Raw genomic sequence first — 110709 nt, 5'->3', positions numbered from 1 at the left:
CACCGCCGATAATTTCCTGCGCGCCGGCACCCACAAGCGGGCGCTGGTGATCGGTGCCGAGACCTTCTCACGCATCCTCGACTGGAACGACCGCGGCACCTGCGTGCTGTTCGGCGACGGCGCCGGCGCGGTCGTGCTGGAGGCGCAGCAGCATTCCGGCACCACCAGCGACCCCGGCGTGTTGACGACGCATCTGCGCTCCGACGGCCGCCACAAGGCGAAGCTGTTCGTCGATGGCGGGCCCGGCTCGACCAGGACGGTCGGGTATCTCCGGATGGAGGGCCGCGAGGTGTTCAAGCACGCCGTCGGCATGATCACCGACGTGATCGTCGACGCCTTCAACGCCACCGGCTTTACCGCCGAGGACATCACCTGGTTCATCCCGCACCAGGCCAACAAGCGAATCATCGATGCGTCGGCGCACAAGCTCCATATTGCGCCGCAGAAGGTGGTCCTGACGGTCGACAAGCACGGCAACACGTCGGCGGCCTCGATCCCGCTCGCGCTGTCGGTCGCCGTGAAGGACGGGCGCGTCAAGAAGGGCGATCTGGTGCTGTTCGAGGCGATGGGCGGCGGCTTCACCTGGGGCTCGGCGCTCGTGCGCTGGTAGCGTATCGCCAAACAGTATCGACAGGTTGCCGGTATCTTTCCTGCGCCTGGGCGCTGGTCGCTGTTGACCATTGCGCGCTAAGCTTTTAATTTCAGTCAAGAAATTGTTCGCCGAGAGTGCGGGGCAGGCGATGACCACGGGAACCGGAAAAACAGTTACGCGCGTCGATTTGTGTGAGGCGGTCTACCAAAAGGTGGGTCTGTCGCGCACGGAATCGTCGGCATTTGTCGAGTTGGTGCTGAAGGAGATCACCGATTGCCTGGAAAAGGGCGAGACGGTGAAGCTGTCCTCGTTCGGCTCCTTCATGGTGCGCAAGAAGGGCCAGCGTATCGGCCGTAATCCGAAGACCGGCACCGAGGTGCCGATTTCGCCGCGGCGGGTGATGGTGTTCAAGCCGTCGGCGATCCTGAAGCAGCGGATCAATGGCCATGTCGTCACCAATGGCGACGGCAGCAAGGCCGACTAGAGCGTTTTCAAGCGAAGTGGATACCCGGTTCGCGTGAAGAAAGCGCGGCAAACCTAGAATCCGGAGCCCCGTTCCGATTCAATCGGAACGGAAAGGCTCCAGGCATTGAGCTCAAAGGAGCGGGCATTTGGACAAGGCGCCGGATGCGTTCCGTACCATCAGCGAGGTCGCTGATGAACTCGATATTCCCCAGCATGTGCTGAGATTCTGGGAAACGCGCTTCGCGCAGATCAAGCCGATGAAGCGCAGCGGCGGACGCCGCTATTATCGCCCCGACGACGTCGACCTGCTCAAGGGCATCCGCCGGCTGCTGTACGGCGAGGGCTACACCATCCGCGGTGTGCAGCGGATCCTGAAGGAGCACGGCATCAAATCGGTGCAGGGCATCGCCGACCAGACCGCGGCGGTCTCGTTCGGCGCGGTCGAGGAAGCCGTCGGCAACAGCATGGCCGAGCCCGACGACCTCGAGAGCAGCGACGGCCTCGATTTCGACGGCGAGGAGGGTGATGGCGACGAGAAGGGGATCGACTACCGATTCGTCGATCCCGACGAGGATCCGATCCTGTCGACCTACAAGGCGCACGCCCAGCCGGGCAAGGCGCCCGCCGCGCCGCCGGTTCGTCCCTCCGTTCCGTCAGTCGATCGGGAGCGGCTCGAACGCGTGCTGCAGGAGCTGGTCGCCTGCCGACAGATGATCGACGCGGCGATGAAGGACGGCTGAGGCAAGGAAGCCTGCCGAGGAAACCTGCCAAGGGAACCGGCCTCGGAATACAGTCTTTGAGAGCCTGCCCCGCCTTGCGCGAACGCAGGATCGCAGCTAATGGAACGGCATCGGAGCGTGGCGCAGCCCGGTTAGCGCACTAGTCTGGGAGACTAGGGGTCGGAGGTTCAAATCCTCTCGCTCCGACCATTTTTCTCAAAATTCGTTCGGTGTGGCTTGAAGCGGGCGCGCATCGCTCGCCGTCGGCTTGCGATTGGTTGCCAATGCTGTTCGCCAGTCGCGGAAAGCTGTGCGCGGAAGCCAACACGCTGTCGTTAATATCGAGCAAACGCTCGTTGAAGAGGCAGCACCAAGCCGATCGCATCGGCGGCTGTCGTTGTCGATGAACAATCGTTCATGGAACGCCACTGATTTCAGGCGGTTAGTCGCGGGGCGCATTTTGGAGGACAAGATGAAGCACGCAATCATCGTCCTTTCCGCGGCATGCCTGATGGCTTCCACCCCGGTTGCTTTTGCACAGGGCGTTTCGAGCAAATCACCTGGACACGAGATGCAAAAGAAGGGCTCCAAGAAAGGAAGTCACGGCGCTTCGGGCTATGCACCCGGGCACGAGATGCAGGCACGAGGATCGAAAGCCGGGAGCCCAGGGGCCTCTGGCTACGCCCCTGGTCAGACGACGGGGTCGGGCAGCGGGATGACCGGAGGCAGCTCGACCAGGTCCAGATAGTTACACTGTAAGTTTTTCGGGGCCCCGGCCGTCAGCGCCGGGGCTCCTTTTCCATAGCCCGTTCACGGATCGACCGCGGCTTGGCCCGTTTCATGCTTTCCATTGAGGGGCAAATGGGGGGCCAACATGATTGCTGAACACTTTCTGGTCTGGGCTGCGCTGCTGAGCGTTCTCGCCTTCCTGGCGTTCCAGTCGCCGGGGCGCGGACACCGATAAGTCTCCGCTTCCAACGCTTCGCGAGGTGAGCGGCGCGATCGTGCCGGTTGCCAGTCGTCCCGTCTGCTGCAGAGCCGGTCGCCTCAGGCCTCGGCCTCCATCGCAACAATCAGGCAGGCCTTTTCCAGGCGGTTGGTAAGCATCGAAAGCTTGGCCGTGAACTCGGCCAGCTCAGCCTCGCTGAACTCCTCGAACACGGTTTTCTTGAACGCCTTGTGCTGTTCGGCGAGGCCTGCGAGGTGCCTTTTGGTCTTGTCGGTCAGCGACAGCCGCACCACGCGCGCATCGGCCGGGGAGGGCGCGCGCCGCAGCAGCTCCTTCTGCTCGAGCAGCTTGGACTGCGTGGTCACGAACGACGGATCGACGTGCAGCAGCTTCGACACCACGTTGATCGGCACGCCGTCATCCTTGTCGAGATCCGAGATCGCGATGAGAATCATCCATTGCGGACCGCTGACGCCAAGCGACTTGCCCCAGAACTGACGGACGCGCTCCAGATGCGAGTTGATGGCCGAAATCTCGAGCGTGAACCGCTTGATGATGTCGAGATGTTCGATGGCGCGCTGGCGCGTCGAATCCTTCCTTGTCACTGACACAGCTTCCTCTTCCCTCGGGCGCCGACTCAGCTTTGTGCTGATTTATTTCTTGTTTTCCGCGCTGCAGTAGGTTTTTTCCCGCAAGCCGCCAACGAACGCAAGTGAACGTAAAGTAATTATGATGGTCGTGTGACGGTTGGACTATTTGGGATGTGACAAGTTTTCTCAGGTAGGCAAAGGGCTTACAGGCAGCGTTGCCGGCGAGACACAGTGTGGCCGCATTCGCATTCCTGACTTTATAAACTATTTTGATTGGCGAACTCGCCAATGCATATTGAACCCGGCGGTAGGGGAATCTCGATCGTCCCGTTGCGGTGATCGTTCAAGTCCGTCGCACACCACAGATTGATCTGAGGGTGCGGGGTTTGGGGAAAACGGTCTTGGACAATGCGGGAGGATCACGGGGCGCTCGCGGCCTCGGACTCTCCGCATATGAGCAACTTGGAGGTTTAATATGAATTTGAAGAGCCTTATCCTGGGCTCGACGGCTGCGCTGGTCGCGGTCGGCGGGGCACAGGCGGCCGATCTTCCCGTCAAGGCCAAAGCGGTCGAGTACGTGAAGGTTTGCTCGCTTTACGGTCCGGGCTTCTACTACATCCCCGGCACCGACACCTGCATCAAGCTGGGCGGCTATGTGCGTGCTGACGTCGTGGTGAACGGCAACAGCGTGTACGGCGCGAACTACAACGGCGCCAGCGGTGCCAACAACCGTTTCACGAACGGCTACACCTGGCGTTCGCGTGAAGACTTCAACATCGATACGCGCACCGCGACCGAATACGGCGTGGTCCGCACCTATTTCGATGCGGTGTTCACCTGGACCTCCGACACCTATGCCGGCCAGGGCAACGGCTCGACCGTGTACTCGGCGATCGGCTCGTCTTCTGCGCCGAACAACGCAGGTTCGGGCAACGTGGCTGCCGGTACGGTCGGCGTCTACTACGCCTTCATCCAGTTCGCCGGCTTCACGATGGGTAAGGCGGTTTCGCAGTTCGCTGCCCCCTGGAACGGTTATCCGGGCAACAACTACGACGCACTCGTCGGTGGCGTGAACACCACCAACGGCATCAACCAGTTCACCTACACCGCGCAGTTCGGCAACGGCGTGTCGCTGGCTCTGTCGGCGCAGGACCAGGTTGCCTACATGCAGGCTGGCGTGAACAACCTCGGCGTCGGTGGTGCCTACGGCTCCAGCGACTACGCCGGCACGATCGCTCCGGACTTCGTCGCTTCGCTCAAGGTCGACCAGGCTTGGGGTATCTTCCAGGCGTCGGTCGCCGCGCATGACAACCACGCTGCCTACTATGGCGGCACCGAGTTGACCGGTCATCCCGACGACAAGTGGGGTTGGGCTGGTGCGTTGGCCCTGTCGATCAAGAACATCCCGACCGGACCCGGTGACACCATCAACATCCAGGGCGTCTACACCGACGGTGCGACCCGTTACAACATCCAGGAACTGGCCAGCCAGGCCGGCGCGATCGCCATCTTCGGCGGTTCGAGCCTGCCGGGCGTCTATGGCAGCGTTGGCTTCGGTACGGCACCCGACACGGTGTTCGGCCCCGGCGGTCAGCAGCAGTCCATCAAGACCTGGGGTATGCGCGGTGCGTACACCCACAACTGGGATCCCTACTGGAACACCAGCTTGTATGGTGCGTTCGCCGCTGTTTCGTACAACGACGCGGCTAAGTCGCTCATCTGCGGCGTTGGTGGCGTCGGTGGTTCGTTCCGTGCCGCATTCGCTGGCGGCGCTGGCGTGACCGCCTGCAACCCCGACTACAACATCGCGCAGATCGGCGTGATCACCCGTTGGACCCCGGTCAAGAACCTGACCTTCTCGGCCGACGTGACCTACTCGCACCTCGATCAGAAGTATGCCGGTATCATCACGACGTCGTCGACTGCTATCGGCAAGCCGACCGCGACCTACGAGCTGAAGGATCAGGACACTGTCCAGATGCTCTTCCGCGCTCAGCGCAACTGGTAATTCCGGTTGATCTGATCACGATCCAACAGAACCCCGGCAGGGAACTGCCGGGGTTTTTCTTTGCGAAAGATTCTAAGGAGAGCTGCGCTGCGTCAATTCGGTCCACGCGAACGACGAAGACGAGCCATGCGATTCATTCGCCGCAGACTTATTTACTTACCTGATCTACTAAACTATATACGCCACGGCCAACACATTGAATGATGGCTCTTAGCTAGCTGCTAAGCCTCCCAAACCTCCGGCAATGCCCTGCCGGAGGTTTTTGATTCAAGGCCCAGCCGGCGGCGACGATGGTGGCGCGGGTTGCCGTCGCCTTGCCGATTCGATGCCGTCAAGATTTGACGGAATCGATCCGCAGTGCATTCTCGCCATTGATGGGACGCTTCAAGAACAGCCGCCTGGCGCGCATGAGCAGCGGCCACTATTGCCTGATCCGGGATCTCGGGCTGGTGAAGGGCGGCAAGGGATTGCGGCACCATGAGGTAATCATCGATTTCTCCTGGCGCGGCCTGCTCAAGCTGGCCCTGAGCGCGGGTGCCGGCGTCCTGCGGCGGCGCGCGTCCGTGCGCATCGAGACAGCCGAATAGCACGGGGCCGCGTCATGACGCGGCTTGGCCTGCGGCCAGGATGCGCGCGATCATCGCGTGAGTCTCACGCTTCGTGAACAAGCATTCGAATTCGAGCGACGTGATCGCAGCATTGTCAGAGCTTCGCCCATAACGATCGCACGCTGTGCCACGCCGCGCGCTGCGCTGTGCGCCGATTGCGATCAACGTAGTTCATCTGTGCAAGGTGCTGTCGCGCTGCTTCGCTGGTTTTACCTCGGCAGCTGCGGCCGCGGTGGAAATTTCGGCCGCGATCGCCATCAGCGTTGTCGCGACCAATCTGTTCAGGATGTGCACGATCATGGTCTCCGATTGTCGATGTCGGATTGTTCGCAACGCGGAATGATTTCGTTACGCGGCCACCGTCTCAACCCGCAGCAGGCGGCTCACTTGCGCGTGAGGCGGCGCCGTTGCTGGGCGACAATTCGGTGATGTAAGGTGCCGCAGCCAAGCGGTTGGGGCTGCGATCCGCGCTCCGGCCGAAACAAAGAAGAACAGGGCAAGAAAAATAAGGGAAGGAACGGATCTCACATGAAGGATTTCGCCGGAAAGATTGCCGTCATCACCGGTGGCGGCACGGGCATGGGGCGCGAGCTGGCACGGCAGCTCGTTGCCGAGGGCTGCAATGTCGCGATGTGCGACGTCTCGGCCGAGGCGATGGCCGAGACCAAGCGGCTCTGCGAGGTCGAGAAGCTGCCGCAGGGCCTGCGCATCACGACGCACGTTGCCGACGTCTCGATCGAGGATCACTACAAGCGCTTCCGCGACGAGCTGATCGAGCAGCAGGCGACCGACAAGATCCACCTGCTGTTCAACAACGCCGGAATCGGTGGCGGCGGCAGCCTGTTCTCCAACACGCGCGAGCAGTGGGAGCGCACCTTCAACATCTGCTGGGGCGGCGTCTATCTCGGCGTCCGCACCTTCCTGCCGCTGTTGGTGAAGGCCGACGAGGCGCACATCGTCAACACCTCGAGCGTCAACGGCTTCTGGGCCTCGGTCGGCATGGGCGTGTCGCACACCGCCTACAGCGCGGCGAAATTTGCCGTGAAGGGATTCACCGAGGCGATGATCAATGATCTCCGGCTCAACGCGCCGCATGTGAAGTGCTCGGTCGTGATGCCCGGTCACATCGGCACCTCGATCGTGTCGAACTCGCGCAAGGTGCAGAACGGCTCCGACCAGCTCAACGCCGACGAGCTCAAGCAGGCCCGTCAGCGTCTGCAGGGGCAGGGGATCGATGTCGCCAAGATGTCGGACGCCGACATCCAGCAGCTCGCGCTCGACCGTGCCCGCATCTTCCACGATGAAGCGCCGACCTCGGCGGCGGCCGCCGCCAAGGTCATCCTCGACGGTGTGAAGGCCGAACGCTGGCGCATCCTGGTCGGCGACGACGCGCATCTTCTCGACGAGCGCGTGCGCAAGGCGCCGGAACAGGCCTACTCGCCGGCGTTTTATCAGGACCTCGTGGCAGCGACCGGGTGGAAGGTCGGCTGAACGGCCGTCCCGCATCGCGTGCGGGACGGATTCACTCAAGCGCTATCCGCGCATCGCGCGTTGGCGCGATCCCGCTTGATAGGCGAGGCGGTAATGCCCTGAGCAATAGGGCATGCCGCCGAGCGGTGTGTTGCCGCAGAAGCAGAAATCATCGGCGCCTGGGGTGCTGATCGGCCAGCGGCAGCGCTGCTCGCTCAGCTCGAGCAGCGAGCAGCTGTTGGCGCTGACGATCGGGGCGTCGTCGGGCTCCTGCTCGTAGACCGCCTGGAGCAACCGGAGCTGCTGCTTGGCAGTCGCCCGTTGCGCGGCGTGGGCGGCGGATTTCTTGCGCCGCGCCCGACGTTCGTCCGGCGTCGTGCGTGTGAGGTTCAGCCGCGACAGCTTGCCGATCACCGCATTGCGGCTGACGCCGATATTGACGGCGATGTCGCGGCAGGAGAGGCCGGCTTCAAAGTAGATCTTGAGTTGGTCGACGCGCTCCGGCGTCCAGGTCTCTTGGATGGCAATCATCTGACGGTTCCACGTTCTGTGTTGAACCGCCGCGCCGGCACACGCGCCCTTAGTTCTTGAGCATGATCTGTTCGGAAAACCGGTTTCCACTTTTCCGGATCATGCTCTCAGGGCGTGCGGCCGTTGTCGCGGATTGCAAGCAACCCGTCCTTGATGGCGAGCCGAATGCCTTCCTCGATCAATGTCCGTGCGACGCCCGGGACGCTCGTGCCGTGGGTGCCCTGTCTCACCAGCTTCTCGAGGTATCCGATGGTCGAGAGCGCCAGCGTGACCGGGACGCGGTCGGTTTCGGCCTTTTCCGTAGCCATGGTGAAACGCTTAACCCCGAACGCCTGTACTGAAAAGTATCTATTTAGAGTCTATTTAGGAATGAGGCGGTTCGTCAAGCCGTGGGCGGCAAGAAACAGCCAGCCGCGTCCAAGCGCGCTGGAAGCGAGTTCCAGCGCGCGGGTGTCATCGAATTATTGAGGTAGATGAAGGTGTTAGGGCCGTAACTCGACCTTGACCGGGAACTTCTTGAGAAGCCGCTCAGCCTTCTCGGCCTTGTCCGGAGGCGCGCTCACCCTCAGGTACAGTCCGCGCGACGGGTCGGTGATCGCGTCGACAGTGACCTCGCCGGACAATCCTTCCAGCGCCAGCAACTCGCGCGCGGCCTCGCCGGCGGCGATCTCGCGCAGCTTCGGCTTGAAGATCTTGCCGACCGGAGTCACCGGCATCTCCGGAATCACCGACACCACGCGCGGGCGCGCCGGCGGCTCCAGGATGTTGTCCTGCACGAAGGCGGCGAGCGCGTTCGGATCGATATGGGTGCCGGGCTGCGCCGAGACGAACAGCATCGGCACTTCGCCGGCGTAGGTGTCGGGACGTCCGACGGCCGCGGCAAGCGCCACGCCCGGAAACGCCAGCGCGGCGTCCTCGATCGCGCGCGGATCGATGTTGTGGCCGCCGCGGATGATGACGTCCTTGGCGCGGCCCATGATGTAGACGAAGCCGTCGGCATCGATCCGGCAGATGTCGCCGGTGCGCAGCCAACCGTCGCGGAACGCCTCCTCGGTCTGCTTCTTGTCGACATAGCCGGCGAACACCTGCGGGCCCCTGGTCAGCAGTTCGCCGACCGGCGAAGGCCACGGTCCCGTGTGGAGCTTGCCGCCGTCGAGGATCGCGAGTTCGACCAGCGGATTGCGGGTGCCGACGCTCTCGGCGCGCGGCTTCACACCGTGCACATCGTGAGTGATGGCACCGGCGAGCTCGGTCATGCCGTAGAGCTGCTGGATGCAGGGGCCGCCCCAGGTCGCAAGATAACGCCGCTCGATCTCCGGCGGGCAGATCGAGGCGCCGGTGGCGGTGACGCGCAGGGTCGAGATGTCGCTGTCCGCGACCGGGATATCGGCGAGGGCGCCAAGTATCGTCGGCACGTTGCCGGCGATGTTGATGCGGTACTGCTCGATGATCTGCCAGAAGTGCCGGACCAGCGCCGGATCGCGCGCGCCGGCGGGACCGGGGATGACCATCGTCGTGCCGGCCGCCAGGGAATTGGCCGTGGTGCAGAAAAGGCCGCCGACATGGAACAGCGGCATCGTGATCATCGCGCGCTCGCCGCGATGGAAATCGAGCGCCATCCGCGAGGATACGGTGGAGGCGACCATCGCGCGGTTGGTGAGCCGCGCCACCTTGGGATGGCCGGTGGTGCCGCCGGTCGGGAGCATCACGGCGACGCGGTCGGCCTCGCTCATGTCCTTGGACTTGCCGTAGTCGTCGCGCCAGGCGGGATCAGGCCGCAGCACCTCACCGTCGAAGGCGATGCTGCCGTCGAGCGGCACGATCACAATGTGCTTCAGGGAAGGTACCTCGCGCTGCAGGCCCTCGACCCTCTCATAGAGCCCGCCTGGCATGCCCGGCGGCGGCGCCAGCAACAGCTTCGCGTGGATCGCATTGAGCTGGGCGACGATCGCTTCGCGCGTGAACAGCAAATTGAGCGGCTCGGCGACGCCGCAGGCGGCTGCGCCGAAGATCGCGACGACGGTCGCGGGGCACGCCGGGAGCAGGACAGCCACCGCGTCGTCCTTGCCGATGCCGTGCTTACGGAAATAGGTTTCAGCGGCCTTGATGCAGCCCATCAAGTGATCGTTCGAGATCACGACCGGGTTGGGATCGAGCGGCGAGCGCAGATAGATCGCGGCTTCAGCGTCCGGAGCGCCCTGCGGGCCGCGGGCAATGAGGTCGAGGATGCGCGGGCATGCCGCGAGCGTCTCCTGCATTTCCCTGTCGCGCGCAGCCTCGTCGGCCGGCGAAAGCCTGTCCTTCAGCATATCCGTCCCCGTCCATTCTTGTTCGTTGGGACGGGGATTGTATCGAGCCGTGCTCGCGGAACACAAGTGCGGCCATAGCACTCAGTCATTCCGGGGCGGCTCGCCGAGCCGAACCTCAGGTGCGCGAATTGCGCACCGGGGAGTCTCGAGATTCCGGGTCTGGTCCTTCGGACCATCCCGGAATGACGATCTCAGCCGTGGACCACGGATTTGGCGATCATGCAGTGGATGCCCTTGGAGCCGTTGACCGTCTGCGTCACGCGCAGGTCGGCGGCAAGGCTGCACAGCGTGTAGGCATCCTCACGCGACAGGTTGCGCTTCTCGCCGAGCAGCACGATCATGTCGCGCAGCGCCCGCACCACGCACTGGTCGAGATCGGGATCCATCGCCATGGTCATGTAATGATCCGCGGTCTCTGCGCGCGGATAGGCGAGCTTGATATCCTTGCGCAATGTGAGGCGGAAGCGGCCGGTCAGCGCGGTCTCGATCGCGGTGACGCAGACCTCGCCGTCGCCCTGCACGCCATGGCCGTCGCCGCAGGAGAACAGCGCGCCCGGAACGAACACCGGCAGATAGAGCTTGGCGCCGGCGCCGAGCTCCTTGTTGTCGAGATTGCCGCCCATCGCGCGCGGGATCAGCGAGGAGATCCGGCCCCAGGCCGGCGGCGGCGACACGCCCATCACGCCGAAGAACGGCTTGAGCGGCAGATCGAGCCCCCAGGGCATACGGCCGACCATGCGCCCGCGATCGAGCGGGATGTTGAGGACGCGTGTTTCGTGGAAATCGTCGGGCAGGGTGCCGGACAATGGCTTGATCAGATTGTAACCCCAGTCCTGTCGCAGCTGAACGTCGAGAATATCGACCTCGAGCACGTCGCCGGGTTCGGCGCCGGCAACCGCGATCGGGCCGGTCAGAATATGTCCGGGTACCATCCGCTCGCACTTCGCATGGATCTCGTCGAGCTCCGGCGGAACGTAGAATTTGCCGCGGTCGGGCACCACGTCCGGGCCGCCGCTGACGGTCTCGATCGTGATCTCGTCGCCGCTCGCAACGGTCAGAACCGGTTTCAGCTTGGCTTCAAAGAAGCCCCAATGGCAGGTTTCAGGGCTCGACTTCAGATGATGATGGGTCATGTGACGGCTTTTGATTGGTTTCCCAGCAGCGTATGACGCTGTAGCAGAACTTCGCAGGGGCTTCTCTTGTTTTTTGTGCTCTCCAAGACGCTCGGCATCATGCTGTTGCCGATCAACTTCCTGATCGGTATCGGCGTGATCGGCACCGTGCTGCTGTTGACGCGGTTTGCGCGCCTCGGCCGCAGGTTGATGGTGGCCGCGCTGCTGCTGCTCGCGATCTGCGGCTTCTCGCCGCTCGGCAATGTCCTGATCTCCACATTGGAGCAGCGCTTCCCGCCATGGGATGCCTCGCGCGGCGCGCCGGACGGCATCATCGTGCTCGGCGGCTCGATCGATGCCGATCTGTCGGTTGCGCATGGCACGCCGGTGGTGCGCAGCGCGGCCGATCGCGTCATCGCGGCGGCGGCGCTCGCGCGCAGATATCCGAACGCGCGCCTCGTGTTCACCGGCGGCAGCGCGAACCTGATCTCGAACGATGCGCGCGAAGCCGACTATGCCGCCGAGATGTTCGAGGGGCTCGGCATTGCCAGATCGCGATTGATCATCGAGCGCCGCTCGCGCAACACGGTGGAGAACGCCGAATTCTCCAGGGCGTTGGTCGATCCCAAGCCGGGCGAGCGTTGGCTGCTTGTCACCTCGGCCTACCATATGCCGCGCTCGGTCGGGCTGTTCCGCAAGGCGGGATTCAATGTCGAGGCCTATCCGGTCGATTGGCGCGTCGGCGATGTCTTCAGCTTCGCGACGCTTGCGATCGAGGGCCTGTCACGCACCGATCTCGGCACGCGGGAGTGGGTCGGGCTTCTGGCCTATCATCTGGCCGGCAAGACCGACGATTTGTTGCCGGGACCGGCTGCACGTTGAGGCGTAGGCACTTGTCGCCTCCAACGGCCAATCCTAACATCAAATCAACAGGCGGCGCCAAGCCGCCGATCACGGGAGTTTTCGCCATGCAACAGCAGACACCGCCGGAACAGTTCGACCTCGGCGCAATCGTCGCCGACCTGAACAACCTGCTGCGGCTGAAGACCACGGTCATCGGCATCAAGATGTTCGCGCGGGTCAAGGAGATGGAGGCGATCCCGAAGATCCGCCGTCCATCGGCGGTCCACACCACGGACCAGATCGTCAGCATGGCCTCGCGGATCGGCTGGACCGTCGGCATTACCGGCGACGATCTGGTCGGCGCGCAATGCCGCGCCGTGATCGGGCTCGCGCCGCAGGACGAGAAGTGGCTTGCCGGCGAGAACTATGTCGGCGTCTGGCATGGCACCGCCGAAGACGCGCGCAAGCGCCAGGAGGCGCTCGACGTGGTGCCTTACGGCCAGTACAAGGCGATGGCGGTGAGCCCGCTGACCAGCGGACGGCTCAACCCGCCCGACATCTGCCTCGTCTATGCGACGCCGGGACAGATGATCATCCTGATCAACGGGCTGCAGTACACCGGCTACAAGAAGTTCGAGTGGGGCGTGGTCGGCGAAACCGCCTGCGCGGATTCGTGGGGGCGGGCGCTGAAGACCGGCGAGCCGAGCCTGTCGCTGCCATGCTTCGCCGAGCGCCGCTATGGCGGCGTGCCGGACGAGGAGATGCTGATGGCACTGCCGCCGGCCTATCTGGTGAAGGCGATCGCCGGGATGAAGCAGCTTGCCAAGAACGGTTTGCGCTACCCGATCGCGCCCTATGGCATCCAGGCCGACGTGCGCGCCGGCATGGGCGTCTCGTACAAGAAATAGCGCATTGCGTTGCCGCGCCCGCGATGACAAAAGGGCGCCCATTCGCTGCGCAGGGAGCCTGATCCATGTCCTCGTCGAAACTCGACATCGTCGTCTATGGTGCGACCGGCTTCACCGGCCAGCTTGTCGCCGAATATCTCGCGGCGCATTATCGCAACAGTAGCCTGACATGGGCGATGGCCGGGCGCAGCAAGGACAAGCTCGCCTCGGTACGCGACGCGATCGGCGCGCCCGCCGACACGCCGCTGATCGTCGCCGATGCCGGCGATGCCGCCTCGCTGAAGGCGATGCTAGCGCAAACCAGGTCTGTCATCTCGACGGTCGGACCGTATCAGCTCTATGGCAACGAGCTGATCGCGGCCTGCGTGGAAAGCGGCACCGACTATTTCGATCTCTGCGGCGAGCCGATCTGGATGCGGCAGATGATCGACAAATACGAAGCCGCCGCGAAGGCCAGCGGCGCGCGCATCGTGTTCTCCTGCGGTTTCGACTCGGTGCCGTTCGAACTGGGCGCGTTCTTCGTGCAGGAGGAAGCGAGGCGCGTGTTCGGCGCGCCGGCGCCGCGCATCAAGGGCCGCGTGCGCGACATGCGCGGCACGCTGTCCGGCGGCACCGCGGCGAGCGCCAAGGCGACCTTCGATGCGGTCGCCAAGGACCTCAGCCTGGTTGCGATCCTCAACAACCCTTTCGCGCTGACGCCGGGCTTCGAGGGTCCGAAGCAGCCGCGCGGCAGCAAGCCGGCCTATGAGGAGGATTTGCACTCCTGGACTGCGCCGTTCATGATGGCGCTGATCAACACGCGCAACGTGCACCGCTCCAACATGCTGATGGGCTTTCCCTACGGACGGGACTTCGTCTACGACGAGATGGTCCTGACTGGCCCGGGCGAGAAGGGCGAGGCCAACGCCAAGAAGGTGATGGCGTTGAATTCCGAGAAGACCGGCCCAAGCGCGCCGAAGCCGGGCGAGGGGCCGTCAAAGGAGGAGCGCGAGAACGGCCGCTACGATCTGCTTTATCTCGCGGTCGCGCCCGACGGCCGCATGGTCCGCGCCGGCATCAAGGGCGATCGCGATCCCGGCTACGGCTCGACCTCGAAGATGATCTCGGAATGCGCGATCTGCCTGCTGCGCGATACACCCGACGTCGCCGCCGGCTTCTGGACGCCGGGAGCGGCGATGCAGCACAAGCTGATCAAGCGCCTGATCGATCACGCCGGGCTGACCTTCGAGGTCGAGAAGTAGCTTCGCTTACCTCGCCCCGCTTGCGGGGAGAGGTCGGATCGCATCGTCAGATGCGATCCGGGTGAGGGGGTACAGATCCGTCCGATCGCATTGCTCGTGGAGAGAGCCCCTCACCCCAACCCTCTAAGAGCGAGCTTCGCTCGTCTCGACCCCGTGAAGGACGGGGAGAGGGAGAGGCGCTACGCCGCCGCGCGCGGATTATAAGCGTACATGAAGTCCATGCCCTTGGACGACACCGGCAGCAGCAGCTTCAACATGTGATCGCGGAGCCAGGCGCCGGTCGGGCTGAACTCGCGCTTGCTGTTGCCGTTGCGCCGGGCGATCGCCACGATCTTCTCGGCGCGCGGGCGCCGCTCGTGCTCGAAAGCCTGGAACGTCATGCCGAGCTCCTGGCCGTCGCGCATCAGGATGCCGAGCCGCAGCGCGTCTTCCAGCGCCAGCGATGCGCCCTGGCCGGCATGCGGGCTCGTCGCGTGCGCGGCGTCGCCGATCAACAGCGTGCGCTTGCGCGACCAAGTCGGCAGCGTCGCGACGTCGAGCGTGTCGGTCACCACGATATTCTGGGCGGCTTCGATGATCTCGGGGATCGGCGCGTGCCAGCCGGCGTGGAAATCGCGCAGATGCTGCCTGATTGCGTCCTGGCTCCGCAGGCGGTAGGCCGCCGCGGTCATGCCGTGCGACGGCTGCGTGCTCCACCACATCGCGCCCGTGTCCGGATCGGGGCTGCACATCCCATAGCCGAAGAAGCCGCTCTGCCCGAACGTGGTCGCCACCCTCTGGCCGATCGGCAGCTTCTCGATCACCGCGCGGGGCACGAATCCGCCGAAGCCGATCAGCCCGGTGTCGAACGGCGTTGGGCCGTCAGGGATCACGTGGCGCCGCACCGCAGAGTGCACGCCGTCGGCACCGATCACGAAATCGCCCTCGGCGGTGGTGCCGTCGTTGAAATAGGCGATCACGGGCTGGTCGCCGCGGTCTTCGATCTTCACAAGTTTCTTCTCGAAGAACACCGAGACGTTGGAGGCCCAGGCCTTGTCGATCAGCGTCTCGTTCAACGTCGCGCGGCACATGTTCACCGCGGGCTGGCCGAAGCGCTGCTGCATGTTCTGGTTGAGCGAGCCGAGCTTCTTGCCGCCCTGCGAATAGAAGTCGAAGGACTCCGCGATCGAGCCGTTGCGGATCAGTTCGTCGGCGAGGCCGAGCTCGGCCAGCACATGCATGCCGTTCGGCGCGATCTGAAGCCCGCCGCCGATCCCGGTGGAGTAGGGCCAGGCTTCATAGAGCTCGGTCTCGATGCCGGCGCGGGTCAGGAACATCGCGGTGACAGGACCTGCGATGCCGGCGCCGATGATCAGAGCTTTACGGGGACGTGAGGTCATGCCTTGCTCCATGCATCCGTGTGGGATAGGAAAGGTCAGTTGCTAATTATCTTAGTATATAAGATATTAGGCGAGTAAGATATAGGAGCCGATTTGTCAAGCACGACGTCGCGCGAAACGCTGATGCAGGAACTCGAGGAGGCGATGCGCCGGTCATCCGCGCAGGGCGTGATGTACGGCCAAGCAGTTGCAAACATGGCCGGAATCTCCAATTCCGACATGGAATGCATGGATATCCTGCATCTGGAGGGGCGGGTGACCGCGGGGCGTCTCGCCGAGGTCACCGGGCTGACCACCGGCGCGATCACCGGCGTGGTCGATCGTCTGGAGAAAGCGGGTTACGTGCGCCGCGAGCGGGACGAGAGCGACCGCCGCAAGGTCTTCATCTCGGTGGTGGAGGAAAAAGCGGCGGAGATCGGCAAGTTCTACGTGCCGATGCAGGAGGCGATGCTCAAGCTGTGGAGCAGCTACACCGACGACGAGCTGCGCTTGCTGCTGCGTTTCGCCAATGACGGCTACAAGGGCGTGCTGGAAGCGACCGGAGCATTGAAGGCGGTGATCGACATGCCGCCGGAGCAGCGCGCCAGCCTCAAGATGCCGCCGAAGACTCGTCGATGATCCGTGCCGACGTCGCGCGGTAGTGCTCGGCTGCCGCATACATGCCCCACATCGTGCCCAGCATCATCCAGAAGTGCCGCCAGTGGTCGGTATCGATGATGAAGCTCTCGCCGACGAAGCCGAGGAACGCCGAGAAGACCGCGAGATAGCCGCGCTGCCACGGCACCCGCATGTAGATGTAGCGGAAGCCGATGATCGCGGTGACGAACACCAGCGCCGGATAGCAGATCCCCGAGATCCAGCCGCCCGACATGAAGGCGTTGAGATAGGAATTGTGGGTGTCCTCGGGGAAGTAGGTGTGGAATTGCAGCGGCCCGATGCCGAACGGCAGCTCCAGCGCCATCTGGGCGCCGAGGATGTGGCGGCCGAACCGGCCGAAGCGGCCTTCGTCATAGCTCTGGTCGAAGCTCGCGCGCTGCTTGAACATGTCGGCGACCGAGCCGATCGAGAGCAGCACCGCGATCAGCGCCACGGCCAGGATCGCGGCGATCAAGGTCATCACGATGATGCGCGAGCGCTGCGCCTGCGAGCGGCTGGTGAACACCATCAGCGCCAGCATGAAGGCCGCGGTGATCACGAGGCCGCCCCAGGCGGCGCGCGAGAACGACAGCAGGATCGCGAGCGAGATGATGCCGAAGGCGATGGCGTTGCGGAGCGCCTTGCCGAAGCGGTCGGAGACCACGCTCTGCAGTGTGAACAGCGCCGGCAGGATCAGGAAGGCGCCGAGCACGTTCGGGTCCTTGAAGGTTCCGCGGGCGCGGTCATACAGCGTCAGCAGGTCGTAGCCGCCGGGCACCAGACGGAAGTAGCCGGCGATGCCGGCGAGCGAAGCGATCATCGCGCCGACGATCAGGCCGCGGCGCAGCATGTCGAGGCGGGCTTCGGTATCCTCCGACATCACCATCGCGAAGAAGATGACGGTGATGGCCATGTACCAGGAGGTCAGGATCCAGTTCACCACCTCCGGCTTGTCGAGGAACGGCACCGCACCGATGCTGTAGCCGACATTGAGCACGATCAATGTGAACAGCAGCGGCATGAACACGAGCCGCATGCGCAGGCCCGTGGCGAAGAACAGCACGCAGGCAGTCAGCGTGACGAGCTCATACGGGCTCGGCTCGATGAACACGATGGCGCCGGACGCGCCGGCCAGCCACACCAGCGCCCGCTGCAGCGCCAGCACGCCCGTTGGTGCTGATGTCAGCGAATGGGTCGTCCCGGCTGTCGCCGCATAGGCCATCGGATACTCACGCAACGCAACGGACACAGAACCTGACACCCGTTATTGCGAGGAGCGTCAGCGACGACGCAATCCACCTATCCCCTAGCGGCAGCGTGGATTGCTTCGCTGCGCTCGCAATGACGTGCGGTTTGAACCCGCCTCGATCAGTACGCGTTCTCGCTTTTCGTCAGCAGCGAGAACGGGGTCTTGAGCAGGATGTAGAGGTCGAACAGCACCGACCAGTTCTCGATGTAATAGAGGTCGTATTCGACGCGCTTCTGGATCTTCTCGTCAGTGTCGACCTCGCCGCGCCAGCCGTTGATCTGCGCCCAGCCGGTGATGCCGGGCTTGACGCGGTGGCGGGCGAAGTAGCCGTCGACCGCCTCGTCGAACAGGCGGTTCTCCAGCTTGCTCTGCACGGCGTGCGGGCGCGGGCCGACCAGCGAGAGATTGCCCTTCAGCACAACGTTGAACAGTTGCGGCAATTCGTCGAGCGAGGTTTTGCGGATGAAGCGGCCGACGCGGGTCACGCGCGGATCGTTCTTGGTCACCACCTTGGAGGCGGTGGGGTCGGCCTGATGGTGGTAGAGCGAGCGGAATTTGTAGACGTCGATCCGCTCATTGTTGAAGCCGAAGCGCTTCTGGCGGAACAGCACCGGGCCGGGGCTGTCGAGTTTCACCGCGAGCGCCACCAGTCCCAACACCGGCAGCGCCGCAACCAAGGCCAGACCGCCGACCACGCGGTCGAACAGCCATTTCAGCACCAGATCCCAGTCGGTGATCGGCGCCTCGAACATATCGAGCGTCGGCACCTTGCCGATATAGGAATAGGAACGGGGGTGGAAGCGCAGCTTGTTGGTATGGGCCGACAGGCGGATGTCGACCGGCAGCACCCACAGCTTCTTCAGCATTTCCAGGATGCGGGTCTCCGCCGAGATCGGCAGCGCGAACAGCACGAGGTCGACGCGGGTGCGGCGGGCGAATTCGACGATGTCATCGATCTTGCCGAGTTTCGGTGCGCCGGCGCAGGTGTTGGTGGCGCGATCGTCATTGCGGTCGTCGAACACGCCGAGCAGATGGATGTCGGAATCATCCTCGGCGTTCAGCGCCTCGATCAGCTGCTCGCCATTGTGGTCTGCTCCGACGATGATGGTGCGGCGGTCGAGCCGGCCGTCATGCGCCCAGGCGCGCACCATCGATCGCAGCAGCAGCCGTTCGGCGATCAGCACCGCAAGGCCGACGCAGAAGAACGACGACAGCCAGACCCGCGAGACCTCGCCGCCGAGCTTGACCAGGAAGGAGATGCCGATGAACAGCAGGAACACGACGGCCCACGACGAGATCATGCGCGTCATCTGGCGAAGCTGGCCGCGGAAGATCTGCACCTGGTAGATATCGGCGGCCTGGAAGCAGACCACGGCGGCAGCCGACATGCCGAGGATCGATGCGATGTACCCCCAGTGAATACTGCCGCCGGCGAGCGGCCTGACATAGGCGAGATAGAGCCCGACGCCGACCAGGCTGAGCAGCACGAAGTCGGCGAGGCGAACCACGCCGGCGATCACAACCGGCGAGTAGGCGCCGCGAACCTTCTGGTTGGTAACGGCGAGCGCGGCCGGCGAGAGGCGCCGGCGCCGTTCGATCTGCGGCTGAGCGGCCGTCGCAGACGCAGCGGCATCCAGCATCGAGCGTGCGTTAAACGGTTCCACGAGTCCACGTCCATTCCTGCGCATGCAGATGGGCATCCGCGCGCAGCACGAAAATTCCCCCGGACGTGACTTAAGGGGACAAATCGGAAGAAACGGTTACGTGTGCAAGAAGTGGTTAACGTTTGGCAAAGGCGTCGCGATAGCCGGCCAGTACACCCTCGACCATCGCGCTTTGCGAGAAATGTTCCGAAATCCGCTCGCGCAATCGCTCGGCGCGCGCCGCGGTCGCGGCGGGATCGTCGAGCGCGGCCTTGATCGCGTCGGCCATCGCTCCAGCATTGCTCGGCGCGAACAGGGCGTCGGTGTGGGTATCGAAGATCTCCGGGATGCCGCCGACATCGGCGGCGATCATCGGAACGCCGGCCGCGCCCGCCTCGATCACTACATAGGGCATCGAATCGCCGCGCGAGGGCACCACGAGCAGGCTGCCCTTCGAAAAGCCATAGCGCGCCTTGACGTGACCGATGAAGCGGACGGCCTCGCCGAGCGACAGCCGCGTCACCTGCTCCTTGAGGCGCTCGAATTCCTCGCCGTCGCCGCCGAGCGTCAACGTCACCGGCTTGCCCTCGGCGCGCAGCTTCGCCACCGCGTCGATCAGCAGATCGGCGCCCTTGATGCGCCGGAACTCGCCGACATAGGCCACGTCGGTGGCATCGTCGGCGCGGGGGACCGGTTCGAACTCCTCCGCGGTGACGCCGTTGAACACGCAGCGCACGAGGCCTGCCGGCTTGCCGACGGTGCGCTGATAGGTGTCGCGGGCAAACGCGCTCTCGAACAGGAACAGGTCGGTGCTGTTCATCAGGGTGCGCTCGAGCTGGCTGTAGAAGCGGCCCTTCCAGGTGTCGAGCGGGTAGTGCAGCGAGCCGCCATGCGGCGTGTAGACCCGGATCACCTTGCCCGACCGCCGCCGCAGCCGGACATAGGCGCCCGGCCTTGGCGCCATGCCCGTGGACGACATCGGGTTTCAGCTTCCGGATCAGGCTGGCGATGTGGGCCCAGACCATGAAGTCGGCGAAGCGCGGCTCACGGCGTATCGCGACGCGGTGGACGCCGAGCTTGAGCCGCGGCTCGATCTCGGCAAGCGCCGCGTCGGCCCGCGCGCCGCCGGTCAAACTGTCGGCGACGATGCCGACATGATGGCTGCGTTCGATCTGGCCGTTGGCGACGTCGAGGATGTGACGAATGATGCCGCCGACCGGGGCACGCACCACGTGCAGGATGCGGAGGGGCGGTTGCTGATTTTGATCCTGCGCCATCGATCAGAACCAGCGCTCGCCGACGAACACGGTGTCGCCGGGGCCGATCGGCGTGCCCAGGGGAGCGACGAAGCGGCCGGCGCCGGATGCATTGGTGTGGGTGACGGTAACCTCGTCGCGCCTGGCGCGCGGCGAGAAGCCGCCGGCGATCGCGATCGCGCTTTCGACCGTCATGTTGGGCACATAGGGATATTGGCCGGGGGCCTGGACTTCGCCGAGGATGAAGAACGGCCGGTAGGCCTCGATCTCGACTGCGACCGACGGCTCGCGGATGAAGCCGTTGCGCAGCCGCGCGGTGATCTCGGCGGCAAGCCCGGCGGGCGTCCGGCCGCGCGCCGGCACCGAGCCGAACAGCGGCATGGTGATCGCGCCCGCGGCGTCGATCGCATAGGCGTTGGTCAGCCCTTCCTGGCCATAGACCACAACGCGGAGCTTGTCGCCGGGGCCGAGATTATAGCCCTCGCGCGTCGGTGCGGGATCGGCATAGGCCACGGGCGCAGCATACGCCATCGGTTCGAGACCGGGGTCACCGGCAAGCGGCGACGCTCGGACCATGCAGCCCGACAGCGCGAGCGCAGCGACCAGACAAATAAGGGGAGCGCGCAGATCGCGCATGCAAGGAATCCCGCGACAATATCGGCTCCGATTAACGGCACCCATGGTTAACAAAGAATGACGGGGCGGGTGGTGGCGGCCATGCCCGTCAACCCCACCGATTAACCCAGCGGCAACCTTAATGGACTGTAATCGCCCCATTGAGAGGGAGTCGCGGTGTCCGCGGGGGTTCGTTATGCGTTTTGCATTCTGGCGTAGAGGCAAGGATAAGGCCGTCGTGCAACGGGCGTTGCCGAAGTCTGCGCCCGTTGCCGACGAAGCTGTCGTGAAGCCGGCTGCGCCCAAGCCTGATCCCGACAAGCCTGCTCCCGACAAGCCGGCCCGTCCGGCGGAGGCGGCCGATCTTGACCTGCACGTGCTCGGCCGCGCGCTGGCGCGCAAGCGCGGCTGGATCATCGTGCCAACGGTGCTGGTGTTCGCGTTGTCGCTTGCCGCGGTCAACGTCGTGACGCCGCGCTACAAGTCGGAAGCGCGAATCCTGATCGACAATCGCGAGAACGCCTTCCTGCGTCCGAACGGCGAGCGCGACCTGGAGCGCACCTCGCTCGACGCCGAGGCGGTGACGAGCCAGGTGCAGCTGTTGCTGTCGCGCGATCTCGCGCGCGACATCATCAAGAAGAACAAGCTGGCCGAACGTCCGGAGTTCGATCCGGTGCTGCGGGGCTTTTCGCCGCTGAAGTCGCTGCTGGCGCTGTTCGGCATCGGCCGTGACCCGTTCAGCCTGACGCCTGAAGAGCGGGTGCTTGATTCTTATTACGAGCGCTTCCAGGCTTTTGCGGTCGACAAGTCGCGCGTCATGGTGATCGAGTTCCAGTCCGAGGATCCCGAGCTTGCGGCGCGCGTCGCCAACTCGATTGCAGACGGCTATCTCGTGCTGCAGCAGGCCGCGCGGCAGGACCAGGCCAAATCCGCCAGCACATGGCTGCTCGGCGAGATCGACAAGCTGCGCACCAAGGTCGCGGACGCGGATTCGCGCGTCGAGGAATTCCGCTCGAAGTCGAGCCTGTTCGTCGGCACCAACAACATCCCGCTGTCGAACCAGCAGATGGGTGAGCTGAACACGCAGCTCAACAATGCCCGCGCGCTGAAGGCGGATGCCGAGACCAAGGCACGGCTGATCCGGGAGATGCTTCAGGGCGGCAAGCCGATCGAGGCGTCGGAGGTGCTCAATTCCGAGCTGATCCGCCGGCTGGCCGAACAGCGCGGCACGCTGCGCGCGCAGCTTGCCGAGCAGTCGTCGACGCTGCTCGACAACCATCCGCGCATCAAGGAATTGAAGGCGCAGATCGCCGATCTCGACCGGCAATTGCGCGAAGAAGCCGGCAAGGTTTCGCGCTCGCTGGACAATGACGCCCGCGTCGCCGATGGCCGAGTCATGGCGTTGCAGGCGAGCCTGGACCAGTCGAAGCGGCAGGCGTCGTCTAGCAATAGCCAGGACGTGCAACTGCGCGGGCTGGAGCGCGAAGCCAAGGCGCAGCGCGACCTGCTTGAGGCCTATCTCGCCAAGTACCGCGAGGCGACGGCGCGCGAGAACATCGAGGCCGCGCCGACCGACGGTCGCATCATCTCGCGCGCCTCGGTTTCGAATACGCCGGCCTATCCGAAGAAGCTGCCGATCGTGCTGATCGCGACGCTGGCGACGCTGCTGCTGTCATCCGGCATCATCATCACCGGCGAGCTGCTGCGCATCTCCGCGCCCGGTGCGGTTGGCCGCGCCTTCGCGCCGGCGGCTGCCGTGATCAGGCGCCGCGAGCCGGTCATGGATGCCGCAACCGTGGACCAGCCCGCGCCGGCGCTGCCCCCTGAACCCGCGCTCGCATCGCCGGTCGCGCCGAAGCCGGCCGTGGAGCCCGAACTGCCGCTGGAGCCTGCGGCTGCCTATGAACCTCCGCCGCAGCCTGAGTCCGCCCAGACTGCCGACGAGATCGATGAGCTCGCCGAGCGCCTTGTCGCCGCCGGTCCCGCCGCCCACAAGGTCACCGTGCTCGGCCCGGCCGCGGCTGATAGCGTTACGTTGACCGCCCTGACGCTGGCGCGTCTGATGGCGCGCCAGGCCAAGGTTGTCGTCGTCGATCTCGTCGCGTCCTCGCCGGTGCTGACGTCGGCGACCGTCGATCCGGCGGCGCCCGGCCTTGCCGAGCTGATGCAGGGCGAGGCGACCTTCGCGCAGATCATCACCAAGGACCGGCAGTCGCGTGTTCAGATCGTCAGCGCCGGGCGTCCGGGCTTCGATCGCTCGCATCTGCAATCGCCGCGGCTCGCCCTTGCGATCGATGCGCTGCTCAGGGTCTACGACCACGTGCTGCTCGACGCCGGTTCGGCCCTCGACCTGCCGGCCGAACTGCTGACCGCGAAGGCACAGGCGGTCGTCGTGCCCGACGCCACCATGGCGCAGGATGCTCGCCACTCGATGGTCGAGCAACTCAGGGCGGTCGGCTTCGCCGAAGTGACGATGCTGAGCAAGCCCTGCGCGGCGTCGGAAGCGGCTGTGAGGGGCCCGCGGGTGGTGGCTGCCTGAGCGCCACCGTCAGCCCGTCGGGGTAAATCCGGTCGCCCGCACGATCCCTTTCCAGCGATCGGATTCGGTGGCGAGCAGTTGCGCAAAGTCATTCATCGCGATTGCGTCGACGTCGACCGACAGTTTGGCCATGCCGGACTTGACCTCGTCGCTGCGCAATGACGCCTGGATCGCGCCGTTGAGTTGCGCGACGATTGCCGCGGGCGTCTTCGCCGGCAGGAAGATGCCGAACCAGGTCACGTCCTGAAGCCCGGGGTAACCGGCTTCCGCCACCGTCGGCACATCGGGGAGGGATTTGAGACGGCTGGGACCGGTCGTCGCCAGAGCGCGAAGCTGTCCGGACTGGACCTGACCCAGCAGGCTGTCGATCGGCATCACCGCCGACGCGATCTCGCCCTTCAGGAGATCCTGGACCGCCCCTCTGCCTTGATAGGGCACGTGGAGATAGTCGAAGCCCGCGGTTCGGCCGAGCATCGCACCGATGAAATGCAGGGTGGTGCCAACGCCCGGCGTGCCGTAGGTCGCCTGTGTCGGGTTGGCGCGGCACCAGGCGACGAAGTCGGCGAGGCTCCTGACATCGTTCGGGACTTTCGGGCCGATCGCCAGCAGCGTCGCGAATGAGCCGACGGTCGATACCGGCGTGAAGTCCTGCGGTGTGTATGCGAGCGAATTGTAGGTGTGTGGAAACAGCGCGATGAACCCAAGCGGCGCGAGCAGCATGACCGATCCATCGGCCTCGGCGTTCTTTACCGCCTCGATCGCAATCCGGCCGCTCGCGCCGGGCCGGGTCTCAACGACGATGGAGTCGGCATAGTCCTTCATCTGCCCGGCAACGAGCCTTGCGACGGCGTCGGGCAATCCGGGCGTGTAGCCGGTCAGGATATGGGCGGTCTTCAGGCGGGGCTGCGCGCCGACTGGCCGGACCAGGCCTGCGGCGGCGAGCGCGGCACCGGCCGCTGACGCGGTCAGGACGTCGCGACGGGTCAACATGCATGCCTCCATGGTCGTCGAGCCGCGCCGTTCGGGGCGCGACGATCTGCGTCATCGCACGCGGAGGATGCGTGAGGCGGGGATAAACGTCCAATGCTAGTGTCTGAGGCGTCCATAACCGTTTTGGTAAGGATCGCTGATGCAGGACATCGAGCGTGCCCGACGCCGGATCAAGCTGCGCGACCCGCACATCCTGCTCGTTATCGCGCAGCGCGGCAGCATGGCGAAGGCTGCCGCGGAGCTCGCGGTGTCGCAGCCGGCGATATCGCGGGCGGTCAGCGACATGGAGCACGCGCTCGGACTTCGGCTGTTCGATCGTTGCCGTAACGGCATCGAACTGACGGCCTATGGCCATGCTCTGGTTCGACGCGGGGTCTCGATCTTCGACGAGCTTACCCAGGGCTTGCAGGAGCTCGAGTTTCTGGCCGATCCGAGCATTGGAGAGTTGCGCATCGGCAGCACGGAGAGCATCGCAGCGGGCTTGCTTCCGGTGGCGATCGACCGCTTCACGCGGCAGCATCCCGGCATCCGCATCAATGTCGCGCAGACCGTTCTCAGCGATCTGCGCTACCGCGAACTGCGCGAGCGCAACATCGATCTGCTGCTTGGATGGACGCCGACGCCGTTTGACGAGACGGACCTGGCCGTCGAGCCCTTGCTCGATGATCGGCGCGTCGTGGTCGCGGGAAGGCGAAGCAAATGGGCGCGCGCATCCAGGCTCGAATTGGCTGACCTCGCTGACGAGCGCTGGGTGTTGCCTCCGCCGGACACCTTTCCGGGCGCCGCGGTGGCGGAGATATTTCGCGAATTCGGAATGCAGACACCGAGCGCGCCGATCACGACGCTGTCGCTTCATTTGTGCTGCCGGCTCGCCGCGACCGGCCGCTTCATCACCATGCTGCCGGGCTCGGTCGCGCGGTTTGCCGGCGGCGATCTCGGCCTGAAGGTTCTTCCGGTTCAGCTTCCGCGGGCGGCCGCCGTCTCGGCCGCGATCGTCACGTTGAAAGGCCGCACCTTGGGTCCGACCGCCGAGATCTTCATCGCCTGTATCCGCGAGGTTGCCAAGGCGGCCGCAAGCAAGGCGGCCGCCGGCAAATGACGGGCATTGCAGGCGCCGTTCCGCGCAGGCGGGTTTAGTGCGCCATCATCGGCGCGCGCGCGGTTCGCTCGAGCACCGGATCGATCCGCAGCCTGATCGTGACCAGCGCGCCGATCAGTCCCATCACGGCGAGCAGCAGTAGCCCTGCGGTAAAGCTGCCGGTCAGGTCCTTCAGATAGCCGACGGCGAATGGGCCGGCGAAGCCCGACAGGTTGCCGAGCGAGTTGATCGCGGCAATGCCTGCCGCCGCCGAGGCGCCGGTCAGGATGCCGGCCGGCATCGGCCAGAACATCGGCGGCACCGCCGACACGCCGATCTGCGCAAGGCAGAGCAGGGCGACGATCAGCACCGGATTCGACATCAGCCCGGCAAGGCCGATGCCGACGGCGGCGAGCGTCAGCGCGCCGGCGACATGGTATCGCCGCTCGCCGGTCTTGTCGGAATGGCGGCCGAGCAGCACCATGCCGACCGCGCCGAACACGAAGGGCAGGGCCGCGATCAAGCCGGTCTGGGTGTCGGTGACGCCAAACGCCTTGATGATGGTGGGCAGGAAGAATGCGACGCCGTAGCTTGCCGCGTTGAGGCAGAAATACACGAAGGCGCAGGCAAGGACCCGCGAGTCGGTGAGCGACTGCAGGACGGAAATATGCTCCACGGCCTCGGTTTGCTGCCGCTCGCGCTCAAGCGTGGTCTGGATCCACTTGACCTCGTCGGGCTGCAGCCAGCTTGCCTGGCGCGGAAAGTCCGGCAGGAAGGTCAGGACAGCGAAACCGACCAGGACCGACGGCAGTGCCTCGCAGACGAACAGCCACTGCCATCCGGTCAGGCCGGCGCCCGACAGGTTGAGCAGCAATCCCGAGATCGGCGCCCCGATGATGCTCGAGATCGGGATCGCCAGCATGAACAGGCTGATGACGCGCGCACGGTACACCGACGGGAACCAGAGCGTCAGGTAGAAGATGATGCCGGGGAAGAAGCCGGCTTCGCAGGCGCCGAGCAGGAGGCGCAGGAAGTAGAAGATCCATTCGCTCGACAGGCCGCTCGCCGCGGACATCTGCGGGATGAAGGCAAATGCGGCCGAGACGATGCCCCAGCTGATCATGATGCGGGCGATCCACCGCCGCGCACCGAACCGCTCCAGCAGGATGTTGGAGGGCACCTCGAAGAAGAAGTAGCCGATGAAGAACAGACCGGCGCCGAGCCCGTAGGCGGCCTCGCTGAGGCCGAGCGCCGCGTTCATATGCAGCTTGGCGAAGCCGACATTGACGCGATCGAGATAGGCCACGAAGTAACACAGGATGAGGAACGGAATCAGCCGCCGCATCATCTTTCCGATCGCGCGCTTCTCGACATCGTCGCTCATCGTTCCCATCCCTTCCTGTTGTTCGATTCGGCAGACGATCACTGCGCTGTTCGGGGCGGCCTGGCGCACCCGCAGCGGTTCGTCGCGTTGCTCTTGCAAGTCTTCTTCATTGTTGTGTAATCGACTGCCGCGTGACTAATGGCATTTGGGAATGGAGCCACGGCGAAACTGTCATGATGCACCGCGGTATAAACGCGGGAACCCTGGAGCGTTTTCCGGCGAAGTGGCTGCCGGCTCGCGTCAAGAAAACGCCTCAAAGCAGAATCTGGAGCCCCGTTCCGGTTTAGTCGGAGCGGAAGAGGCTCTTTCCGGGCAGGATGGTGGCGGGCCGTGATCAGTAATCTGAAACTGCGCCAGCTGCGCCTGCTGGTCGCTCTCGACAATGAGCGCAAGTTGCAGCTCGCCGCCGAGCGGTTGAACATCACCCAATCAGCGGCATCGAAGATGCTTGCCGAAATCGAGGCGCTGGCGCGGGTTCCCTTGTTCGAGCGCACGGCGCGCGGCGTCGAACCGACGGCCTATGGATCGATCCTGATCCGTGGCGGCAAGAGCGTGCTGGCCGATCTCGACCAGGTCACCGACGAGTTCGCGGGCTACAAATCCGGTGAGCTCGGCACCGTCTCCGTTGGAACAGTCGCCAAGCCGAGCATCGACCTCGTCGTCGACGTGATCCAGTATCTCGGCGAAAAGCTGAATCGGGTGAACATCTCGCTCGATGTCAGCACCAGCCCGCCATTGATCACGCGACTGCTGGCGCTCGAGTTCGATTTCGTCGTCGCCAGGATTCCCGCCGGCATCGATCCCCGGCAATTCGACTATTACGAGATCGGCGCGGAGGAGGCGGTGCTGCTCGTTCGCGCGGAGCATCCGTTGGCCGGCCGCGAGACGGTCGAGCTGGAGGACATGGTCGACCAGCAATGGATCTGCCAGCCGCGCGAATCTTTCATGCGCCAGGCGCTCGAGAGGCTGTTCATGAGCCGCGGCGTGACGCCGCCGCGCCGGGTCATCAACACCGAGTCGTTTTTCGCCTCGGTCGGAATTGCGGCGGGCATCGACGCGATCGTGCCGGTCCCCATGCTGGTGTTCGATCTGGTCGATCCGCAGCGGTTCAAGGTGCTGCGCCTGCGCGACAGGCTGTTGTTGGAGAATTACGGCCTGATCAAGTTGCGCAAGCGTGCGCTGTCACCCGCTGCGGCACTCTTGTTCGACGCGATGAAACGGCTCGGCGTACCGAATGGCGGCGCAGAGCAGGGCGACGCGGCGAGCTGAATACTCAGCGGAACATGCTGCGCAGGTTCTGGGCAATCTCGAACAGCGCCGGATTCTGCTTGACGGCGCGCTTGGCGCGATTGATGGCCGACAGCGCACTGGCCGCCGGCTTGCCGCGCAAGCTGAGCGGAATGAAGCTGTCGACGACGGCTTCATCGTCCTTGCAGAACAGCCGCTTGTACTCGTCCGAGCCGATGCCGAGATCCAGAGCGCGGTAGTTCAGGCCGGCATGGCGATCGATGATGTCGCGCATCAGGATCAGGCCGGGGCTGAACTTGGAATTGGCCGACATCGTGTAGGTGTTGAACATCATCGAGAAGCGATGACCGTCGGACACGCCGGCGAAGATCGCGATCACTTCCTCGTCGCACTCCAGCGCGTGGATGTCGATCGCATAGCCGTTGCCGTCGGCGCGCGGCGCGAGGCAGGCGGCACGAATGAACTGCTCGATGCCCGGCTCGGCGAACACGTTCGGCAGCTTCTGCTCGGCCATGCGCTGCGGCTTGACGCGGAAGAACCAGTCGAGCAGGCGGCAGACATCGGCGCTCTCGCTCGCGACGTAATAGCGGTAGCCGGGCAGCGCCTGCAGCTTGCGCTCCTTGCCCTTGAGGCGGCGGCGGAACGAGTTGCTGATCAGCGCCGCCGGTGCCGCGCCGGGCTCGATCGCCAGCACCGGGCAGTCGTTGACCGAAGCCTGATGCGGCAGCAGCGCCAGCGGATTCGGCAGATCCCGCCAGCGCAGCGGCTGCTGGCAGAGCGCGAGCGCATCGGCGCGGGAGCGTTCGGCGATCGATCGGATCAGGGCCGCGATGTCGGCTTCCGTCGCATCGGCGGCGAAATCCTTCGCGCACAGCGCCATGTTGAAGGTCGCATGCCTGCCGCCCATGAAGCTCGCGCAGTTCGCGCCGAGGCGGGATTCGATTGCGAGCGGCAGCAGCAGCAGCGGCCGGCGTTCGCTGTCATGAGCGACGACGATGAAGGGCCGCAGGCCCTCGCGCTCGCCGACCTGGCGTTGCCAGCTGGCGAGGAAATCGAACCGCTGATAGGGCGTGTAGCTGTGCTGCGACGTCTCGAAGCCGCGCCAGGTCGCTTCGGCCGCGGTGAGATCATGAAAGATGTCGACGCCGGCGACGCGGATCGCGTTCGGCCACGCCCGCGTCTCAGCCGTCTGGCCTTCGATTGCCGCCGCCATGGTCATCTCGGAACCCGAAATTTTAGGGTATTAATTTACAGTTCTCGGCTGGGGCCGACCTTCGCAGGGAAATGTCAACAAAGAGTAAGAACAATGCCGCGGCGGTGTGCGGGAACCGCCTGACAAGGACGGGGATCTTGGCGCCGGACAGCGGGATTTTACGACGGGCCCGAATGGAGCTCGCGTATTTCAGTGGCGCCTTCAAGCTGCGGGAACGCGAGAGCGGCGGCGCCGGGGTGATCCTGCGCTTCGCCCGCGTTCGTCCCGCGCGACGCGGCCGGTTTCAGCCGCTGAAGTCTCAGGAGATCACCCCGGCTTTCCTCGATCGCACGATCCGAGCGCTGAAGCGCTGGCGGTATGACATCGTCGGGATCGACGAGGCTTGCCGCCGCGCGGTGACCTTGCCGGTGCGCCGGCGTTTTGCCTGCCTGACCATTGACGGCGCCAGCAAGGACATCGTCACCCATGCTTGGCCGGTGCTCGCCAGGCACGGCGTTCCCTTCGCGCTGTATCTGCCGACGGCCTTTCCCGATGGCGTCGGCGTGGCGTGGTGGCTGGTGCTGGAGGAAATCATCGCGCGCGAAAACCGCATCAGCATGATGATCGACGGCCGGGAGCGGCACTTCGCGATTTCAAATCTCTCGGACAAATACGAGCTGTTCGATTTCCTGTCCGGCTGGCTGCGCAAGCTGCCGCCGTCGGACCTGTCCTACGCGCTGAACGATCTCGCCAGGCGCTATTCGGCCGACGCAGCCCAATTGTCACGCAATGCGTCACTCGACTGGCAGGATCTGGCGAAGCTTGCCGCCGATCCGAACGTGACGTTCGGCAGCGCGACCGTGAACTATCCGGCGCTGTCGAGCCTCAGGGATGCCGACGCGCAGCGCGAGATGGCGATGGGCAAGGCGGTGGCCGAGAGCGCGCTTGGGCGGCAGGTCAGACATTTCGCATTCCCGTTCGGGGACCGCGATGCGTTCGGCCGTCCGCATGTCGTGATGGCCGAAGAGGCCGGCTTTGCCAGCGCGGTGTCGACCATACCAGGGGTCGTCGAGGCGCAGGGGCGCACCAACCTTCACGCGCTGCCGCGCATCGCATGGGACGGCCGCGTGCGCTCGCTGCGGATGATGCGGGTGCTGCTGTCGGGCGTGATGTTCGCGCCGGTGCGGCCGACGCGTAGCGCGCGCGACCAGGACGTTACTTAGGCGCGATCGGGCCGCGACATCCAGGCGACGATCGGCATCGCCGGCAGCACCCAGCCGAGGCCAGCGACGACGTAGAAGATCGCCTGCAGCAGCCCCGAATTGGCAAGCCAAGGCGTCTGCGCGACCGTCATGCCAAGCAGCGACCACACCACCACCAGGATCAGCAGGAAGATGGTTCCGAGCAATTTGCGGGTGCGTATGGCCATGGCGGATATGTACGACTCGTGATCCAGGGCGTTTTCGTGCGAAGCGGGCACCGGTTCGCGCAAAGAAAACGCGTCAAAACAACATTCTGGAGCTTCCTTCCGACTTGATCGGAACGAGGCTCCGGGCGGCGCTTGCGCCGCTGGCGCGGCGGACTATAAGGGGCCCGAAAATCCAATCAAGTCAGGGCGAAATGGCCGGTATTTCCGCAAAGACATCGCAGCTCCGCGCCGTCAGGGTATGGCTGGTCGCGGTGGCCGCCCTGATCGCCCTGATGGTCTTGGTCGGCGGCGCCACGCGGCTGACCGAGTCCGGCCTGTCGATTGTCGAATGGAAGCCGGTGACCGGTACGCTGCCGCCGCTGACCGAGGCGCAGTGGACCCAGGCCTTCGAGGGCTATAAGAGGATCCCGCAATATCGCGAGCTCAACGCCGGGATGACGCTCGAGCAATTCAAGACGATATTCTGGTGGGAGTGGAGCCACCGGCTGCTTGGCCGCGTGATCGGCGCGGCCTATCTGCTGCCGTTCCTGTATTTCCTGTGGCGCGGCGCGGTGAGCGGCGAACTCGGCCGGCGATTGTGGGTGATTTTCGGCCTCGGCGCGCTGCAGGGCGGCGTCGGCTGGTGGATGGTCGCGTCCGGCCTCTCGGAACGCATCGAGGTATCGCAGTATCGGCTGGCGACGCATCTGGTGCTGGCGCTCCTGATCTTCGCGGCGATCGTCTGGACGCTGCGGCGCCTGACCGACCGCCCAAGCGTGATCGCGCCGCTCAGGCTGAAGATCACGAGCGCGGTGCTGCTCGTGCTGACCTTCGTGCAGCTCTATTTCGGCGCGCTGGTCGCGGGGCTGCGCGCGGGCAGGGTTTATAATACCTGGCCCGACATCGACGGCGGCTTCATTCCGTCGGCTGACCGGCTTTGGTTCGAGACACCGTGGTGGCGCAATCTGTTCGACAACACGCTGACGGTGCAGTTCGAACATCGCATGACCGCCTATCTGCTGTTCGCGCTGGCGATCGCACATGCGATCGATGCCATGCGCGCGCGCGCCGGCGGCGCGGTGATCGCGGGGGCCTGGTGGCTGGTGGCTGCGATCACGCTGCAGGCGACGCTCGGCATTCTGACGCTGCTGCATCGGGTGCCGATCGATCTGGCGCTGACGCACCAGGCCGTCGCCATCGTCGTGCTGACACTAGCGGTGCTGCAGGCCGAGCGCTTCGCCGCGCGCCGGACCGAGCGGGATCAGCCGACCCTCGTTGCGGTCGGCCAGCCCGGTTGATCGATCAACCTCTTTGATCGATCAGGACAAATAGTCGAGCCCGATATCGAGCGCGGCCGAGCTGTGGGTCACCCAGCCGACCGAGATCAGGTCGACGCCGGTTGCGGCAATCGCTGCGGCCGTCGCCGCGGTGATGCGGCCGGAGGCTTCGGTGATCGCCTTGCCGCGCGCCATGTCGACCGCCTGGCTGAGCTGCTCGGTCGTCATGTTGTCGAGCAGCACCGCGTCGACGCCGAGCGTCAGCGCCTCCTCGAGCTGCGACAGCGTGTCGACCTCGACCTCGATCTTGACGAGATGGCCGGCATTGGCCTTGGCGCGCTCGATCGCGGTGCGGATGCCGCCGGCGAGCGCGATGTGGTTGTCCTTGATGAGCACGGCATCGTCGAGGCCGAAGCGATGATTGCCGCCGCCGCCGGCGCGCACCGCATATTTCTCCAGCGCACGCAGTCCCGGCGTGGTCTTGCGGGTGCAGACGATCTGCGCGCGGGTGCCCGCCACGGCCTTGACCAGCGTAGCCGTTGCGGTGGCGACACCGCTCAGATGGCAGAGGAAGTTGAGCGCGGTCCGCTCGGCGGTGAGCAGGCTGCGGGCCGGGCCGTCGATGATCGCGATGACCTGGTCGGGTTCGACCGCGCTGCCGTCGGGCCGTTCGGCGCGCAGCGTGATGGCCGGCGACACCGTCTGGAAGGCTGACCGCGCGACATCGAGCCCGGCGATCACGCCGGGCTGCCGCGCCCGCATCACCAGCCGCGCCTGCTGGCCGGCCAGCACGATGGCGTCTGCGGTGATATCGCCGGCGCGGCCGAGATCCTCGCGCAAGGCGGTCTGCACGATCGGCTCATAGATCAGCGGCAGCAGGGGGGTGAGGGTCATGACAGGGCACTCCTGGCAAATGGCGTGGATTCGACGATGTCGCGCGCGGCGGCGAGTGCATCGGCGCGGGTAAGGGACGACGGAACGGCCGACGCAGCAATGTGCGGGAAATCGCTGCGGAAGTGGCCGCCGCGGCTTTCCTCACGCCGGATGGCGGCAACCGCGACCATCAATCCGACCAATGCTGCGTCGGACGCCGCACTGTGACCGCATGCGAGTGGATAGAGGCTGCGGATCGCGCGGGCGATCCCGTCGCGGTCGCGCAGGACGCCGAGGCCCTGGGTGAGGATCGGTCGCACGGCGGAGGGATCGGAAGCCTGTGGCATCGCGTCGTCGCGCAGCATGGCGCGCGGGCCCGCACTCACGCTTTCGATGCTCTCGGCGACCCAGCGCGCGCAGACGATCGCTTCCATCAGCGAATTGCTGGCGAGCCGGTTGGCGCCGTGCAACCCGGTGCGCGCGGCCTCGCCGCAGGCCCACAGGCCCTGCACCGTGCTGCGGCCAAAACCGTCAACCGTGATGCCGCCCATGTGGTAGTGAACCGCCGGCCGGATCGGGATCGGATCATGGGCGGGATCGATGCCGGCCATCTTGCAGAACGCGCTGATCACGGGATACCGCTGCGCAAACTCCGCGCCCGGATGTTGGCGCGCGTCGAGGAAGGTGCGATGCCCCGCGGCGCGGTGGCGCCACACGGCGCGCGCGACGATGTCGCGTGGCGCAAGCTCGGCGCCGGGCTGATCGGCCATGAAGCGCTCGCCGGTCTCGTCGATCAACACCGCGCCATCGCCACGGATCGCCTCGGTCAGCAGCGGCATCGGGCGCGACGGCCCGTCGAACGCGGTCGGATGAAACTGGACGAACTCGATGTCCGACAGTTTTGCGCCGGCATGTGCGGCAAGCGCGAGCCCCTGGCCGAAACATCCGCCGGGATTGGTGCTGTCGGCGAACAGCCCGCCGATGCCGCCGGTTGCGATCACGACGCGGTTGGTTGCGATCGTCAGCGCGCCGCTTGCGTTGGCTGCAAGCACGCCCCTGACCGCATTGTCCTCGACGATCAGCCGGCGCGCCTCGACGCCTTCCAGCAGCGTGATCGATGGTGTGCGCCGGACCGCCGCGATCAGCGCGCGCATGATCTCGCGTCCGGTACCGTCGCCGGTGGCGTGCACGATGCGGTTGCGGCGGTGTGCGGCCTCGAGCCCGAGGCGCCAGCTGCCGTCGGCGTGGCGGTCGAAGGCGACGCCGAGCCTCGCCAGCTGCTCGACGGCGGCGGGCGCGGCGTGGACGATCCGGCTCGCGGCGGCCGCGTCGCAAAGGCCGGCGCCGGCCGCGAGCGTATCGGCGAGATGCAGGGCAGGGCTGTCATCTGCGCCGACCGGCGCCGCAAGGCCGCCCTGAGCCCACATGCTGGAAGCTTCCGCGCCGAGCGGCGACTTCGACAGCAGCACGACCGGCTCGGGGGCGAGCTGAAGCGCGGTCATCAGCCCGGCGGCACCGCCGCCGATGATCACCGGGCGGCCGTTGAGATCGGAGATATCGATGCTCATATCGCCAGCATCCTTTCGACGCTCTTGCGCGCGCGATCAGCGATCGCGGAGTCGATGGTGACCTCGTGCTGGTTGGTCTCCAGCGCGTGACGGATGTTCTTCAGCGTGATCCGCTTCATGTGCGGACAGAGATTGCAGGGGCGGACGAAGTCGACACCGGGATTTAGCGCGGCGATGTTGTCGCTCATCGAGCATTCCGTCAGCAGCACGACGCGCGGCGGACGTTTGGTCTCGACGAACGACTGCATCGCAGCCGTCGACCCGGCAAAGTCCGCTTCGGCGACCACCTCGGGCGGGCATTCCGGGTGCGCCAGGATGGTGACATCGGGATGATCCTCGCGCAGCTGACGCACGTCATCGGCGGTGAACAACTCGTGCACCTCGCAGTGGCCCTTCCAGGCGATGATCTTCTTGCTGGTCTGCTTGGCGATGTTCTGCGCCAGATATTCATCCGGGAGCATGATGACGCGCTCGGCGCCGAGCGATTCAACCACCTTCAGCGCATTGCCCGACGTGCAGCAGATGTCGGACTCGGCCTTCACCGCGGTCGAGGTGTTGACATAGGCGACGACCGGTGCGTCCGGGTAGCGCGCGCGCATCAGCCGCACGTCCTGCGCGGTGATGGAATCCGCCAGCGAGCAACCGGCCTTGAGGTCGGGGATCAGCACGGTCTTGGCCGGATTGAGTAGCTTCGCGGTCTCGGCCATGAAGTGCACGCCCGCGAGCACGATGACATCGGCATCGACCTTGGTTGCTTCGCGCGCGAGCAACAGGCTGTCGCCGACGATATCGGCGACGCCGTGGAAGATCTCCGGCGTCTGGTAATTATGCGCCAGTACCACCGCGTTGCGGCGGCGTTTCAGCGCGAGGATCGCATCGACGTCCTCGGCGAACGTGGCCCATTCGAACGGCGGGATGACGCGTTTGACGCGCTCATAAAGCGGCGCGGTGCGGGTGAGCAGATCGGTATCGAGCGCAACCATTTATACTCTCCGTGAGCATAAGATGGCTTATACTTATCCTGAGCATAAGGCGTGTCAAGTGCGCGAAAGCGGGAGCTTGGTGCCGGCGACGGCCCGTTCGGCCAGCACGGCATGGCGGAAGCGGAACAGCTTGGCCGGCCGGCCGACGGTATCGGCGGCCATTGCGCCAGTCTCTTCAACGAGTTCCTGCTGCTCGATCAGCCGGCGGAAGTTCTGCTTGTGGACCAGCCGGCCTGCGAGCGCCTCAACACTGCGTTGCAGTTGCAGCAGGGTGAACTCGGCCGGCATCAGCTCGAATACCACGGGACGGTATTTGATCTTGGCGCGCAGCCGCGCGATCCCGGTCGCGAGAATGCGGCGATGATCCGCCGTCATCGGCTTGCCCGGCACGACCGGCGCCTCGCGGGCATGCCCGCGTCCGGCTTCCGGGATCAGCGCGGCCTCGTAGAGCAGCTCATAGCGTTGCAGCACCAGCTCTTCGTTCCAGTCGCGATCGTCGAGTCCAAAAGTGATGGCGCAACGCTGCCAACGCTCGCGCTGCAGCGTTGGCGACGGCGCCGCCTTCGCCCACGTTTTGAGCTTCGGCGCGATCGTCTTGGCCAGGAAGGCCGGCGCGCCGGCGCGATGATCCTCCCAGGGGAAGTAGTCGTACCAGCCGGACCAGTGCGCCTCAAAGCCTTCGCCGACACGATCCTCGCGGGTCAGGCCGAGATAGCTGATCGAGACGCTGTGCGGCCCCTTGGCATCGCCGGAGCGGCCGCGGTCGGCAAAGGTGTAGAGCTGCTCGACATAGCCGAGCGGGTGGCCGGTCTGCGCTTCGACCCAGGCCCGCAGCGCGGTCTGCAGCGAGCGATGGGTGAACTCGAACGGGCCGCTCGGCAGCGCGGAGCCGCCGGCGATGGTCATGATCTTGGGCGTGCCCTCGGTGACGGCGACCAGCACCGCGACGAGATCGGCGGTCACCGCGTTCCCCGAAGCCGGTGCGCTGGATTTCTGCGGCGATCTGGCCACCCGATCGGTCCGCGCTAGCAGTAGCCGTAGACGCCACAGGCGTAGGGCAGGCGGTCCCAATAGGTCACATAGGCACCGCCGTAGTACGGGCCGAAATAGTTGTAGGAGTGCCAGTTGCCGTAATAGCCGGGCAGCGACGACGACCCCGGCAGCAGCGGCTCGCCGGGCACGAACGGGATATACGGCTCGGAATTGAGCGGGATCACCACGGGCTGCTCGACGATCACGAGCTGGCGTCCGCGCCGCACATAGGTCGGCGATGTGATCGTGGTGCGGTAGGCGTAATGCCGGTGCGGCAGGCCCGCCGGCAGCTGGCGCGCGGCCTTGACGGTCGCGCTCTTGGCGACGGCCGGGCCGTCGGCGGCGTCAGCAGGCGGGATCGCAAACAATGCGATCGCGAGCGGCAATGTCCAGCGCAGCATCAATGGTCTCCCGAATCATCCGGAGCCTATCACTGCCACTTTAAGCCGGATTGAACGTTAACGAGAGGCCCGTCGGTATTAAGCGTTAACGGGAGGCCCGCCGCCTTGGGCAAGCTGCCGGAGCGATGCGGCGCACCGCTCCGGAACAATTGCGGGATCAGGCGCGCAGGGCCTGGTCGAGGTCGGCGATCAGGTCTTCCTTGTCCTCGATGCCGATCGAAAGCCGCACCACCTCGGGCGCCGCGCCCGACCTCACCTTGGCGGCGTCGTCGAGCTGGCTGTGGGTGGTGGAGGCCGGATGGATCACCAGCGAGCGGGTGTCGCCGACATTGGCGAGATGCGAGAACAGCTGCAGGTTCGACACCAGATTGACGCCGGCGTCATAGCCGCCCTTAAGGCTAAACGTGAACACCGCCCCGGCTCCCTTCGGCGCATATTTGCGCTGCAAGGCGTTGTACCTGTCGCCGGGCAGGCCGGCATAGTTCACCGCCGACACGGCGGGGTGGGTGGAGAGGAATTCCGCCACCGCCTTGGCGTTGTCGCAGTGCTTCTGCATGCGCAGCGGCAGCGTCTCGATGCCGGTCAGGATCATGAAGGCGTTGAACGGCGACAGCGCGGGGCCGAGGTCGCGCAGGCCGAGCACGCGGCAGGCGATCGCGAAGGCGAAGTTGCCGAAGGTCTCCTGGATCCGGATGCCGTGATATTCCGGGCGCGGCTCGCTCAGCATCGGATATTTGTTGTCCTTCGACCAGTCGAAGGTGCCGGCATCGACGATGATGCCGCCGAGTGAGTTGCCGTGACCGCCGAGGAACTTGGTCAGGGAGTGCACGACGATGTCGGCGCCGTGGTCGATCGGCTTGATCAGATAGGGCGAGGCCAGCGTGTTGTCGACGATCAGCGGCACGCCGGCCTTGCGCGCAACGGCCGCGATCGCCTCGATATCGGTGATGCTGCCGGCCGGGTTGGCGATCGACTCGATGAAGATCGCCTTGGTGTGCGGCGTCACCGCGCGCTCGAAGCTTTCGATCTCATCTGGGTCGGCCCAGGCCACGTTCCAGCCGAACGCCTTGAAGGCGTGCGTGAACTGGTTGATCGAGCCGCCATAGAGCTTGCGTGCCGCGATGATCTCATCGCCGGGCTTCAACAGCTGCTGCAGCACGACGACCTGCGCCGCGTGACCGGAAGCGACGGCGAGCGCCGCGGTGCCGCCTTCGAGGGCTGCGACACGTTCCTCGAGCACGGCATTGGTCGGGTTGCCGATGCGGGTATAGATGTTGCCGAAAGCCTGCAGGCCGAACAGCGAGGCCGCGTGGTCGGCATCGTTGAAGACGAATGACGTGGTCTGGTAGATCGGTGTCGCCCGCGCGCCGGTGGTGGGATCAGGCTGCGCGCCGGCGTGCACGGCGAGGGTGGAAAATCCCGGAAGGCGATCGGTCATTCTTTAGTATCCTGTTGTGGTCTGGTCGAAACGCGCGGCATGCTGATGGCGACGGCGCCCGCCGTCAAGCGAGTTGGGCGCATCGCCAGTTTTTGGAGGGGCATCCCGCGCTATACCGGATGATCGCAGCGATTATTCCGCCGCGATGTCAGGTCGTCTCGGTCTTGTTCTTTGCCGCGCGGTCGGACGCCGCGGTCTGTCCGCCGCCGAAGCTCGTGCGATTGAGCGACAGCCGCATGCCCTGCGTCGGGATCGGCGCACGCTTGGAACTCAGCGTGCGCGAGTTGACGCCCATCCACGAGATCTCCGACGACAGCCGGCCATACTCGATCTTCGGGCAGCGGTTCATCACCACTTTGAGGCCCGCGGCTTCCGCCTTCTCGGCCGCGGCGTCGTCGCGTGCGCCAAGCTGCATCCAGATCACCTTCGGCGGCGTTGACAATTTCAGCGCCTCCTCGACCACGGGCATGATGTGGCTTGAATTGCGGAAGATGTCGATCATGTCGATCGGCCGATCGATGTCCGCAAGCGAGGCGATGAACGGCTTGCCCATCAGCGTCTTGCCGACATGGCCGGGGTTGACCGGGATCATGTCGTAGCCGCGCTGCGCCAGATATTTGAACGCGAAATAGCTCGGCCGCACATTGACCGGCGAGGCGCCGACCATCGCGATGGTCTTGACGTTGTTCAGAATGCTGCGGATGTAATTGTCGTCGTAGGCGTCGTGATTCATTTTTCTTCCGGGTTTGTCATTCCGGGGCTCGCGCAGCGAGAACCCGGAATCTCGAGATTCCGGGTCTGGTGCTAATGCACCATCCCGGAATGACGACCTCAGGTCGTCACTTGTCCTGCCACTTCGGATCGCGCTTCTCGATGAAGGCACCGATGCCTTCCTCGGCGTCGCGCGCCATCATGTTTTCGGTCATCACCTCGGCGGCGAAGCGATAGGCATCGGCGAGGTTCATCTCGGCCTGGCGATAGAACGCTTCCTTGCCGAGCTTGACGGTGTAGGCCGATTTCAGCGCGACCTTCTCGGCCAGCGCGATCGCGGCGTCGCGTTCGGTGCCAGCGGATACCACGCGGTTGACGAGGCCGATGCTCTGCGCCGTTGCCGCCGAGACCGGCTCTCCGGTCAGCAGCATCTCCATGGCCTGTTTGCGCGGCACGTTGCGCGACAGCGCCACCATCGGCGTCGAGCAGAACAGCCCGATGTCGACGCCCGGCGTCGCGAACGCCGCCGCTTCGGAGGCGACCGCGAGGTCGCAACTTGCGACGAGCTGGCAGCCGGCCGCGGTGGCGATGCCCTGGATGGATGCGACCACCGGCTTCGGCAGGCGCACGATGGCCTGCATCATCGCGCTGCAGGCGTTCATGATTTGCGCGAAATAGGCGCGGCCGCGGTCGGCATCGCTACGGCGCGCGGTAAGCTCCTTGAGGTCGTGGCCGGCGCAGAACGCCGGGCCTTTGGCGGCGAGCACGACGGCGCGGATGCGCTTGTCGCCGCCGACATCGTTCAGGGCGGCGTGCAGCTCGGCGATCAGGCCCTCGGAGAGGCTGTTGCGCGCTCCGGGGCGATTGAGCGTCAGTAGCGCGATACTGCCGACGGTCTCGCGCAGCAGGATCGGCTGGTGTTGCGGCGCTTCGGCGCGGGCGGCTTGGGCGGACATGCTGAAATTCCACTTTGGTCTCTGTGACAACTTAATGTAACAGGCAGGCTGAAGCGAGGGCAGGGACGGCATGGCGACTGCGAAAATGAGCGTGGCTGACGTGGAGGAGTTCCTGCGGAGGGAATTCCCGCAGGCGTTCGTCTACGACGATGTCCGGATCGAAAGCGCCGACGGCGAGACGGCCCTGCTGCGCCAGCGCTTCAGCGAGCGCATGCTGCGGCCTGGCGGTACGGTGTCCGGGCCGACCCTGATGGGCCTGGCGGATTTCGCGATGTACGTGGTGCTGCTGTCGGCGATCGGGCCGGTTGGCCTTGCCGTGACCACCAACCTCAACATCAACTTCCTGCGCAAGGGTCAGCCGGGGCAGGACGTACTTGCGGTGGCGAGGCTGCTCAAGCTCGGCAAGCGGCTCGCGGTCGGCGAGGTCAACCTGCTGTCCGGCTCGTCTCCCGATCCCATCGCCCATGTCACGGCGACCTATTCCATTCCAAATCAATAGGCTTTTCTACGGTATTATTGCACCATAATTGCAAGCCATTGTTTTTTCTGATGTAATTTGAGCGCGTGGGCGTTGACGCGCGATCGCGGCTTCTCTAGAAAGCTGCCAGTTCGGCGCATACGGCGCCGATTTCTTTTTCACGGATTTCACACATGAGCACGTTCTCGGCCAAGCCCGCCGAAGTGACGAAGAAGTGGGTCGTGATCGACGCCAAGGGTCTGGTCGTCGGTCGTCTCGCCACGCTCGTCGCGATGCGCCTGCGCGGCAAACACCTGCCCACCTACACCCCGCATGTCGATTGCGGCGACAACGTCATCATCGTCAACGCCGCGCATGTGGTGCTGACCGGTCGCAAGCGCGACCAGAAGACCTACTACAAGCACACCGGCTTCATCGGTGGCATCAAGGAGCGCACCGCGAAGCAGATCCTCGAGGGTCGCTTCCCCGAGCGCGTCGTCGAGAAGGCGATCGAGCGCATGATCCCGCGTGGTCCGCTCGGCCGCATGCAGATGGGCAATCTGCGCGTCTATCCGGGTGCCGATCATCCGCATGAAGCGCAGAGCCCCGAGAAGGTCGATATCGCTTCCCTGAATCGCAAGAACACGAGGGCCGCATAATGTCCGATACGTTGCAGTCCCTCGACCAGCTCTCGCAGGTCAAGCCGGCCGCTCCCGACGCGCCGAAATACGTCAAGAAGGTCGACAAGTACAACCGCGCTTACGCCACCGGCAAGCGCAAGGACGCGGTCGCCCGCGTCTGGGTCAAGCCGGGCTCCGGCAAGATCTCGGTCAACACCCGCGAGTTCGAGGTCTACTTCGCCCGCCCTGTGCTGCGCATGATGATCCAGCAGCCGCTGGTCGCTGCCGCCCGTAACGGCCAGTATGACGTGATCTGCACCGTCGCCGGCGGCGGTCTCTCCGGCCAGGCCGGTGCTGTCCGCCACGGCATCTCGAAGGCGCTCACCAACTTCGAGCCCGAGCTGCGCGGCGTCCTCAAGAAGGGCGGCTTCCTGACCCGCGACAGCCGCTCGGTCGAGCGCAAGAAGTACGGCAAGGCGAAGGCCCGCAAGTCCTTCCAGTTCTCGAAGCGCTAATTCGAGTTCTAAAATTCGCGGCAATTGCCGCGGGCATCGAGTTGCAGAGGGCGCCGCGAGGCGCCCTTTTTGCTGCGTCCGACCGGCGATGCTTCTGCGCGAATTAGCGCAGTTTTTCATGAAAACTTGCGTGTGCGTGCAAACGAAATTGGAACTCGCACCTTCTAGCTTGCGGGCTCGCAATGGCGCTGCATCACCGTATTTATTTGCGCCTGCGAACGTTGCATCACACCGGGCTGGGGTGAGTTTATGTCGTTCGATCCATCGACACTTTATTTGTTCGCCACCATGGTCGCGGGCATGCTCGGCGCCATGCTGTGGTTGTTCGGCAGGCAGGAGAACATTTCCGCGCTGAAATGGTGGGGCACCGCCTATCTGCTCGGCGCGGCCTCGGTCGCGGTCTGGACGGTCGGCAGTTCGACGCTCGATCCGATGGTTCTGCTGGGCCTCAATGCGATCGGCTTCGCCGCCTGCGGCCTGGTCTGGAATGCCGCGCGCATTTTCCACGGCCGCAAGGCCAATTTGCTGGGCCTCGTGCTCGGCCCGATCGCATGGATCGGGGCGGTGACGACGGTTGAGGATCCCGCGATGCGCCTGACGATCGGTGCCGGGATCGTCGCGATCTACGCCGCGCTGACCGCATCAGAACTGTGGAGCGAGCGCCGCCGCGCGATGCAACGGCGCTGGCTTGCGATCGTCATCCCGGTCGCGCACGGTTGCGTCCTGATGCTGCCGATCCTGGTCGGCGACCTGCTGCGACTGAACGGCCAGAATTTCGTCTCCAGCTTTTGGGTCACGCTGTTTTCGATCGAACTCGTGCTGTACGCGATCGGCACGGTGTTCGTGATCTTCATGATGGTGTCGGACCGCGCGGTGGCCGTGCACAAGACGGCCGCGTCGATCGACCCCCTGAGCGGCATGCTCAACCGCCGCGGCTTCACCGAGGCCTGCGCACGGGTGATCGAGCGCGAGTCCGTTGCCGGCCGGCCGGTCACCGTGATGATCTTCGACATCGATCACTTCAAGTCAATCAACGACCGCTTCGGCCATCCCGCGGGTGACGAGATCCTGAAGCTGTTCTCCGCTGTCGTGGTCAACAGCCTCAGGATCAGCGATCTGTCGGGCCGGATCGGCGGCGAGGAATTCGCGGCGCTACTGCCGTGCTCGCTGGAGGAGGGTGTGCTGGTCGCCGAGCGCGTGCGCGAAGCCTTCGAGAACAGCAACATCACCTGCGAGGAAGGCGCGGTCGACACCACGGTCAGCATCGGCGTCGCAGGCGGTCCCGCCGGCACCGAGCTCGAGGTGCTGTTGGCCTCGGCCGACACCGCGCTCTACCAGGCCAAGCGCGGCGGCCGCAACCGCGTCGAGGCAGCGGAGGAATTGCCGCTCTCGCTGGAGAACTGGCGGCGCAAGACCGCGGGCCTGCCGGCTTCGGCGCGGCAAAAGTCGGCGAGCGTCCGGGCATGAGTGCGGTAACGAGTGGTTAACCATTCGATCCCATGCTTTCGGGCATGGAGTCGATCCGCACCCGCAATCCGCAGTCAGCCCTGATGTCGCTCGAAGCCGACGCGGTTTCGGCGCGCAGCGGTTTCGCCTGCCTGTTCTCGGACTCGCATGAATACGAGACCGCGCTGATCGCCGAACGGCGCGCGCAGGGGCGATACCAGCCGCCAAAGAGTCGCTGGCCGATGGTGATGCTGGCCGGCGTGATGCTGATGGTCGCGGGAACGGTGCTGCTGCTCTCCTGACGTGCGGTCACGCGGCCCGCGCCGGATCCTCCGTCTTGAAGTGGTCGATCATCACCTTGGCGATCGCCATCAGCGGCAGCGCCAGCGCCAGCCCCCAGATGCCGAACACGACGCCGAGCAGGATCTGGAACGCGAACAGCGTGGCCGGCGGGATGTCGAGCGCCTGGCGCTGGATGATCGGCGTCAGCACGTAGCTTTCCAGCGCGTGGACGCCGAGGAACAGGATGAAGGCCGACAGCGCCGCGATCCATCCGGTCGCAAGGCTCGCGAGCACCACGATCAGCCCGCCGAGGATCGCACCGACCGTCGGAATGAAGGCGAGCAGGCCGGCCTGGATGCCGAGGATGAACGAGCTCGGAATGCCGATGATGGCAAGCCCGATCCAGGTGACGAGGAATACCGCCGTCATCGTGATGATCTGCGCGATCAGCCAGCGCTCCAGTGTCTCGCCGATGCGGTCGACGATGATGGTCGCCTGCGCGCGGTACTTGACCGGCGCGATGAACAACAGCCCGGCGCGGTAGATGCTGGGCTGGGCCGCGAAGGCGAGCCCGAGAAACAGCACGATGAAGAAGTTGCCGACGACGCTGACGGTGCCGAGTAGCACCTTCAGCGTCTGGCTGATGATGGCGCCGCCGCTTGAGGCCAGCGCGCCGGCGCCGGGGATGCCATGGGACTGCGACGATGGGGGCGTCGTTGTCGTCGTCGTCACGGCGGTGCCTTCGCCCTTTGCCTCGCCCGCGGCATTGGTGAAATCGAGATAGCTGGTGTCGACCCCGTGCTGTTCGAGGAAGTCCTTGACGCTGCCGAGCTGCGATTTGATCGTGTTGCTCAGCACCGTGGCCTGCTGCGCGATCGTGGTGCCGCCGAGGAACACGATGCCGGACAGCAGCCCGGCCATCGCCAGGCAGACGATCGCAAGCCGCAACGCGTGGGGCAGCTTGGTCAGCCGGCCGAGCAGGGTGGTCATGGCATTGAGGGCGACCCCGAGCAGCATGCCGGCGAACAGCAGGAACAAGGTCGCGGCAAAATGCCAGGCGAAGGTCAGCAGGGCAGCGAACAGTACCACGCCGATGCCGCCGACGGCGATCGCCCATGCCAAGTCGTTGCGGGCCTGCAGGCGATTGTCAGCCGAGTCTGTCACGGGTGATTCCCCCTTCGCGACGGTGTTTCGAGCAGTCTTTGGCGAAAACCCCGCCGGGATCAAGCTGGCGGGGCCGTGCCGGTTCGCCGCTGACGGGGTGCGGGGCCGGGCGCGATCGGTGGGCGTCTGGCCGGCTTTGGGTCCCGAGGGGCGCGAATCTGTGCAGGACTGCAAGCCCCCCTGTGCAGATATAGACAGTTGATCCGGCGGGAACTCGAAGGCATGATCGTCTCCGCAACGTCGCAAACTTAGAAGAATCATTGCGCGAGACTTCAATAATGAGACGGCCCGTGGTCGGCGTGATCGGAAACGCCCATCGCATCGAAAATCGTTTCACAGTCCAGATGGTCGGGGAGCGCAACCTTCGCGCGGTTGCCGAGGTGTCGGGCGCGGTGCCGCTGATGTTCGCCGGCAGCCCCGAAATCACCGAGGTCAGTGCCTTGCTCGACGTGGTCGACGGCGTGGTGCTGACCGGGGCCCGCGCCAATGTTCATCCGACCCGCTTCAATACCGAACCTTGCGCCGCCCACGAGCCCTACGACATCCACCGCGACGACGTTGCGCTGGCGCTGTCGGAAGCCTGCGTCGCGCGCGGCGTGCCGATCTTCGGCATCTGCCGCGGCCTGCAGGAGATGAACGTCGCCTTCGGCGGCTCGCTGCATCCGGAGATCCGCGAGATTCCGGGCCGCATGAACCACCGGATGCCGCGGCTGGAGAACGGCGAGATCCATCCTGACCCGACCGTTGTGTTCGCCGACCGTCATGACGTCGCGCTGACACCGGGCGGCGCGTTCGCAAAAATCCTCGGCCGGGAGACCATTCGAGTCAATTCGCTGCACGGCCAGGGCATCCTCGAGCCCGGCAAGCGCGTCGTGATCGAGGGCATCGCCGAGGACGGCACCATCGAGGCGATCCGCATCGCCGATGCGCCGGGTTTTGCGCTGGGTGTGCAGTGGCACGCCGAATACGATCCGCAGCGCAATCCGATCAACCGCGCCCTGTTCGAAGCCTTCGGCGACGCGCTGCGCGAACGGCGGCGGGCGGCGTAGGACGGTTTCACCGCCACCGTCCCTGCGCGTTAATCACGACGTCGTCTCCGAAAAACGCGCTGTCGTCCCTACGAAGGCAGGGACCCATGCTCCGCGGCGGTTGTTGTGGAGGGGGACTCGTCGTTGCGGCACTGCTCAACAAGGACCGTCGGTGGTTATGGGTCCCTGCTTTCGTGTTCGGTCCCGTGTGATTGGCGAGGGCCTGGATTGGCGCCAGGTAGCCGAGGCATTTGAGGCGGGTCCGATTGTAGTCGTGGACGAACTTGGCGATGAAGGCGTCGGGTCGGTTTGTCGAACCTCGGTTCGGGAAGCCATGAAAGACGCGGGGCTTTCCTTGGCCAATCGATGAGCCGAGCGGCAGGCGAGTAGATCGTTCCTAGAACTCAGGACGTCACGAAAGCAAAGTGTGTTGTCGCCGCAACGTCACAAGAGTTCCGTTGAGCATCGCACCTGTTGGGACTTCACTGTGTGGCAAATTCCCCGTTTAATAAAGGCGGACCTGAGGCAAAGATTTTACCACCAAGACGTTCATTTAAGATCAGGTTCAAGAGGCCGCTGACCAGCGCCAGCGGCCTCTTCGTGTTGCTTCATTGATCGCAAAGTGCAGGTACCGGCCGTTGCCGCGTCGACGGCACGCAGGAAGCAGCACGTCACGGCATTAGCGCACTGACCATGGCCATGCCGGCGGTTGCGGTTTGCTGGTGGCGTGCGGCCGCGTCGGGGTTGGCGCCGGTTTGCGCGCCTGGGCAACATCGGTCGACGGCCGCGGACGCGGCAGTGGTATTTCTGGGGCTACCGTTGGCTGTTCGGGGCTCACCTTCGGCTCTGCGGCGTTCGCAATGACACCGGCCAGCTGGTCCTGGCTTGCGTTGAGCCGCTCGGTGACCGTCTCGCTCTCGCGCGCCATCTGATCCTGGGTCGCCTTGATCTGGTCGATGATATCTTTGCTGCGTGCCATTTCTGCTTGGCTCGCCTCGAGTTGGCTTGCGACATTTTTATGGTCGCGGACCAATTGTTCTTGCCTCACCTCAAGCTGTTCGACCGCCTGCCTCAAGGCCGCGAGATCGCGCGCCATCGGTTGAAGCTGCTGCGCCAAGTCGGAAGAAAGTGCGGCGGCAGTCGGCGCAACGTCTTTCGGCGCGGCGTCTTTCGGCGGGGTTTGCGCAGGAGGTGAGGAGTGGCCAGGGGAGGCCACCATCGCCGTATCGCTGGGTGACGACCACCACCAAGCAGCGCCACCTATGCATGCTGCCAGCACGGAACCGACAATGGCCAGGTGGCGCCAATCCGCCAATCGATGAACCGCTTCTAGCGGCGCGTGAAACGCTTTCTTGCCGGTCGGCGGGCCGGAAGGGCTGACTCCTGCTTCGCGCGCGAGGTTCGAAAGCTGCTCTTCCAAGCTCACGAGCCGCCCTTCCGCGACCCTGTCATTCAGCATGGAATCCATTTTGTGCTCCGTAGCAAATGCAAAGTCACCCGCCTTGAGAGCAGATCCGCTCTTCGGCGCGCTAACATTCAACGGGACCCAGATGGGTATTTGCAGCTTAAGCCTACGAGGGATGAGGATGCGGCCTGCACGTCACATCGTCTCTCTTTTTGTAAGCTCATCCTTCCTGAACTGTCCCGACGATTTTGGCCGAGATATTGTTCGTCCGCAATCGGGAACACCGCTTGCCACGGGGCGCTCGAGCTCGTGGATCGAGGTCCTGTTCGGCCGCCTCACGATGCGTCTCGCAGCCGAGGCACGTTACTTCGAGGTGTCGTAAGTCGGCGTTGAGAGCGTCGCCAAGCGCCGGCGAGGGCTGGGCTGGACCCAGAAACGCGGGAGTGGTCCATGTTTGGCGAGCGACCATGTCGGCATCCCGCCTGGCGCGTTCGGCCGACGGCTGACCACGGCGCCAAACATGCACTCCGGGGCCCTCCTGCAAATTCTCGGTATGTTGAGTTGTGCTGCCGGCGAGATGTACCGCTGGTCGACAGGTCGCAGCTATACTTCCGGTATTGCGCGTGCGCCGGAATCGGCTTTCCTCCGTACTAATACGGATACGAAAGTGGCGGATTGCGGCGCCGGACTCGGCTAAGCAACAGGGATATTTGCTCCGGCGCCGACGACCCTTTCCGAATACTGCTTTTCCTTTTCCATTTTCGGGTGCAGCCGACACGAGGGGTTGGTCGGGATGAATTTGTCGGGCCGTCTGGCGATGGGGATGTTGTTTCCCGTCGCCGCGCTCCTGCTCGCGCTGGGCTTCATCCATGGCGTAACCTGGCCGGGCGTTCTGCTCGCGGGTGGCGCGGTTGCGGTGGTATTGATGACGGCTGAGGTGATTGCGAGATCGCTGTCCAGGACGCCCGCCCAGCTGGTGCGGGCGGCGGAGGCGTTGTCGCGCGGCCAGCAGGTCTCGCTCGGCTCAAGCGATGACGGCGAGACCGCTCAGCTCGCGGCGACGCTTGCCGAATTGTCGGCGCAGCTGGGCAGCAGGCAGCACCTGCTGGAGAAGACCGTCGAGAGCATCCGCGATCCGGTGGTGGTCGCCGACGAGCACGGGATGATCGTGATCGTCAACGCCGCGGCGCGACGGCTGTACAGTGTCGAACCCGGTTTTGATACCCTGACCGGCGTTCGCACCTTCCAGAACTATTATGCCGACGGCACCACCGTGATGCCGATCCCGGACACGCCGATGGCGCGTGCGCTGCGCGGCGATGACGTCGACGATTTCGAGCTGATCGTCAAACCGCAACCGCCGCAACCGGCCGTCTTCCTTGTCGTCAACGCGAGGCCGCTGCGCGACGATACCGGCAATCTGCGGGGCGCGGTCGCCGTACTGCACGACGTCACCGCGCAGCGTCGGGCACACCAGGCGCTGGTCGAGAGCGAGCAGATGGCGCAAGCCATCGTCAGGACCGCGCTCGACGCCTTCGTCCAGACCGACCAGGACGGCGTCATTCTCGACTGGAGCCCGCAGGCCGAGGTGCTGACCGGCTGGACGCGCTCCGAGGCGGTCGGTTATCGGGTGGTCGAACTGGTGTTTCCGGAGGAGCTGCGCCTCGCGCACCGGCAGCGGATCACCCGCTTCCTGCAGGAGACCGCGGCCGGCGGCATGGGCATGCGCTATGAAACGGCGTGCCTGCACCGCGACGGTCACCGGTTCTATGTCGAGGTGTCCCTCAACGCGCTGCGCCGCGGTGACGGCTGGATCATCAATTCCTTTGTCAGGGACGTCAGCCAGCGCCGGATCGCCGAGGAGCAGTTGATCCAGGCGCAGAAGTCGGAATCGCTGGGGCGGCTGACCGGCGGCATCGCGCACGACTTCAACAACATGCTGACCGTGATCACCGGCACGATCGAGATCCTCGCCGACGGCGTCAAGGACAACCCGCAACTCGCCGCAATCGCCAAGCTGATCAGCGATGCCGCCGATCGCGGCGCGCAGCTCACCTCGAGCCTCCTGGCATTCGCGCGCAAGCAACCGCTGCAGCCCGGCGAGACCGACGTCAACGACCTGGTCGGCGAGGTGGCCCGGCTGCTGTCGCAGACGCTCGGCTCGCAGACCGAGATCAGGACGGAGCTCAGCCGCAACGCCTGGCTCGCCTTCGTCGACCGCAGCCAGCTTGGTGCTGCGCTGGTCAATCTCGCCATCAATGCGCGCGATGCCATGCCTGACGGCGGCACGCTGAGCTTTGCGACCCGCAACATCCAGCTCGGGATTCCCGACGCCGTGGCGTGCGGCGTCGAGCGCGCCGGCGATCATCTCGTGATCGAGGTGACCGATACCGGCACCGGCATTTCGCCGACGCATCTAGAGAAGATCTTCGATCCGTTCTTTTCCACCAAGGAGGTCGGGCAGGGCGCCGGGCTTGGGCTCAGCATGGTGTTCGGCTTCGTCAAGCAAAGCGGCGGCGGGATCGAGGTCAAGAGCGAGCAGGGGCGCGGCACCATCTTCAGGATCTATCTGCCGAAGGCCGACGGCACCGCACAGCGCGCGGCGGAGGAGGACGATCTGCCCGTCAGGGGCGGTGACGAGACGATCCTGTGCGTCGAGGACGATCCTACGATCCGGGACTATGTCACGGGCCAGCTCGAAAGCCTCGGCTACAACGTGCTGGTCGCTGCGAACGCGGACGCCGCGCTCGAGATCGTCAAACGCGGCACCGCGTTCGACCTTCTGTTCACCGATATCGTGATGCCCGGCAGCATGAACGGCCGGCAATTGGCGGAGACGCTGATGGCCGGGCGCCCGGCACTGCGGGTGCTGTTCACCTCGGGTTACAGCGACGGCGTGCTGCCCGCACAGCAGGGGCGTGGCGGTCACGGCATTCCGCTGCTGACCAAGCCCTATCGGCGCGGCGAGCTGGCGCGGATGCTGCGGCGCTGCCTTGATCTTCAGGTCGACTTTCAGGGCGATCCGGTTCCGCAGCCTTATTCCGTGCAGCCCGATCTCGAACGCTTCCTGCGCGAGAATCCGCCCGCGAAAACGTAGACCGTGGCGTGACCTGGATGCCAACGGGTCCGCAACGCGTGGCCCGATGATAAACTGCGCGAAACCCATCATCCCTGATGTGGCCGCTATTTGATGGGTTTCGCTTCGCTCTACCCCTCCTACGCGTTAAGCTCCCGCGACAAAGGCGCGGCCGGTCAACGGCCCGATTTCAGGGAGTATGGAATGCAGGACCGCAAATGGTCGAGGCGCGACTGGCTCAAGGTGACGGCGGCCACCGCCGCCGGCATGGTATTCGCGGAGCCGCTGCGCGCGGCGGCGCCGCCGGCGGAAGCCGTGACGCCGGAGCTGATCGCAGCCGCCAAGAAGGAAGGCAAGATCTCGTTCTACAGCGCGCTGGAGCTGAACACGGCCGAGCGTCTCGCGCGTGACTTCGAGCAGAAATATCCCGGGATCAGCGTCCGCGTCGAGCGCTCGGGCGCGGAGCGTATCTTCCAGCGCATCGCACAGGAGCAGGGCAGCGGCATCAACGCCGTCGACGTCGCCAATTCCACAGATCCCGCGCATTACCTCGACTGGAAGAAGAACGACTGGCTCGCGGCCTATGTGCCGGAGGACGTCGCCAGGCATTTTCCGGCCGACCAGATCGATCCCGACGGCACCTCGGCGACATCCTGCGCCTGGTTCGAGGTAATCGGCTACAACACCGAGCAGGTGAAGCGCGAGGAGGCGCCGAAGAGCTACGCCGACCTGCTCGATCCCAAGTGGCGCGGCAAAATCGTCAAGGGCCACCCGAGCTATTCCGGCGCGATCATGACCGCGACCTTCGTGCTGGCACGCGACCTCGGCTGGCCGTATCTGGAGAAGCTGTCGCAGCAGCGCGTGATGCAGGTGCAGTCGGCGGCCGATCCGCCGAAGAAGATTCTGCTCGGCGAGCGCGCGGTGATGGCCGACGGTAACGACTACAACCTCGTGCTGGCCAAGGATCAGGGCAAGCCGGTCGAGGTGGTCTATCCGGCCGAGGGCGCGCCGCTGATCATCGTCCCGAGCGGCATCTTCAAGAACGCGCCGAACCCGAATGCGGCGCGGCTGTTCCAGAGCTACTTCTTCAGCGCCGAGACGCAGCAGATGCTGGCCGACGAATTCGCGCACCGCTCGTTCCACGCCAAGGTGAAGGAGAAGGCCGGTCACGTGCCGCTCGACAAACTGAAAATGCTCAAGGCCGATCCGGCCCAGGTGCAGGTGCAGTCGGAGGAGATCAAGGCGAGGTACGCGAAGCTGTTCCGGGTGTAGGTCAAGCTCCGTAGGATGGGTAGAGCGAAGCGAAACCCATCGCTTGTGCAGGGGGCGAGATGATGGGTTTCGCTGCGCTCTACCCATCCTACAGATCCAAGGCTACTAGCGTCATTGCGAGCGAAGCGAAGCAATCCATCTTTCCGGATACGCGGAGAGGTGGATTGCTTCGCCGCTTCAGCGCAAAATTGCTTTGCAATTTTGTCGCGAACTCCTCGCAATGACGCGGATAACGCTCGGACCGCCGGGCGGCGCAGTGAGGGGCTGCGGTCGGCTAACCTCCCACTTCCGCGCTGAGCATCGGCCCGAACAGCTCCCATCGCTCGCCCTTGAGTCGTCTGAGCTGCATCTGCTTGATCGGCGCGAAATCGATCGGGCTGGTGTTCATTGCGATGCCGGGCAGCAGGTTGGTGGTGCGGAAGGCCTTCAGGTTGGCAGCCTGCTTCATGACGTTGGCGCGCGTGAGATCGTCGCCGCACTGCTTAAGCACCTGAACCAGCGTCTGAGCCGCATTGTACCCTGTCATAATCAGGCTGTCGGCCCGATTGCCTTCGGGGAAATATTTGGAGAGATATTCGTCGAACGCCTTCATGCCGGGATCGTCCTTCCATTGCGGATCGAGCGGATCCATCAGGTAGGCCACCGAAATGATGCCTTGTGCGTTCTCGAAGCCGGCAGGCTGGATCACGGCGCCGAGCGAGGAACCTACCGAGTTGAGGATGTGCAGCGGTTTCCAACCGATCTCGGCCGCCTTCTTGATGGCCTGCGCCGCGAATTTCGGTGTGGCGATGTCGACGAATACGTCGGCATTCATCGATTTCATCTTGACGATGTGCGTGTCGATCGTCGGCTCGGCCACCTCATACGCATCCTCGATCACGATCATCGACGCCGCCTTGTCGCCGAGGCCGTCCTTCAGGCCCTTGAGATAGTCCTTTCCATAATCGTCGTTCTGGTAGAGGACCGCGATCCTGCCGCCCGGCTTTTCCTTCAGGATGTGCTTGGCGTAGATCCGTCCCTCGCTCTGATAACTGGGCTGCCAGCCCATGGTCCATGGGAAGCTTTGCGGATCGTTCCACTTGGTGGCACCGGTCTGAATGAACAGCTGCGGCACCTTCTTCACGTTCATGTATTTCTGAATCGCGCCGTTGGATGCCGTGCCGAGAGAGGCAAAGATCAGCAAGACCTCGTCGCCTTCGACCAGCTTGCGCGCCTGCTCGACCGTCTTCGGCGGACTGTAGCTGTCGTCGTAGGAGATGAAGTTGATCTTGCGGCCATTGATGCCGCCCTCGGCGTTGATCTTGCGGAAATAGGCCGCCTGGGCCCGGCCGCTGGTGCCATAGGCGGATGCCGGCCCGCTATAGGGCATGATGTTGCCGATCTTGATTTCGGTATCGGTTACGCCGGTGTCGTATTTCTTCTGGGCGAATGCGCTGCCAGCACAGACAGCGAGAATGGTGATGGCGGTCGAAAGCGCCGCCATTCGTCGAGCGACGAAAGACATCTCGTTTCTCCCCATGCAGAAAAATGAATGTGTGTTTTATCGGAGGCCGCTTTCGGGTCCTTGCCGTCAGTGAACACCCGAGCCCAGGCGTTGTCGATCCCGGAAACACAACCTTGTGTGCGGTTCGCATCACGTCATCAGGTTCGTCAGCGTTGCTGACCGTAGTCTTCCGGGGCTTCCCGCGATCAGGCCGCGCGCATCGATCGTTGCGCGCGATAGGCCTGCGGCGATGTCAGCGTGAGCTTGCGGAAGGCCTTTCGAAAGCTGCTCTCGTCCTCATAGCCGGTGGCGCGGGCGATCGCCTTGATCGGCTGCGCCGTTGTTTCCAATAGCGTGCGGGCGTGCTCGACGCGGCGGCGCATGATGAAGGCCTGCGGCGGCTCGTGGGTCAGTTCGCGGAAGCGGCGGTTCAGTGTGCGTTCGCTGAGGCCGAGCGCATGCGCGAGGCCGCGCACCGTGATCGGGGTCTTGCCGGTGCGGCGCACTAGCATGTCCGCCTTGATCAGCAGCGGGTCCTGGCCGAGCATGTAGCCGAGCGGCATGAAGATCGCCTGGGTGCGCTGCGCGGTATCGATCACCGCATAGTCGGCGCAAACCTTTGCGACCTCCGCGCCTTCGACGAGCTCGATCAGCCGCAGCAACAGATCGACCCACGACATCGGGCCAGCGGCGCAGACCAGGCGATCGGCCTGCGTGATCACGGCATCACCGGCGAGATCAACCTTGGGATGGCGGCGACGCAGCTCGCTCTGCAGCCACCACGTGATGGTGGCGCGGCGACCGTCGAGCAGGCCGGCATTGGCGAGCAGCAGCACGCCGCTGCAGAATGCGCCGATCAGCCGGCCGCTGGCATGCTGCTGGCGCAGCCAGGCGCCGGCACGGTCATATTGCGGTTGCAGGCGCTCGGCGGTGAGATGATCGACCAGGCTGCCCGGCACGATGATCGCGTCGCACGCCGTCCGCCTGCCCACCGTACCATCGACGGCGAGCAACTTGCCGCCGCCGGCGCGCACCGCCTTGCCGTCGAGCGAGAGCGTCTGCCAGCTGAAGCGCGCCTTGCCGCCGTGCAGCTGCATCACGTGGTTGGCGAGGGTGAGGATGTCGGCGATGCCGACGACCGCCGATTGCATGCAGCCTTCCAGCGCGAGGATCGCAAGCTTCATGGGACCTCCGGAATTTGCCGTCATGCTAGCCGATCAGCGCGATCGGGCGGTGGCAGATATTGCCCGATCTCTGTCCGATCGGCCACTGCCTGATTGTGCCGTGCCGGTCCATCTTCGCTGCGTTGTCACACCCTCAGCAATGGAGAGAGACCATGCCTTACGTCACCATTTCCACCGTCCGCGGCATCTTCGATGTCGCGCAGAAGCAGGCGCTGCTGGAGCGCGTCACCGATCTCATAGTCGAGATCGAGGGGCAGGGTAACCCGGACTTCCGCCGCAACGTCTGGGTCAAGATCGAGGAGGGCGAGCCGGCGAGCTGGTCGCTCGGCGGCATGATTCCGACGCCGGACATGATCGCCGGCACCTTCGGCGCGCTCGACGCCGGCGGACGGCGGCTCGCCAAGGCGAAGGTGTAACTGCCCTGCGTAGGATGGGTAGAGCGAAGCGAAACCCATCATCTCAAGGCTTGCACCGGTGCGATGGGTTTCGCTTCGCTCTACCCATCCTACGCACCGTTCTCACCCAAAAACAAAAGGCGCTTCCGGTGGAAGCGCCTTTCGCTTGTCGTCGGTGCCGTAAGATTTACAGCGAGTAGTACATCTCGAATTCCACCGGGTGCGGGGTCATTTCGAAACGCGCGACCTCGGTCATCTTCAGCTCGATATAGGCGTCGATGAAGTCGTCGTCGAACACGCCGCCGTTCTTGAGGAACGCGCGGTCCTTGTCGAGGCTCTCGAGCGCCTCGCGGAGCGAGCCGCAGACGGTCGGGATCTGCTTCAGCTCTTCCTTCGGCAGATCGTAGAGGTCCTTGTCCATCGCCGGACCCGGATCGATCTTGTTCTTGATGCCGTCAAGACCGGCCATCAGCATCGCGGCGAAGCCGAGATAGGGGTTGGCCATCGGGTCGGGGAAACGCACCTCGACGCGCTTGGCCTTCGGGTTCGCGGTGTAGGGGATGCGGCAGGCCGCCGAGCGGTTGCGCGCGGAATAGGCGAGCAGCACGGGGGCTTCATAGCCCGGCACCAGACGCTTGTAGGAGTTGGTCGACGGGTTGGTGAAGGCGTTGATCGCCTTGGCGTGCTTGATGACGCCGCCGATGTAGTGCAGGCAGGTCTCCGACAGGTCGGCGTATTTGTTGCCGGCGAAGGTCGGCTTGCCGTCCTTCCAGATGGACTGATGCACATGCATGCCCGAGCCGTTGTCGCCGTAGACCGGCTTTGGCATGAAGGTGGCGGTCTTGCCGTAGATGTGGGCGACCTGGTGGATGCAGTACTTGTAGATCTGCATATGGTCGGCCATCAGCGTCAGCGTGTCGAACTTCATGCCGAGCTCGTGCTGAGCCGAGGCCACCTCGTGGTGATGCTTTTCGACCTTGACGCCCATCTTGGCCATCGCGCCGAGCATCTCGGAGCGCATGTCCTGCACCGAGTCCTGCGGCGGCACCGGGAAGTAGCCGGCCTTGGTGCGGATGCGGTGGCCGAGGTTGCCGCCCTCATATTCGGTCGCCGAGTTGATCGGCAGCTCGGAGGAGTCGAGGCGGAAGCCGGTGTTGTATGGTTCGGCCGAATAGCGCACGTCGTCGAACACGAAGAACTCGGCCTCGGGGCCGACGAACACGGTGTCGCCCACGCCCATCGACTTCACCATCGCCTCGGCCTTCTTGGCGATGCCGCGGGGGTCGCGGTTGTAGGGCTCGCCGGTGGTCGGCTCGAGCACGTCGCAGGTGATGACCATGGTGGTCTCGGCGAAGAACGGGTCGATCGTCGCGGTGACCGGGTCGGGCATCAGGCACATGTCGGATTCATTGATCGCCTTCCAGCCGGCGATCGACGAGCCGTCGAACATCGTTCCCTCGGCGAAGATGTCATCGTCGATCATGCTGACGTCGAAGGTGACGTGCTGCCACTTGCCGCGCGGATCGGTGAAGCGCAGGTCGACGTATTTGACGTCGTTGTCCTTGATCGATTTCAGGACGTCTTTGGCGGTCTTCATGAATACCCCTTATGGATGTGCGGGTCGGTTTCCAGCGGAGAGCGACGTTATTCCCGCTTTTGGCGAGTTCGTGTGACTACACAAACGAAATCAGGCTGCCGAAGCAGCCTTTTTTCTCTTTTGCCGTCGGAAAATCCGGATAGCACCGCCCTTAAATAGCGTCCAGCCCGGATTCGCCGGTCCGGATGCGGATGGCTTCCTCGATGTTGGAGACGAAGATCTTGCCGTCGCCGATCCTGCCAGTCTGCGCCGCGCGGCGGATCGCGTCGATCGCCTTCTCGACCAGGTCGTCGCCGATCACGATCTCGATCTTCACCTTGGGCAGGAAGTCGACGATGTATTCCGCACCGCGATAGAGTTCGGCATGGCCCTTCTGGCGGCCAAATCCCTTGGCCTCGGTGACGGTGATGCCTTGCAGTCCGACTTCCTGGAGCGCTTCTTTCACCTCGTCGAGCTTGAAGGGCTTGATGATGGCTTCAATCTTCTTCACTGAGCGCCTCCCGGGCATTGCAGATTGCAGGGTCGAGTTCGATGCGCGTGGGGCGCAGTCTGGTTGGTCTTAAGGCTTCCGGCCGGTAGCCGGAAACACGCGCAATGGTCGCATGAAGCGGCCTTGCGCGCGGCTTCCTCAAAAGCAGGGTCTATGCCAAGTTGTTAAGGTCCCCGATTTCAGAATGTTATCAGCCTTTTAACAGGCAATCGGCTGATATCGAACCACATGGGCTATGATATCCGAGCCTAACAAATAGGCAAATAGATCAATCCGTATGCAGTCGGCCAGTAGAAACCCCGCGAACGTCACAGGAATTGCCTCTCGAAAAGGCGAAGCGATTGAGGATTCGGCATGGACGTTCTGACCACGACCGAGATGGAGCGCGCTGACCGGTTGACCATCGCAGCCGGAACGCCGGGCTTCGCGCTGATGATGAGCGCGGGCCAGGCCGTCGCGGAAGCCGCGATGGACCTGGTCGAGGAGGGGCCGATCGTGGTGGTCGCCGGCCGCGGCAACAATGGCGGCGACGGCTTTGTCGCTGCCGCCGAGCTTGCCGCGCGCGGCCGCGAGGTCTCGGTGATCCTGCTCTGCGAGCGCGACAGCCTGCAGGGCGACGCGGCGCTGGCGGCGAAGGGCTGGAAATATCCGGTGCTGCCGTTCAACCCGCAGGCGCTCGGCAAGCCGGCGCTGATCGTCGACGCGCTGTTCGGTGCCGGCCTCAACCGGCCGGTAAAGGGCGATCCGCTGGAGATGATCGCGGCGATCAATGCCAACAGTACGCCGGTGCTGGCGGTCGACCTGCCGAGCGGCATCAACGGCACATCGGGCGCGGTGATGGGCGCGGCCGTGCAGGCCACCGAGACCGTCACCTTCTTCCGCAAGAAGCCCGCGCATCTGTTGCTGCCGGGCCGGATGTATTGCGGCCGGGTGCGCGTCGCCGACATCGGTATCGCCGCGCAGGTGCTCGACGAGATCAAGCCGCTGACCGCGGAGAATGCCCCGGAGGCCTGGCGATGGTCGTTTCCGGTACCGCGGATCGACGGCCACAAATACGCGCGGGGGCACGCCGTCGTGGTGTCGGGCGATCTCGCCTCGACCGGGGCGGCACGGCTCGCCGCGCGCGCCGCGCTGCGCGCCGGCGCCGGCCTCGTGACGCTGGCCTCGCCGCGCGATGCGCTTGCCGTCAACGCTGCGGCGCTGACTGCGGTGATGGTGCGCGCGGTCGACAACCCGATCCAGTTCGCCGAGTTGCTTGGCGACAAGCGCCTCAATGCCTGCGTGATCGGTCCGGGCGCCGGGGTCAGCGCGCGGACCCGTGACTTCGTCCACACCGCGCTGTCGGCGCAGCGGCATCTGGTGCTCGACGCCGACGCGCTGACCAGCTTTGCCGGCGCGCCGGACCGGCTGTTCGAGGCGATCAAGTCGAGCGCCGGTCAGCAGGTGGTGCTGACGCCGCATGAGGGCGAGTTTCCGCGGCTGTTCAGCGATATTTCCAACAAGCATCCCGGCCGCTCCAAGCTCGAGCGCGTGCGCGCGGCGGCCGAGCGCTCCGGCGCGGTGGTGCTGCTGAAAGGCGCCGACACGGTGATCGCGTCTCCCGACGGCCGCGCCACCGTCGCCGCCAATGCGCCGCCGTGGCTCGCCACCGCCGGCGCCGGCGACGTGCTGTCGGGCATCATCGCGGGTTTCCTGGCGCAGGGCGCCGCGGCCTTCGAGGCCGCCAGCATCGGCGCCTGGATGCACGGCGAGAGCGCGAGCGAGGCGGGCCCCGGCCTGATCGCCGAAGATCTCACCGAAGTGCTGCCCGCCGTGTTCCGCCGCCTCTATGACGAGTTCGGGATTGAGTATTAGGCGGCTGGTGCTGGCCGACATGGATGTCGCCGCGCGCGCGCATCGCGCGGCATTCGATCAGGCGCTGCCGTGGCTCGCCGGCCTGCACACGCCCGACGGCATTGATCGGATGATCTGAACAACTGGTTAGATATTTGCGTTTCTGCGATCGGTCGAGCTGGCCTATACGATTCAAAACCGTCGCCTCTCGCCCGGAACAGCCAGATGAACGCACCGACCAGCCTGCTTTCGACCGCTTCACGGACCGCCGCCGCTCCGGCTCACGGGAGCGTCGACCCCGCGTCCTATCGCGCGGCGATGCGCCACCACGCCGGCGCGGTGACGATCCTGTCGGCGGGCGGGCCGGGCGACAGAACGGGGATGACGGCGACGTCGGTCTGTTCGCTGTCGGACGCGCCGCCGCGGCTGATCGCCTGCGTCAACCGCTCGGCGAGCGCGCATGGCCTGATCCGGCGCACCGCTGCGTTCGGCGTCAACATGCTGCACGCCGACCAGGCCGAGCTGGCTAATGTGTTCGCCGGCCGCCGCGGCATCGAGCGGGACGATCGGTTTTCCGACGCCGACGGCTGGCTGTCGCTTGCCACGGGCGCGCCGATCCTTAAGGATGCGCTGATCGGGCTCGACTGCGAGCTGATCGACGAGCATGCGCACGACACGCATTCGATCTTCGTCGGCGCGGTCCGCGCGATGCATCTGCGTGAGGGGGAGACGCCGCTGATCTATTTTGGTGGCGCGTTCTGCGGGTTGGCCCGGCGGACCTAAGGGCGCGGCTTGAGGAATTTGTGAATCACTGATGTCAGCGCGCCGGCGGCCGGCGAGAACGATTGTCCGCGCAACGAGACGATGCAGACGGTGCGCTCCAGCGTCGGATTGACGATCGGTAGCGCCTGCATCGTCTTCCTGACCGGCCGCGGCAAGGCGACCTTCGGCAGGATGCCGACGCCGAGACCGGCGCCGGCCAGCGCGGCCAGCGTGTAGCTGTGCTCGACCTCGAACTTGATCTTCATCTGCAGATTGCGCGTGGCGAGCGCGCGCTCCAGCATCGAGCGCAGCGCCGCCGATTTTGAGTTCAGCAGGATCGGATAGGCGGACAGTTCGGTGAGGTCGACCGCGCTGCGCTTGCGAAACGGAAACGCTCTTGTCGCCAGCGCATAGATCGGGTCGTTGAACAGCGGCGCGAACTGAAACTCGGTCGAGCCGTCCATCTCCGGCCCGATGCCGAAATCCGCCTCGCGCCGGCGCAGGCAGTCCAGCATGTCCTCGGCCGCAAGCTCGCGCAGATTGATGTTGATGCCGGGATAGCTCGCCTGGAAGGCGTGCAGCGCCTGCGGCAGGATGGTCGCGGCAATGGTCGGGACGCAGGCCAGCGACAGCGTGCCGCGCTGGATGTCGATGACCTCACGGATCTCGCGCAGGCCGTTCTCCCATTCGCCGAGCGCGCGCCGCGCATGCGTCAGCAGTTGCAGTCCCTCCGCGGTCAGCTCGACGCGTCGCGTCGTGCGATGAAACAGCGCGGCGCCGACCTGATCCTCCAGCAGCTTGATCTGCATGCTGACCGCGGATTGCGAGCGGTTGAGCTGCTCGGAGGCCTGGCGAAAGCTCTTGTTCTCCGCGACCGCGATGAACATGTGCAGCAGCTTGAAATTGATCTGCGACATCGTTTTGCCCTGCAGACGATTGTCCCGGAGAACTGAACAGTTCTTAAGATAATCTCGTTAGAAAGATCAGTGTCGGACATCTAGCATGATTGTTGTTGGCCGCGGGAGACGATCCTGCGGCGCGATGCAGAAAAGATGCTCCAATGTCCTTCACCGTCACCAAGCCGCGCACGCGCCGCGTCCAGCGTTCCGAACTCGCGGTTCCCGCGACCTCGACCCATTTCTTCGAACGCGCAGCGAGTAGCGCGGCCGATTTCATCTTCCTGGATCTGGAGGACGCGGTTGCGCCGCCGCGAAAGCCCGAGGCGCGCGAGATCGCGATCGAGGCGCTGAACCGGATCGACTGGGGCAACAAGACGCTGGCGGTGCGCATCAATGGCCTCGATACCGAATGGGCGCATCGCGACATCATCGAGATCGTCAGCCGCGCGCCGCGCCTCGACCTCGTCATGGTGCCGAAGGTCGGCACCGCGTTCGACGTCCGTTTCGTCGACGCGCTGCTGGCGGGGCTCGAGCGCGAGTTCCCGCGCGCAAGGCCGCTGGGCATCGAGATCCTGATCGAGACCACGCTTGGACTCGCCAATGTCGAGGACATCGTGCAGGCGTCGGAACGGCTGGAAGCGGTCATCTTCGGCATCGGCGATTACTCGATCGACCTGCGTACCTGCGGCGAGATCATCGGCGCCTCCGATCCGCGCTATGCCGTGCTCACCGATGCGGACGAGGGCGGCGCGCGCCGGATGCACTGGAACGACCAGTGGCACTTCGCGCTCGCCCGCATCGCCAATGCCTGCCGCGCCCACGGCCTGCGTGCCATCGACGGCCCCTATGCCAATTTCGGCGATGCCGCAGGCTTTCGCGCCAGTGCGGCGCGGGCGGCCGCGCTCGGCTTCGAGGGCAAATGGGCGATCCATCCCTCGCAGCTCGAAACCGCCAACGAGGTGTTCTCGCCGACCGCACGCGAGATCGGCTGGGCGCGCGAGATCACGGCCAAGATCCAGTCCGCCAGCGCCGGCGGCGACGGTGCCTTCGGGCAGGACGGCGTGTTGATCGATCTTGCGGTGCTCAAGCGCGCGCAGGCGATCATCGACCGCCATGACGCAATTCAGGCGGCGGGCAGGCAAGGAGCGCGCGATGTCGCATGAGCCACCGCTGTCCGGAATTCGCGTGCTCGACATCGCGACCTTCGTGGCGGCGCCGTTCTGCGGGACAGTGCTGTCCGATTTCGGCGCCGAGGTGATCAAGATCGAGCAGCCGGGCACGGGCGATCCCTTGCGCCGGTTCGGCACCCCGAGCGACTGCGGCGACACCTATGTCTGGCTCAGCGAGGCCCGCAACAAGAAGTCGGTGACGCTCGATCTGCGCAGCGAGCGGGGCGCGGCGCTGTTTCGCGAGCTGGTCCGCCAATCCGACGTGGTGCTGGAGAACTTCCGGCCGGGCACGCTGGAGAAATGGGGGCTCGGCTTCGAGGCATTGCGCGAGATCAACCCAAAACTCGTGATGCTGCGCATCAGCGCCTATGGGCAGGACGGCCCCTTGCGTGACAAGCCGGGCTTTGCCCGGATCGCGCACGGCTTCAGCGGGCTCGCTTATCTTGCCGGCGAGGCGGGACGGGCGCCGGTGATGCCGGGATCGACCTCGCTCGCCGATTACATTTCCGGGCTATGGGGCGCGCTCGGCGTGCTGCTGGCGCTGCGCCATGCCGAAGCCACCGGACACGGGCAGGTGGTCGATATCGGGCTCTATGAATCGGTGTTTCGGCTGCTCGACGAGATGGCGACTGTGTTCGCCAAGACCGGCTTCGTCCGCGAACGCCTCGGTGCCGATACCGTCAATGTCGTGCCGCACAGCCATTACCAGACCGCCGACGGCAAATGGGTGGCGCTGGCCTGTTCGAGTGACAAGATGTTCGAGCGCCTGGCGCAGGCGATGCGGCGGCCGGATCTCGCGACCGACCCGCGCTATGCGGCCATGGCCGGCCGCCTGGCGCGGCGCGAGGAGGTCAACGGGATGGTCGCCGACTGGATCGGCTCCATGCCGCTGGAGACGGCGCTTGCCGAATGCGAGCGCTACGACGTGCCCTGCGGGCCGATCTACAGCATCAGTGACATCTTCGCCGACCCGCAATACCGCGCCCGCGGCAACATCGCTGAGGTGCCCTCGCGCGCCGGGCCGATTGCGGTGCCGAGCGCGATCCCAAAAATGTCGCGCACGCCGCCGCAGTTCAAGCATGCCGGCGTCGCGCTCGGCGCGCACACCGACGAAGTCCTGACCTCACTTGCCGGCGCAACCGCGGCGGCGCTCGCCGCGCTGCGCAGCGACGGGGTGATCTGACATGCCCCAATTCTCCCGCGGCCACGAAGGAACCACGCCATGACCAGGCAGATGAAATTGATCGGCTTCCTGCAGGCCCAGAATTGCTCGAACTATCCCGCCTCCTGGCGCCATCCCGACTCGAAGCCGAACTGGTTCTCGCGCGACTATTACCAGGAGATCGGGCGCACGCTGGAGCACGGCAAGTTCCATCTCGCCTTCTTCGACGACCGGCTCGCGATCCCCGATCGCTTCGGCGACGATTTCCGCGAGACCATCCGCCACGGCGTGCGCGCGGCGAAGCTCGATCCGGTCTCGGTTGCGCTCACGATGGGATTGGCGACCGAGCGGCTTGGCATCGGCGTGACCTATTCGACCACCTATTACGAGCCGTTCCACGTCGCGCGGGTGTTCGCGACGATGGACCTGCTGCTAAACGGCCGCGCCGCCTGGAACGTGGTGACCTCGCTGAACGACTCCGAGGCGGCGAATTTCGGCGCCTCGCAGCATCTCAGCCACGATTTGCGCTACGACCGCGCGGACGAGTTCATGGAGGTCGTGCTCGGCCACTGGAACAGCTGGGAGGACGGCGCGGTCAGCTTCGACCGCGAGAGCGGGCTGTTCGCCGACCCGGCCAAGGTGCACCGGCTCGACCATCACGGGCAGTTCTTCCGCTCGCGCGGCCCGTTCACGGTGCCGCGCTCGCCGCAGGGCCATCCGGTGATCATTCAGGCCGGCCAGAGCGGCCGCGGCAAGACCTTTGCGGCGCGCTGGGGCGAATTGATCTTCGTGATCTATCCCAATCTCGACATTGCGAAGAAGCAGTATGCGGACCTCAAGGGAACGCTGGCCAAGACGGGCAGGGACATCAACATCGCGCCGGCGGTCTATCCGGTCGTCGCCGAGACCCAGGCCGAGGCCGAGGACAAGTTCGCGGCGATCAACCGGCTCGCCAAGCCGATCGATGCGCTGACGCTGTTGTCGGAGGTGTTGAACTACGATTTCGCGGCCAAGCCGATGGACGAGCCGTTCACGTCGGATGAGCTGGCCTCGATCAGCGGGCTGCAAGCAATCCGCGACCGCGTGATGAATCTCAGCGGCAAGCCCAATCCGACACCGCGGGACTTCGTGCAGTTCAGCGGGCGCGGGACGCTCGCTGAACTACCGACCTTCGTCGGCTCGCCCAAGGCGGTCGCCGATCAGATGGAGCGCTGGTTCTGCGAAGGCGGCTGCGACGGCTTTGTCGTCGCCGCCACCCATGTGCCCGGAACCTACCAGGACTTCGTGCGCCTCGTCGTGCCCGAGCTGCAACGGCGCGGCCTGTTCCAGCGCGAGTATCAGGGCGACACGTTGCGCGAGAACCTCGGCCTGCCGCGGCCGCAAGCCATGCATGCGAGCGCAGACGAGGAGGCGCGCGTCTCGACCGGATAGCGCGGGCACAAAAATCGGCGCGGACAACGATCAAAACAAAATCAAAATCAGGGAGGCTGAAGTGACCAAGGGCGTTAACGCGGGGGGCCGGCTCGACAGATTGCCGATCTCAAGGTTTCACTACCGGATCTTCGCGCTGATCGGAGCCGGGCTGTTCGTCGACGGCTTCGAGATCTTCCTCGCCGGCAGCATTCTCGGCGCACTGGTTCAGTCCGGCTATTCGGACCTCGCGCAGAATGCGCGCTTCATCTCGGCGACCTTTGTAGGGATGCTGATCGGTGCCTGGCTGGCGGGCGTCGCCGGCGACCGCTTCGGCCGCAAGTTCGCCTATCAGGCCAACCTCCTGATCTTCGGCCTCAGCGCGCTGGCGGCAACGCTCGCGCCGTCGATGAGCTGGCTGATCGGGGCCCGCTTCGTGATGGGCCTCGGGCTCGGCGCCGAGATCGTCGTCGGCTATGTCGTGCTCAGCGAATTCATCCCGCCGCAGCAGCGCGGCCGCTGGGGCGCGGCGCTCGCGACCTGCACCAATGGTGCGCTGTTCGTCGCGACGCTGGTCGGCTGGGTCGTCATTCCGCACCTCGGCTGGCGCTGGATGTTTGCGCTGTGCGGCATTGGCGCGATGATCGTCTGGTTCCTGCGGCGCTCGCTGCCGGAATCGCCACGTTGGCTCGAGACGCAGGGCAAGAGCGCCGAGGCGGAGGCGGTGCTGGCGGCGATCGAGCAGGAGGTCGGCAAGGGTAGGACCCTGCCGACCCCGGCCTATCAGCCGGCGCCGGTACAGCCGGACGTTCGCTTTACGCGCCTGTTCTCGCGCGCACTGATCGCGCGGACCATCGTCGGCTGCCTGATCCTGATCGGGCTCAACACCGCGGTCTACGGCTTCATCGCCTGGATCCCGACCTTCTTCGTCAAGCAGGGCATCAACCTGTCGTCATCGCTCGGCTACACCATGCTGATGACGCTCGGCAGCCCGCTCGGCACGCTGTCGGGCATGTGGATCGGCGAGAAGATCGACCGCAAGCCGTCGCTGATCGTGCTGTCGCTCGCCGCGGCCGGGCTCGGGCTGATCTATCCGATGTTCATCAACCCGGTCGCCTTCGTCGTGATCGGCTTCCTGCTCGTGTTCACGGTGGCGGTGATGCTGGCGCTGGCCTGGGGGCTTTACATCCCCGAACTGTTCCCGACCGAGCTCAGGATGCGCGGATCCGGCATCTGCAACACCGCCGGTCGCCTGATGTCGATCGTGACGCCGTTCATCGTGGTCGAGCTGTTCATCAGGTTCGGCGTCACCGGCGTCGTCTCTGTGGTGGCCGGGCTCCTGGTGGTGCAGGCGATCGCGGTTGCGGTGCTCGGCATCGAGACCCGCAAGCGTCCGCTGGAGGCATTGCGGCCGGAGGCGATGGACAGCGAAGCGTCATCGGCGCAGGCGCGCGGCAAGCTGCAACCGAGCCCCGGCGGGATTGCCGGAGGCGGGGAGTAGGCGTCGGGCCAAAGGCCCCGGTCGAAAACGGCCGCGTTACAGCGCCCGCACTGTGCTCAGATGCGGGCGCTCGACGCTGACCTCAGGTCGATTTCATTCCGCTGCTGAAATCAGCGCGGTTTGGCTCACCCGCGTCTCGCCCTTGAGATTGTCGACGGTGACGTGTGTGTCGTACCAGGTCAGCCGCGGCCGGACTCCGAACCGTCCGGTGAGCTCGACGATCTTGGCCTCGGTAAACCATGCCTCGGCCGCCTCTCGGCTCTCCCAGAGATAGACGCCGCCGGTACCGGCCTCTCCATTGAGATAGTCTTTGCGGATCAGCCCCTTTGTTGCGAGCTTTCGGTAAATGGGGGCGGTGCCCATGCCACCCCTGATGGCCTGTTCTTCAGTTCGTTTCGGAAGGTCGAATTGAACGACGACGATACACTGTGCCATCCCTGTTCTCCGATCTGAGCCACATGGTGCCAGATTCGCTCGGCGGCACGCCGATCAACTCCGACACTACAGGATTTATCCGACGCTTGTCCCGAATTGACGGGTTCCGTTTCGCGATTTCGATGCGAATTGATGTGATCGCCATGGGCTCGACGACATCAGGCCGTTGGGTAGGCCAGAAGGTGGGCGGGGCGCTGCTGTTGACCTCATGTCGCGTTTTAACGAGACTGTTGCTGGACGCCCCGCGATGGCGGGGCTAGGGCCCTCAACATTCTCTCGGATCCTCCAGAAACCTCTCGTGAGTGGCAGGCAGAACAATTTCCTCGCTCAGGCGCTGCAACAAGGCGCCTTGGCGTTGCGGGCGCAGCAGTTTGCTCAGGCCGAGCAGATTGCGACGAACCTCCTGAAATCAAACCGCACGGACAGACACGCCGCGCTTCTTCTGGCGCATGCCCTGATGGGGCAGAACCGGGGCGGCGAGGCGATCGCAACGCTCGAGCGGGTTGCGCGTCGCACCGACGATGGAGAGGTCGAGACTTTGCTCGGCGCGCTGATGTGCGGCGCGGGCCGCGTCGCCGACGGCATCGCGCAGCTTCGGCGCACGGCGGCACGCCGCCCGCCATATTTTCCGTCCTTTCAGGAACTCGCCGGGCAGCTTGCCAAGGCCGGTCAACACGACGAAGCGATCAGCACGATCGAGGCCGGTCTCGCGCTGGCCCCTGAGAGCGCCGACCTGAAGCTCGCTCTCGGGCGCCTGTTGCAGGAGACCAATGACGTCGCGCGGGCTGCAAGCGTCCTGACGGCGGCACGTGATGCTGCGCCGGGACGCCCCGACATTCTCAACCAGCTCGGGCGGGTCCTGATCCTCCGTGGCGACTACGCCGCAGCCGCGGATGCGTTCCGCCGCGTGCTCGCGCAATACCCGGATGATCGCTCAACCCGCGCCCACCTCGCCACCTGCCTTTTCGAGCAGGGGGAGCGCGATGCTGCCGAGGCAGCGCTGCGCTCGGTGATGCGCGGTCAGCCCCAGCTGTTTGGACGCGCGGCATTCGTCATGGCCTCGGGATCTCATGGCCGCTTCTTCTTCTCCCAGAGCGCCGCTGCGAAGTTCCTCGGCGGGGACTGAGATTGCGCGCGGCGGACGGCATTCCGCCATGCCTTACGCCCTGAAGTTTCTCCGGTAGAGGTTCGGCTGCCGTCTGAGCTCGGTGCGGAGTTCGCCGACCCGCTTGGCGTCTTCCGCGGTGAACGGCGATGCCTGCGCGGTCCAGTCGTCTCGCTTGACGGGAATACATTGCGCGATCGGAGTCCCCTTGGGGAGGACGCCTCTGAAATTCCTGTCGTGCCAGTACGCCGGAAAGTGCACCCAATTGTCGGCATAGAGGTCGGAATTGACCAGGCCGCTGAGTGTGGTGAATGGCAGATCGAAGCGGTTGACGGGATGGGTGAAGTAGATCGCGTAGCCTTCCGGGGCTTCGACGGTCCACAAATTGTGGAATTTGAGAAAGAAGCGGCCCTCTTCAAACAGCGGAGTGCCGGTGACCTGACCCGGGTCGTGGAAGCCGATCGGTGAGCGTGGGAATTCCGGCGTGCCTCCCGGCGGCAGGTCCTGGTCCCAGGTGATTTCGCCGTCCTCGACTTTGAGATCGCAAACCAGCGGCAGCAAGAACCCGCAGGTCATCGCATCCACGAACGGCGGGCAGCGCTTGATGGTGTCCTCGTCGTGCAGGTTGATCGAGGAGAAGGCCGTTGCCGGCATCGCCCTGAGCCAGTCGGGAACGCCCTGCGCCGCCGGTATGGGGGCCGGTATCAGTCCGTCAAGCTCCGTCGGGCAACGGAATTTGAGCGTCAGCTTGCTATTGGTCGACATTGGGCGCTCCGATTTCGGATCGACCTACATGAATGCGTCGCAAAGGTGAAGCGTGCGCTCACCGGCCAGGATCGCCGCTAGCTGACGAGATACTTCGCGACCGCCGGCTCGTTCCATTCGATGCCGAGCCCGGGGCCCTTGGCGGTCACCGCGCCGTCGACGATTTCGGCGGGCCTTGTGAGGATCGCGCCGGCGAAGTCGAGGAACTCGAGCCAGTGCGCGGTCGGCGTCACCGCGAGCAGATGCGCGCTGACTTCCGCGAACAGATGGCTCGACATCGGGATCGAGGCGGCGTCGGCTTGTCCCGCGACTTGCATCCAGCCGGTGACGCCGCCGACCTTCATCACGTCGGGCATGATGAAGTCGGATGCGCCGGCCGCGATCGCTTCGGCAAAGCCGCGCGGAAACCACCAGTTCTCGCCGGCCTGGATCGGCGTCGGCGAGGTCTCGCGGACTTTTGCGTGGCCGGACAGGCTCTCCTGCGGCACCGGCTCCTCGATCCAGTGCAAATCGTAGGGCGCAAGGCGGGCGATGCGGCGGGTCGCCTCCGCCGGATCGAGCGACTGGTTGAAGTCGATCATCAACGCGATGTCGGGGCCGAGCAGGGCGCGCACGTCCTTCACGACGCGCTCGTCATTGGCGGCATCACCGTCGCCGCCTTTGATTTTTATACCGCGAAAACCCTGGTCGAGCGAGCAGCGCAGCGCGCGCTCATCGGCGACGGGATCGACCACGCCGTAGCTGTCATAGGCCTTGATCGGCTTCGCCGAGCCGCCAAGCAGTTCGACCAGCGGCCGGCCGGCGAGCTGGCCGAGCACATCCCAATAGGCCATGTCGAGTCCGGATACCGCCATGCCGACCAGGCCCTGCCAGCCGAGCAGCCGAAACTTGGCGTCCATTGCCTTGATCAGGTCGAACGGCGCGACCGGCTTGCCGATGAGCTCGCGGCCGATCTCCTCGATCAGATAGGCAAGAGGTTTAAGCGTGAGCTTGCTGTAGGCGAAGATGTAGGTGCGGCCGGTAACGCCTTGGTCAGTCTCGACATCGATCAGAACCAGCGGGCCGGAATCTATCACGCCGAAGGCGTTCTTCACAGGGCGCTTGAGCGGCACCACGACGCTTCGCGCCTTGACTGCGCGGATCGCTGCAACTGTCTGGCTCATGGACGTTTCCTCTTCTTGTTATTGGACACTGTACCATCGGACGAGCCGCGGCGCGGCCCAGTCGGTCGCGACCTGCTCGATCAGGTAGCGGCCCGGATATTCGGCGAGGAAGGCGATGCGCTGGGTCTGGCCCGGCTCGATCGCGAGCGTGTCGAGCCAGAACGGCTTCCAGCCGTCGTCGAGCCGGTCGAGCAGACGGAAGTGATGGCCGTGCAGATGAAAGACGCTGGCGATCGGGCCGCGGTTGGTCAGCGCCAGCACCACCGGCCGGCCGGCTTTGGCCTGAAAGGCCGGCGCGGCCGATGGCTTGAAGTCCGCCGGGCGGAACCATTCGGTCGGCGTACCGAGAGTTAGCTCGAACCTTGCGGCGCTCTTGAGATCGAGCTGGGCGGGCATGTCGTTGCCGGGCAGCGGTGGAGCCGGCGGGAACGGCGCCGGGCGGACCGGCGGATCGTTCGAGACGGCCAGCTTGCCGACCGGGCGGGCCTGCTTGCCATCGTGCAGCAGGATCGGAAAGCTGGTTCCGGCCGGTCCGGCCGCGTCGACGAAGACATCGGTACGGCCGCCGGGAGCCAGTACCAGCGCACCGTTGCGGGCCGGAAACGGTTCGGCCGGCTGGCCGTCGATGGCCATCACACGGACATCGAGGTTCTCCAGCTTGATCGCCAGCACGCTGCGTTGGCTGCCGTTGATGAAGCGGAGTCTGAGGCGGGCATTGGCCGGTGCCGAGATGTCGTATGAGGTTTTGCCGTTAATCGTATGAATTTGCGTCGAATCTTTTGGATCATTGCCGGCCGGGATTGCGCTTCCGTCCGGTCGCAGGCGCCACTCCTCGATCAGCAAGACCTCGTCGCGATCGACCGCGACCGGCGAGGTGCCGGTCACGATCAGCGGCCGCGGCCGTGCCGGCGCCGTGCCGCCATCGCCGAGCAACGGCTCGCACAGAAAGGTGCCGGCATGCCGAAGCGGCAGCTGGAAGCTATCCTTTGCCCCGGCGGCAAGCAGCGCCCGGGAGGCCAGTGGCTCCGCCGCCGCGACGCCGTCGAGCCCGCGGCAATCCAGCGCGGCCGCGACCGGCAGATCATTGCCAAAGGTGACGTCGAGGACCTCGCCGCGCTTGAAGCGGAGGTCGCCGCTGCCGAGCGACCAGACCGGTGTCTCCGGTCCGCCAGGACCCGGTCCGTCCGGACGAAGCGAGATGCGGTCAGGTTTGGCCTGGAGCGCGACCGCGGTCCGGCCCTGCGCCGCGCCGGTGGCCGGCAGAGCGGGGCAAAGCGCCGCGGCGCCGAGGGCGGCGATCAGGTTGCGCCGGGTGAGTGAAAATTCGGGACTTGCGGGAGGACTTGCCATCCGGCCGATGCGGACCATTTTCAAGTGTACCTGTCCAGTCGCGATCGGTCGCAGGGCGGGCTCAACAGCGGCCATTTTTTTGCTGCGAACCGGTGGGCGCATGTTATAAGCCCGGCCGCCCGCGGCATCGCGGCCGGACTGGGATGCTTTTCGCGCGGGCGTGGCGGAACTGGTAGACGCGCTGGATTTAGGTTCCAGTGACGAAAGTTGTGGGGGTTCGAGTCCCTCCGCCCGCACCAAGCGCTTACAGCGTTTGCATGACGAATTCTTGGAGAACCTTTGGCCCCGATGGGGTGAGGGTTCGCCGAACCCACAGACGTTAGGCCGCAAGGCCCATCGTCGAACAGATTGAACACTGCCACGGCCGCTCGGGCCGCGGCAAAAGCGGAAGAAGATTGATACCATGCAGGTCACCGAGACCCTCAACGAGGGATTGAAGCACGAATTCAAGATCAGCGTCCCGGCATCCGATCTCGATGCCAAGGCGGACGCCAAGCTGGTCGACCTCAAGGACAAGGTCCGTCTCAACGGCTTCCGTCCCGGCAAGGTGCCGGTGGCGCATCTCAAGAAGATCTACGGCCGCTCGGTGATGGCCGAGACCATCGACCAGACCATCAGCGACACCAACCGGCAGATCTTCGAGGATCGCGGCTTCCGTCTCGCCGGCGAGCCGAAGATCACGATGCCGACCGAGAAGGACCAGGTCGAGGAATTGCTGTCGGGCAAGACCGACCTGACCTACACCGTCGCGATCGAGGTCGTGCCGCCGATCCAGCTCGCCGATTTCAAGTCGTTCTCGGTCGAGAAGCCGGTGGTCGACGTCTCCGACGCCGATGTCGACGATGCCATCAAGCGGATCGCGGAAGGCAGCCGCCCGTACAATGCCAAGACCGAGGGCGTGGCGGAGAAGGGCGACCGCGTCACCATCAGCTTCAAGGGCACCATCAACGGTGAAGCCTTCGACGGCGGCACCGGCGAGGGCATCCAGGTCGTGATCGGCGCCGGCCAGTTCATCCCGGGCTTCGAGGAGCAGCTGATCGGCATCGGCACCAATGAGACCCGCACGCTGAAGGTCTCGTTCCCGAAGAACTATCTGAACGAGAAGCTCGCCGGCCAGCCGGCCGAGTTCGAGACCACCGCGACGCTGATCGAGGCGCCCGGTGAGACCACGATCGACGACGAGTTCGCCAAGACGCTGGGCCTGGAGTCGCTCGACAAGCTGAAGGAGGCCGCCCGCGAGCGCCTGACGGCCGAGTTCGCCGGCGCCACCCGCCAGAAGGTCAAGCGCGCGCTGCTCGACCGGCTCGACGACAGCCACAAATTCGAGGCGCCGCCGTCGCTTGTCGCCGAAGAGTTCAATCTGATGTGGAACTCGATCAAGGCGGAGATGGACTCGTCCGGCAAGACCTTCGCCGACGAGAACACCACTGAGGAAGCGGCAAAGGAGGAGTACCACAAGATCGCCGACCGCCGCGTCCGCCTCGGCCTCGTGCTGTCGGAGATCGGCGAGAAGAACAAGATCACCGTGACCGACGACGAGGTGTCGCGCGCCGTGATCGAGCGTGCGCGCCAGATGCCCGGCCGCGAAAAGGAAGTCTGGGACTACTACCGCAGCAACGCCCAGGCGCTGGCCCAGCTTCGCGCCCCGATCTACGAGGACAAGGTCGTCGACTTCGTCCTAGAGCTCGCCAGTGTGACCGAGAAGAAGGTCACCAAGGAGGAGCTGTTCAAGGATGAAGACGCCGAGAAAACTGCCGCTTAATTTCGGCACCTCGCGTTAATGATGAACCGCGAAAGCGCGCCTCGCGACGGGTCCCGTCGCTAGGCGCGAAGACGCGAATCAGCTTGAACTTCTGCGACCTGCCCAGGTGGCTAGTGCGGCGAGTTGACGGCCTTGTCGGCCGGAAATTGGCCCATATCTGGGTTAAGCCTTGAGGCAGTAGTCTTGAGCCAAGTAGTCTTGAGCAAAGTTCTGCATCACCCCTAACCCTTGGGTTCTTTCATGCGCGATCCCGTTGAAACCTACATGAACCTCGTGCCGATGGTCGTCGAGCAGACCAATCGCGGCGAACGCGCCTACGACATTTTCTCGCGCCTGCTGAAAGAGCGCATCATCTTCGTCACCGGTCCGGTGGAAGACGGCATGTCGACGCTGATCGTCGCGCAGTTGCTGTTCCTCGAGGCCGAGAATCCGAAGAAGGAAATCTCGATGTACATCAACTCGCCGGGTGGCGTCGTGACGTCGGGTCTTGCGATCTACGACACGATGCAGTTCATCCGTCCGCCGGTATCGACGCTGTGCACCGGGCAGGCGGCCTCGATGGGCTCGCTGCTGCTGGCTGCGGGCGAGAAGGACATGCGCTTCACGCTGCCGAATTCCCGCATCATGGTGCACCAACCCTCCGGCGGCTTCCAGGGTCAGGCCACCGACATCATGCTGCACGCGCAGGAGATCCTGAATCTCAAGAAGCGCCTCAACGAAATCTACGTGAAGCATACCGGTCAGACCTACAAGGCGATCGAGGACGCGCTGGAGCGCGACAAGTTCCTCACCGCCGAGGACGCCAAGGCGTTCGGCCTCGTCGACAAGGTCATCGACAAGCGTCCGGACGATCCGGCCGCCGCGAAGGCGGCCTGATCTGGGCAGGCATCTCGAGGCGTCGGTGTGATCTCCACATTGACGCCTCACATAACCGGCAAAAGCAGGGTGCTGGACCCGCCGGCGGGTGCATGCGCACAGCGGAAAGTTCCGCTTTCGTGCTCATATACCGACGTGGTAATCCCGCAACGTTCCGTGGATTTCGACGCGTATTCCACGTGCGATCGTTGAAAATCACGGTATTGTCACGGTCTTGAGCCGGCCATCCGATTAGCGAATTCTTGATAGTCGGGTGCCAGCATGGTTGGCTGTGATGCATCGGCTATGATCGCGGAGATTCGAATAAACCGTGATCCACACGGTCAGTATTGCGTAAGGGTCTTTTTTGGTACGGAATTTGCTCTATCTACCCAACAGCCCGGTTGTGTGCCGGATTGGGTCGATCTGGCAAACAAGATCGAACGGCGGACGGAGATAATGAATGAGTAAGGTCGGCACGAGCGACGCCAAGAACACGCTATATTGCTCGTTCTGCGGCAAGAGCCAGCATGAAGTTCGCAAGCTGATTGCCGGACCGACTGTCTTCATTTGCGACGAGTGTGTCGAACTGTGCATGGACATCATTCGCGAGGAGAACAAGTCCTCGCTGGTGAAGTCGCGCGACGGCATCCCGACGCCGAAGGAAATCTGCAAGGTCCTGGACGACTACGTGATCGGCCAGAGCCATGCCAAGAAGGTGCTGTCGGTCGCCGTCCACAACCACTACAAGCGGCTCAACCATCAGACCAAGCACAACGACGTCGAACTGGCGAAGTCGAACATTTTGCTGATCGGTCCGACCGGTTCGGGCAAGACGCTGCTCGCGCAGACGCTGGCCCGCATCCTCGACGTGCCCTTCACCATGGCTGACGCGACGACGCTGACTGAAGCCGGCTATGTCGGCGAGGACGTCGAGAACATCATCCTGAAGCTGCTGCAGGCCGCCGACTACAACGTCGAGCGTGCGCAGCGCGGCATCGTCTATATCGACGAAATCGACAAGATCAGCCGCAAATCGGACAACCCCTCGATCACCCGCGATGTGTCGGGCGAGGGCGTCCAGCAGGCGCTGCTGAAGATCATGGAAGGCACTGTGGCTTCGGTCCCGCCGCAGGGCGGCCGCAAGCATCCGCAGCAGGAGTTCCTGCAGGTAGATACCACCAATATCCTGTTCATCTGCGGCGGTGCGTTCTCGGGCCTCGAGAAGATCATCTCCGCGCGCGGCCGCTCGACCTCGATCGGCTTCGCGGCGCAGGTGCTCGCGCCGGAGGACCGCCGCACCGGCGAGATCTTCCGTCACGTCGAGCCGGAAGATCTGCTGAAGTACGGCCTGATCCCGGAATTCGTCGGCCGTCTGCCCGTCGTTGCGACGCTGGAGGACCTCGACGAGACCTCGCTGAAGAAGATCCTGACCGATCCGAAGAACGCGCTGGTGAAGCAGTACCAGCGGCTGTTCGAGATGGAGAACATCGAGCTGACCTTCGCCGACGAGGCGCTTGGCGCGGTCGCCCGCAAGGCGATCGAGCGCAAGACCGGCGCGCGCGGCCTGCGGTCGATCCTGGAGAGCATCCTGCTCGAAACCATGTTCGATCTCCCGGGCCTGGAAGGCGTCGAGGAAGTCGTGATCTCGCGCGAGGTCGTCGAGGGAACGGCGCGTCCACTCTACATCTACGCGGATCGTTCCGACCGCGCCGTCGAGAGCAGCGCGAGCGCCTAAACGGCGCTCGTCCCGACCCGCCAAAAATGCACGGCTGCCGGACGCTCCGGCGGCCGCCGTGGCGCAGCAGCGGCGCCCTTACGGCGTGGCAGCAAATGCTTGTTTAGCCTATATTTCCCGACACTTCTGAGACTTGACACCCCCCCGCCTGATAGCCACCTAATGCTATCGGTGAGGGATCTCATCCGTTGAGATTCGTCGCTTCACGATGCGGAATAAGCGGCTGCCGACGGCATTCTCATTCCGCATCACCAAGGCACCTTGTGGCGGTTGCGCAAGCAGGCGGACTGCGTGCAAGGGGGCACAACAAAAGGATTAGGCCATGACGACCTCAAAACCCCGGCCAACGATCGTCCACGGCGAAAGCCACTCCTATCCGGTGCTGCCGCTCCGCGACATCGTCGTCTTCCCGCACATGATCGTGCCGCTCTTCGTCGGCCGCGAGAAATCGATCCGCGCGCTCGAAGAGGTGATGAAGAACGACGCGCTGATCATGCTCGCGACGCAGAAGAACGCGTCCGATGACGATCCGGCACCCGATTCAATTTACGAGACCGGTACGCTCGCCAGCGTCCTGCAGCTCCTGAAACTGCCCGACGGCACCGTCAAGGTGCTGGTCGAGGGCCTCGAGCGCGCGCGCGTCGAGAAGTATTCCGACCGCAGCGAATATTATGAGGCGACCGCGGTCGCGCTCGCCGACACTGACGCCAACTCGGTCGAAGCCGAGGCGCTGGCGCGGTCGGTCGTGTCCGACTTCGAAAGCTATGTGAAGCTGAACAAGAAGATCTCCGCCGAAGTCGTCGGCGTGGTTCAGGCGATCACCGATTTCGCCAAGCTCGGCGATACCGTTGCCTCGCATCTCGCGGTCAAGATTGCCGATCGGCAAGCGATCCTGGAGACGTTGTCCGTCACGCAGCGCCTGGAGAAGGTGCTGGGCCTGATGGAGAGCGAGATCTCGGTGTTGCAGGTCGAGAAGCGCATCCGCTCGCGCGTCAAGCGCCAGATGGAGAAGACCCAGCGCGAGTATTACCTGAACGAGCAGATGAAGGCGATCCAGAAGGAGCTCGGCGACGACGAAGGTCGCGACGAGCTGGCCGATCTGGAGGAGAAGATCTCCAAGACCAAGCTGTCCAAGGAAGCGCGCGAGAAGGCCCAGCACGAGCTGAAGAAGCTGCGCCAGATGTCGCCGATGTCCGCGGAAGCGACCGTCGTGCGCAACTATCTGGATTGGCTGCTGTCGATCCCGTGGGGCAAGAAGTCCAAGGTCAAGAAGGACCTCGAGGCCGCGCAGGCGGTGCTGGACTCCGATCACTACGGACTAGAGAAGGTCAAGGACCGTATCGTCGAGTATCTCGCGGTGCAGTCGCGCGCCAACAAGCTGACCGGACCGATCCTGTGCCTGGTCGGGCCTCCCGGCGTCGGCAAGACCTCGCTCGGCAAGTCGATCGCGAAGGCCACGGGGCGCGAATTCGTGCGCGTGTCGCTCGGCGGCGTGCGTGACGAGGCCGAGATCCGCGGTCACCGCCGCACCTATATCGGCTCGATGCCCGGCAAGATCATCCAGTCGATGCGCAAGGCGAAGACCTCGAACCCGCTGTTCCTGCTGGACGAGATCGACAAGATGGGCGCCGATTTCCGCGGCGATCCGTCGTCGGCGCTGCTTGAGGTCTTGGACCCCGAGCAGAACTCGACCTTCAACGACCACTACCTGGAGGTCGACTACGACCTGTCCAACGTGATGTTCATCACGACCGCGAATACGCTGAATATTCCCGGCCCGCTGATGGACCGCATGGAGATCATCCGGATCGCCGGCTACACGGAGAACGAGAAGGTCGAGATCGCGCGCAAGCATCTGATCCCGAGCGCGCTCTCCAAGCACGGTCTGGACTCCAAGGAATGGTCGATCGACGACGCGGCCTTGCTCTTGATGATCCGCCGCTACACCCGCGAAGCGGGCGTGCGTAACCTGGAGCGTGAGCTCTCCACACTCGCCCGCAAGGCGGTGAAGGAGCTGATGATCTCCAAGAAGAAGTCGGTGAAGGTCACCGAGGCGAACATCGAAGAGTTCCTCGGCGTTCCGAAGTATCGCTTCGGCGAGATCGACGACGAGGATCAGGTCGGTATCGTCACCGGTCTGGCCTGGACCGATGTCGGCGGCGAGTTGCTCACCATTGAAGGCGTCATGATGCCCGGCAAGGGCAAGATGACCGTCACGGGCAATCTGCGCGATGTGATGAAGGAGTCGATCTCGGCGGCGGCGTCCTACGTCCGCTCGCGTGCGATCGTCTACGGCATCGAACCGCCGATGTTCGACCGCCGCGACATCCACGTTCACGTGCCGGAGGGCGCGACGCCGAAGGACGGTCCGTCTGCCGGCGTTGCGATGGCCACCGCGATCATCTCGGTCATGACCGGCATTCCGGTCCGCCACGATGTCGCGATGACCGGCGAGATCACGCTGCGTGGTCGCGTGCTGCCGATCGGCGGTCTGAAGGAGAAGCTCCTGGCCGCCGCCCGCGGCGGCATCAAGACGGTGCTGATCCCGGAGGACAACGCCAAGGATCTCACGGAGATTTCCGATGCGATCAAGGGCGGCATGGACATCATTCCGGTCTCGCGGCTGGATGAGGTCGTCGCCAAGGCGCTGGTCCGCGTGCCCGCGCCGATCGTCTGGGAAGAGGAGACGAGCAAGGTCGACGTCAAGCCCGATGCTTCCGATGAAGCGTCCGGCGGCCTGACGGCGCACTGAGCGAGCTCAGATCGACATAAGAAAACGGCGCCTTTGGGCGCCGTTTTTGTTTTCGCTGTTCGCGATCAGGTCGGGAAGGCTGCGGCTCTGTCCGCGGCGGCAAAGTGCGCCATCTGATCGGCATGCGCTTTTGCGAAAGCCGGCCGGGCCGTGGCGCGCGCGACGTAGTCGCGACACGCGGGATATTCCGCCAGTCCGTCGAAGCGGTCGACCAGGCGCAGCACATCCGCCATGAGAATGTCGGCGACGGAGAATGGCCCGGCCAGCCATTTGCGGCCCGCGAGCACCGGCTCCATGTACCTGAGCCGGGATTGCAGGAAGCCGTCGAAGCGTGTCCATGCCGACGTGCCGCCGCTCTCGCCCGAGAATACCAGGAGCGACCAGGGCAGGCTCGCCATCTCGACCGAGTTGAGCGCTGCGAACAGCCATTTCAAAGCCTCGTTGCGTTGGTGCGGATCGGTCGGCAGCAGCGCGTCGCTGCGCTCGCCGAGATGCAGCAGGATCGCGCCGCTCTCGAAGATCGAGATGTCGCCGTCGGTCAGCCACGGCACCTGGCCGAACGGCTGGTGCGCGAAGTGCTCGGCGCTCCGATCGCGAAATGGCACGCTCGCAACGCGATACGGCAAGCGCGCCTCTTCCAGTGCCCAGCGCACCCGGAGGTCGCGCACAAATCCCCGCGGCATCTCCGGAACCCAATCGAAGGTGGTAAGCGTCAGGTCGGCCATTGGGGATCTCCATTTGCTGGCTTCACAGCAAAGAACGAACCAATGGCGCGCATTCCGACACCCCGACGGGCTTTTTCGTCGTTGCGGTACGGAACGATCGAGTTGCCGGCGTGGGTACGCCGGCGCCGGAACTAGTCTTTCCTCTCGACGACGAAATTGCCGATCGCGCCGAGTGCCATCAGCACGCTGGTGCCGAGGAACACCGCGGGCATGCCGATATGGCCGCCGATGAAGCCGCCGGCGAGCGGGCCGATCACCTGGCCGGCATATTGCGCCGAGATAGAATAGCCGAGCATGCTGCCGGTGACCGCATCAGGCACGTTGTGCCGGATCACGCTCGCGATGCAGGGCAGGAGGCCGCCGAGCGCGAGCCCCATCAGGAAGCGCAGCAGGATCAACTGCCAGCCGCTGACCACGAAGGCCTGCGGGATCAACAGCAGCGCGGAGACAGCAAGGCAGATGGTGATGATCCGCCAGTGGCCGACCCGATCGGCCAGCTTGCCGAGATGCGAGGACGACAAGAGGCTGCCGAAGGCCGCCGCCGACATCACGAGGCCGGCGACGAACGTCACCTGCGGTGCTTCGACCAGTTGCGCGACATAGACCGTGATGATCGGCTCGATCGACATGTTGGCGACCATCAGCAGCAGGCCGGTTCCCCACATCGCGACGACAGGGCGCTTGTCCGGGACCAGCGACCAGCCGCCACGCGCCTTGCCGCCTTTCGCGGTCTTCGGGCGTGCTTCCTCGCGGATCAAAAAGGTCGTGCCGAGGAAGGTGAAGAAGATGACGCCGCCGATCAGGAAGAAGGTCGCGCGGATGCCGATCAGCCCCGGCAGCACGCCGCCGATCAAGGGACCGACCAGGCTGCCGGCCATGATGCCGGCCGACAGCACGCCGATCGCCCAGCCGGATCGCGCTTTCGGCGTCTGCGCCGCGACCAGCACGGTCGAACCCGACGCGTAGCCGCCGAGCAGGCCGGTCAGCAGCCGCAGGCCGACCAGCTCATAGACGTTGTGCGCCATGCCGATCAGCGACATCGCGATCGCCATGCCGAGGCTGGCGCGGATCAGCATCAGCTTGCGGCCGTAGCGATCGGCGAGCCGTCCCCACAGCGGCGCCGTCAGCGCCGCGCTGAAGAAGGTCGCGCCATAGGCGACGCCCGACCATTGCACGATCGCGGCATGATCGGTCACGCCGAGCTGCTCGACATAGAGCGGCAGGAACGGCAGCAGCAGCGTCATCCCCACGATTGTCGTGAAGGAGCCGAACACGCAGACGATCAAATTGCGTTTCCAGGGGCCCGCGTCGAGCAGGGCTTCGCGATCGACTTCGATGTTCATGTCAGCGCAGCCCGATCACGGCGAAGCCGCGCGCCCGCAGGCCGCGGCGATCCTCGTTCAGCGAACGCAGCAGGCGATCACGGGTATCGGTGATGTGGTCGGCGGCCTCGCGCGCGGCGGCCTCCGGATCGTTGGCCTTGATGAAGCCGAGGATGCGCCGGTGCTCGCGCCAGGCCTGCTCGCGCGACGGCTCGGTCCACACTTCCAGCCAGCGCGCCCGCGACAGCCTCGTCATGGCGCCGGCGATCGCCTTGACGATGAAGGGGTTGCCGGAGAGCCGCGCGATCTCGACATGGAAATCGGTGCCGACCCGATGCCATTCCTCGCGCGGCGCGCCGGACTGGCAGGCATCCAGCATCTCCTCGACGCCGGCGATATCGGCTGCGCTCGCCCGCGCGCAGGCGAGGCGCACCGCCGTCGTCTCCAGCGGAATCCGGAACTCGGCCAGCGCCTCCAGCTCACCGAGGTCGATCGGTGCGACGATCCAGTTGCGGCCGTCGCGGCGCACCAGCTCTTCGCCTTCGAGCCGGACCAGCGCGGCACGGATCGGCGTGCGCGATCCCTCGAACCGGCTCTCCAGCCAGCGCTCGGTCAGTCGCTCGCCGGGGCCCAGGTCGAGCGACAGGATCATCTCCCGGAGCTGGTCATGGATCTGAAGCATCTGCGACATGGCGCCGTCCTTTGGCCGCCTTAGCGGGTACAGAATCTCGGTCTGGCGGGTTTGGTATCCCGATTTGGTATCCCAAACAAGGTGGGTACGGGATACCGGCGTTGCTCCGCAAGGGAAGTGGGCCGAGAGCCAGGCCCCCTGGACGATGGAACCGCGCCCACGGCGGTTGCTTTGTTTGACGGAATTGGAGAGCGCCATATGCGTATCGACGGGCAATGCCATTGCGGGGCTATCACCTATCAGGCCGAGATCGACCCGGAACGGGTCTCGATCTGCCATTGCACGGACTGCCAGGCGCTGACCGGCTCGCCCTACCGCGTCACGGTGATCTGCGACGCCGAACAGGTGCGGCTGACCGGAGGTGCGCCGAAGGTCTACGGCAAGCGGGGCGATAACGGCCGAATCCGCTTCCAGCACTTTTGCGGCGATTGCGGTTCGCCGCTGTTTACGAGTGGCGAGGACGGCGGGCCCGACGACTGGGGCATCCGCTGGGGCAGCATTCGCCAGCGCGGCCAATTGACCCCGCGACGCCAGGTCTGGTGCCGCTCCGCTGCGCCATGGATCAATGATCTCAAGGAATTGCCAGCGCACCCCAAGGACTGGAGCTGACGGATTGAGGTGTTGCGGCCTTGCGCCTCGGGGGCAGGCGAGGCTAAAGAGGCGCGCAGGTAAGGGCGGCTAGCTCAGCTGGTTAGAGCATCTCGTTTACACCGAGAGGGTCGGGAGTTCGAATCTCTCGCCGCCTACCAGCCTTCGCACCTCACGGGCTACGGCTGGGCAAGCCAGCCTGTGAGCACGAATTCATCCGCTTGTTCGGTTCGCAGGGCGAAGGCTGTCGCACCGAAGCTCGAAGAGCGCAGGCGGACCGGCTGCCTGAATGTGCGGGCGTGCTTCCCCGTTTTGGATCCAGCCCTATGGCTGAAGCATCCTGATGGTCGCGATCGGCCACTTCCCGATGTGGCCCTTGATCGAGATGCGCAACCCATGAGATTCGTCGAGAAACACGCCCTCGACGGTCCCTGCGGTTCCATCGGTGAGAACCGCGGCTCGTCCGACCAGCTCGGCCTCCGCTTGCACATGCTCGCGCAGGATGACGGTGGCGCGGTGTTTCACGAGCTGCAAAGCGGCCTCTGGTTGATGAGCCCTACGGAGTAAGGCCATTGCATCGCTCTCGGTGAACGCGCGGAGAGGGCGCGATCCCGGCCGTGGAGTAGTCTCATGGGGATGGCCGGGACCGCGCTTGCTCCGCGCTGGCGTGCCGAATGTCATTCGATCCCCGATGGTGCGAAAGGTGCCGAAAGTCACGCGCTCCGATTTGATGCCGACGCTGCAGCGATGCTATTCTGTCCGCCTAACCGGGAACTTGATGCATGCGCAAACTCGCCGCGATTTTTCTTCTCACCATGATTGCCGGACCCGCATTCGCACAGTCGGATCACGTTCAGCGCTATCGCGAAGAGGTCGAGAAGTCGCCGGCCGATGCGGCCAACGAGGCGCGCCAGCAGCGCGCCTATCAGCGGGCGCTCAGTGGTGTGCCGGATCAGAAGCCGACCGATCCCTGGGGCATCGCGCGCAGCGACGGGCAGGGCGCGCCCAAGGCGAATGCCGCGAAGCCGAAACCGGCCAAGCCCACGAGCGCAGCCGCCAAATAGAGCTCCGAGCGCGGATCAGGTCGATGAAATACTACGTCTGCAAATTGACCGGACCGCGCCCGACCTTTCCTCAGGATATGGCGCCGCAGGAAGCCGCCATCATGCAGGCGCACGTCGCCTATTGCGGCGAACTGCTGCAGGCCGGCAAGGCGCTGGTGTTCGGACCGGTCGCCGATCCCGCCGGGGTCTGGGGACTCGGCGTGCTGCAATTGCCTGACGATGCCGATCCGCAGGAGATCGTCGCCAACGATCCCGTCACCAAGGCCGATGCCGGATTCACCTATCAGCTGATGCCGATGCTGCGCGCCGCGACGCGCGAGACTTGCTAGGGCATGATCCGGAAAAGTGCGAAGCGGTATTCCGAAAAGGATCATGCCCAAGCATGAGACGACAGAAGCTTCCTAACGAGGTTTGGATCGCATGAACGCTGGCCATCCGCAGAACGCCGACCAGATTGCTTATTGGAACGGGCCGGGCGGTCAGCGCTGGGCCACACGGCAGGCCGCGCAGGATATCGTGCTGCAGCCGGTGCTCGACCTCCTGATCGATCGTGCCGCGCCGAAAGCCGGCGAACGCGTCGTCGATGTCGGCTGTGGCAGCGGCGCCTCGAGCTTCGCGCTGGCGGCCAAGGTCGCGCCCACAGGTCACGTGCTCGGCGTCGATGTCTCGGAGCCGATGCTGACGCGGGCGCGGCAGAGCGCGCCGCAGGGTTTGCCGGTGGAGTTCGCGCTGGCCGACGCGACCATCTATCCGTTTGTCAGCGAGAGCTTCGATCTGTTGGCCTCGCGCTTTGGCGTGATGTTCTTTGCCGATCCCGTGACGTCGTTCGCCAATCTGCGCAAGGCGATGAAGCCGACCGGCCGTCTCGCCTTCGTCTGCTGGCAGGAGCCGCGCGAAAATCCGTTCTTCATGACGCCGCTTGCTGCCGTCTACAAGCACGTGCCGAAACTGCCGCCGCTAGGGCCCGAGGATCCCGGCCCGTTCGCGTTCGCCTCCGAGGCCCGGGTGAAGCGGATCCTGGGCGAAGCCGGCTTCTCCGGCATTGCCATGGAGCCGTGCCGGGTTGAGCTTGATGTCGCGACCGGGCGCGGCATCGATGCCGCGATACAGGGCGCGCTCGAGATCGGGCCGGCCAGCCGCGCGCTGGAAGGGCACCCTGATGAGGTGCGCGCTGCGGCGATCGCCTCGATGCGCGAGGCGCTGGCGCCTTTCTTGAAGGGCGATGCGGTGCTGCTGCCCGGCGCGATCTGGATCGTGACCGCGCGGGCATAGAACTCTCGGGACCAAGCACTCCGTCATTGTGCGCGCGAGCAAGCAATCCATCGCGCCGCATATGTGCCAGCATGGATTGCTTCGTCGCTTCAGCGCAAAATTGCTTCGCAATTTTGTCGCCGAGCTCCTCGCAATGACGGAAGAAAAAGGAGCTGCGACTCCTACGCTCGCTCTTCCCAGATCATCGCCAGGTGCACGATGGTCTGCACGGCTTTCTCCATGTCCTGCCGGCTGACCCATTCGAGCCGCGAATGGAACGCGTGCTCTCCGGCGAAGATGTTCGGGCAGGGCAGTCCCATGAAGGACAGCCGCGAGCCGTCAGTGCCGCCGCGGATCGAGGTCTTCACCGGCGTGAGACCGGCGCGCTCGATCGCCTCGATCGCATAGGCCACGATCTGCGGGTGGCGATCGATCACATCCTTCATGTTGCGGTACTGCTGCTTGACCTCCATGCGGTAGGTCGAGCGCGGATAGCCCTTCATGATGTCCTTCACGATGTCTTCCAGCAGCGATTCCTTCTGCTTCAGGCCGGCCTCGGTGAAATCGCGCACGATGAAGTCGATCCGCGCGTTCTCCAGCGCGCCGGAGATCGCGACCGGATGCAGGAAGCCTTCCTTGCCCTCGGTGGTCTCGGGCGAGCAGGTGTCCTTCGGCAGGCGATCGACGATCGCGGCGGCGATCTTGATCGCGTGCTCCATCTTGCCCTTGGCGAATCCCGGATGGGTCGCGACGCCTTCGATGATGATGCTGGCGCCGTCGGCCGAGAAGGTCTCGTCCTCGATATGGCCGGCGGTCTCGCCGTCCATGGTGTAACCGAAATCGGCCCCCAGCTTCTTGATGTCGACCTTGTCGACGCCGCGGCCGATCTCCTCGTCCGGCGTGAACAGGATCTTGATGGTGCCGTGCTTGACCTGCGGATTGGTGATCAGGAAATGCGCGGCATCCATGATCTCGGCAAGGCCCGCCTTGTTGTCGGCGCCGAGCAGGGTGGTGCCGTCGGTGGTGATGATGTCGTTGCCGATCTGGTCGGCTAGCGCTTGGTGCTCGGCGGGGCGGATCACCTGCGAGGCATCGGCGGGAAGCACGATGTCGCCGCCGCGGTAGTTCTTCACGACCTGCGGCTTGACGTTCTTGCCGGTGCAGTCGGGAGAGGTGTCCATGTGCGAGCAGAAGCAGATCACCGGCACTGTCTTGTCGGTGTTGGCCGGGATCGTCGCATAGACGTATCCGTGCGGATCAAGATGCGCGTCGGATATCCCCATCGCCTGCAGCTCGGCGACCAGCAGGCGCCCGAGATTCTTCTGCTTCTCGGTGGAAGGCGTGGTGGGTGAATCCGGATCGGACTGGGTGTCGATCACGACATAGCGCAGGAAGCGCTCGGTGACGGTGTGCTTGAAGTCGAGAGCCGGTGCCAGCATGAAAACCGCGCAAAAAACTGGAGAAAGGAACAATGCGCTTTGGCGAAGTTGGTTCGCGCGAGCAAACCGCGTCAAGGCGAGTTTCGAAGGACACTCCTATAACAGAAAAGCGCCACCCCGGGGCCGCGTCACGAGCCGGAATGGCGCTTTGCCTTAACGGAGAGAGTAGGCGCTAGACGGCTTCCTTCAGCTCCTTGGCGGCGCGGAAGGCGACCTTCTTGCTGGCCTTGATGTGGATCTGTTCGCCGGTCGCCGGGTTGCGGCCCATGCGGGCGGCGCGCTTGCGGACCTGGAGGATGCCGAGGCCGACGATCCTGATGCGCTCGCCCTTCTTGAGGTGCTTGGTGATCCTGGTGACCATATCGGTCAGGATCGCCTCGGCCTGTTTCTTGGACAGCTCCTGCTCTTCGGCGATGGCCGCCGCCAAATGCTTCAGCGTGATCGTCGCCGGTGTCGCTGCTTTCTTCGCCATGTCTGGCCCTCCTCGTTGCTGAATGGCTGGATTGCTGCTTTTCACGCGAATGGCGCGCCGTTCGCGTCGGGAAAATGCGTCCGGACAAGTCCTGAAAACCGCCGGTTCCGGGAACGGCAGCGCCGGGCCGGCCACAGGAAACCCAGACGTATCAGGCCTTATTTGATTCGGGGCTTCGCTGACTACGCCGTTTCCCCTGAAAACAGGCGACAACCCGCGTATGTGCCGCGAAAATGCCGATGCTGTGCAGGGATCCGCAACCTCCTTGACTAACCGGATGCGGGCCTTTATGCCCTCGGTCCTGCGCGGATCAATCCGACGATCGGCATCCGCGGGAGTAGCTCAGTTGGTTAGAGCGCCGCCCTGTCACGGCGGAGGCCGCGGGTTCGAGTCCCGTCTCTCGCGCCATTTATTTCAATGACTTAGCAGCGTGTTTGGCCCGAAACCATTGGTCCCTCTGGACCGGTGCCATAACGAGTTGCCTGCCCTCCTGTTCACTGCACCTGGCGAACTGCCGCGACAGCTCAGGACGCCGCGAGGCCGACAACGCTGACGGGTTGAGCGGCCTGCTCGAGCCTGACCGATAATGCCACGCGCTGTTCGGGCGTCAGCCACCACAGCAGGAACAGCAGTGCTATCCCGTTCGACAGCAGGCCTGTCGTGAGCGGCACGTTCATGATCGCCTGAACTGCGATGCCGGACGAAACCGCGATGAAGCGCGGCGACAGGTGCTTTGAGACCATCGATCCCACCGACAGGATCAGGCCGCAGACGAAAGCCGACACCGGGGCGAGCGCAAGACCGACCGATGCGATGCCCTCGGTGGCGAGGAAGGACGCGTTGAAATTGCCGTCCTGATAAATCGCTCCGAGGGTCGGGCCGAGCTCGCCGTACGGGCAGGCGGTTATGTATCGCAGGACGGTGATCTGGCAGAACCGGGTGAGTTCGCGGTGCGCAAAGAAGTCGGCGTATTGATCGAGCGCGAGTGACGGGATCGCGACGAAGCGCAGATTGATGGTGCTGAACACGATGTAGGTCTTGTCGGACACGAGGACGGCGAAAGCCAAAAGGCCGACGATCATCGGGATCAGAAATGCGAGCACCGTGGCCAGCCGCGGGTCGAACCGGCCGTACAGCCAGAACAGAAACGGCAGCCAGATCGGCAACAGAAGGACGGTCTTGTTGTTGACGACGGGATAGAAGCAAAGCGCAAGCAGCAGCACCCCGGCCGCCGGCATCCACCGGCTGCGCGATGCGAAATGCGCGAACAAATAGGGCAGGACCGCGCCGGTCATGATTCCGGTGAGATAGTTCAACAGCGCCGGGCGCACGACGGCGGTGCGGGCTGCGCCATAGGGATTGCCAAGATTGGCCCCGTAGGAGATGTCGGCCACCAGCACGGCGAAGCACGACGCCAGCAGCAGAATCGCGATGCGCTTGACGGCCGCCTCGGACAAATCGGGCCGCCAAACCGGGATATTCTGTAACATCAGAGGGATCATCGCTGCGGCCAGCGCGGCGATCATGGCCCAGCGGGCGATGGCGTGCGGATAGTCGAAGGCGCTGAAGAAGCTGAGCCAGACGAAGCCGAACACGGCTGACAGCAGCGAGAAGCCGACCAGATAACCGAAGCTGAATCGTGCCGCGACGAACGCCGGGACGAACGCGACCATGATGGTGATGCCGAGGACGGCCTGCGCGGTGATGCCGGATCGCCAGACATGCATCGCCGGGAATGCGTGCCCACAGGCGATCATCGAGGCGACGCTGAGGACGAAGAACCCGGGGATCGTGACCCCGACAACCAGGTCACCGCGCGTCAATGTCATCGGTCCGTCCGAATCCGAAAGCTGCCAGGCAGCTAGCCGGTCGGCCCTGGACGAAGCAAGTTAAGCAATATCTCGGTCTGTGTTGTTATGTTTCTGCCTGGCCATTCGTCTCCGCGATGCCCTACGAATTCACACAACGGCAACGCCCTGCCTTGATCAGGCAAAGAATGCGGCGACCGCGTTGAGGTCGGATTGTCCCGGTGCATCGCCGCGCAAATTGGCGTCGATGATGCGGCGGCAGGCGTCAACCGTGTGGGTGTCGCCCAATTCGTTGGCGGCCTCGAGGATCGACCAGACCGTGTCCAAGGGAACGTCGCTCTGCGTGGTCGCCTTCGGGTCTGACAGCATTGGCGGGGCCGCGGTTAGAATTCGAACAGGTCACGGCCGCGCCGCGCCAAATTGTGCAGGTCCGCCACCGTGCCGCGCACCGCGTTGCAGCGGCGGCATTCGATGATGGTGTCGCCGGATGCATGCGCCGGATCGGCGACCTTGATCGCCAGGCTGCCGCAATCCGTGCAGATGATCTTGAAGCCGGTTGAAATTACTTGCTGCTGCAAATTCATTGTGGCCTGCGCCTTTGTTGACGCCGACCTTAGCCGGGCAACTTTTAAGACTGGGGTCGCGGAGCGGATTGCAATCGAACAACCGCGTTAGGGCGCGGTTAAGATTTCGCTGCGGTCGCGCGGCCCTGCAAATGCAGCGTCGGCCTGCCGAGCCCGGCCGCGGCGGCGCGCACGGCATCGCGGGCATTGACGGTGATGATGCCGGCGGCGTGGGCCCAGACCGCGAGGTCGGAGGCGCTGTCGCCGGCGTAGATGAAGCCCCCGGGAAATGTCCTTTGCAACAGGTCGGCCTTGTTGGCGCCCTTGAGATTATGTTCGCCGTCGGAGGCAAGCACCTGGTCGATCCAAGGCAGACGCGACGCCAGCTTCTGAGCGAGCAGCGCGTCGGCCGCGGTTGCCAGCACGATGCGGCGGCCGGCCGCGTTCTCGCGCTCGGCCAATGCGACGACGTCCTGGTGCAGTTCGATCCGGCTCCAGTCGATGCGCTGGCGCTGTGCGAGCCGGCGCTTCAGCGCCGCGCGGCCGCGCGTCAGCCAGGCGGCGCATGACACGACGATCAGCGGATTGCGGCGCAGGATCGAGACGAAGCTCAGATAGAGCAGGTCGCCCGTGATCAGCGTGCCGTCGAGGTCGAGCACCAGCGGCAGCGATGCCGGGAGGCCGAGCAAAGGGGGCGACCCGTCGGTGCGGGAAGCATGCTGCGGCTTCGCAATGTTGTCGCCGGCGAGGCGAGGTTCAGTCATTCGCGGCGCTCAGCCGGGTTGCGACCTTGCACACGTCGATCGCGCGCACTCCGGTCTCGGTGGTCCACAATCGCCGTAGCCGAACCTGCTCGCAAAGGCCACACCGTCCTGGTCCGAGCTTGAGACGATCAGGACCAACAAGAAAGGCCGCCCAGGGGCGGCCGTTGTGTCTGCCGAGGCTTGAAAGCGTCTTAGCGGACCGTGGAGGTGCCCGACGAGGTGATCGCCACCGGCTTGCCAGCCTTGATGACCTGCGTGGACTGGGCAGTCTGGGTGAAATCCGCGTTGTTCCGGGCCGAAATGCCGAGCGCCGCGATCCCGATCCCCGCAATAAGGGCAACCACCACAATCTTGAGATGGGTCGCGCGGTCAGCTGAATGGATCGAGTGGTTCATGGTCGCCTCCGGGCGTCTGTGCGCCGTCTATGGCAGGTACTGGTAAGGCCCATCTGTTTCCGGATCGTTTCGTGAGTTCCGGGAAATGGTTTCGTGCCACGGGCGGATTGGTTTCACCGTGCCTTGCGTCACACTGCCGGCCGGCTAAAACTGCCCAAGGCGCGGAAATGCGCTTGGGAGAAAAACAATAATGAAAACAATGAGACTAACCCGGCGCCGGGTCCTTGGAACCGGCTCCGCGGCACTCGCCGCCACGATGTTTGGTAAGCGCGCCGTTGCGGCGGCCGAGTTCGACTTCAAGCTCGGCGTCAACACTCCGGAAACCCATCCGCTAACAATCCGCCTGACTGAGGCCGCCAAGGCGGTCGGCGCGCAGTCGTCCGGCCGGGTCAACATCACGGTGTTCGCCAACAGCCAGCTCGGAGGCGATCCGGAGATGCTGTCGCAGGTCCGCGCCGGCGGGATCGAGCTGCTGGCCGCGCCCAGCATGACGCTGTCGACGCTGGTGCCGCTATCGGGGCTGCCCAGCATCGGTTTCGCCTTTCAGTCCTACGACCAGGTCTGGGCGGCTATGGACGGCGGCGTCGGCGACCTCGTGCGCGAGGCGATCACGAAGACCGGCGTCGTGCCGCTGAAGAAGGTCTGGGACAACGGCTTCCGTCAGATCACCTCGTCGTCGAGCCGGCAGCTCAACAGCGTCGACGATCTCAAGGGTTTCAAGATCCGCGTGCCGGTGACGGCATTGCTGACGTCGCTGTTCTCAGGGCTTGGCGCGCTGCCGTCGAGCATCTCCTACAGCGAACTCTATTCGGCGCTGCAGACCCACATCGTCGAAGGGCAGGAGAACCCGCTGGCGCAGGTCTCGACCGGCAAGCTCTACGAGGTGCAGAAATTCTGCGCGCTCTCGAACCATTGCTGGAGCGGTTACTGGATCCTCGGCAACCGCCGCGCGATGGCGGCCCTGCCGCCCGATCTGCTCGAGTTCATCAATGCCGCGTTCGACGCCGCGGCGGTGAAGGAGCGCACCGATCTGGTCGAGATGGACCGCTCGCTGCAGGCCGAGCTGACCGAGAAGGGCATGACCTTCAACAAGCCCGATCCCGTGCAGTTCAGGGCCGCGTTGGTGAAGGCCGGCTTCTACACGCAGTGGCAGAAGACCTACGGCGCGGACGCCTGGGCGGCGCTGGAGAAATACACCGGCAAGCTGACGTGAGCGCAGCCTGACATCACGCGCCGGCTCGGCTGAGACGGGTGCTAGCTCGCGCGCGCGATGTCGGCGCGGATCGCGCGTGCCGCCAACACGAACAGCAGGGCACCGAGCGTCGTCGTGAGCGCGGCCGACAGCAGCGAGTAGCGAACCGCATCGACGCCGTAGGTGCCTTTCAGCGCGTCATTGATCATGCCGACGGCGAGGGGGCCGACGCCCTGGCCGAAGCAGGTCGCGGTCAGCAGCACGATCGCCGAGGCCAGCGCGCGCATGCTGGGTTTTGCCACCGTCTGCGCAATCGCGAAGATCGGGCCGAGATGAAAGCCGACCATGAACGAGGTCAGCGCCAGCGTCGCGACCATCAGCGTGAAGCTTTGCGTCAGCATGCACAGCGCGAACACCGGGCCGGCGAGACCGGACATGATCGCGGGCGCCCACAGCTTCCAGCGGTCGTCGCGACGGCCGATCTGCGCCACCACGAGGCCACCGATCAGCGTGCCCGCCATGCCGGCGAGACCCTTGAAGGTGCCGGCATAGGTGCCGATCTCGGCGCTGGTGAGGTGATGGATCCGCGCCAGGAACGGCGGGATCCACACCGCGGTGGCGTAGTTGGTGTAGGTCGTCAGACAAGAGCCGATTAGCACGATGACGAAGCTCGGCTGCGATACCAGGAAACGCAGCGTCGGCCCCAGCGGCTCGGCCTTGAAGGTCTCGGCCATCGCGCCGCGCTTCGGCTCGGCGATCGTCAGCCACAAGACGGCGGCGAGCGCGATGCCGGGCAGGCCGGCGGTGAAGAACGCCATCCGCCAGCCATAGTGCTGGTTGACATAGCCGCCGATGAAATAGCCGAGGAAGACGCCGAGATAGGTGCCGATCGCGTAGATGCCGAGCGCGCGCGGTCGTTCGTTTTTGCATTGCGAGGCCGGCGTGCCCGCCGACTCCCCGATGCCGACGCCGACCCGGGCCAATGCCAGCGTCGTGATGCTGGAGGCGAGGCCGCAGAGATAGGTCATCGCGCTCCAGAACGCGAAGGCGACCGCGACGATGTTGCGGCGGTTGAGGCGATCGGCCATCCGCGCGATCGGAATGCCGAGCAGCGAATAGAACAGCACGAAACCGAACCCGGCGAGCAGGCCCATCGTGGTGTCGCTGAGCGTGAACTCCTTCTTGATCGGTTCGATCAGCACGTTGAAGATGGTGCGGTCGAGGAAGTTGAGGGCGTAGATGATCGTGAGCAAGGCGAGGACGTAGTAGCGGAGCGCCGAGGGCGCGGCCGCAGCTTGCGTTGGCGCGGCCGCCTGCGGTGCGACATCGACCATCACTTCCTCCCCCGATCTTCTTTGTTGTTGTTGCTTGCGCGCGGGCCTTACGCCTCGCGGATGTAATTCCCTGCCTCGAATTCGACCGGCCTCGTGTCGGCGTCGAACGACACCCCGATCGGGTCGCGGCCGGTGGCCATGGCCTCGAGCTGGTCAGCGAGCATCCGGCGGATCATCAGGATGCCGCGGTCGCTCTGGCCAAAATGCTCTTCGGAATGGATCGTCACCGCTCCCTGGCCGACCTGGGCCTCGTAGTCGCCGGGAAATTGCTGGTGCTCGGCCTCGGTCATGTCCCACCAGAACTTGCCGTTGAACTTCGAGCGCATCCGCCCGATATCGCCCGCGTTCTTGACCCGGCCGGCGACGTAGATGCGGAACGAGGTGTCGTCGATCGGCAAGGTCCAGCCGATCGATTCGACGCGCGCGAACTGCGCGACGCGCGGATTGGGCACGACGCGGAGTGTGGGGAGGGCGGCCTCGGTGACGCGATAGAACACCTTGCCGTCGTCCTGCCTGCGGATCGAACGCACCGTGATGCCGCGCGGCGACATCTCGAACTTCACGTCGGGCATCGAGGCCATCATGTTGGTGAACTGCGGCCCTGAGAACGAGCCGTGCAGCACCGGCACATGGTAGGGGTCGGCGACGTTCTCGAAATGCTGCAGCCAGTTGCAGGGGATCACGGCAGGGCCGCCGCCGCCGATCGAGGAATCGTCGGCCTCGACGAACTCGCCGTCGTCCATGTTTTCCAGGCACTCGTAGCGCGGCAGCACCGGCCTTTTCTCGGCCGGCCCCATATAGGCGAAGATCAGGCCGTAGCGTTCCTGCACCGGATACCAGGGCTGGCGCACCTTGTCCTTGAACAGGCCGCCGTCGGGCTCGCAGGGTTGTTCGAGGCAGCGGCCCTCGGTGTCGAATTTCCAGCCGTGATAGCAGCAGCGGATACCGTCTTCCTCGACCTTGCCGTAATAGAGCGTGGTGCCGCGGTGGCAGCAGCGCGCATGTAGCAGGCCGGCCCGGCCATGCCGGTCGCGGAACAGGATCAGGTCTTCGCCAAGTGCGCGGACTTTTCTGGGGATATCGGAGGCGTCACCGGTGAGGCCGACCGGGTGCCAATACCGGCGCAACAGCTCGCCCATCGGCGTGCCGCGGCCGACCGAGGTGAGCTCGGTCCGGGTGCTCGACGGCTTCATCGCATAGGCCGTGCCGAGATCGCGGTCCCGCTGGGTGATCGTCATGTTGTCCTCCCCGCCGCTGGTCGGGCGCCGGCGGCTGATCTATCGTTGACCAAGTCAACGATAGATAGATGACAATGTCAACAATATCGTTGAGCTTGGCAGCGCGCGGCTTTGTTGGCAGAGGTTGGTGATGACCGAGAAGCTCAGGACTGAGAGGGCCTTGCCGCCGGAGGCCGTTGTCGATTCCGAACTGGCGCCGATCACCGCGATGATGTCGTCGCGGCTGATGGTGCTGGCGAACCTGCTCAGGCGCGGCGCGATGCTGCGCTACAAGCGCCTGACCGGCCTGTCCTCGGTCGAGTTCGGTCTGGTCGCCTCGCTCGGCCGGCGGCCGCCGATGAGTGTGGTGCGGCTCGCCGAGGCCGTCGGCATGGACAAGGGGCAGATCAGCCGGGCGCTCGCCGAGCTCGTGGCGCGCAAGCTGGTGGCGAAGGCGGCCAATCCGCGCGACAACCGGGAGACCCTGGTCTCTCTCACCAAGGCCGGCCTGGCAGCCCATGATGCCATCGTGGCCGGCGCGCAGGAGCGAAACCGGCACCTGCTGGAACAGCTTGCGCCGGGGGATCTTGAGCTGCTGCTCGGACACATCGATCGGCTCACCCTGACCGCCGCCGAGATGCTCGCTGCCGAGCGGGGGCTGGGCTGATATGGGGAGAGCGCAGGGCACCGGATGGCCGCCGCGGCGTTGCCCATGGAGGCAAGCGCATCCGCCTGATGAGGCCAAGAGCCCGCGGGAAGGACGGTAAAACCGTCAAAATAGCTTGTCTTGCGCCCCCTGTTGCGCTGCGCTAAAGCCTCAAGAACAATTCCAATCAACGAATCTGCGGCATGTCCGAAACCGCAGCAAGAAGGCCTCGCCGATGACCGGCATCCTGCAGAATTATCTCCCACTTGTGGTCTTTATCGGAGTCGCGAGCCTGATCGGTCTGGCACTCCTGATCGCGCCGTTCCTGGTCGCGTTCCAATCGCCGGACCCGGAAAAGCTGTCTGCCTATGAATGCGGATTCAACGCTTTTGACGACGCTCGCATGAAGTTCGACGTCCGGTTCTATCTGGTGGCGATCCTCTTCATCATCTTCGACCTCGAAGTGGCGTTCCTGTTCCCCTGGGCCGCGGCGTTCGGAAAGCTCGGCGCCACCGGGTTCTGGTCGATGATGGTGTTCCTGGCCGTGCTGACGGTCGGGTTTGCGTATGAATGGAAGAAAGGCGCGCTCGAATGGGATTGAGCCCCACCGCCGCAACCTCCCAGCCGGCGATTGCCAAATCTGAGATCGCCATGGCTCCGAAGGGTATTCTTGATCCGTCGACCGGTAGGCCGGTCGGCGCCAATGATCCGTTTTTCCTCGAGGTCAATCACGAGCTGTCCGACAAGGGCTTCTTCGTCGCCGCAGCCGATGACCTCATCACTTGGGCGCGCACCGGCTCCCTGATGTGGATGACCTTCGGTCTCGCCTGCTGCGCGGTCGAGATGATGCAGGTCTCGATGCCGCGCTACGACGTCGAACGCTTCGGCTTCGCACCGCGTGCCTCGCCGCGGCAGTCCGACGTGATGATCGTTGCGGGCACCCTGACCAACAAGATGGCGCCCGCGCTGCGCAAGGTCTACGACCAGATGCCGGAGCCGCGCTACGTCATCTCGATGGGCTCCTGCGCCAATGGCGGCGGCTACTACCACTACTCCTATTCGGTGGTGCGTGGCTGCGATCGCATCGTGCCGATCGACATCTACGTGCCGGGCTGCCCGCCTACGGCGGAGGCACTGCTCTACGGCGTGCTGCTGCTGCAGAAGAAGATTCGCCGTATCGGCACTATCGAACGTTAAGGTTTCAGGTATGGACGACGGCAAGCTCGACGCCCTTGGGCAGACGATCGTGAGCGCGCTTCCGGGCGCGGCCACGGCGCACTCGGTCGCGTTCAATCAGCTCACTATCGACGTCGAGATTGGCAGAATCGTGGACGTCGCCAGGTTTCTGCGTGACGATCCCGGCTGCCGCTTCGTCAACGTCACCGACGTCACCGCGGTCGACTATCCGAGCCGCGAGAAGCGCTTCGACGTCGTCTACCATCTGCTGTCGCCGACGCTGAACACGCGCGTCCGTTTGCGCGGGCAGGCCGACGAGACCACGCAGGTGCCGTCGATCATCGGCGTCTTCCCGGGCGCCGACTGGTTCGAGCGCGAGACCTACGACCTCTATGGCGTGATCTTCACCGGCCATCCCGACATGCGCCGCCTGCTGACGGACTACGGCTTCGACGGCCATCCGCTGCGCAAGGATTTCCCGCTCACCGGCTTCGTCGAGGTCCGCTACGACGACCAGGAGAAGCGGGTGCTGTACGAGCCGGTCAGGCTCAACCAGGAATTCCGCAAGTTCGATTTCCTTTCGCCCTGGGAAGGCGCGGACTATCCGCTGCCCGGCGATGAGAAGGCCAAGGCGGAGCCGAAGCCATGAATGAACAGCCGCAAAACCTTCGTAACTTCACCATCAACTTTGGGCCGCAGCATCCGGCGGCGCACGGCGTGCTGCGCCTCGTGCTGGAGCTCGACGGCGAAGTCGTCGAACGCGTCGATCCGCATATCGGCCTGCTTCACCGCGGCACCGAGAAGCTGATCGAGCACAAGACCTATCTGCAGGCGATTCCCTATTTCGACCGGCTCGACTATGTCGCGCCGATGAACCAGGAGCATGCGTTCTGCCTCGCGGCGGAAAAGCTGCTCGGCATTACGGTGCCGCGCCGCGGTCAGTTGATCCGCGTGCTCTATTGCGAGATCGGCCGCATCCTGTCGCATCTGCTCAACGTCACCACCCAGGCGATGGACGTCGGCGCGCTGACCCCGCCGCTGTGGGGCTTCGAAGAGCGCGAGAAGCTGATGGTGTTCTATGAGCGCGCCTCGGGCTCGCGCATGCACGCGGCGTTCTTCCGCGTCGGCGGCGTGCATCAGGACCTGCCGCCGAAGCTGATCGACGACATCGAGGCGTGGTGCGATCCGTTCCTCAAGGTCGTCGACGACCTCGATCGGCTGCTCACCGGCAACCGCATCTTCAAGCAGCGCAACGTCGACATCGGCGTGGTGCCGCTCAAGGAAGCCTGGGAGTGGGGCTTCTCCGGCGTGATGGTGCGCGGCTCGGGCGCGGCCTGGGACCTGCGCAAGTCGCAGCCCTACGAGTGCTACGCCGAGATGGATTTCGACATTCCGATCGGAAAGAACGGCGACTGCTACGACCGCTATCTGATCCGCATGGAAGAGATGCGCCAGTCGGTGCGCATCATGAAGCAGTGCATCCAGAAGCTCAAGGCACCCGACGGGCAGGGCCCGGTCGTGGTCGAGGACAACAAGATCGCGCCGCCGCGCCGCGGTGAGATGAAGCGCTCGATGGAAGCGCTGATCCATCACTTCAAGCTCTACACCGAAGGCGTGCACGTGCCGGCCGGCGAAATCTATGCCGCGGTCGAGGCGCCGAAGGGCGAGTTCGGCGTCTACCTCGTCGCCGACGGCTCCAACAAGCCCTACAAGTGCAAGATCCGCGCGCCGGGCTTCGCCCATCTGCAGGCGATGGATCACATCTGCAGGGGCCATCTGCTGGCCGACGTTTCCGCCATCCTGGGCTCGCTGGACATCGTGTTCGGCGAAGTCGACCGGTGACGATGTCCGCATCCGAACCGCGCGCAATGAGAGTTTGATCGATGTCCGTCCGCCGCCTTGCCCCGAAGGAATTGCAGCCCGCGAGCTTCACGTTCACGGACGAGAATCTTGCCTGGGCCAAGAAGCAGATCGAGAAATATCCGCCGGGACGGCAGGCTTCGGCCGCGATCGCGATCCTGTGGCGCGCGCAGGAGCAGCATGACGGCTGGGTCTCGGAAGCCGCGATCCGCGCTGTCGCCGACCTGCTCGAGATGCCGCATATCCGCATGCTCGAGATCGCGACGTTCTACACCATGTTCCAGCTCTCGCCGGTCGGCAAGAAGGCGCATGTGCAGGTGTGCGGCACCACGCCGTGCCGGCTGCGCGGCGCCGCCGACCTGATCGAGGTCTGCCAGCACCGCATCCATCACGATCCCTTCCAGCTGTCGAAGGACGGCAACTTCTCCTGGGAAGAAGTCGAGTGCTTAGGGGCCTGCGTGAACGCGCCGATGGTGCTGATCTGGAAGGACACCTATGAGGACCTGACCAAGGAAAGCTTCGGCAAGGTCCTCGACGGCTTTGCCGCCGGCAATCCGCCGAAGCCGGGCCCGCAGGTCGACCGTCAGTTCTCGGCGCCCGCGGGCGGGCCGACGACGCTGAAGGAAACCACCTGATGCGGAGCTTTCAGGTGCTAGCAGATGAGACGGGAAGGGGCGCTGCGATGAAGGCTTGGCGCACGATCGCCCTGCATACCGTTGTCGCGGCGGGCTTCATGTTCCTGCTGCAACGCTATGGCCTGAGCGCCACGCTGGAATCCAGCCTGTTGTGGGCCATCGTGTTCGGCGGCTGCGCTGCCGGGCTCGCTTATTCGCAAGCCAATCGGTGATGTTCGGAAAGTTTTGAGCATGCTCGACGACAAGGACCGCATCTTCAAGAACCTCTACGGCCTGCATGATTGGGGCCTCGAGGGCGCGCGCCGCAGAGGCGCCTGGGATGGCACCAAAGGGATCATCGACAAGGGGCGCGACTGGATCATCAACGAGATGAAGGCGTCGGGTCTGCGTGGCCGCGGCGGCGCCGGCTTCCCGACCGGCATGAAGTGGTCCTTCATGCCGAAGGAATCCAAGGACGGCCGTCCGAGCTATCTCGTCGTCAACGCCGACGAGTCGGAGCCCGGCACCTGCAAGGACCGCGAGATCATGCGGCACGATCCGCATCTTTTGGTCGAGGGCTGCCTGCTCGCGAGCTTCGCGATGGGCGCGCATGCCTGCTACGTCTATATCCGCGGCGAGTTCATCCGCGAACGCGAGCGGCTGCAGGCGGCGATCGACCAGGCCTATGAGGCCAAGCTGGTCGGCAAGGACAATATCAACGGCTGGCCGTTCGACATCTATGTCGCGCACGGCGCCGGCGCCTATATCTGCGGCGAGGAGACCGCGCTGCTCGAGAGCCTCGAGGGCAAGAAGGGCCAGCCGCGGCTGAAGCCGCCGTTCCCGGCCAATGTCGGCCTCTATGGCTGCCCGACCACCGTCAACAACGTCGAGTCGATCGCGGTCGCACCGGACATCCTGCGCCGCGGCGCCGCCTGGTTCGCCGGCATCGGCCGGCCGAACAATGTCGGCACCAAGCTGTTCTGCATCTCCGGCCACGTCGAGCGGCCCTGCAACGTCGAAGAGGCGATGGGGATTCCGTTCCGCGAGCTGATCGAGAAGCATTGCGGCGGCATCCGCGGCGGCTGGGGCAATCTGAAGGCCGTGATCCCCGGCGGTTCGTCGGTGCGCATGGTGCCGGCCGAGCAGATCATCGACACGCCGATGGATTTCGACAGCCTGAGCAAGCTGCGCTCGGGCCTCGGCACCGCGGCGGTGATCGTGATGGACAAGTCGACCGACCTGATCCGGGCGATCGCGCGAATCTCCTATTTCTACAAGCATGAGAGCTGCGGCCAGTGCACGCCGTGCCGCGAGGGCACGGGGTGGATGTGGCGCGTCCTGACCCGCATGGCCGAGGGCCGCGCCCACAAGCGCGAGATCGACATGCTGCTGGAGGTCACCAAGCAGGTCGAGGGTCACACTATCTGCGCGCTCGGCGACGCCGCCGCCTGGCCGATCCAGGGCCTGATCGCGCATTTCCGTCACGAGATCGAAGAGCGCATCGACCAGTATTCGCACAAGGCCGATCTCGACGATCAGGGCGTGCGCGATCCCATGCACATGGTAGCCGCGGAGTAATGTTGGCGATGACGCAACAGGCCGCGTGGTGGCAGAAACACGGGACGCTTGCGCAGATGGCGCAGGCGACCGTGGCGCTGCTCGGCTTTGTTGCAATCCTGCTGCAGATCAACGAAATCCGCACCTCGAACCGCGCCTCCAGCGCGCGTTCGGCGTTTCTCGGCTACACCGATCTCGCATTCCAGAATCCGAAATTCGCTCAGCCCGACTACGAGGCCATCAAGGCCGCCAGTCGCGAGGAGCGATCGCAATATGAGAGTTTTGTCTCGTACTTCCTCTATGCCTGCGAGGAGACCTTTGCCGCCTTCGCGGATAAGCGCGAATGGCAGGCATCGTGTGACTACGACCTGAAACCGCATCTGCCGTTCCTCTGCGAGAAGAACCAGGCGCAGCCTGCCTATCTCGCGACCTACGGCGCCGACACCCAGCAATGGGTGAAGACCTCATTGAAAACCGCGAGCGTCGCACCGCCCGACTGCAAGCTCGGAAAGACTTGAGACAGACATGAGCAAGATCATCGTCGATGGCAAAGAGATCGATGTGCCGCCGGAGTACACGCTGCTGCAGGCATGCGAGGCGGCCGGCGCAGAGATTCCGCGCTTCTGCTATCACGAGCGGCTGTCGATCGCCGGCAATTGCCGGATGTGCCTGGTCGAGGTGAAGGGGGGCCCGAAGCCGGTCGCGAGCTGCGCCTGGGCCGTGCGCGACTGCCGTCCGGGCCCGAAGGGCGAGCCGCCGGAGATCTCGACCCGCTCGCCGATGGTGAAGAAGGCGCGGGAAGGCGTGATGGAGTTCCTGCTGATCAACCATCCGCTCGACTGCCCGATCTGCGACCAGGGCGGCGAGTGCGACCTGCAGGACCAGGCGATGGGCTACGGCGTCGACACCAGCCGTTTCGCCGAGAACAAGCGCGCGGTCGAGGACAAGTATCTCGGCGCGCTGGTCAAGACCTCGATGAACCGCTGCATCCAGTGCACGCGCTGCGTCCGCTTCTCCGCCGAAGTCTGCGGCGCGCCGGAAATGGGCGCGACCGGCCGCGGCGAGGACATGGAGATCACCACCTATCTCGAGCAGGCGCTGAGCTCGGAGCTGCAGGGCAACCTCGTCGATATCTGCCCGGTCGGCGCGCTGACGTCGAAGCCCTACGCCTTCGCGGCGCGGCCCTGGGAGCTCGGCAAGACCCAGTCGGTCGACGTCATGGACGGCGTGGGATCTGCGATCCGCGTCGACACCCGCGGCCGCGAGGTGATGCGCATCCTGCCGCGCATCAACGAGGCGGTGAACGAGGAGTGGATCTCCGACAAGACCCGCCACATCGTCGACGGCCTGCGTACGCAGCGCCTCGACCGGCCCTATGTGCGCGAGAACGGCCAGCTCCGGCCGGCGACCTGGCAGGAAGCCTTCGCCGCCATCGCCGCCAAGGCCAGCCGCAGCGACGGCAAGCGGATCGGCGCGATCGCCGGCGATCTGGCCGCGGTCGACGAAATGTATGCGCTGAAGGAAATGCTCGCGAAGTTCGGCTCGGTCAATCTCGCCGTGCAGGGCGGCGATGCGTTCGACGCCAAGGCCGGCCGCGGCTCCTACATCTTCAATCCGACCATTGCCGGCATCGACCAGGCCGACGCGATCCTGATCATCGGCTCGCATCCGCGCAAGGAAGCCGCGGTGCTGAACGCGCGGATCCGCAAGCGCTGGCGCACCGGCGGGCTCAAGGTCGGCATGATCGGCGCCAAGGCCGATTTCACCTATGACCATGAGTATCTCGGTGCGGGTACTGACACGCTGGCCGATCTCGTGGCGGGCAAGCACTCCTTTGCCGACGTGCTGAAGAATGCGCAGCACCCGATCATCCTGGTCGGCGCCGGCGCCTACACCAGGCATGACGGCGCTGCGGTGCTGGCGCAGGCCGCCAAGCTCGCCGTTAATGTCGGCGCGCTGAAGGACGGCTGGAACGGCTTTGCCGTGTTGCAGGATACCGCCTCGCGCGCCGGCGCGCTCGATATCGGCTTCTCGCCGGCGGCCGGTGGCCTGACCGCGGCGCAGATGACGACCTTCGGCACGCTCGACGTGCTGTTCCTGCTCGGCGCCGACGAGATCAAGGTGCCGGACGGCACCTTCGTGGTCTATATCGGCACCCATGGCGACCAGGGCGCGCATCGCGCCGACGTCATCCTGCCGGGCGCGGCCTATACCGAGAAGTCCGGCATCTACGTCAACACCGAAGGCCGGGCGCAGATCGCCAACCGCGCCGCATTCCCGCCGGGCGAGGCCCGCGAGGACTGGGCGATCATCCGCGCGCTGTCCGACGTGCTCGGCAAGAAGCTGCCGTTCGACTCGCTGCAGGCGCTGCGTCAGGCTATGTTCAAGGCCTACCCGCATCTGATGCGGCTCGACCAGATCGAGGCCGGCAAGCCCGACGACGTCAAGGCGCTGGCAGGCAAGGGCGGCAGCGTCGACAAGGCGGCATTCAAGCCGACCGTCGAGGACTTCTATCTGACCAACCCGATCGCGCGGGCCTCTGCCGTGATGGCGGAGTGCTCGCGGCTGGCGTCGGGCCGAATGCTGACGGCAGCGGAGTGAGCGTGACCTGATGGCTGAATTCTTCGCAAGCTCGTTCTGGACCGGCTTCCTCTGGCCGCTGATCATCATGGTCGCGGAGAGCCTGTTGCTGCTGGTCGTGCTCCTGATCGCGATCGCCTACATCCTGCTCGCCGACCGCAAGATCTGGGCGGCGGTGCAGATCCGCCGCGGCCCCAACGTGGTCGGGCCGTTCGGATTGCTGCAATCCTTCGCCGACCTCCTGAAATTCGTGCTGAAGGAGCCGGTGATTCCGTCCGGCTCCAACAAGGGCGTGTTCCTGCTCGCGCCGCTGGTGTCGTGCATCCTGGCGCTGGCCGCCTGGGCGGTAATCCCGTTCGATCTCGGCTGGGTGATCTCCGACATCAATGTCGGCGTTCTCTACATCTTCGCGATCTCGTCGCTGTCGATCTACGGCATCATCATGGCCGGCTGGTCGTCGAACTCGAAATATCCGTTCCTGGCCGCGCTGCGCTCGGCGGCGCAGATGGTGTCCTACGAGGTCTCGATCGGCTTCGTCATCATCACCGTGCTGCTCTGCGTCGGCTCGCTGAACCTGTCGGCTGTGGTCGAGGCGCAGAACACCCGCGGGCTTGCGCACCTGATCGGCCTGCCGCAGCTCACCATCCTGAACTGGTATGTGTGGCCGCTGTTCCCGATGTTCGTCGTGTTCTACGTCTCGGCGCTGGCCGAAACCAATCGTCCGCCGTTCGATCTGGTCGAGGCCGAATCCGAGTTGGTCGCCGGCTTCATGACCGAATACGGCTCGACCCCGTATCTTTTGTTCATGCTCGGCGAGTATGTCGCGATCACCACGATGTGCGCGCTGGCGTCGATCCTGTTCCTGGGCGGCTGGCTGCCGCCGGTCAATCTGCCGCCGTTCACCTGGATTCCGGGCATCGTCTGGTTCGCCCTGAAGGTGTTCTTCATGTTCTTCATGTTCGCGATGGCGAAGGCGATCGTGCCGCGCTACCGCTACGATCAACTGATGCGGCTCGGCTGGAAGGTGTTCCTGCCGCTGTCGCTGGCGATGGTGGTGATCGTGGCCGGCGTGCTGCAGTTCGCCGGCATCGCGCCGAAGTGAGGCCGTCATGAGTGTCAATGTCAACGCAACAGCCCGCTCGCTTCTGCTGTCGGAATTCGTCTCGGCGTTCTTCCTCGCGATGCGCTATTTCTTCCAGCCGAAGCCGACGCTGAACTATCCCTTCGAAAAGGGCCCGATCTCGCCGCGCTTCCGCGGCGAGCACGCGCTGCGCCGCTATCCGAACGGCGAGGAACGCTGCATCGCCTGCAAGCTGTGCGAGGCGATCTGCCCGGCGCAGGCGATCACGATCGAGGCCGGCCCGCGCCGCAACGACGGCACCCGCCGCACGGTGCGTTACGACATCGACATGGTGAAGTGCATCTATTGCGGCCTGTGCCAGGAGGCATGCCCGGTGGACGCCATCGTCGAGGGACCGAATTTCGAATTCGCGACCGAGACCCGCGAGGAACTGTACTATGACAAGGCCAAGCTGCTCGCCAATGGCGACCGCTGGGAGCGCGAGATCGCGAAGTCGATCGCGCTCGACGCGCCATACCGGTGAGGTGAGGGCATGATCCTTCCGGCGCTGTTCTTCTACCTGTTTGCTGCGGCCTGCGTGGCCTCGGCGGTCATGGTGATTGTCTCGCGCAATCCCGTGCACTCCGTGCTGTTCCTGATCCTGGCCTTCGTCAACGCGGCCGGGCTGTTCATCCTGATGGGCGCCGAGTTCCTCGGGATGATGCTGATCGTGGTCTATGTCGGCGCGGTCGCGGTGCTGTTCCTGTTCGTGATCATGATGCTCGACGTCGACTTCGTCGAGCTACGCGAGGGCTTCATCCAGTATCTGCCGATTGGCATCGTGATCGGCGGCATCTTCATGTTCGAGCTGCTGCTCGTCGTCGGCGCCTGGGTGATCAACCCGGCCGTGACCAAGACGATCACCGCGGCGATCCCGACCAATGTCAGCAACACCGAGGCGCTCGGCCTCGTGCTCTATACGAAGTACATCCATTACTTCCAGCTCGCCGGCATGGTGCTGCTGGTCGCGATGATCGGCGCCATCGTGCTGACGCTGCGCCACAAGGCCAAGGTCAAGCGGCAGAACATCAACGTGCAGAACGCGCGCACGCCCGAGATGGCGATGGCGATGCGCAAGGTGGCGTCGGGGCAGGGCCTGCAGGATGCCGACGCGGCGGAGTGGGTGAAATGACGATCGGGCTCGGACACTATCTCGCGGTCGCCGCGATCCTGTTCACGCTCGGGATCCTCGGCATCTTCCTCAACCGCAAGAACATCATCGTCATCCTGATGTCGATCGAGCTGATCCTGCTGTCGGTTAACATCAACCTGGTGGCGTTCTCGACCTTCCTCGGCGACATCGTCGGCCAGGTGTTCGCGCTCTTGGTGCTGACGGTGGCCGCCGCCGAGGCTGCGATCGGTCTCGCCGTGCTGGTGGTGTATTTCCGCAACCGCGGTTCGATCGCGGTTGAAGACGTCAATCTGATGAAGGGCTAGGCGCAGTTATGGTTCAGGCAATCGTATTCCTGCCTCTGCTGGGCGCCATCCTCGCAGGCATTATCTCGCTGGTCGGTGCCCATGCGCGCTGCCCGAGCGGCGATACCGTCGACCATCACGACGATGCGCATGGCGACGCCCATGCCTCCGCGGCCCATGACGATCACGGCCATGATGACCATGGCCATGACGATCACCATGTCTCCGAGCCGGCGGCCGCCGGCTCGCGCCTTGCCGAGCTGATCACCACGGGCCTCTTGTTCGTGTCGGCGGCGCTGTCGTGGTTCACGCTGGTCGATGTCGGCTTCATGCACCATGACGCGCGCGTCGTGCTGCTGCCCTGGATCAACTCGGGCGACCTGCAGGTGGCCTGGACGCTGCGGGTCGACACCCTGACCGCGGTGATGCTGGTCGTGGTCAACACGGTGTCCGCGCTCGTCCACCTCTATTCCATCGGCTACATGGACGAGGATCCGAACCGGCCGCGCTTCTTCGGCTATCTCTCGCTGTTCACCTTCGCGATGTTGATGCTGGTGACGTCGGACAACCTCGTTCAGCTGTTCTTCGGCTGGGAGGGCGTCGGCCTCGCGAGCTACTTGCTGATCGGGTTCTGGTACCAGAAGCCGTCGGCCAATGCCGCGGCGATCAAGGCCTTCGTGGTCAACCGCGTCGGCGACTTCGGCTTCGCGCTCGGCATCTTCGCGATCTACGCGCTGGTCGGCTCGACCGATTTCGAGACCATCTTCCATGCCGCGCCCGGTCTGACCGGCAAGACCATCAACTTCTTCGGCTGGCAGGCCGACGCGCTGACCTTGACCTGCCTGTTGCTGTTCATGGGCGCGATGGGCAAGTCGGCCCAGTTCCTGCTGCACACCTGGTTGCCGGACGCGATGGAAGGTCCGACCCCGGTGTCGGCACTGATCCATGCCGCGACCATGGTCACCGCCGGCGTGTTCATGGTGGCGCGGCTGTCGCCGCTGTTCGAGCTGTCGCCGACCGCGCAGGCGGTGGTGATGTTCTTCGGCGCGACCACGGCGTTCTTCGCCGCCACGATCGGCCTCGTGCAGAACGACATCAAGCGCATCGTCGCGTATTCGACCTGTTCGCAGCTCGGCTACATGTTCGTGGCGATGGGAGCGGGGGCCTATTCGGTCGGCATGTTCCACCTGTTCACGCACGCCTTCTTCAAGGCGCTGCTGTTCTTAGGGGCAGGCTCGGTGATCTACGCGATGCATCACGAGCAGGACATCCGCAACATGGGCGGCCTGTGGCGCAAGATCCCGTACACCTTCGCGGTGATGTGCATTGGCACCCTGGCGCTGACCGGCTTCCCGCTGTTCGCCGGCTACTTCTCCAAGGACGCGATCATCGAGGCGGCCTATGCGGCGCATAATCCGTTCGCGACCTACGCCTATCTCTTGACCATCGTGGCCGCCGGCCTGACCTCGTTCTACTCCTGGCGCCTGATCTTCAAGACGTTCTTCGGCGAGCCGCACGACCAGAAGCACTACGACGCGGCGCATGAGAGCCCGGTGTGGATGCTGGTGCCGATCGGCGTGCTCGCCGCCGGCTCGATCCTGGCGGGCCTGCCGTTCAAGGAGCTGTTCGTCAACCCGCACGGCGTGGAAGAGTTCTTCCGCGAGTCCGTGAAGATGAACCCGCACATCCTCGAGGACATGGAGCACATGCCGGGCTGGCTTGCGCCGCTGCCCACCGTGATGATGGCGCTCGGCCTGTTCATCTCGTATCTGTTCTACATCCGCAGGCCGTACCTACCGGTCGAGCTCGCGCAGCAGCAGCCGATGCTGTACCAGTTCCTGCTCAACAAATGGTACTTCGACGAGCTGTACGACTGGATCTTCGTGCGCCCGGCGAAGTGGCTCGGCTACACGCTGTGGAAGAAGGGCGACGGCTTCATCATCGACGGCTTCGGTCCCGATGGCGTCTCCGCCCGCGTGCTCGACGTCACCCGCAACGTCGTGAAATTGCAGACCGGCTACCTCTATCACTACGCATTCGCGATGCTGATCGGGGCCGCCGGATTGATCACCTGGTTCATGTTCGGCTTGGGAGGCCAGTAGATGACAACCTGGCCCATCCTTTCGGTCACGACCTTCCTGCCGGCGGTCGGTGCGATCCTGGTCTATCTGCTGGCGCGGGGCGGTGACGAGACCGCGAGCCGCACGGCGCGCTGGATCGCGCTGTGGACCACGCTGATCACCTTCGCGATCTCGCTGATCCTGGTGGCGCGCTTCGATCCGGCCTCGACCGACTTCCAGTTTGTCGAGAAGGCGTCCTGGCTCGCCACCGGCATCACCTATCACATGGGCGTCGACGGCATCTCGCTGCCGCTGATCATCCTGACCACCGCGATCATGCCGCTCTGCATCATCGCGAGCTGGAAGTCGGTGACGCAGCGCGTCGGCGAATACATGATGGCGTTCCTGATCCTGGAAACGCTGATGGTCGGCACCTTCTCGGCGCTCGACCTCGTGCTGTTCTATTTGTTCTTCGAGGGCGGCCTGATCCCGATGTTCCTGATCATCGGCGTCTGGGGCGGCCCGCGCCGGGTCTATGCGTCGTTCAAGTTCTTCCTCTACACCTTCCTCGGCTCGGTCCTGATGCTGCTCGCCATCATGGCGCTGTACTGGAACGCCGGCACGACCGACATCCCGACCCTGATGCACACCGCGGTGCCGCGGTCGATGCAGACCTGGGCATGGCTGGCCTTCTTCGCCTCGTTCGCGGTGAAGATGCCGATGTGGCCGGTGCACACCTGGCTGCCCGACGCGCACGTCGAGGCGCCGACGGCGGGCTCGGTGATCCTGGCCGCGATCCTGCTGAAGATGGGCGGCTACGGCTTCCTGCGCTTCTCGCTGCCGATGTTCCCGCTGGCCTCGCACGACTTCGCGCCGTTCGTGTTCGTGCTGTCGGTCATCGCCATCATCTACACCTCGCTGGTGGCGATGATGCAGGAGGACATGAAGAAGCTGATCGCGTATTCTTCCGTCGCGCATATGGGCTTCGTCACCATGGGCATCTTCGCGGTGACCACGCAGGGCGTCGCCGGCGGCATGTTCCAGATGGTCTCGCACGGCATCGTCTCCGGCGCGCTGTTCCTTTGCGTCGGCGTCGTCTACGACCGCATGCACACCCGCGAGATCGCGGCCTATGGCGGTCTCGTCAACCGGATGCCGCTCTACGCGCTGACCTTCATGGTCTTCACCATGGCCAATGTCGGTCTGCCGGGCACCAGCGGATTCGTCGGCGAGTTCATGACGCTGCTCGGCACCTTCAAGATCTCGCTGCCGACGGCGTTCTTCGCCACCACCGGCGTGATCCTGTCGGCCTGCTACGCGCTCTGGCTCTACCGCAAGGTGGTGTTCGGGGCGCTGGTCAAGCCGTCGCTGATGTCGATCAAGGATCTCACCTTCCGCGAATGCGTTACGCTGTTCCCGCTGATCGCACTGACCATCCTGTTCGGCGTCTATCCGAAGCCGGTGCTCGACATGTCGGCGGCCTCGGTGCAGCAGCTCGTCAACAATTACCAAACCGCCGTGACTGCCGTGAAGGCAGCCGCGCTGACCGTCCAGTAAGGCCCTCGTCATGAGCTTTTCCAGTGCAGGTTATCAGTTGCAGCCGGTGCTCCCGGAGCTGGTGCTCGCGGTCGGCGCTATGGTGCTGTTGATGATCGGAGCCTATCGCGGGCAGGGGACGACGCGGCTCGTCACGGCGCTGGCGATCTGTCTCCTGGTGCTGACCGGCGTGCTGGAACTCTGGCTGCCGGCCGGCAAGCTCGTGACCTTCGGCGGCAGCTTCATCGTCGATGATTTCGCCCGCTTCCTGAAGGTCCTCGCGCTGATCGCCTCGGCGGCAACCCTGATCCTGTCGACCGAGTACCTGTCCCAGCCGTCGAGCCGCAACTTCGAGTTCTCGATCCTGGTGCTGCTGTCGACGCTCGGCATGATGGTGCTGATCTCGGCCGGGGATTTGATCTCGCTCTATCTCGGCCTCGAGCTGATGAGCCTTGCGCTCTACGTCGTCGCCGCCAGCCAGCGCGACAATGCCAAGTCGAGCGAGGCGGGCCTGAAGTATTTCGTGCTCGGCGCGCTGTCGTCGGGCATGCTGCTCTACGGCGCCTCGCTGATCTACGGCTTCACCGGCACCGTCAGCTTCGCCGGCATCGCGGCCGCCGCGACGACCGGCAGCATCGGCATCGTGTTCGGCCTGGTGTTCCTGCTCGCCGGCCTCTGCTTCAAGGTGTCGGCGGTGCCGTTCCACATGTGGACGCCCGACGTCTATGAGGGCGCGCCGACGCCGGTGACGGCGTTCTTCGCGTCCGCCCCGAAGGTCGCGGCGCTCGCGGTGTTCACCCGCGCGACGCTGACCGCGTTCCCGGGCATCGTCACCCAGTGGCAGCAGATCCTGGTGTTCGTGGCGATCGCCTCGATGGCGCTGGGCTCATTCGCGGCGATCGGCCAGACCAACATCAAGCGGCTGATGGCCTATTCCTCGATCGGCCATATGGGCTTTGCGCTGGTCGGCCTCGCCTCCGGCACGGTCGAGGGCGCCCAGGGCGTCCTGATCTACATCACGATCTACGTCGCGATGACGCTCGGTTCCTTCAGCATCATCCTGGCGATGAAGCGCAACGGCCAGGCGCTGGAGCAGATCAGCGATTTCGCCGGGCTGTCCCGCACCAACCCGTCGCTCGCCTTCATCTTCGCGATGCTGCTGTTCTCGCTGGCCGGCGTGCCGCCGCTCGCCGGGTTCTTCGGCAAATGGTACGTGTTCGTCGCCGCTATCAAGGCCAATCTGTTCACGCTCGCCGTGATCGGCGTGCTGACCAGCGTGGTGGGTGCGTTCTACTATCTGTCGATCGTCAAGGTGATGTATTTCGACCAGCCGCTCGGCAAGCTCGACCCGGTCCGGGTCGAGCTGCGCACCGTGCTGGCGGTCGCCGGCATCTTCAATCTCTTCTACTTCGCCTATCCGGGCCCGCTGGTGAGCGTGGCCACGGCGGCGGCCAAATCACTATTTTGACGCGTGCGGTTCCGAAATTGGGATGCTGGCTTTCGGAACCAATCATGCGCATAACGCTGACATGACCTTCACGCTCGGGCCTCGGGCCATAGCGGCGGGCTATCGGCTCGCCGCCTTCGATCAGATCGGCTCGACCAATGCCGAGGCGATGCTGCGCGCCCGCGGCGGCGAGCGGGGGCCGATGTGGTTCGTGACGCCCGAACAGACCGCGGGCCGCGGGCGGCGGCAGCGGGTCTGGGTCGCGCCGCGCGGCAATCTCGCCAGCACGATCCTCGAGGTGACGGACGTCCAGCCGGCAGTCGCCGCTACCCTCGGCTTCGCCGCCGGGCTGTCGCTCGAAGCTGCGCTGCGGAAGGTCAGCATCGAGGCGGCGCTGCGGCTCGGGCCGGACAGCCCGAAGTTCACCCTGAAATGGCCGAACGACGTGCTGGCCAACGGCAGGAAGCTCTCGGGCATCCTGCTTGAGGCCGAAGCCATCGGGAGCCGGCTGGCGGTCGTCGTCGGCATCGGCACCAATGTCGTCGCAGCACCAGAGGGGACGCCGACGCCGGCCGTATCGCTCGCGGCGCTCGGCATCCAGATCGGGGCGGAGGAGCTGTTTGCCGCGCTGTCGGACGCCTGGGTCGAGTTTCGCGGCATCTGGGACGACGGCCGCGGCTTCCCCGAGATCCGCAGGCTGTGGCTGGAGCGCGCGGCCGGGCTCGGCGAGAAGGTCGCGGTCCAGACCGGCTCGGCGACCCTTGAGGGCACGTTCGACACCATCGATGATACCGGCTGCCTGATCGTCCGCACTGCTGATGGCGAGCGCCTGCCCGTGACCGCCGGCGAGGTCTATTTCGGCGCCGCAGCCTCGGTGAGGGCGAACTGATGGCGCGTCCGGACGAGCTCACCTTTGCGCCGCTCGGCGGCGTCGGCGAGATCGGCATGAACCTGTCGATCTACGGCCTCGGCAACCGCCACCAGCGGTCCTTCCTCGCGGTCGATCTCGGCGTCTCCTTCGGCGACGAGGAGCATCTGCCGGGCATCGACCTGATCATGCCCGACGTCCGCTTCCTCGAGAAGGAGCGCAACAATCTGGTGGGCCTCGTGCTGACGCACGCCCATGAGGATCATTTCGGTGCCATTATCGATCTTTGGCCGAAGCTCGGCTGCAAGATCTACGCGACGCAATTCAGCGCGGCGCTGTTCGAGGCCAAATGCGCCGCCGAGCGCAACCCGCCAAAAATCCCGGTCACGGTGATCCCGTCGGGCGGGCGAGTCGATATCGGTCCGTTCAATGTCGAGTTCATCCCGGTCGCGCATTCGATTCCGGAATCGCACGCGCTGGCGATCAAGACCGATCTCGGCACCGTGCTGCATACCGGCGACTGGAAGATCGATCCGACCCCGATCATCGGCCAGCCGACCGACGAGCGGCGGCTGCGCGAGCTCGGCGATGAAGGCGTGCTGGCGCTGGTCGGCGATTCCACCAATGCGGTGCGCGACGGGCGCTCGCCGTCGGAGACCGAGGTCGCCGCCACAATCAAGAAGCTGGTCAAGGCGGCCAAGGGCCGGGTCGCGGTCACGACCTTCGCCTCCAATGTCGCCCGGGTGCGGGCGGTGGCGGACGCCGCCAATGCCGCCGACCGCGAGGTCGTCGTGGTCGGCCGTGCCATGGAGCGCGTGGTGCAGGTGGCGCGCGAATGCGGCTATCTCGATGGCTCGCATAAATTCCGCAGCGCCGACTATTACGGCCATTTCCCGGCCGACAAGGTGCTGGCGCTGTGCACCGGCAGCCAGGGCGAGCCGCGTGCGGCGCTGGCGCGGATCGCCAATGACGACCATCCGCAGGTCACCCTGAACAAGGGCGACACCGTGATCTTCTCCTCCCGCACCATTCCCGGCAACGAGAAGGCGGTCGGCTCGATCATCAACAACCTCGTCATGCAGGGCGTCGAGATCATCACCGACCGCGAGCATCTGGTGCACGTCTCCGGCCACCCGCGCCGCGACGAGCTGCGCGACATGATCTCCTGGGTGCGGCCGCAACTGCTGATCCCCGTCCATGGCGAGGCGCTGCATCTCGCCGAACACGCCAAGCTGGCGCGCGCCGCCGGCGTGCCCAAGGTCCTGACCTGCCGCAACGGCGACCTCGTCAAGCTCGGGCCCGGCGAGCCCGGCATCATCGGCGAGGTGCCGGCGGGGCGGCTCTACAAGGACGGAACCATCCTGGAGGACGCCAAGTCGCGCGCTGTGGTGGAGCGGCGGCGGATGGGCTTTGCGGGCTGCGCCTTCGTCGCCATCGCCATGACCGAGCAGGGCGAGCTCGTCGACGATCCCGAGGTTGATCTGGTCGGCATGCCGGAGAACAATGCGGCGGGCGAACTGCTCGACGACATCGTGTTCGATGTGGTGGTATCGACGATCGAGGGCCTGCCGAAGCCGCGGCGGCGCGATCCGGACGCGCTGGGGGAATCGGTGCGGCGCGCGGTGCGGGCGGCGCTGAACGAGCAATGGGGCAAGAAGCCGATCTGCGTCGTGCACGTTCTGACGGTTTGAGCCTAAGCATGATCCGGAAGAGTGCGAAGCGATTTTC

107 protein-coding genes, 4 tRNA genes and 1 pseudogene (1 of these 112 running past the window's edge) are annotated in these 110709 nt (G+C 64.8%); 64 read left to right on the top strand and 48 right to left on the bottom strand.

The window, feature by feature from the left end:
* From ACVMB1_RS14865 to ACVMB1_RS14850, 4 genes are all read left to right on the top strand, one after another.
* Nucleotides 1-610: the 3' portion of a beta-ketoacyl-ACP synthase III gene (locus tag ACVMB1_RS14865; protein ID WP_057020717.1), read on the top strand. The gene continues 368 nt to the left of window position 1, outside the view; only the last 610 of its 978 coding nucleotides appear in the window; its start codon lies beyond the left edge, outside the window; it ends in the stop codon at nt 608-610.
* A gap of 130 nt (nt 611-740) precedes the next feature.
* On the top strand, nt 741-1076 hold the full coding sequence (locus ACVMB1_RS14860) for an integration host factor subunit alpha (RefSeq protein WP_035631661.1): 336 nt from the start codon (nt 741-743) through the stop codon (nt 1074-1076).
* Between the two features lie 127 nt (nt 1077-1203).
* Nucleotides 1204-1797 carry a MerR family transcriptional regulator gene (locus ACVMB1_RS14855; RefSeq protein WP_018271909.1) on the top strand — a complete coding sequence of 198 codons (594 nt, stop codon included), beginning with the start codon at nt 1204-1206 and terminating at the stop codon, nt 1795-1797.
* Between the two features lie 111 nt (nt 1798-1908).
* Nucleotides 1909-1986 (top strand) — tRNA-Pro (locus ACVMB1_RS14850).
* 837 nt (nt 1987-2823) lie between these two features.
* Here ACVMB1_RS14850 and ACVMB1_RS14845 read toward each other — a convergent pair.
* A complete protein-coding gene (locus ACVMB1_RS14845; protein WP_168855931.1) occupies nt 2824-3336 on the bottom strand; it encodes a MarR family winged helix-turn-helix transcriptional regulator in 513 nt (170 codons plus the stop codon).
* Nucleotides 3337-3790: 454 nt separating this feature from the next.
* Between ACVMB1_RS14845 and ACVMB1_RS14840 the strand changes: the two genes are divergently transcribed.
* Both ACVMB1_RS14840 and ACVMB1_RS14835 read left to right on the top strand, forming a co-directional pair.
* Nucleotides 3791-5323: a porin gene (locus ACVMB1_RS14840; protein ID WP_057020678.1), complete on the top strand. Its 1533-nt coding sequence runs from the start codon at nt 3791-3793 to the stop codon at nt 5321-5323.
* Nucleotides 5324-5613: 290 nt separating this feature from the next.
* A complete protein-coding gene (locus ACVMB1_RS14835; protein WP_141341069.1) occupies nt 5614-5910 on the top strand; it encodes a hypothetical protein in 297 nt (98 codons plus the stop codon).
* Nucleotides 5911-6102: 192 nt separating this feature from the next.
* On the opposite strand, the gene ACVMB1_RS14830 is transcribed toward ACVMB1_RS14835, so the two are convergent.
* A complete protein-coding gene (locus ACVMB1_RS14830; RefSeq protein WP_256520399.1) occupies nt 6103-6231 on the bottom strand; it encodes a hypothetical protein in 129 nt (42 codons plus the stop codon).
* A 228-nt stretch (nt 6232-6459) separates the two neighbouring features.
* Here ACVMB1_RS14830 and ACVMB1_RS14825 point away from each other — a divergent pair, with 228 nt between their 5' ends.
* Nucleotides 6460-7422, top strand: coding sequence for an SDR family oxidoreductase (locus ACVMB1_RS14825; RefSeq protein ID WP_141341068.1), 963 nt, complete (start codon nt 6460-6462; stop codon nt 7420-7422).
* A gap of 42 nt (nt 7423-7464) precedes the next feature.
* Here ACVMB1_RS14825 and ACVMB1_RS14820 read toward each other — a convergent pair whose 3' ends face one another.
* The 4 genes from ACVMB1_RS14820 to ACVMB1_RS14805 all read right to left on the bottom strand — a co-directional run bounded on the left by ACVMB1_RS14820 (nt 7465) and on the right by ACVMB1_RS14805 (nt 11374).
* Nucleotides 7465-7932 (bottom strand): GcrA family cell cycle regulator, encoded by a 468-nt coding sequence (locus tag ACVMB1_RS14820; protein ID WP_141341067.1) that lies wholly within the window; start codon nt 7930-7932, stop codon nt 7465-7467.
* A gap of 107 nt (nt 7933-8039) precedes the next feature.
* On the bottom strand, nt 8040-8240 hold the full coding sequence (locus ACVMB1_RS14815; RefSeq protein ID WP_016844973.1) for a hypothetical protein: 201 nt from the start codon (nt 8238-8240) through the stop codon (nt 8040-8042).
* A gap of 174 nt (nt 8241-8414) precedes the next feature.
* Nucleotides 8415-10241 (bottom strand): AMP-binding protein, encoded by a 1827-nt coding sequence (locus tag ACVMB1_RS14810; protein ID WP_168855930.1) that lies wholly within the window; start codon nt 10239-10241, stop codon nt 8415-8417.
* A gap of 191 nt (nt 10242-10432) precedes the next feature.
* A complete protein-coding gene (locus tag ACVMB1_RS14805; RefSeq protein ID WP_141341065.1) occupies nt 10433-11374 on the bottom strand; it encodes an acetamidase/formamidase family protein in 942 nt (313 codons plus the stop codon).
* 66 nt (nt 11375-11440) lie between these two features.
* Between ACVMB1_RS14805 and ACVMB1_RS14800 the strand changes: the two genes are divergently transcribed.
* From ACVMB1_RS14800 to ACVMB1_RS14790, 3 genes are all read left to right on the top strand, one after another.
* A complete protein-coding gene (locus tag ACVMB1_RS14800; RefSeq protein WP_141341064.1) occupies nt 11441-12235 on the top strand; it encodes a YdcF family protein in 795 nt (264 codons plus the stop codon).
* Between the two features lie 86 nt (nt 12236-12321).
* The gene (locus ACVMB1_RS14795; RefSeq protein ID WP_456814441.1) at nt 12322-13104 is read left to right on the top strand and encodes a DUF169 domain-containing protein; all 783 of its coding nucleotides are present in this window, start codon (nt 12322-12324) and stop codon (nt 13102-13104) included.
* A 65-nt stretch (nt 13105-13169) separates the two neighbouring features.
* Entirely contained in the window at nt 13170-14345 is a 1176-nt protein-coding gene (locus ACVMB1_RS14790; protein ID WP_057020671.1) for a saccharopine dehydrogenase family protein, read from the top strand.
* A gap of 179 nt (nt 14346-14524) precedes the next feature.
* Here ACVMB1_RS14790 and ACVMB1_RS14785 read toward each other — a convergent pair whose 3' ends face one another.
* Nucleotides 14525-15724: an FAD-dependent oxidoreductase gene (locus ACVMB1_RS14785; protein ID WP_057020866.1), complete on the bottom strand. Its 1200-nt coding sequence runs from the start codon at nt 15722-15724 to the stop codon at nt 14525-14527.
* 123 nt (nt 15725-15847) lie between these two features.
* On the opposite strand from ACVMB1_RS14785, the gene ACVMB1_RS14780 reads away from it, so the two are divergent.
* Nucleotides 15848-16342 (top strand): MarR family transcriptional regulator, encoded by a 495-nt coding sequence (locus ACVMB1_RS14780; protein WP_141341084.1) that lies wholly within the window; start codon nt 15848-15850, stop codon nt 16340-16342.
* Here ACVMB1_RS14780 and ACVMB1_RS14775 read toward each other — a convergent pair.
* From ACVMB1_RS14775 to ACVMB1_RS14755, 5 genes and pseudogenes are all read right to left on the bottom strand, one after another.
* Nucleotides 16314-17582, bottom strand: coding sequence for an O-antigen ligase family protein (locus ACVMB1_RS14775; RefSeq protein ID WP_076825280.1), 1269 nt, complete (start codon nt 17580-17582; stop codon nt 16314-16316). The genes ACVMB1_RS14780 and ACVMB1_RS14775 overlap by 29 nt on opposite strands.
* A gap of 146 nt (nt 17583-17728) precedes the next feature.
* A complete protein-coding gene (locus ACVMB1_RS14770) occupies nt 17729-19273 on the bottom strand; it encodes an undecaprenyl-phosphate glucose phosphotransferase (protein WP_057020669.1) in 1545 nt (514 codons plus the stop codon).
* A gap of 115 nt (nt 19274-19388) precedes the next feature.
* Complete coding sequence (locus ACVMB1_RS14765) at nt 19389-20216, bottom strand: glycosyltransferase family 4 protein (RefSeq protein ID WP_456849902.1); 828 nt, start codon at nt 20214-20216, stop codon at nt 19389-19391.
* Nucleotides 20194-20529: pseudogene (locus ACVMB1_RS14760) on the bottom strand (glycosyltransferase); the annotation flags it as partial. The gene ACVMB1_RS14765 and the pseudogene ACVMB1_RS14760, both read right to left, overlap by 23 nt.
* A gap of 3 nt (nt 20530-20532) precedes the next feature.
* Entirely contained in the window at nt 20533-21144 is a 612-nt protein-coding gene (locus ACVMB1_RS14755; RefSeq protein ID WP_375166477.1) for a polysaccharide biosynthesis/export family protein, read from the bottom strand.
* 175 nt (nt 21145-21319) lie between these two features.
* Here ACVMB1_RS14755 and ACVMB1_RS14750 point away from each other — a divergent pair, with 175 nt between their 5' ends.
* Nucleotides 21320-23662: a GumC family protein gene (locus ACVMB1_RS14750; RefSeq protein ID WP_141341061.1), complete on the top strand. Its 2343-nt coding sequence runs from the start codon at nt 21320-21322 to the stop codon at nt 23660-23662.
* A 9-nt stretch (nt 23663-23671) separates the two neighbouring features.
* Here the strand turns inward: ACVMB1_RS14750 and ACVMB1_RS14745 are convergent, their stop codons facing one another.
* Complete coding sequence (locus tag ACVMB1_RS14745) at nt 23672-24652, bottom strand: Bug family tripartite tricarboxylate transporter substrate binding protein (protein ID WP_057020864.1); 981 nt, start codon at nt 24650-24652, stop codon at nt 23672-23674.
* A 139-nt stretch (nt 24653-24791) separates the two neighbouring features.
* Here ACVMB1_RS14745 and ACVMB1_RS14740 point away from each other — a divergent pair, with 139 nt between their 5' ends.
* Nucleotides 24792-25751 carry a LysR family transcriptional regulator gene (locus ACVMB1_RS14740; protein ID WP_456848682.1) on the top strand — a complete coding sequence of 320 codons (960 nt, stop codon included), beginning with the start codon at nt 24792-24794 and terminating at the stop codon, nt 25749-25751.
* 34 nt (nt 25752-25785) lie between these two features.
* On the opposite strand, the gene ACVMB1_RS14735 is transcribed toward ACVMB1_RS14740, so the two are convergent.
* Nucleotides 25786-27123: an MFS transporter gene (locus ACVMB1_RS14735; RefSeq protein ID WP_141341082.1), complete on the bottom strand. Its 1338-nt coding sequence runs from the start codon at nt 27121-27123 to the stop codon at nt 25786-25788.
* 321 nt (nt 27124-27444) lie between these two features.
* Here ACVMB1_RS14735 and ACVMB1_RS14730 point away from each other — a divergent pair, with 321 nt between their 5' ends.
* A complete protein-coding gene (locus ACVMB1_RS14730) occupies nt 27445-28383 on the top strand; it encodes a LysR family transcriptional regulator (RefSeq protein WP_141341059.1) in 939 nt (312 codons plus the stop codon).
* 4 nt (nt 28384-28387) lie between these two features.
* On the opposite strand, the gene ACVMB1_RS14725 is transcribed toward ACVMB1_RS14730, so the two are convergent.
* Nucleotides 28388-29581, bottom strand: coding sequence for a GNAT family N-acetyltransferase (locus ACVMB1_RS14725; protein WP_141341058.1), 1194 nt, complete (start codon nt 29579-29581; stop codon nt 28388-28390).
* 167 nt (nt 29582-29748) lie between these two features.
* Between ACVMB1_RS14725 and ACVMB1_RS14720 the strand changes: the two genes are divergently transcribed.
* Nucleotides 29749-30777 carry a polysaccharide deacetylase family protein gene (locus ACVMB1_RS14720; protein WP_057020662.1) on the top strand — a complete coding sequence of 343 codons (1029 nt, stop codon included), beginning with the start codon at nt 29749-29751 and terminating at the stop codon, nt 30775-30777.
* On the opposite strand, the gene ACVMB1_RS14715 is transcribed toward ACVMB1_RS14720, so the two are convergent.
* Nucleotides 30774-30983, bottom strand: a complete 210-nt coding sequence (locus tag ACVMB1_RS14715) for a DUF2842 domain-containing protein (RefSeq protein ID WP_016844954.1) — start codon at nt 30981-30983, stop codon at nt 30774-30776. The genes ACVMB1_RS14720 and ACVMB1_RS14715 overlap by 4 nt on opposite strands.
* A gap of 191 nt (nt 30984-31174) precedes the next feature.
* Between ACVMB1_RS14715 and ACVMB1_RS14710 the strand changes: the two genes are divergently transcribed.
* The gene (locus ACVMB1_RS14710) at nt 31175-32260 is read left to right on the top strand and encodes a COX15/CtaA family protein (protein WP_076825297.1); all 1086 of its coding nucleotides are present in this window, start codon (nt 31175-31177) and stop codon (nt 32258-32260) included.
* Between the two features lie 21 nt (nt 32261-32281).
* Here ACVMB1_RS14710 and nadC read toward each other — a convergent pair whose 3' ends face one another.
* The 8 genes from nadC to ACVMB1_RS14670 all read right to left on the bottom strand — a co-directional run bounded on the left by nadC (nt 32282) and on the right by ACVMB1_RS14670 (nt 40201).
* Entirely contained in the window at nt 32282-33133 is an 852-nt protein-coding gene (gene nadC, locus ACVMB1_RS14705; RefSeq protein ID WP_057020660.1) for a carboxylating nicotinate-nucleotide diphosphorylase, read from the bottom strand.
* Nucleotides 33130-34680, bottom strand: a complete 1551-nt coding sequence (locus ACVMB1_RS14700; protein ID WP_456814439.1) for an L-aspartate oxidase — start codon at nt 34678-34680, stop codon at nt 33130-33132. Before ACVMB1_RS14700 ends, nadC begins: the two co-directional genes overlap by 4 nt.
* Nucleotides 34677-35663 carry a quinolinate synthase NadA gene (nadA, locus tag ACVMB1_RS14695; protein WP_057020659.1) on the bottom strand — a complete coding sequence of 329 codons (987 nt, stop codon included), beginning with the start codon at nt 35661-35663 and terminating at the stop codon, nt 34677-34679. Before nadA ends, ACVMB1_RS14700 begins: the two co-directional genes overlap by 4 nt.
* Nucleotides 35664-35717: 54 nt before the next feature.
* A complete protein-coding gene (locus ACVMB1_RS14690) occupies nt 35718-36569 on the bottom strand; it encodes an NUDIX hydrolase (protein ID WP_233475385.1) in 852 nt (283 codons plus the stop codon).
* 119 nt (nt 36570-36688) lie between these two features.
* Nucleotides 36689-37096 carry a hypothetical protein gene (locus ACVMB1_RS14685; protein WP_141342883.1) on the bottom strand — a complete coding sequence of 136 codons (408 nt, stop codon included), beginning with the start codon at nt 37094-37096 and terminating at the stop codon, nt 36689-36691.
* Nucleotides 37097-37253: 157 nt separating this feature from the next.
* Entirely contained in the window at nt 37254-38534 is a 1281-nt protein-coding gene (locus ACVMB1_RS14680; RefSeq protein WP_141342882.1) for an O-acetylhomoserine aminocarboxypropyltransferase, read from the bottom strand.
* 148 nt (nt 38535-38682) lie between these two features.
* Nucleotides 38683-39267 (bottom strand): CoA-binding protein, encoded by a 585-nt coding sequence (locus ACVMB1_RS14675; RefSeq protein WP_141342881.1) that lies wholly within the window; start codon nt 39265-39267, stop codon nt 38683-38685.
* Nucleotides 39268-39373: 106 nt separating this feature from the next.
* A complete protein-coding gene (locus ACVMB1_RS14670) occupies nt 39374-40201 on the bottom strand; it encodes an enoyl-CoA hydratase (RefSeq protein ID WP_057020655.1) in 828 nt (275 codons plus the stop codon).
* 70 nt (nt 40202-40271) lie between these two features.
* Between ACVMB1_RS14670 and ACVMB1_RS14665 the strand changes: the two genes are divergently transcribed.
* From ACVMB1_RS14665 to ACVMB1_RS14645, 5 genes are all read left to right on the top strand, one after another.
* Nucleotides 40272-40700: a PaaI family thioesterase gene (locus ACVMB1_RS14665; protein WP_057020654.1), complete on the top strand. Its 429-nt coding sequence runs from the start codon at nt 40272-40274 to the stop codon at nt 40698-40700.
* Between the two features lie 152 nt (nt 40701-40852).
* Nucleotides 40853-41317: a 50S ribosomal protein L13 gene (gene rplM, locus ACVMB1_RS14660; protein WP_016840522.1), complete on the top strand. Its 465-nt coding sequence runs from the start codon at nt 40853-40855 to the stop codon at nt 41315-41317.
* The gene (gene rpsI / locus ACVMB1_RS14655) at nt 41317-41793 is read left to right on the top strand and encodes a 30S ribosomal protein S9 (RefSeq protein WP_028333930.1); all 477 of its coding nucleotides are present in this window, start codon (nt 41317-41319) and stop codon (nt 41791-41793) included. The genes rplM and rpsI overlap by 1 nt, the downstream gene beginning before the upstream one ends.
* A 249-nt stretch (nt 41794-42042) precedes the next feature.
* Complete coding sequence (locus ACVMB1_RS14650) at nt 42043-43260, top strand: GGDEF domain-containing protein (protein WP_141342879.1); 1218 nt, start codon at nt 42043-42045, stop codon at nt 43258-43260.
* A 44-nt stretch (nt 43261-43304) separates the two neighbouring features.
* Nucleotides 43305-43541 carry a hypothetical protein gene (locus ACVMB1_RS14645; RefSeq protein WP_028333932.1) on the top strand — a complete coding sequence of 79 codons (237 nt, stop codon included), beginning with the start codon at nt 43305-43307 and terminating at the stop codon, nt 43539-43541.
* Nucleotides 43542-43548: 7 nt separating this feature from the next.
* Here ACVMB1_RS14645 and ACVMB1_RS14640 read toward each other — a convergent pair whose 3' ends face one another.
* Nucleotides 43549-44685 (bottom strand): AI-2E family transporter, encoded by a 1137-nt coding sequence (locus ACVMB1_RS14640; RefSeq protein ID WP_141342878.1) that lies wholly within the window; start codon nt 44683-44685, stop codon nt 43549-43551.
* Between the two features lie 278 nt (nt 44686-44963).
* On the opposite strand from ACVMB1_RS14640, the gene ACVMB1_RS14635 reads away from it, so the two are divergent.
* Nucleotides 44964-45734, top strand: a complete 771-nt coding sequence (locus tag ACVMB1_RS14635) for a gamma-glutamyl-gamma-aminobutyrate hydrolase family protein (RefSeq protein WP_057020651.1) — start codon at nt 44964-44966, stop codon at nt 45732-45734.
* A gap of 658 nt (nt 45735-46392) precedes the next feature.
* Here ACVMB1_RS14635 and ACVMB1_RS14630 read toward each other — a convergent pair.
* The gene (locus ACVMB1_RS14630) at nt 46393-47181 is read right to left on the bottom strand and encodes a hypothetical protein (protein WP_310885904.1); all 789 of its coding nucleotides are present in this window, start codon (nt 47179-47181) and stop codon (nt 46393-46395) included.
* Nucleotides 47182-47941: 760 nt separating this feature from the next.
* Between ACVMB1_RS14630 and ACVMB1_RS14625 the strand changes: the two genes are divergently transcribed.
* Complete coding sequence (locus ACVMB1_RS14625; RefSeq protein ID WP_159109432.1) at nt 47942-50215, top strand: PAS domain S-box protein; 2274 nt, start codon at nt 47942-47944, stop codon at nt 50213-50215.
* Between the two features lie 183 nt (nt 50216-50398).
* The gene (locus ACVMB1_RS14620) at nt 50399-51466 is read left to right on the top strand and encodes an ABC transporter substrate-binding protein (RefSeq protein ID WP_076825313.1); all 1068 of its coding nucleotides are present in this window, start codon (nt 50399-50401) and stop codon (nt 51464-51466) included.
* Nucleotides 51467-51740: 274 nt separating this feature from the next.
* Here the strand turns inward: ACVMB1_RS14620 and ACVMB1_RS14615 are convergent, their stop codons facing one another.
* On the bottom strand, nt 51741-52970 hold the full coding sequence (locus ACVMB1_RS14615) for an ABC transporter substrate-binding protein (protein WP_141342875.1): 1230 nt from the start codon (nt 52968-52970) through the stop codon (nt 51741-51743).
* A 185-nt stretch (nt 52971-53155) separates the two neighbouring features.
* Nucleotides 53156-54133, bottom strand: a complete 978-nt coding sequence (locus ACVMB1_RS14610; RefSeq protein ID WP_141342874.1) for a GlxA family transcriptional regulator — start codon at nt 54131-54133, stop codon at nt 53156-53158.
* A 152-nt stretch (nt 54134-54285) separates the two neighbouring features.
* On the opposite strand from ACVMB1_RS14610, the gene ACVMB1_RS14605 reads away from it, so the two are divergent.
* A complete protein-coding gene (locus ACVMB1_RS14605; RefSeq protein ID WP_076825319.1) occupies nt 54286-54549 on the top strand; it encodes a tautomerase family protein in 264 nt (87 codons plus the stop codon).
* Nucleotides 54550-54715: 166 nt separating this feature from the next.
* Here the strand turns inward: ACVMB1_RS14605 and glnA are convergent, their stop codons facing one another.
* Nucleotides 54716-56125 (bottom strand): type I glutamate--ammonia ligase, encoded by a 1410-nt coding sequence (gene glnA / locus ACVMB1_RS14600; RefSeq protein WP_028333940.1) that lies wholly within the window; start codon nt 56123-56125, stop codon nt 54716-54718.
* Between the two features lie 151 nt (nt 56126-56276).
* On the bottom strand, nt 56277-56615 hold the full coding sequence (locus ACVMB1_RS14595) for a P-II family nitrogen regulator (protein ID WP_011441447.1): 339 nt from the start codon (nt 56613-56615) through the stop codon (nt 56277-56279).
* Between the two features lie 354 nt (nt 56616-56969).
* Between ACVMB1_RS14595 and ACVMB1_RS14590 the strand changes: the two genes are divergently transcribed.
* The 3 genes from ACVMB1_RS14590 to ACVMB1_RS14580 all read left to right on the top strand — a co-directional run bounded on the left by ACVMB1_RS14590 (nt 56970) and on the right by ACVMB1_RS14580 (nt 59231).
* Complete coding sequence (locus ACVMB1_RS14590; RefSeq protein ID WP_456814438.1) at nt 56970-58469, top strand: NAD(P)H-hydrate dehydratase; 1500 nt, start codon at nt 56970-56972, stop codon at nt 58467-58469.
* Nucleotides 58459-58587: a hypothetical protein gene (locus ACVMB1_RS14585; RefSeq protein WP_256520413.1), complete on the top strand. Its 129-nt coding sequence runs from the start codon at nt 58459-58461 to the stop codon at nt 58585-58587. The genes ACVMB1_RS14590 and ACVMB1_RS14585 overlap by 11 nt, the downstream gene beginning before the upstream one ends.
* An 86-nt stretch (nt 58588-58673) precedes the next feature.
* The gene (locus ACVMB1_RS14580) at nt 58674-59231 is read left to right on the top strand and encodes a flavin reductase family protein (protein WP_141341011.1); all 558 of its coding nucleotides are present in this window, start codon (nt 58674-58676) and stop codon (nt 59229-59231) included.
* Here the strand turns inward: ACVMB1_RS14580 and ACVMB1_RS14575 are convergent.
* Nucleotides 59228-60127: a LysR family transcriptional regulator gene (locus ACVMB1_RS14575; RefSeq protein WP_141341010.1), complete on the bottom strand. Its 900-nt coding sequence runs from the start codon at nt 60125-60127 to the stop codon at nt 59228-59230. The two genes, ACVMB1_RS14580 and ACVMB1_RS14575, sit on opposite strands and share 4 nt — an antisense overlap.
* A gap of 143 nt (nt 60128-60270) precedes the next feature.
* Here ACVMB1_RS14575 and ACVMB1_RS14570 point away from each other — a divergent pair, with 143 nt between their 5' ends.
* The 4 genes from ACVMB1_RS14570 (at nt 60271) to ACVMB1_RS14555 (ending at nt 65351) form a co-directional block, all read left to right on the top strand.
* On the top strand, nt 60271-61272 hold the full coding sequence (locus ACVMB1_RS14570; RefSeq protein WP_057016445.1) for an HpcH/HpaI aldolase/citrate lyase family protein: 1002 nt from the start codon (nt 60271-60273) through the stop codon (nt 61270-61272).
* Nucleotides 61262-62461, top strand: a complete 1200-nt coding sequence (locus tag ACVMB1_RS14565; RefSeq protein ID WP_141341009.1) for a CaiB/BaiF CoA transferase family protein — start codon at nt 61262-61264, stop codon at nt 62459-62461. Before ACVMB1_RS14570 ends, ACVMB1_RS14565 begins: the two co-directional genes overlap by 11 nt.
* 39 nt (nt 62462-62500) lie before the next feature.
* Nucleotides 62501-63871 carry an LLM class flavin-dependent oxidoreductase gene (locus ACVMB1_RS14560; RefSeq protein WP_141341008.1) on the top strand — a complete coding sequence of 457 codons (1371 nt, stop codon included), beginning with the start codon at nt 62501-62503 and terminating at the stop codon, nt 63869-63871.
* 61 nt (nt 63872-63932) lie between these two features.
* On the top strand, nt 63933-65351 hold the full coding sequence (locus tag ACVMB1_RS14555) for an MFS transporter (RefSeq protein WP_141341007.1): 1419 nt from the start codon (nt 63933-63935) through the stop codon (nt 65349-65351).
* Between the two features lie 93 nt (nt 65352-65444).
* Here ACVMB1_RS14555 and ACVMB1_RS14550 read toward each other — a convergent pair whose 3' ends face one another.
* Complete coding sequence (locus ACVMB1_RS14550) at nt 65445-65786, bottom strand: hypothetical protein (RefSeq protein WP_063790074.1); 342 nt, start codon at nt 65784-65786, stop codon at nt 65445-65447.
* A gap of 349 nt (nt 65787-66135) precedes the next feature.
* On the opposite strand from ACVMB1_RS14550, the gene ACVMB1_RS14545 reads away from it, so the two are divergent.
* Complete coding sequence (locus ACVMB1_RS14545; RefSeq protein WP_141341006.1) at nt 66136-66912, top strand: tetratricopeptide repeat protein; 777 nt, start codon at nt 66136-66138, stop codon at nt 66910-66912.
* A 33-nt stretch (nt 66913-66945) separates the two neighbouring features.
* Here ACVMB1_RS14545 and ACVMB1_RS14540 read toward each other — a convergent pair whose 3' ends face one another.
* From ACVMB1_RS14540 to ACVMB1_RS14530, 3 genes are all read right to left on the bottom strand, one after another.
* The gene (locus ACVMB1_RS14540) at nt 66946-67656 is read right to left on the bottom strand and encodes a hypothetical protein (protein ID WP_057016449.1); all 711 of its coding nucleotides are present in this window, start codon (nt 67654-67656) and stop codon (nt 66946-66948) included.
* A gap of 77 nt (nt 67657-67733) precedes the next feature.
* The gene (locus ACVMB1_RS14535) at nt 67734-68819 is read right to left on the bottom strand and encodes an enolase C-terminal domain-like protein (RefSeq protein ID WP_141341005.1); all 1086 of its coding nucleotides are present in this window, start codon (nt 68817-68819) and stop codon (nt 67734-67736) included.
* A gap of 18 nt (nt 68820-68837) precedes the next feature.
* Nucleotides 68838-70187, bottom strand: coding sequence for a multicopper oxidase family protein (locus tag ACVMB1_RS14530; RefSeq protein ID WP_141341015.1), 1350 nt, complete (start codon nt 70185-70187; stop codon nt 68838-68840).
* Nucleotides 70188-70323: 136 nt separating this feature from the next.
* Between ACVMB1_RS14530 and ACVMB1_RS14525 the strand changes: the two genes are divergently transcribed.
* The 5 genes from ACVMB1_RS14525 (at nt 70324) to lon (ending at nt 77276) form a co-directional block, all read left to right on the top strand.
* Nucleotides 70324-70408: transfer RNA gene (locus tag ACVMB1_RS14525), tRNA-Leu, on the top strand.
* 164 nt (nt 70409-70572) lie between these two features.
* Entirely contained in the window at nt 70573-71931 is a 1359-nt protein-coding gene (gene tig / locus ACVMB1_RS14520) for a trigger factor (protein ID WP_141341004.1), read from the top strand.
* A gap of 240 nt (nt 71932-72171) precedes the next feature.
* Nucleotides 72172-72807 carry an ATP-dependent Clp protease proteolytic subunit gene (locus ACVMB1_RS14515; protein ID WP_016847729.1) on the top strand — a complete coding sequence of 212 codons (636 nt, stop codon included), beginning with the start codon at nt 72172-72174 and terminating at the stop codon, nt 72805-72807.
* Nucleotides 72808-73249: 442 nt separating this feature from the next.
* On the top strand, nt 73250-74524 hold the full coding sequence (gene clpX / locus ACVMB1_RS14510) for an ATP-dependent Clp protease ATP-binding subunit ClpX (RefSeq protein ID WP_018271869.1): 1275 nt from the start codon (nt 73250-73252) through the stop codon (nt 74522-74524).
* Nucleotides 74525-74846: 322 nt separating this feature from the next.
* Nucleotides 74847-77276 (top strand): endopeptidase La, encoded by a 2430-nt coding sequence (lon, locus tag ACVMB1_RS14505; RefSeq protein ID WP_028333951.1) that lies wholly within the window; start codon nt 74847-74849, stop codon nt 77274-77276.
* A gap of 65 nt (nt 77277-77341) precedes the next feature.
* On the opposite strand, the gene ACVMB1_RS14500 is transcribed toward lon, so the two are convergent.
* From ACVMB1_RS14500 to ACVMB1_RS14490, 3 genes are all read right to left on the bottom strand, one after another.
* Nucleotides 77342-78001 (bottom strand): glutathione S-transferase family protein, encoded by a 660-nt coding sequence (locus ACVMB1_RS14500; RefSeq protein ID WP_141341003.1) that lies wholly within the window; start codon nt 77999-78001, stop codon nt 77342-77344.
* Nucleotides 78002-78132: 131 nt separating this feature from the next.
* On the bottom strand, nt 78133-79344 hold the full coding sequence (locus ACVMB1_RS14495) for an MFS transporter (RefSeq protein WP_092077821.1): 1212 nt from the start codon (nt 79342-79344) through the stop codon (nt 78133-78135).
* A 1-nt stretch (nt 79345) separates the two neighbouring features.
* A complete protein-coding gene (locus tag ACVMB1_RS14490; RefSeq protein ID WP_028340149.1) occupies nt 79346-80014 on the bottom strand; it encodes a GntR family transcriptional regulator in 669 nt (222 codons plus the stop codon).
* Nucleotides 80015-80212: 198 nt separating this feature from the next.
* On the opposite strand from ACVMB1_RS14490, the gene ACVMB1_RS14485 reads away from it, so the two are divergent.
* Nucleotides 80213-80623 (top strand): GFA family protein, encoded by a 411-nt coding sequence (locus ACVMB1_RS14485; RefSeq protein WP_076825336.1) that lies wholly within the window; start codon nt 80213-80215, stop codon nt 80621-80623.
* A 63-nt stretch (nt 80624-80686) separates the two neighbouring features.
* Nucleotides 80687-80763: transfer RNA gene (locus tag ACVMB1_RS14480), tRNA-Val, on the top strand.
* Between the two features lie 163 nt (nt 80764-80926).
* Here ACVMB1_RS14480 and ACVMB1_RS14475 read toward each other — a convergent pair.
* Nucleotides 80927-81136: a hypothetical protein gene (locus ACVMB1_RS14475; RefSeq protein ID WP_016847733.1), complete on the bottom strand. Its 210-nt coding sequence runs from the start codon at nt 81134-81136 to the stop codon at nt 80927-80929.
* Between the two features lie 248 nt (nt 81137-81384).
* On the opposite strand from ACVMB1_RS14475, the gene ACVMB1_RS14470 reads away from it, so the two are divergent.
* The 3 genes from ACVMB1_RS14470 (at nt 81385) to ACVMB1_RS14460 (ending at nt 82938) form a co-directional block, all read left to right on the top strand.
* A complete protein-coding gene (locus ACVMB1_RS14470) occupies nt 81385-81666 on the top strand; it encodes a hypothetical protein (protein ID WP_038385060.1) in 282 nt (93 codons plus the stop codon).
* Between the two features lie 23 nt (nt 81667-81689).
* Nucleotides 81690-81995 (top strand): YciI family protein, encoded by a 306-nt coding sequence (locus tag ACVMB1_RS14465; protein WP_141341002.1) that lies wholly within the window; start codon nt 81690-81692, stop codon nt 81993-81995.
* A gap of 91 nt (nt 81996-82086) precedes the next feature.
* Nucleotides 82087-82938: a class I SAM-dependent methyltransferase gene (locus ACVMB1_RS14460; RefSeq protein WP_141341001.1), complete on the top strand. Its 852-nt coding sequence runs from the start codon at nt 82087-82089 to the stop codon at nt 82936-82938.
* A gap of 161 nt (nt 82939-83099) precedes the next feature.
* On the opposite strand, the gene pepT is transcribed toward ACVMB1_RS14460, so the two are convergent.
* Both pepT and ACVMB1_RS14450 read right to left on the bottom strand, forming a co-directional pair.
* The gene (pepT, locus tag ACVMB1_RS14455) at nt 83100-84356 is read right to left on the bottom strand and encodes a peptidase T (protein ID WP_141341000.1); all 1257 of its coding nucleotides are present in this window, start codon (nt 84354-84356) and stop codon (nt 83100-83102) included.
* A 172-nt stretch (nt 84357-84528) separates the two neighbouring features.
* The gene (locus ACVMB1_RS14450; protein WP_259171327.1) at nt 84529-84852 is read right to left on the bottom strand and encodes an HU family DNA-binding protein; all 324 of its coding nucleotides are present in this window, start codon (nt 84850-84852) and stop codon (nt 84529-84531) included.
* A 307-nt stretch (nt 84853-85159) separates the two neighbouring features.
* Here ACVMB1_RS14450 and ACVMB1_RS14445 point away from each other — a divergent pair.
* Nucleotides 85160-85236, top strand: a tRNA-Asp gene (locus ACVMB1_RS14445).
* Between the two features lie 116 nt (nt 85237-85352).
* Here the strand turns inward: ACVMB1_RS14445 and ACVMB1_RS14440 are convergent.
* From ACVMB1_RS14440 to ACVMB1_RS14420, 5 genes are all read right to left on the bottom strand, one after another.
* The gene (locus tag ACVMB1_RS14440) at nt 85353-86657 is read right to left on the bottom strand and encodes a hypothetical protein (protein WP_057016460.1); all 1305 of its coding nucleotides are present in this window, start codon (nt 86655-86657) and stop codon (nt 85353-85355) included.
* A gap of 156 nt (nt 86658-86813) precedes the next feature.
* Nucleotides 86814-87005, bottom strand: a complete 192-nt coding sequence (locus tag ACVMB1_RS14435; protein WP_076825345.1) for a hypothetical protein — start codon at nt 87003-87005, stop codon at nt 86814-86816.
* Nucleotides 87006-87019: 14 nt separating this feature from the next.
* Nucleotides 87020-87220 carry a hypothetical protein gene (locus ACVMB1_RS14430; RefSeq protein ID WP_028333962.1) on the bottom strand — a complete coding sequence of 67 codons (201 nt, stop codon included), beginning with the start codon at nt 87218-87220 and terminating at the stop codon, nt 87020-87022.
* A 98-nt stretch (nt 87221-87318) separates the two neighbouring features.
* Nucleotides 87319-87963 (bottom strand): haloacid dehalogenase-like hydrolase, encoded by a 645-nt coding sequence (locus tag ACVMB1_RS14425; RefSeq protein ID WP_141340999.1) that lies wholly within the window; start codon nt 87961-87963, stop codon nt 87319-87321.
* Nucleotides 87964-88154: 191 nt separating this feature from the next.
* A complete protein-coding gene (locus ACVMB1_RS14420) occupies nt 88155-88358 on the bottom strand; it encodes a hypothetical protein (RefSeq protein WP_057016463.1) in 204 nt (67 codons plus the stop codon).
* 199 nt (nt 88359-88557) lie between these two features.
* On the opposite strand from ACVMB1_RS14420, the gene ACVMB1_RS14415 reads away from it, so the two are divergent.
* Nucleotides 88558-89571, top strand: coding sequence for a TRAP transporter substrate-binding protein (locus ACVMB1_RS14415; RefSeq protein WP_246786887.1), 1014 nt, complete (start codon nt 88558-88560; stop codon nt 89569-89571).
* A 41-nt stretch (nt 89572-89612) separates the two neighbouring features.
* Here ACVMB1_RS14415 and ACVMB1_RS14410 read toward each other — a convergent pair whose 3' ends face one another.
* Both ACVMB1_RS14410 and ACVMB1_RS14405 read right to left on the bottom strand, forming a co-directional pair.
* The gene (locus tag ACVMB1_RS14410) at nt 89613-90884 is read right to left on the bottom strand and encodes a spinster family MFS transporter (RefSeq protein ID WP_141340998.1); all 1272 of its coding nucleotides are present in this window, start codon (nt 90882-90884) and stop codon (nt 89613-89615) included.
* Nucleotides 90885-90931: 47 nt separating this feature from the next.
* Nucleotides 90932-92122 carry an aromatic ring-hydroxylating dioxygenase subunit alpha gene (locus tag ACVMB1_RS14405; protein WP_076825351.1) on the bottom strand — a complete coding sequence of 397 codons (1191 nt, stop codon included), beginning with the start codon at nt 92120-92122 and terminating at the stop codon, nt 90932-90934.
* Between the two features lie 130 nt (nt 92123-92252).
* Between ACVMB1_RS14405 and ACVMB1_RS14400 the strand changes: the two genes are divergently transcribed.
* The 19 genes from ACVMB1_RS14400 (at nt 92253) to ACVMB1_RS14310 (ending at nt 110672) form a co-directional block, all read left to right on the top strand.
* Nucleotides 92253-92768, top strand: coding sequence for a MarR family winged helix-turn-helix transcriptional regulator (locus ACVMB1_RS14400; RefSeq protein WP_057016467.1), 516 nt, complete (start codon nt 92253-92255; stop codon nt 92766-92768).
* 214 nt (nt 92769-92982) lie between these two features.
* Complete coding sequence (locus tag ACVMB1_RS14395; protein ID WP_141340997.1) at nt 92983-93348, top strand: NADH-quinone oxidoreductase subunit A; 366 nt, start codon at nt 92983-92985, stop codon at nt 93346-93348.
* A gap of 50 nt (nt 93349-93398) precedes the next feature.
* Nucleotides 93399-93944 (top strand): NuoB/complex I 20 kDa subunit family protein, encoded by a 546-nt coding sequence (locus ACVMB1_RS14390; RefSeq protein WP_199805213.1) that lies wholly within the window; start codon nt 93399-93401, stop codon nt 93942-93944.
* 10 nt (nt 93945-93954) lie between these two features.
* Complete coding sequence (locus ACVMB1_RS14385) at nt 93955-94572, top strand: NADH-quinone oxidoreductase subunit C (RefSeq protein ID WP_057016469.1); 618 nt, start codon at nt 93955-93957, stop codon at nt 94570-94572.
* Complete coding sequence (locus ACVMB1_RS14380) at nt 94569-95765, top strand: NADH-quinone oxidoreductase subunit D (protein WP_076825356.1); 1197 nt, start codon at nt 94569-94571, stop codon at nt 95763-95765. The genes ACVMB1_RS14385 and ACVMB1_RS14380 overlap by 4 nt, the downstream gene beginning before the upstream one ends.
* A gap of 41 nt (nt 95766-95806) precedes the next feature.
* Entirely contained in the window at nt 95807-96418 is a 612-nt protein-coding gene (nuoE, locus tag ACVMB1_RS14375; protein WP_141340996.1) for an NADH-quinone oxidoreductase subunit NuoE, read from the top strand.
* Nucleotides 96418-96630, top strand: a complete 213-nt coding sequence (locus tag ACVMB1_RS14370; protein ID WP_035631350.1) for a hypothetical protein — start codon at nt 96418-96420, stop codon at nt 96628-96630. Before nuoE ends, ACVMB1_RS14370 begins: the two co-directional genes overlap by 1 nt.
* 19 nt (nt 96631-96649) lie before the next feature.
* Nucleotides 96650-97975 carry an NADH-quinone oxidoreductase subunit NuoF gene (nuoF, locus tag ACVMB1_RS14365; RefSeq protein ID WP_069276819.1) on the top strand — a complete coding sequence of 442 codons (1326 nt, stop codon included), beginning with the start codon at nt 96650-96652 and terminating at the stop codon, nt 97973-97975.
* A gap of 8 nt (nt 97976-97983) precedes the next feature.
* Nucleotides 97984-98472 carry a hypothetical protein gene (locus tag ACVMB1_RS14360; protein WP_141340995.1) on the top strand — a complete coding sequence of 163 codons (489 nt, stop codon included), beginning with the start codon at nt 97984-97986 and terminating at the stop codon, nt 98470-98472.
* A gap of 7 nt (nt 98473-98479) precedes the next feature.
* Complete coding sequence (gene nuoG / locus ACVMB1_RS14355; RefSeq protein WP_141340994.1) at nt 98480-100555, top strand: NADH-quinone oxidoreductase subunit NuoG; 2076 nt, start codon at nt 98480-98482, stop codon at nt 100553-100555.
* Nucleotides 100556-100565: 10 nt separating this feature from the next.
* On the top strand, nt 100566-101636 hold the full coding sequence (gene nuoH / locus ACVMB1_RS14350; protein WP_018271855.1) for an NADH-quinone oxidoreductase subunit NuoH: 1071 nt from the start codon (nt 100566-100568) through the stop codon (nt 101634-101636).
* 7 nt (nt 101637-101643) lie between these two features.
* The gene (gene nuoI, locus ACVMB1_RS14345; RefSeq protein WP_018271854.1) at nt 101644-102138 is read left to right on the top strand and encodes an NADH-quinone oxidoreductase subunit NuoI; all 495 of its coding nucleotides are present in this window, start codon (nt 101644-101646) and stop codon (nt 102136-102138) included.
* Nucleotides 102139-102147: 9 nt separating this feature from the next.
* Nucleotides 102148-102786 (top strand): NADH-quinone oxidoreductase subunit J, encoded by a 639-nt coding sequence (locus ACVMB1_RS14340; protein WP_028333975.1) that lies wholly within the window; start codon nt 102148-102150, stop codon nt 102784-102786.
* Nucleotides 102783-103091 carry an NADH-quinone oxidoreductase subunit NuoK gene (gene nuoK / locus ACVMB1_RS14335; RefSeq protein WP_016841823.1) on the top strand — a complete coding sequence of 103 codons (309 nt, stop codon included), beginning with the start codon at nt 102783-102785 and terminating at the stop codon, nt 103089-103091. The genes ACVMB1_RS14340 and nuoK overlap by 4 nt, the downstream gene beginning before the upstream one ends.
* 8 nt (nt 103092-103099) lie before the next feature.
* Nucleotides 103100-105172, top strand: a complete 2073-nt coding sequence (nuoL, locus tag ACVMB1_RS14330) for an NADH-quinone oxidoreductase subunit L (RefSeq protein ID WP_141340993.1) — start codon at nt 103100-103102, stop codon at nt 105170-105172.
* Entirely contained in the window at nt 105173-106687 is a 1515-nt protein-coding gene (locus tag ACVMB1_RS14325; RefSeq protein ID WP_016841819.1) for an NADH-quinone oxidoreductase subunit M, read from the top strand.
* 10 nt (nt 106688-106697) lie between these two features.
* Nucleotides 106698-108134 carry an NADH-quinone oxidoreductase subunit NuoN gene (nuoN, locus tag ACVMB1_RS14320; protein WP_141340992.1) on the top strand — a complete coding sequence of 479 codons (1437 nt, stop codon included), beginning with the start codon at nt 106698-106700 and terminating at the stop codon, nt 108132-108134.
* Nucleotides 108135-108195: 61 nt separating this feature from the next.
* Nucleotides 108196-109002, top strand: coding sequence for a biotin--[acetyl-CoA-carboxylase] ligase (locus tag ACVMB1_RS14315; protein ID WP_141341012.1), 807 nt, complete (start codon nt 108196-108198; stop codon nt 109000-109002).
* The gene (locus ACVMB1_RS14310; RefSeq protein WP_141340991.1) at nt 109002-110672 is read left to right on the top strand and encodes a ribonuclease J; all 1671 of its coding nucleotides are present in this window, start codon (nt 109002-109004) and stop codon (nt 110670-110672) included. Before ACVMB1_RS14315 ends, ACVMB1_RS14310 begins: the two co-directional genes overlap by 1 nt.
* Nucleotides 110673-110709: the final 37 nt, after the last annotated feature.

This window comes from Bradyrhizobium sp. USDA 4504 (assembly GCF_054063995.1).
This window is presented reverse-complemented; position numbering and strand designations above follow the sequence as displayed.

Excerpts from the sequence above, each read along its gene's own strand:
- ACVMB1_RS14710 (WP_076825297.1), top strand. The coding sequence starts at position 31,175 with ATGGCCGGTATTTCCGCAAAGACATCGCAGCTCCGCGCCGTCAGGGTA.
- ACVMB1_RS14795 (WP_456814441.1), top strand. The coding sequence starts at position 12,322 with ATGCAACAGCAGACACCGCCGGAACAGTTCGACCTCGGCGCAATCGTC.
- ACVMB1_RS14670 (WP_057020655.1), bottom strand. The coding sequence starts at position 40,201 with ATGTCCGCCCAAGCCGCCCGCGCCGAAGCGCCGCAACACCAGCCGATC.
- ACVMB1_RS14755 (WP_375166477.1), bottom strand. The coding sequence starts at position 21,144 with ATGCGCGATCTGCGCGCTCCCCTTATTTGTCTGGTCGCTGCGCTCGCG.
- nadA (WP_057020659.1), bottom strand. The coding sequence starts at position 35,663 with ATGGTTGCGCTCGATACCGATCTGCTCACCCGCACCGCGCCGCTTTAT.
- ACVMB1_RS14720 (WP_057020662.1), top strand. The coding sequence starts at position 29,749 with ATGGAGCTCGCGTATTTCAGTGGCGCCTTCAAGCTGCGGGAACGCGAG.
- ACVMB1_RS14415 (WP_246786887.1), top strand. The coding sequence starts at position 88,558 with ATGAGACTAACCCGGCGCCGGGTCCTTGGAACCGGCTCCGCGGCACTC.
- ACVMB1_RS14540 (WP_057016449.1), bottom strand. The coding sequence starts at position 67,656 with ATGTCGACCAATAGCAAGCTGACGCTCAAATTCCGTTGCCCGACGGAG.
- ACVMB1_RS14745 (WP_057020864.1), bottom strand. The coding sequence starts at position 24,652 with ATGTTGACCCGTCGCGACGTCCTGACCGCGTCAGCGGCCGGTGCCGCG.
- pepT (WP_141341000.1), bottom strand. The coding sequence starts at position 84,356 with ATGCTGGCACCGGCTCTCGACTTCAAGCACACCGTCACCGAGCGCTTC.
- ACVMB1_RS14790 (WP_057020671.1), top strand. The coding sequence starts at position 13,170 with ATGTCCTCGTCGAAACTCGACATCGTCGTCTATGGTGCGACCGGCTTC.
- ACVMB1_RS14390 (WP_199805213.1), top strand. The coding sequence starts at position 93,399 with ATGGCTCCGAAGGGTATTCTTGATCCGTCGACCGGTAGGCCGGTCGGC.
- ACVMB1_RS14430 (WP_028333962.1), bottom strand. The coding sequence starts at position 87,220 with ATGAATTTGCAGCAGCAAGTAATTTCAACCGGCTTCAAGATCATCTGC.
- ACVMB1_RS14830 (WP_256520399.1), bottom strand. The coding sequence starts at position 6,231 with ATGATCGTGCACATCCTGAACAGATTGGTCGCGACAACGCTGATGGCG.
- ACVMB1_RS14840 (WP_057020678.1), top strand. The coding sequence starts at position 3,791 with ATGAATTTGAAGAGCCTTATCCTGGGCTCGACGGCTGCGCTGGTCGCG.
- ACVMB1_RS14460 (WP_141341001.1), top strand. The coding sequence starts at position 82,087 with ATGAACGCTGGCCATCCGCAGAACGCCGACCAGATTGCTTATTGGAAC.
- ACVMB1_RS14515 (WP_016847729.1), top strand. The coding sequence starts at position 72,172 with ATGCGCGATCCCGTTGAAACCTACATGAACCTCGTGCCGATGGTCGTC.
- rplM (WP_016840522.1), top strand. The coding sequence starts at position 40,853 with ATGAGCACGTTCTCGGCCAAGCCCGCCGAAGTGACGAAGAAGTGGGTC.
- ACVMB1_RS14385 (WP_057016469.1), top strand. The coding sequence starts at position 93,955 with ATGGACGACGGCAAGCTCGACGCCCTTGGGCAGACGATCGTGAGCGCG.
- ACVMB1_RS14470 (WP_038385060.1), top strand. The coding sequence starts at position 81,385 with ATGCGCAAACTCGCCGCGATTTTTCTTCTCACCATGATTGCCGGACCC.
- ACVMB1_RS14465 (WP_141341002.1), top strand. The coding sequence starts at position 81,690 with ATGAAATACTACGTCTGCAAATTGACCGGACCGCGCCCGACCTTTCCT.
- ACVMB1_RS14425 (WP_141340999.1), bottom strand. The coding sequence starts at position 87,963 with ATGACTGAACCTCGCCTCGCCGGCGACAACATTGCGAAGCCGCAGCAT.
- ACVMB1_RS14580 (WP_141341011.1), top strand. The coding sequence starts at position 58,674 with ATGAACGCACCGACCAGCCTGCTTTCGACCGCTTCACGGACCGCCGCC.
- nuoF (WP_069276819.1), top strand. The coding sequence starts at position 96,650 with ATGCTCGACGACAAGGACCGCATCTTCAAGAACCTCTACGGCCTGCAT.
- nuoK (WP_016841823.1), top strand. The coding sequence starts at position 102,783 with ATGACGATCGGGCTCGGACACTATCTCGCGGTCGCCGCGATCCTGTTC.
- ACVMB1_RS14780 (WP_141341084.1), top strand. The coding sequence starts at position 15,848 with ATGCAGGAACTCGAGGAGGCGATGCGCCGGTCATCCGCGCAGGGCGTG.
- ACVMB1_RS14565 (WP_141341009.1), top strand. The coding sequence starts at position 61,262 with ATGTCGCATGAGCCACCGCTGTCCGGAATTCGCGTGCTCGACATCGCG.
- ACVMB1_RS14315 (WP_141341012.1), top strand. The coding sequence starts at position 108,196 with ATGACCTTCACGCTCGGGCCTCGGGCCATAGCGGCGGGCTATCGGCTC.
- ACVMB1_RS14740 (WP_456848682.1), top strand. The coding sequence starts at position 24,792 with ATGCAGGACATCGAGCGTGCCCGACGCCGGATCAAGCTGCGCGACCCG.
- nuoH (WP_018271855.1), top strand. The coding sequence starts at position 100,566 with ATGGCTGAATTCTTCGCAAGCTCGTTCTGGACCGGCTTCCTCTGGCCG.
- ACVMB1_RS14690 (WP_233475385.1), bottom strand. The coding sequence starts at position 36,569 with ATGACCATCGCCGGCGGCTCCGCGCTGCCGAGCGGCCCGTTCGAGTTC.
- ACVMB1_RS14725 (WP_141341058.1), bottom strand. The coding sequence starts at position 29,581 with ATGACCATGGCGGCGGCAATCGAAGGCCAGACGGCTGAGACGCGGGCG.
- ACVMB1_RS14420 (WP_057016463.1), bottom strand. The coding sequence starts at position 88,358 with ATGAACCACTCGATCCATTCAGCTGACCGCGCGACCCATCTCAAGATT.
- ACVMB1_RS14665 (WP_057020654.1), top strand. The coding sequence starts at position 40,272 with ATGGCGACTGCGAAAATGAGCGTGGCTGACGTGGAGGAGTTCCTGCGG.
- ACVMB1_RS14410 (WP_141340998.1), bottom strand. The coding sequence starts at position 90,884 with ATGGTCGATGTCGCACCGCAGGCGGCCGCGCCAACGCAAGCTGCGGCC.
- ACVMB1_RS14750 (WP_141341061.1), top strand. The coding sequence starts at position 21,320 with ATGCGTTTTGCATTCTGGCGTAGAGGCAAGGATAAGGCCGTCGTGCAA.
- ACVMB1_RS14765 (WP_456849902.1), bottom strand. The coding sequence starts at position 20,216 with ATGGCGCCAAGGCCGGGCGCCTATGTCCGGCTGCGGCGGCGGTCGGGC.
- ACVMB1_RS14700 (WP_456814439.1), bottom strand. The coding sequence starts at position 34,680 with ATGAGCATCGATATCTCCGATCTCAACGGCCGCCCGGTGATCATCGGC.
- ACVMB1_RS14820 (WP_141341067.1), bottom strand. The coding sequence starts at position 7,932 with ATGATTGCCATCCAAGAGACCTGGACGCCGGAGCGCGTCGACCAACTC.
- ACVMB1_RS14620 (WP_076825313.1), top strand. The coding sequence starts at position 50,399 with ATGCAGGACCGCAAATGGTCGAGGCGCGACTGGCTCAAGGTGACGGCG.
- nuoG (WP_141340994.1), top strand. The coding sequence starts at position 98,480 with ATGAGCAAGATCATCGTCGATGGCAAAGAGATCGATGTGCCGCCGGAG.
- ACVMB1_RS14380 (WP_076825356.1), top strand. The coding sequence starts at position 94,569 with ATGAATGAACAGCCGCAAAACCTTCGTAACTTCACCATCAACTTTGGG.
- nuoN (WP_141340992.1), top strand. The coding sequence starts at position 106,698 with ATGAGCTTTTCCAGTGCAGGTTATCAGTTGCAGCCGGTGCTCCCGGAG.
- nuoE (WP_141340996.1), top strand. The coding sequence starts at position 95,807 with ATGTCCGTCCGCCGCCTTGCCCCGAAGGAATTGCAGCCCGCGAGCTTC.
- ACVMB1_RS14370 (WP_035631350.1), top strand. The coding sequence starts at position 96,418 with ATGCGGAGCTTTCAGGTGCTAGCAGATGAGACGGGAAGGGGCGCTGCG.
- nadC (WP_057020660.1), bottom strand. The coding sequence starts at position 33,133 with ATGACCCTCACCCCCCTGCTGCCGCTGATCTATGAGCCGATCGTGCAG.
- ACVMB1_RS14590 (WP_456814438.1), top strand. The coding sequence starts at position 56,970 with ATGGACGTTCTGACCACGACCGAGATGGAGCGCGCTGACCGGTTGACC.
- ACVMB1_RS14805 (WP_141341065.1), bottom strand. The coding sequence starts at position 11,374 with ATGACCCATCATCATCTGAAGTCGAGCCCTGAAACCTGCCATTGGGGC.
- ACVMB1_RS14785 (WP_057020866.1), bottom strand. The coding sequence starts at position 15,724 with ATGACCTCACGTCCCCGTAAAGCTCTGATCATCGGCGCCGGCATCGCA.
- ACVMB1_RS14685 (WP_141342883.1), bottom strand. The coding sequence starts at position 37,096 with ATGCTGCGCTGGACATTGCCGCTCGCGATCGCATTGTTTGCGATCCCG.
- ACVMB1_RS14825 (WP_141341068.1), top strand. The coding sequence starts at position 6,460 with ATGAAGGATTTCGCCGGAAAGATTGCCGTCATCACCGGTGGCGGCACG.
- nuoI (WP_018271854.1), top strand. The coding sequence starts at position 101,644 with ATGAGTGTCAATGTCAACGCAACAGCCCGCTCGCTTCTGCTGTCGGAA.
- ACVMB1_RS14325 (WP_016841819.1), top strand. The coding sequence starts at position 105,173 with ATGACAACCTGGCCCATCCTTTCGGTCACGACCTTCCTGCCGGCGGTC.
- rpsI (WP_028333930.1), top strand. The coding sequence starts at position 41,317 with ATGTCCGATACGTTGCAGTCCCTCGACCAGCTCTCGCAGGTCAAGCCG.
- ACVMB1_RS14625 (WP_159109432.1), top strand. The coding sequence starts at position 47,942 with ATGTTGTTTCCCGTCGCCGCGCTCCTGCTCGCGCTGGGCTTCATCCAT.
- ACVMB1_RS14535 (WP_141341005.1), bottom strand. The coding sequence starts at position 68,819 with ATGAGCCAGACAGTTGCAGCGATCCGCGCAGTCAAGGCGCGAAGCGTC.
- ACVMB1_RS14360 (WP_141340995.1), top strand. The coding sequence starts at position 97,984 with ATGACGCAACAGGCCGCGTGGTGGCAGAAACACGGGACGCTTGCGCAG.
- ACVMB1_RS14815 (WP_016844973.1), bottom strand. The coding sequence starts at position 8,240 with ATGGCTACGGAAAAGGCCGAAACCGACCGCGTCCCGGTCACGCTGGCG.
- ACVMB1_RS14435 (WP_076825345.1), bottom strand. The coding sequence starts at position 87,005 with ATGCTGTCAGACCCGAAGGCGACCACGCAGAGCGACGTTCCCTTGGAC.
- ACVMB1_RS14650 (WP_141342879.1), top strand. The coding sequence starts at position 42,043 with ATGTCGTTCGATCCATCGACACTTTATTTGTTCGCCACCATGGTCGCG.
- ACVMB1_RS14605 (WP_076825319.1), top strand. The coding sequence starts at position 54,286 with ATGCCTTACGTCACCATTTCCACCGTCCGCGGCATCTTCGATGTCGCG.
- ACVMB1_RS14570 (WP_057016445.1), top strand. The coding sequence starts at position 60,271 with ATGTCCTTCACCGTCACCAAGCCGCGCACGCGCCGCGTCCAGCGTTCC.
- ACVMB1_RS14610 (WP_141342874.1), bottom strand. The coding sequence starts at position 54,133 with ATGAAGCTTGCGATCCTCGCGCTGGAAGGCTGCATGCAATCGGCGGTC.
- clpX (WP_018271869.1), top strand. The coding sequence starts at position 73,250 with ATGAGTAAGGTCGGCACGAGCGACGCCAAGAACACGCTATATTGCTCG.
- ACVMB1_RS14635 (WP_057020651.1), top strand. The coding sequence starts at position 44,964 with ATGAGACGGCCCGTGGTCGGCGTGATCGGAAACGCCCATCGCATCGAA.
- ACVMB1_RS14775 (WP_076825280.1), bottom strand. The coding sequence starts at position 17,582 with ATGGCCTATGCGGCGACAGCCGGGACGACCCATTCGCTGACATCAGCA.
- ACVMB1_RS14680 (WP_141342882.1), bottom strand. The coding sequence starts at position 38,534 with ATGACCGATCGCCTTCCGGGATTTTCCACCCTCGCCGTGCACGCCGGC.
- ACVMB1_RS14715 (WP_016844954.1), bottom strand. The coding sequence starts at position 30,983 with ATGGCCATACGCACCCGCAAATTGCTCGGAACCATCTTCCTGCTGATC.
- ACVMB1_RS14835 (WP_141341069.1), top strand. The coding sequence starts at position 5,614 with ATGGTGGCGCGGGTTGCCGTCGCCTTGCCGATTCGATGCCGTCAAGAT.
- ACVMB1_RS14395 (WP_141340997.1), top strand. The coding sequence starts at position 92,983 with ATGACCGGCATCCTGCAGAATTATCTCCCACTTGTGGTCTTTATCGGA.
- ACVMB1_RS14615 (WP_141342875.1), bottom strand. The coding sequence starts at position 52,970 with ATGTCTTTCGTCGCTCGACGAATGGCGGCGCTTTCGACCGCCATCACC.
- ACVMB1_RS14400 (WP_057016467.1), top strand. The coding sequence starts at position 92,253 with ATGACCGAGAAGCTCAGGACTGAGAGGGCCTTGCCGCCGGAGGCCGTT.
- ACVMB1_RS14440 (WP_057016460.1), bottom strand. The coding sequence starts at position 86,657 with ATGACATTGACGCGCGGTGACCTGGTTGTCGGGGTCACGATCCCCGGG.
- ACVMB1_RS14405 (WP_076825351.1), bottom strand. The coding sequence starts at position 92,122 with ATGACGATCACCCAGCGGGACCGCGATCTCGGCACGGCCTATGCGATG.
- ACVMB1_RS14575 (WP_141341010.1), bottom strand. The coding sequence starts at position 60,127 with ATGTCGCAGATCAATTTCAAGCTGCTGCACATGTTCATCGCGGTCGCG.
- nuoL (WP_141340993.1), top strand. The coding sequence starts at position 103,100 with ATGGTTCAGGCAATCGTATTCCTGCCTCTGCTGGGCGCCATCCTCGCA.
- ACVMB1_RS14310 (WP_141340991.1), top strand. The coding sequence starts at position 109,002 with ATGGCGCGTCCGGACGAGCTCACCTTTGCGCCGCTCGGCGGCGTCGGC.
- lon (WP_028333951.1), top strand. The coding sequence starts at position 74,847 with ATGACGACCTCAAAACCCCGGCCAACGATCGTCCACGGCGAAAGCCAC.
- ACVMB1_RS14645 (WP_028333932.1), top strand. The coding sequence starts at position 43,305 with ATGGAGTCGATCCGCACCCGCAATCCGCAGTCAGCCCTGATGTCGCTC.
- glnA (WP_028333940.1), bottom strand. The coding sequence starts at position 56,125 with ATGAAGACCGCCAAAGACGTCCTGAAATCGATCAAGGACAACGACGTC.
- ACVMB1_RS14560 (WP_141341008.1), top strand. The coding sequence starts at position 62,501 with ATGACCAGGCAGATGAAATTGATCGGCTTCCTGCAGGCCCAGAATTGC.
- ACVMB1_RS14495 (WP_092077821.1), bottom strand. The coding sequence starts at position 79,344 with ATGAACATCGAAGTCGATCGCGAAGCCCTGCTCGACGCGGGCCCCTGG.
- ACVMB1_RS14630 (WP_310885904.1), bottom strand. The coding sequence starts at position 47,181 with ATGGATTCCATGCTGAATGACAGGGTCGCGGAAGGGCGGCTCGTGAGC.
- ACVMB1_RS14340 (WP_028333975.1), top strand. The coding sequence starts at position 102,148 with ATGATCCTTCCGGCGCTGTTCTTCTACCTGTTTGCTGCGGCCTGCGTG.
- ACVMB1_RS14550 (WP_063790074.1), bottom strand. The coding sequence starts at position 65,786 with ATGGCACAGTGTATCGTCGTCGTTCAATTCGACCTTCCGAAACGAACT.
- ACVMB1_RS14530 (WP_141341015.1), bottom strand. The coding sequence starts at position 70,187 with ATGGTCCGCATCGGCCGGATGGCAAGTCCTCCCGCAAGTCCCGAATTT.
- ACVMB1_RS14490 (WP_028340149.1), bottom strand. The coding sequence starts at position 80,014 with ATGTCGCAGATGCTTCAGATCCATGACCAGCTCCGGGAGATGATCCTG.
- ACVMB1_RS14485 (WP_076825336.1), top strand. The coding sequence starts at position 80,213 with ATGCGTATCGACGGGCAATGCCATTGCGGGGCTATCACCTATCAGGCC.
- ACVMB1_RS14860 (WP_035631661.1), top strand. The coding sequence starts at position 741 with ATGACCACGGGAACCGGAAAAACAGTTACGCGCGTCGATTTGTGTGAG.
- tig (WP_141341004.1), top strand. The coding sequence starts at position 70,573 with ATGCAGGTCACCGAGACCCTCAACGAGGGATTGAAGCACGAATTCAAG.
- ACVMB1_RS14675 (WP_141342881.1), bottom strand. The coding sequence starts at position 39,267 with ATGAATCACGACGCCTACGACGACAATTACATCCGCAGCATTCTGAAC.
- ACVMB1_RS14735 (WP_141341082.1), bottom strand. The coding sequence starts at position 27,123 with ATGGGAACGATGAGCGACGATGTCGAGAAGCGCGCGATCGGAAAGATG.
- ACVMB1_RS14500 (WP_141341003.1), bottom strand. The coding sequence starts at position 78,001 with ATGGCCGACCTGACGCTTACCACCTTCGATTGGGTTCCGGAGATGCCG.
- ACVMB1_RS14810 (WP_168855930.1), bottom strand. The coding sequence starts at position 10,241 with ATGCTGAAGGACAGGCTTTCGCCGGCCGACGAGGCTGCGCGCGACAGG.